Origin of the sequence: Kitasatospora saccharophila (assembly GCF_039529925.1) — a bacterium.
In the GTDB taxonomy this organism is placed as follows: Bacteria; Actinomycetota; Actinomycetes; order Streptomycetales; family Streptomycetaceae; genus Kitasatospora; species Kitasatospora saccharophila.
Genome location: NZ_BAAANS010000018.1, coordinates 57672 through 139718 on the forward strand (window position 1 = coordinate 57672; position 82047 = coordinate 139718).

At 73.6% G+C, this 82047-nt stretch carries 63 protein-coding genes, 1 rRNA gene and 1 pseudogene; 20 read left to right on the plus strand and 45 right to left on the minus strand.

Going from position 1 to position 82047, the window contains the following annotated elements:
* The first annotated feature begins 84 nt into the window (after nucleotides 1-84).
* On the plus strand, nucleotides 85-759 hold the full coding sequence (locus tag ABD345_RS15330; protein WP_380274773.1) for a hypothetical protein: 675 nt from the start codon (nucleotides 85-87) through the stop codon (nucleotides 757-759).
* 130 nt (nucleotides 760-889) lie between these two features.
* Here ABD345_RS15330 and ABD345_RS15335 read toward each other — a convergent pair whose 3' ends face one another.
* From ABD345_RS15335 to ABD345_RS15370, 8 genes are all read right to left on the minus strand, one after another.
* Complete coding sequence (locus ABD345_RS15335) at nucleotides 890-1411, minus strand: hypothetical protein (RefSeq protein ID WP_344552633.1); 522 nt, start codon at nucleotides 1409-1411, stop codon at nucleotides 890-892.
* 309 nt (nucleotides 1412-1720) lie between these two features.
* Nucleotides 1721-2404: a ribonuclease HII gene (locus ABD345_RS15340; RefSeq protein WP_344552636.1), complete on the minus strand. Its 684-nt coding sequence runs from the start codon at nucleotides 2402-2404 to the stop codon at nucleotides 1721-1723.
* 160 nt (nucleotides 2405-2564) lie between these two features.
* A complete protein-coding gene (locus ABD345_RS15345; protein ID WP_344552638.1) occupies nucleotides 2565-5678 on the minus strand; it encodes an Ig-like domain-containing protein in 3114 nt (1037 codons plus the stop codon).
* Between the two features lie 186 nt (nucleotides 5679-5864).
* Entirely contained in the window at nucleotides 5865-6839 is a 975-nt protein-coding gene (locus tag ABD345_RS15350) for a carbohydrate ABC transporter permease (RefSeq protein WP_344552639.1), read from the minus strand.
* Complete coding sequence (locus tag ABD345_RS15355; RefSeq protein ID WP_344552640.1) at nucleotides 6836-7861, minus strand: carbohydrate ABC transporter permease; 1026 nt, start codon at nucleotides 7859-7861, stop codon at nucleotides 6836-6838. The genes ABD345_RS15350 and ABD345_RS15355 overlap by 4 nt, the downstream gene beginning before the upstream one ends.
* Nucleotides 7862-7930: 69 nt before the next feature.
* Nucleotides 7931-9307, minus strand: a complete 1377-nt coding sequence (locus ABD345_RS15360; protein ID WP_344552642.1) for an ABC transporter substrate-binding protein — start codon at nucleotides 9305-9307, stop codon at nucleotides 7931-7933.
* 242 nt (nucleotides 9308-9549) lie between these two features.
* Nucleotides 9550-10308 (minus strand): SDR family oxidoreductase, encoded by a 759-nt coding sequence (locus tag ABD345_RS15365; protein WP_344552643.1) that lies wholly within the window; start codon nucleotides 10306-10308, stop codon nucleotides 9550-9552.
* Nucleotides 10309-10450: 142 nt separating this feature from the next.
* Nucleotides 10451-10594: a hypothetical protein gene (locus ABD345_RS15370; protein ID WP_344552644.1), complete on the minus strand. Its 144-nt coding sequence runs from the start codon at nucleotides 10592-10594 to the stop codon at nucleotides 10451-10453.
* Between the two features lie 170 nt (nucleotides 10595-10764).
* On the opposite strand from ABD345_RS15370, the gene ABD345_RS15375 reads away from it, so the two are divergent.
* Nucleotides 10765-11241, plus strand: a complete 477-nt coding sequence (locus ABD345_RS15375; RefSeq protein WP_344552645.1) for a hypothetical protein — start codon at nucleotides 10765-10767, stop codon at nucleotides 11239-11241.
* Between the two features lie 67 nt (nucleotides 11242-11308).
* On the opposite strand, the gene ABD345_RS15380 is transcribed toward ABD345_RS15375, so the two are convergent.
* From ABD345_RS15380 to nrdR, 5 genes are all read right to left on the minus strand, one after another.
* Nucleotides 11309-12046: a hypothetical protein gene (locus tag ABD345_RS15380; RefSeq protein WP_344552646.1), complete on the minus strand. Its 738-nt coding sequence runs from the start codon at nucleotides 12044-12046 to the stop codon at nucleotides 11309-11311.
* Between the two features lie 43 nt (nucleotides 12047-12089).
* Complete coding sequence (locus ABD345_RS15385; protein WP_344552647.1) at nucleotides 12090-12392, minus strand: hypothetical protein; 303 nt, start codon at nucleotides 12390-12392, stop codon at nucleotides 12090-12092.
* A 118-nt stretch (nucleotides 12393-12510) separates the two neighbouring features.
* Entirely contained in the window at nucleotides 12511-13644 is a 1134-nt protein-coding gene (locus ABD345_RS15390) for a hypothetical protein (protein ID WP_344552648.1), read from the minus strand.
* A 225-nt stretch (nucleotides 13645-13869) separates the two neighbouring features.
* Complete coding sequence (locus ABD345_RS15395) at nucleotides 13870-16749, minus strand: vitamin B12-dependent ribonucleotide reductase (RefSeq protein ID WP_344552649.1); 2880 nt, start codon at nucleotides 16747-16749, stop codon at nucleotides 13870-13872.
* 179 nt (nucleotides 16750-16928) lie between these two features.
* The gene (nrdR, locus tag ABD345_RS15400) at nucleotides 16929-17405 is read right to left on the minus strand and encodes a transcriptional regulator NrdR (protein WP_344552650.1); all 477 of its coding nucleotides are present in this window, start codon (nucleotides 17403-17405) and stop codon (nucleotides 16929-16931) included.
* Between the two features lie 438 nt (nucleotides 17406-17843).
* On the opposite strand from nrdR, the gene lexA reads away from it, so the two are divergent.
* Nucleotides 17844-18569, plus strand: a complete 726-nt coding sequence (gene lexA / locus ABD345_RS15405; protein ID WP_344552699.1) for a transcriptional repressor LexA — start codon at nucleotides 17844-17846, stop codon at nucleotides 18567-18569.
* A 116-nt stretch (nucleotides 18570-18685) separates the two neighbouring features.
* Here the strand turns inward: lexA and ABD345_RS15410 are convergent, their stop codons facing one another.
* The 5 genes from ABD345_RS15410 to ABD345_RS15430 are packed head-to-tail and all read right to left on the minus strand — an operon-like array spanning nucleotide 18686 to nucleotide 26251.
* The gene (locus ABD345_RS15410) at nucleotides 18686-20776 is read right to left on the minus strand and encodes an ATP-dependent DNA helicase (protein ID WP_344552651.1); all 2091 of its coding nucleotides are present in this window, start codon (nucleotides 20774-20776) and stop codon (nucleotides 18686-18688) included.
* A 13-nt stretch (nucleotides 20777-20789) separates the two neighbouring features.
* Nucleotides 20790-22568: an IucA/IucC family protein gene (locus tag ABD345_RS15415; protein ID WP_344552652.1), complete on the minus strand. Its 1779-nt coding sequence runs from the start codon at nucleotides 22566-22568 to the stop codon at nucleotides 20790-20792.
* A complete protein-coding gene (locus ABD345_RS15420) occupies nucleotides 22549-23925 on the minus strand; it encodes a lysine N(6)-hydroxylase/L-ornithine N(5)-oxygenase family protein (RefSeq protein ID WP_344552653.1) in 1377 nt (458 codons plus the stop codon). The genes ABD345_RS15415 and ABD345_RS15420 overlap by 20 nt, the downstream gene beginning before the upstream one ends.
* Nucleotides 23922-24593, minus strand: a complete 672-nt coding sequence (locus ABD345_RS15425; protein ID WP_344552700.1) for a GNAT family N-acetyltransferase — start codon at nucleotides 24591-24593, stop codon at nucleotides 23922-23924. Before ABD345_RS15425 ends, ABD345_RS15420 begins: the two co-directional genes overlap by 4 nt.
* Nucleotides 24485-26251, minus strand: coding sequence for an IucA/IucC family protein (locus ABD345_RS15430; protein WP_344552654.1), 1767 nt, complete (start codon nucleotides 26249-26251; stop codon nucleotides 24485-24487). Before ABD345_RS15430 ends, ABD345_RS15425 begins: the two co-directional genes overlap by 109 nt.
* 281 nt (nucleotides 26252-26532) lie before the next feature.
* Here ABD345_RS15430 and ABD345_RS15435 point away from each other — a divergent pair, with 281 nt between their 5' ends.
* Nucleotides 26533-27672 (plus strand): trypsin-like serine peptidase, encoded by a 1140-nt coding sequence (locus tag ABD345_RS15435; protein WP_344552655.1) that lies wholly within the window; start codon nucleotides 26533-26535, stop codon nucleotides 27670-27672.
* Between the two features lie 118 nt (nucleotides 27673-27790).
* The gene (locus ABD345_RS15440; RefSeq protein ID WP_344552656.1) at nucleotides 27791-28942 is read left to right on the plus strand and encodes a trypsin-like serine peptidase; all 1152 of its coding nucleotides are present in this window, start codon (nucleotides 27791-27793) and stop codon (nucleotides 28940-28942) included.
* A gap of 133 nt (nucleotides 28943-29075) precedes the next feature.
* Here the strand turns inward: ABD345_RS15440 and hflX are convergent, their stop codons facing one another.
* The 5 genes from hflX to miaA all read right to left on the minus strand — a co-directional run bounded on the left by hflX (nucleotide 29076) and on the right by miaA (nucleotide 35641).
* On the minus strand, nucleotides 29076-30575 hold the full coding sequence (hflX, locus tag ABD345_RS15445) for a GTPase HflX (protein WP_344552657.1): 1500 nt from the start codon (nucleotides 30573-30575) through the stop codon (nucleotides 29076-29078).
* 1 nt (nucleotide 30576) lies between these two features.
* Nucleotides 30577-32832 (minus strand): RelA/SpoT family protein, encoded by a 2256-nt coding sequence (locus ABD345_RS15450; protein ID WP_344552658.1) that lies wholly within the window; start codon nucleotides 32830-32832, stop codon nucleotides 30577-30579.
* A gap of 192 nt (nucleotides 32833-33024) precedes the next feature.
* Nucleotides 33025-33903, minus strand: a complete 879-nt coding sequence (gene dapF, locus ABD345_RS15455) for a diaminopimelate epimerase (RefSeq protein WP_344552659.1) — start codon at nucleotides 33901-33903, stop codon at nucleotides 33025-33027.
* Nucleotides 33904-33952: 49 nt separating this feature from the next.
* Nucleotides 33953-34438, minus strand: a complete 486-nt coding sequence (locus ABD345_RS15460; protein WP_344552660.1) for a hypothetical protein — start codon at nucleotides 34436-34438, stop codon at nucleotides 33953-33955.
* A gap of 252 nt (nucleotides 34439-34690) precedes the next feature.
* Nucleotides 34691-35641, minus strand: coding sequence for a tRNA (adenosine(37)-N6)-dimethylallyltransferase MiaA (gene miaA, locus ABD345_RS15465; protein ID WP_344552662.1), 951 nt, complete (start codon nucleotides 35639-35641; stop codon nucleotides 34691-34693).
* A 136-nt stretch (nucleotides 35642-35777) separates the two neighbouring features.
* On the opposite strand from miaA, the gene ABD345_RS15470 reads away from it, so the two are divergent.
* A complete protein-coding gene (locus tag ABD345_RS15470; RefSeq protein WP_014138444.1) occupies nucleotides 35778-35999 on the plus strand; it encodes an antitoxin in 222 nt (73 codons plus the stop codon).
* Nucleotides 36000-36086: 87 nt separating this feature from the next.
* Here the strand turns inward: ABD345_RS15470 and ABD345_RS15475 are convergent, their stop codons facing one another.
* Nucleotides 36087-36779: a class III extradiol dioxygenase subunit B-like domain-containing protein gene (locus ABD345_RS15475; protein WP_344552664.1), complete on the minus strand. Its 693-nt coding sequence runs from the start codon at nucleotides 36777-36779 to the stop codon at nucleotides 36087-36089.
* A gap of 225 nt (nucleotides 36780-37004) precedes the next feature.
* Nucleotides 37005-38498: a tRNA (N6-isopentenyl adenosine(37)-C2)-methylthiotransferase MiaB gene (miaB, locus tag ABD345_RS15480; protein WP_344552665.1), complete on the minus strand. Its 1494-nt coding sequence runs from the start codon at nucleotides 38496-38498 to the stop codon at nucleotides 37005-37007.
* Nucleotides 38499-38571: 73 nt separating this feature from the next.
* On the opposite strand from miaB, the gene ABD345_RS15485 reads away from it, so the two are divergent.
* Nucleotides 38572-39597 carry a TAXI family TRAP transporter solute-binding subunit gene (locus ABD345_RS15485; RefSeq protein WP_344552667.1) on the plus strand — a complete coding sequence of 342 codons (1026 nt, stop codon included), beginning with the start codon at nucleotides 38572-38574 and terminating at the stop codon, nucleotides 39595-39597.
* A 30-nt stretch (nucleotides 39598-39627) separates the two neighbouring features.
* On the opposite strand, the gene ABD345_RS15490 is transcribed toward ABD345_RS15485, so the two are convergent.
* Nucleotides 39628-41055, minus strand: a complete 1428-nt coding sequence (locus ABD345_RS15490; protein WP_344552668.1) for a sensor histidine kinase — start codon at nucleotides 41053-41055, stop codon at nucleotides 39628-39630.
* Nucleotides 41056-41061: 6 nt separating this feature from the next.
* Complete coding sequence (locus ABD345_RS15495) at nucleotides 41062-41793, minus strand: response regulator transcription factor (protein ID WP_344552669.1); 732 nt, start codon at nucleotides 41791-41793, stop codon at nucleotides 41062-41064.
* 441 nt (nucleotides 41794-42234) lie between these two features.
* On the opposite strand from ABD345_RS15495, the gene ABD345_RS15500 reads away from it, so the two are divergent.
* The 5 genes from ABD345_RS15500 to ABD345_RS15520 all read left to right on the plus strand — a co-directional run bounded on the left by ABD345_RS15500 (nucleotide 42235) and on the right by ABD345_RS15520 (nucleotide 47309).
* Nucleotides 42235-43017 (plus strand): amino acid ABC transporter ATP-binding protein, encoded by a 783-nt coding sequence (locus ABD345_RS15500; protein WP_380274751.1) that lies wholly within the window; start codon nucleotides 42235-42237, stop codon nucleotides 43015-43017.
* A 75-nt stretch (nucleotides 43018-43092) separates the two neighbouring features.
* A complete protein-coding gene (locus tag ABD345_RS15505) occupies nucleotides 43093-44010 on the plus strand; it encodes a glutamate ABC transporter substrate-binding protein (protein ID WP_344552670.1) in 918 nt (305 codons plus the stop codon).
* A gap of 43 nt (nucleotides 44011-44053) precedes the next feature.
* Nucleotides 44054-44704 (plus strand): amino acid ABC transporter permease, encoded by a 651-nt coding sequence (locus tag ABD345_RS15510; RefSeq protein WP_344552671.1) that lies wholly within the window; start codon nucleotides 44054-44056, stop codon nucleotides 44702-44704.
* The gene (locus ABD345_RS15515) at nucleotides 44701-45528 is read left to right on the plus strand and encodes an amino acid ABC transporter permease (protein WP_344552672.1); all 828 of its coding nucleotides are present in this window, start codon (nucleotides 44701-44703) and stop codon (nucleotides 45526-45528) included. Before ABD345_RS15510 ends, ABD345_RS15515 begins: the two co-directional genes overlap by 4 nt.
* A 107-nt stretch (nucleotides 45529-45635) precedes the next feature.
* Nucleotides 45636-47309, plus strand: a complete 1674-nt coding sequence (locus ABD345_RS15520; protein WP_344552674.1) for an FAD-dependent monooxygenase — start codon at nucleotides 45636-45638, stop codon at nucleotides 47307-47309.
* Nucleotides 47310-47516: 207 nt separating this feature from the next.
* Here the strand turns inward: ABD345_RS15520 and rny are convergent, their stop codons facing one another.
* The 6 genes from rny to ABD345_RS15550 all read right to left on the minus strand — a co-directional run bounded on the left by rny (nucleotide 47517) and on the right by ABD345_RS15550 (nucleotide 54803).
* Nucleotides 47517-48920 (minus strand): ribonuclease Y, encoded by a 1404-nt coding sequence (gene rny / locus ABD345_RS15525; RefSeq protein ID WP_344552675.1) that lies wholly within the window; start codon nucleotides 48918-48920, stop codon nucleotides 47517-47519.
* Nucleotides 48921-49117: 197 nt separating this feature from the next.
* Nucleotides 49118-50056 carry a regulatory protein RecX gene (locus tag ABD345_RS15530; RefSeq protein WP_344552676.1) on the minus strand — a complete coding sequence of 313 codons (939 nt, stop codon included), beginning with the start codon at nucleotides 50054-50056 and terminating at the stop codon, nucleotides 49118-49120.
* 4 nt (nucleotides 50057-50060) lie between these two features.
* Entirely contained in the window at nucleotides 50061-51161 is a 1101-nt protein-coding gene (gene recA / locus ABD345_RS15535; RefSeq protein ID WP_344552677.1) for a recombinase RecA, read from the minus strand.
* A gap of 233 nt (nucleotides 51162-51394) precedes the next feature.
* Nucleotides 51395-52870, minus strand: coding sequence for an AI-2E family transporter (locus tag ABD345_RS15540; protein WP_380274745.1), 1476 nt, complete (start codon nucleotides 52868-52870; stop codon nucleotides 51395-51397).
* A gap of 34 nt (nucleotides 52871-52904) precedes the next feature.
* Nucleotides 52905-53099: a DUF3046 domain-containing protein gene (locus ABD345_RS15545; protein ID WP_030457969.1), complete on the minus strand. Its 195-nt coding sequence runs from the start codon at nucleotides 53097-53099 to the stop codon at nucleotides 52905-52907.
* A gap of 87 nt (nucleotides 53100-53186) precedes the next feature.
* The gene (locus ABD345_RS15550; protein WP_344552679.1) at nucleotides 53187-54803 is read right to left on the minus strand and encodes a S8 family peptidase; all 1617 of its coding nucleotides are present in this window, start codon (nucleotides 54801-54803) and stop codon (nucleotides 53187-53189) included.
* 151 nt (nucleotides 54804-54954) lie between these two features.
* On the opposite strand from ABD345_RS15550, the gene ABD345_RS15555 reads away from it, so the two are divergent.
* Nucleotides 54955-59607, plus strand: coding sequence for an Lhr family ATP-dependent helicase (locus ABD345_RS15555; protein ID WP_344552680.1), 4653 nt, complete (start codon nucleotides 54955-54957; stop codon nucleotides 59605-59607).
* Here ABD345_RS15555 and ABD345_RS15560 read toward each other — a convergent pair.
* Nucleotides 59534-60319: pseudogene (locus ABD345_RS15560) on the minus strand (RNA-guided endonuclease InsQ/TnpB family protein); the annotation flags it as partial. The gene ABD345_RS15555 and the pseudogene ABD345_RS15560 sit on opposite strands and share 74 nt — an antisense overlap.
* 89 nt (nucleotides 60320-60408) lie before the next feature.
* Here ABD345_RS15560 and ABD345_RS15565 point away from each other — a divergent pair.
* The gene (locus ABD345_RS15565) at nucleotides 60409-60741 is read left to right on the plus strand and encodes a transposase (protein WP_344552682.1); all 333 of its coding nucleotides are present in this window, start codon (nucleotides 60409-60411) and stop codon (nucleotides 60739-60741) included.
* Between the two features lie 11 nt (nucleotides 60742-60752).
* Here the strand turns inward: ABD345_RS15565 and ABD345_RS15570 are convergent, their stop codons facing one another.
* From ABD345_RS15570 to ABD345_RS15610, 9 genes are all read right to left on the minus strand, one after another.
* Nucleotides 60753-61001: a hypothetical protein gene (locus ABD345_RS15570; protein WP_344552683.1), complete on the minus strand. Its 249-nt coding sequence runs from the start codon at nucleotides 60999-61001 to the stop codon at nucleotides 60753-60755.
* Between the two features lie 52 nt (nucleotides 61002-61053).
* Complete coding sequence (locus ABD345_RS15575) at nucleotides 61054-61422, minus strand: helix-turn-helix domain-containing protein (protein WP_030457965.1); 369 nt, start codon at nucleotides 61420-61422, stop codon at nucleotides 61054-61056.
* A gap of 274 nt (nucleotides 61423-61696) precedes the next feature.
* On the minus strand, nucleotides 61697-62203 hold the full coding sequence (locus ABD345_RS15580) for a CinA family protein (protein WP_344552684.1): 507 nt from the start codon (nucleotides 62201-62203) through the stop codon (nucleotides 61697-61699).
* Nucleotides 62196-62828: a CDP-diacylglycerol--glycerol-3-phosphate 3-phosphatidyltransferase gene (pgsA, locus tag ABD345_RS15585; RefSeq protein ID WP_344552685.1), complete on the minus strand. Its 633-nt coding sequence runs from the start codon at nucleotides 62826-62828 to the stop codon at nucleotides 62196-62198. Before pgsA ends, ABD345_RS15580 begins: the two co-directional genes overlap by 8 nt.
* Nucleotides 62825-64297: a 30S ribosomal protein S12 methylthiotransferase RimO gene (gene rimO / locus ABD345_RS15590; protein WP_344552686.1), complete on the minus strand. Its 1473-nt coding sequence runs from the start codon at nucleotides 64295-64297 to the stop codon at nucleotides 62825-62827. The genes pgsA and rimO overlap by 4 nt, the downstream gene beginning before the upstream one ends.
* 82 nt (nucleotides 64298-64379) lie before the next feature.
* Nucleotides 64380-65246, minus strand: coding sequence for a helix-turn-helix domain-containing protein (locus tag ABD345_RS15595; protein ID WP_344552687.1), 867 nt, complete (start codon nucleotides 65244-65246; stop codon nucleotides 64380-64382).
* A 157-nt stretch (nucleotides 65247-65403) separates the two neighbouring features.
* Nucleotides 65404-68094 carry a DNA translocase FtsK gene (locus ABD345_RS15600; protein ID WP_344552688.1) on the minus strand — a complete coding sequence of 897 codons (2691 nt, stop codon included), beginning with the start codon at nucleotides 68092-68094 and terminating at the stop codon, nucleotides 65404-65406.
* Nucleotides 68095-68215: 121 nt separating this feature from the next.
* Nucleotides 68216-68851: a response regulator gene (locus ABD345_RS15605; protein WP_344552704.1), complete on the minus strand. Its 636-nt coding sequence runs from the start codon at nucleotides 68849-68851 to the stop codon at nucleotides 68216-68218.
* A 202-nt stretch (nucleotides 68852-69053) separates the two neighbouring features.
* Nucleotides 69054-73517, minus strand: a complete 4464-nt coding sequence (locus tag ABD345_RS15610; protein WP_344552705.1) for a HAMP domain-containing protein — start codon at nucleotides 73515-73517, stop codon at nucleotides 69054-69056.
* Between the two features lie 517 nt (nucleotides 73518-74034).
* Between ABD345_RS15610 and ABD345_RS15615 the strand changes: the two genes are divergently transcribed.
* The 6 genes from ABD345_RS15615 to ABD345_RS15640 all read left to right on the plus strand — a co-directional run bounded on the left by ABD345_RS15615 (nucleotide 74035) and on the right by ABD345_RS15640 (nucleotide 80903).
* The gene (locus ABD345_RS15615; RefSeq protein ID WP_344552689.1) at nucleotides 74035-76584 is read left to right on the plus strand and encodes a SpoIIE family protein phosphatase; all 2550 of its coding nucleotides are present in this window, start codon (nucleotides 74035-74037) and stop codon (nucleotides 76582-76584) included.
* Between the two features lie 279 nt (nucleotides 76585-76863).
* Entirely contained in the window at nucleotides 76864-77418 is a 555-nt protein-coding gene (locus ABD345_RS15620) for an acetate uptake transporter (RefSeq protein ID WP_344552690.1), read from the plus strand.
* A 186-nt stretch (nucleotides 77419-77604) separates the two neighbouring features.
* Entirely contained in the window at nucleotides 77605-77994 is a 390-nt protein-coding gene (locus ABD345_RS15625; protein WP_344552691.1) for a GntR family transcriptional regulator, read from the plus strand.
* Nucleotides 77991-78878 carry an ABC transporter ATP-binding protein gene (locus ABD345_RS15630; RefSeq protein WP_344552693.1) on the plus strand — a complete coding sequence of 296 codons (888 nt, stop codon included), beginning with the start codon at nucleotides 77991-77993 and terminating at the stop codon, nucleotides 78876-78878. Before ABD345_RS15625 ends, ABD345_RS15630 begins: the two co-directional genes overlap by 4 nt.
* Nucleotides 78875-79891 carry an ABC transporter permease gene (locus tag ABD345_RS15635; RefSeq protein WP_344552694.1) on the plus strand — a complete coding sequence of 339 codons (1017 nt, stop codon included), beginning with the start codon at nucleotides 78875-78877 and terminating at the stop codon, nucleotides 79889-79891. Before ABD345_RS15630 ends, ABD345_RS15635 begins: the two co-directional genes overlap by 4 nt.
* Before the next feature lie 136 nt (nucleotides 79892-80027).
* The gene (locus ABD345_RS15640; RefSeq protein ID WP_344552695.1) at nucleotides 80028-80903 is read left to right on the plus strand and encodes an ArsR family transcriptional regulator; all 876 of its coding nucleotides are present in this window, start codon (nucleotides 80028-80030) and stop codon (nucleotides 80901-80903) included.
* A gap of 89 nt (nucleotides 80904-80992) precedes the next feature.
* Here the strand turns inward: ABD345_RS15640 and ABD345_RS15645 are convergent, their stop codons facing one another.
* Together ABD345_RS15645 and rrf are read right to left on the minus strand one after the other, a co-directional pair.
* Nucleotides 80993-81880 carry a phosphatase PAP2 family protein gene (locus tag ABD345_RS15645; RefSeq protein WP_344552696.1) on the minus strand — a complete coding sequence of 296 codons (888 nt, stop codon included), beginning with the start codon at nucleotides 81878-81880 and terminating at the stop codon, nucleotides 80993-80995.
* A gap of 79 nt (nucleotides 81881-81959) precedes the next feature.
* Nucleotides 81960-82047 (minus strand): 5S ribosomal RNA (rrf, locus tag ABD345_RS15650); the annotation flags it as partial.

Here is an 82047-nt window from a genome sequence, read left to right on the forward strand (position 1 = left end):
AGGCATCCAGTGCCCGGTCCTTCGGACCCGGCCTTCGGCGTACGCTCGCGCGCTCCAGGGGGCGCGGGCACGGGAAGGAGGATCGTGATCAACGGCATCGACCGAGGTCCTTCCCGATGCGACGGCCACCGGAGCATCACCCTGCCGGAGTGGAAGAGCCACGACGTGCCCCTGCTGCGGGCGCCCCGCGAGTTCGTCACCGAACTGCACCGGCGGCACCTCCCGCAGCCGGACACCACGGTGGTCGCGGTGCTGAACGCCGAGCACCGGGTGGTGGCGTCCGCCTCGTTCGGCGTCCGGCCGCAGTTCAGCGACGGGTGGGACCACCGCAACGCGCTGCTCGGCCATCTGCGGCGCGTCACTCCGCACGACCTGAAGCGCCGGAACCCCAGCCGCACCGCGGTCCTGCTGCGCTGCCGCGAGGGCGGCCCGGACTGGACCGAACAGGACGGCGCCTGGATGTGGGCGCTGCGCGCCGCCGCCGAACTGCACGGGCTGCGCTGCGGCTCCTACCTGACGCTCACCCCGGCGGGCTGGCAGTCGCTCGGCGACGGCCGGCGCGGGCGCAACCCGCACTCCGGCTCGTGGACGCTCGGTCCGATCCACACCGTCACCGAACTGCCGCCGCGCGTCCCGCGCGGTGCACCGGAGGCGCCGGAGGCCCGGCAGCCGGTCGCCCCGGTCACCTCGCTGAACGCGGTCCGCGCGCTGGAGGGCACCCACGACGACCGGACCGTCCGCCGCACCGCCGCCCGCTGACCCGGCTGTCGGACCCGGACCGTCGGCCCCGGACGCACCGGCCCCGGACGCACCGGATCCGCCCGCGGCGCCGGAGGGCACCACGGGCGGACGGCCCGCCGCTCGGGCGGAACGGGAGGACGGACGGGGGTCAGGCGAACAGCGGGGTGACGGTGTCCGTCCCGCCGCAGACCACCAGGAGCTTCGCGGCCCGCTCCAGCGCCGTGGCCGCCGCGGCGGCCACCCGCTCCGAGCGGTCCTCGTTGACCACCAGGACCACCACGTCCCGGCGGAGCGGGCGCGTCGTGGCGGCGTCGGCGTAGAACACGTCGCCGCCGTCGGTGAGCTGCGCCCAGTAGCGCTCCTCGCCGAAGCTGAGCTCGTGCTCCTGCCAGGGGTGCGCCTGGCCGACCGTCAGGACCAGCACGTCGCCGGGGCGGCGGCCGGACTCCAGCAGGGTGTCGACCGCCTCGTCGGCGCGGTCGAGCGCCTCGGCTGCGGCGGCGGGCAGGAGTTGGACTTCCGGTCGGCCGGGGCGCGGCGCGGGGCCGGGCGTGGGTCGGGCCGGGGGCCGCGGGCCGGGGACCGGACGGTCGGCACGGGGCGGAGTGGGGCGCGGCGGGCCGGGGCGGGGGCCCGGGACCGGAGCGGCGACGGCGGTGGAGGAAGGCATACGGGGGGCAGGTGCGTCCGACTTGTGGGGAAGGGGAACGCCGGGGCCCGGGATCGTCTCGTGAATCTCCGGCTCCTCGGGGAAGACAGGCATACCCGGATTCCTATCAAATGCCGGTCGGATGCGCACGGGCACCCCACCACTTGGGAGTGCGGCACGCCGTGCGCACCGCGGCGGTGACGCCCCGGTGACCGGTGGACGAATGCTGACGAACCGTCAGGAAGTGGGGCCGGGAAGCCCGTCCGAGGCGCGCGCAGGGGGGCTCGCGCCCCCAGCGAACACTCAGGAAAGTGGCCGGGAAACCGGGTCTCAGAAGCCCAGCGAGAGCTGCTCGCCGGTGTCGGCGGCGGTGCGCTGCCGCTTGAGGTGGCTCCAGCGGGGCAGCGCGTCCAGGTAGGACCAGGACAGCCGGTGGTGCTCGGTGGGGCCGAGTTCCTCCAGGGCGGCGCGGTGCGTCGGCGACGGGTACCCGGCGTTCTCCGCGAAGGCGAACGCCGGGTGGTCGGCACCGAGTTCGGCCATCAGCGCGTCCCGGCGGACCTTGGCCAGCACCGAGGCGGCGGACACGCAGACGCAGGACTGGTCGCCCTTGATCACGGTGCGGACCTTCCAGGGACCGCCCAGGTAGTCGTGCTTGCCGTCCAGGATCACCGCGTCGGGCCGCACCGGCAGTTCCTCCAGGGCGCGCAGGGCGGCCAGCCGGAGCGCGGCGGTCATCCCCAGTTCGTCGCACTCGCGGGCCGAGGCGGAGCCGATCGCGTACGCCGTCACCCAGCCCTCCAGGACCGGGGCGAGCGCGTCGCGGCGCCGCACGGTGAGCAGCTTGGAGTCGGTCAGCCCCTCCGGCGGGCGGCGCAGCCCGGTGACGGCGGCGCCGACCATGACCGGCCCGGCCCAGGCGCCCCGGCCGACCTCGTCCAGTCCGGCCACCACGCGGGCGCCGGACTGGTGCAGGGAGCGCTCCACCGCGTGGGTCGGGGGGTCGTACGGCATCGGGTCTTCCGTTCACTGGGGCGGGCGCGCGCGGGGGCTCTCGGCCCCCTCAGCGTACGCCGCCGCGCCGGGACGGCCGCGAGGCCGGAACGGGCAGGGCGGCCCGGGCCACGGGTGCGTGGCCCGGGCCGCCCCGGGGGTGTCACTCAGCGGTTCGGGTTCAGTAGGTGCCGTACAGCGAGTACACCAGGTTGTCCTTCACGGCGGTGCCGAAGGCGGCCGGGAAGGTCCCGAACGGGACGGAGGCGCTGCTGTAGACGCCCGAGCCGGCCGGGCCGGAGCTGTAGTGCATGTTGTTGACGGTGGAGCTGGTGCCGTTCGAGTTGTAGATCACCCAGTAGGTGGTGTTGGCCGCCAGGGTGTAGGTGATCGGCGCGCTGTTCCAGGAGTTGGCGCTCAGCGTGCCGACCGAGCTGGTGGCCAGCAGCGCGTCGGGCGAGCCGGCGTTGTCGCTGTAGACCGCGATCTGGAACTGGTTGTTGGGCGCGGCGCTGGTCTGCCCGGTGTGCACGTTGAGCGAGGTCAGCGCGATCGCGGAGGCCCCGGTGGTGATCTTGGAGCCGTTGAGGTGGTTGGAGTCGGTGTCGTCGAGCTGGGTGCCGACGGCGTTGTTGCCGATGGTCTGCGGTGGTGCGCCGGCGGTGGTGAAGGCCGCGGTGTAGGCCGCCGCCTGGGTGTTGCCCGCCAGGTCCTTCACGTTGGCGACGCCCAGCGTGTAGCCGGTGCTGAGCGAGAGCGCCGCGGTCGGGGTGAAGGTGACGGTGTTGGTGGCCGCGTCCAGGGAGACGGTGCCGGGCACCGCGGTGGCGCCGGTGGTGGTCTTCAGCGTGACGTTGGTGGCGTTGACGGTGCTCGCCTGGACCGGCTCGCTGAACGACGCCTTCACCGGGGCGGTGGCCGGGACGCCGGTGGCGCCGTTGGCCGGCACCGAGCCGGTGACGGTCGGCGCGGTGGTGTCGGTGCCGTACGTCGCGGTGTAAGAGCCGACGTTGCCGTCGAAGAAGGCGTACGAGATGCCGTGGATGGTCTCGATGCGGTAGCTGACGCTGGTGGTGCCCCGCTTGACGCCGGTGAGCGTGCCGGCCGCCGAGTTGACCGGGACCATGGCGCGCAGGCCGTTGGCGCCGCCGGTGATGCTGAAGCTCAGCGTGTTGCTGCTCCAGGCCATGCCGGAGAACGCGGAGCCGTTGCGGGCGTCCAGCCAGTTGAGCAGCTGGCGGCCGGAGACGACCGGGGTGCCGTGCGCCTTGGCCGAGGCGATGACCTGGTCGGAGGCGGTGGAGGCGGCGTAGTCGGTGTGGATGTTGGCGGTCAGGACGGTGTAGTAGCCCTTGGAGTTGTAGGCGTTGTCCAGCAGCGTGTTGACGGTGGAGGGCATGGACTGCCCGGACTCGTCGGTGAGCTCGGTGGTGGCCTGGTACTCGTTGATGGTGCTGCCGTCGGTGTCCGCGTACTTCATCGGCAGGCCGGTGCCGTTGAAGTAGCCGGGCCGGTCCTGCACGAAGCTGGCCGGGTAGTAGTAGTAGTCGGTGTCCAGCCGGATGCCGTTGGCGAGCTTGGTCTTGGCCTGGGTCGCCCAGTCGTCCCACTCGACGCAGTGGGTGCGGGTGCTGTCCGGGTTGGGCAGCGAGGCGTACTTGGCCTTCCAGGCGCCGATCTGGGTGGAGTAGACGTTCTGCAGGTCCGCGGGGGTGCCCCAGGGGGTGCAGTTGGTGGTGACGTGCGCGCCGATCTCGAAGCCCTGGTCGGAGTAGGCCTTGGCCTGGGCGTCGGTCAGCGGGTCGTTGGTGTAGATGTACGACGAGGCGCGCACGCACTCCCAGTTGGCGACGTTGCAGCCGACCGGGCTCTGCGCGACGTAGCCGTCGAAGCGCCCGCTGGTGCCGCCGATGCCGTGGTCGTCACCGGTCATCACCACGACGGCCTTGACGTCCCGCGGGAAGTACCAGAACTTCGGCAGCGGCTTCTTGCTCGCGTCCATGGTGGTGATCAGGTTGGCGAGCAGGCGCTGCTGCTCGTCGGCGATCGGGATCTGCGCCTTGTCGAGGTTGTTCCAGTTGAGCTGGCCGCCGGTGCCGAAGAACATCTCGCTGGCCTCGATGCCGTCGACGTTGTCGCGCTGCTGGCCGCCCCAGGCGATGTTGCCCTGGCGGGTCTGCACGACGGACTTGGCGAGGTCGAAGGTGAACGCGGCGGCCTGGCCGGTGCCGACGGTGCGCAGCGTGACGGCCGGGTTGGTGGTGGCCACGGCGGTGTCGCTGTACAGGGTGGCGACGGCGGTGGCGCCGTTGAGGGCGTACTTGTCGGCGGTGCCGTGGAAGCCGATGGTGTCGGAGGTCAGGCCGGCACCGGGCGCCGCGGTGGTGTCGATCTTCAGGTAGCTGTCGGCCAGCGTGTCGGTGGTCGTGGTGAGGCCGAGCAGCCCGGCGAGCTGCTTGTCGGGCCGCATCGCGACCAGCCGTCCGCCGCCGTTCACCCAGCTGCTGAACATGGTGGTCTGGGCGGCGGTCAGCTGGTTCTCCGCCAGCAGCACCACGTCGTACGAGTTGAGCGTGGTCGCGGTGACGGTGCTCAGGTCGGCGGTCTTGTAGTAGTTCAGGCCCTCGGCCTTGAGGATCTCGCCGTAGTACGTGGTGTACGGGTTGGCCGAGTTGGTGACCAGCAGGATCGGGCCCTCGTTGCCGGGTCCGCTGCCGGGAGTGCCGCCACCGCCGCCGGACGGCGTGTAGGTGGCGTAGATGGAGTAGTTCAGCGAGCCGGTGGAGACGGCGCCGAAGCTGCTGGGCCAGGTGCCGAAGGCCGCGCCGCCGGTGGAGTAGCCGCTCTGGCCGCCGGTGGCGTAGTTCAGGTTGTTGACCGCGGCGGAGACGCCGTTGGAGTTGTACGCCAGCCAGTAGGGCGTGTTCGGCGCGAGCGTGGCGGCGACCGGCAGGGTGTTCCAGGCGTGCGCGGTGAGCGTGCCGGAGGCGGAGGAGCCGAGCAGCGGGCCGGGCTTGCCGGCCACGTCGCCGTAGACCGCGACCTGGTACTGGTCGTTGGGCGTGGCGCCGACGGCGCCGACGTACACGCTGACGCTGTTGACGGTGCCGCCGCTGGCACCGGTCACGAAGCGCGAGGTGTTGATGTAGTTCGAGTCACCGGAGTCGGTGGCGGTGCCGGTGGTGTTGTTGCCGAGGACGGCGGTGGTGTCCGCGTGTGCCGCGGGCGCCACCATCAGTCCGCTCGCTGCGAGCAGGCCCACGAGCAGCCCGGCGATTCGTTTTCTGATCCTCACGCCAACCCCCCAAGGTCGGATGACCGGATGAACGGCAGAAGTGCCGCCCTCCGTCCTACCGGCTCCGACCCCGGCGCGTCCGCAGAACCCTCACATCACAGCCACGACTTCCGGCCATCTAGGAGACGAAAGCTCCGCATCCGATCAGTCTGTCTGCACACGTTCAAGAATTGTCGGCGGGGCGGCTCAGCCCTTCACCGAACCGGCCAGCAGCCCGCGGACGAAGTACCGCTGCAGGGCGAAGAACACCGCCAGCGGGATGATCATCGACAGGAAGGCGCCCGCGCTGAGCAGCTCCCAGTGGCTGCTGTCCGACCCGGACAGCTGGGCCAGCCGGGAGGTGATCGGCGCCACGGTCGGGTTGCCGCCGGCGAAGGTGAGCGCCACCAGCAGGTCGTTCCACACCCAGAGGAACTGGAAGATCGCGAACGAGGCCAGCGCCGGGGCGCTCAGCGGCAGCACGATCGACCGGAAGATCTTGAAGTGCGAGGCCCCGTCCACCACCGCCGCCTCCATCAGGTCGCGCGGCAGCTGGGCGATGAAGTTGTGCAGCAGGAAGATCGCCAGCGGCAGCGCGAACATGGTGTGGGTCAGCCAGACCGGCAGGTAGCTGTCCTTCAGGCCGAGGGCCGGGACCAGCGTCACCGACCCGAGGTGCGCGCCGGTGGAGAACAGCCGCAGCAGCGGGATCAGCGACATCTGCAGCGGCACCACCTGCAGCGCGAAGACCACGAAGAAGAGCGTGTCGCTGCCCTTGAACCGCACCCAGGCCAGCACGTACGCCGCCATCGCGGCCAGCACCAGCGGGAAGACCGTCGCCGGGATGGCGATCGCCACCGAGTTGACCAGGTACGGCATCAGGCCGCCGGAGGTGCCGAACGAGTTGTCGAACAGCACCGAGTGGTAGTTCTCCAGCCCCAGGTCGGGGTGGACGAACGCCTCCCACCAGCCGGAGGAGACCACGTCCTGCTTGGGCCGCAGCGAGGTGACCAGCAGGCCGACGGTCGGGATCGTCCACAGCACCGTGACGGCGATCACCAGGGCGCTGGCCAGCGGGGAGCTGAACGCCCGGCGGATCGCCTTGGCCGGCGGCAGGTCGGAGCGGGCCGCCTTGCCGGTCCCGGGGGCGGCGGCCTTGTCGAGGGTGGGCTCGGCGCTCATCGGGTCGCACGCTCCTTGCGCAGCAGGGCGATGTTGTAGACCACCAGGGGGGCCACCGCGAGGAAGAGGATCACCGCGAGGGCGCTGCCGCGGCCGGTGTTGTACTGCTCGAAGCTCTGCGAGTACATCTCGTTGGCCAGCACCTGGGTGCCGAAGTTGCCACCGGTCATGGTGCGGACGATGTCGAACGCCTTCAGCGTGATGATCATGATGGTGGTGAGCACCACCACCAGGGTGGTGCGGATCATCGGCACCGTGACGTGCAGGAACAGCCGCACCCCGGTGGCGCCGTCGAGCCGAGCGGCCTCGGTGATCTCGTCCGGGATGGCCTTGATCGCGGCGGACAGCACCACCATGGCGAAGCCGGTCTGCACCCAGACCATGGCGGACATCAGCAGGAAGTTGTTCAGCGGTTGGCTCAGGATCCAGTTCGGCGGGTCGTCCCAGCCGACCGCGACGGCGAGCTGGCTGAGCAGGCCGACCTGGTTCTGGCCGCTGCCGCGCGACTCGTAGAGCAGCTTGAAGATCAGCGAGGCGGCCACCAGCGAGACCGCCATCGGCATGAAGATCAGCGACTTGTAGATCGCCTGGCCGCGCATCCGGTCGACCAGCATGGCCAGCAGCAGGCCGAGCCCGGTGGCCGCGACCGGGGCGACCACCAGCCAGAGCAGGGTGTTCAGCAGCACGTCGTGGATCTGCGAACTGGTGGCCGCCCAGCCGTAGTTCTTCCCGCCGACGAACTTGGCCGCGTCGGCGTCGTAGAAGCTCAGGTAGACGGTGCGCAGCAGCGGCACCACCAGGCCGACGACCAGCAGGAGGGCCGCGGGGCCGAGCATCAGGACGACCGCCAGCGGCCGGGAGAAGCGTCCGGTGGCGCGGCCCGCCGCGAAGAAGACCGCGAGCAGCACGCCGAGGAAGCCCAGTACGGCGCCCGCGGTGTTGCCGAACTTGATCGCCGCGTCCTGCCACAGCGAGTCGGCGAGGTGGAGCGCCGGCCCGGCGAGCCGGGTGTCGGTGGGCATGCGGAGGATCCTTCCTCGGGGCACGGGAAGGGCAGCGCGGGTGGACCCGCGCTGCCCGTTGGCGTCCGGTTACTGCGGCCAGGCCGCGTCGATGTCGCTCGCGGTCTTCTGGATGGACTGGCCCTCGGCGAACCAGGCGGTCAGCGCCTTCCACTCGGCGCCCGAGCCGACGGCGGCGGGCATCAGGTCGGAGGCGTCGAACCGGAAGGTGGCCGCGGGGTCGGTCAGCGACTCGGCGGAGAGCTTGTCGATCGGGTCGGTGTACAGGCTCTTGTCCACGCCCTGGTTCGCGGAGACCCAGCCCGGAGAGGTCTTGACCCGGCTGCTGGCCCACTCGGAGGTGGACAGGTAGTTCTGCACGGCCTGCACCTCGGGCCGGTCGGAGAACGCGGCCAGGAACTCGCCGCCGCCCTCGACCGGGGTGTTGACCTGCGGGTTCACCGCGGGCAGGTGGAAGGCGAAGACGTCGCCGTCCGGGCCGATGTTCGTGCCCTTGGGCCACTGCGCGCGGTAGAAGGACGCCTGCTGGAGCATCGCGCACTTGTTGCTGAGGATCGGGGTGCCGGCGTCCTGGAAGGTGGTGGTGGCGATCGTCTTGACGTCGCCGAAGCCGCCGTTGACCCAGGCCGGGTTCTGCATCCAGTCGCCGACGGTCTTCATCGCGGTGGTGATCTTCTCGTCGGAGAACTTCACCTGGTGGCTGATCCACTGGTCGTAGACGTCGCCGCCGTAGGTGCCGAGGACGACCTCCTCCAGCCAGTCGGTGGCCGGCCAGCCGGTGGCGGTGCCGGATCCGATGCCGCCGCACCAGGGCTTCGCCTCACCGCCGGCCCGGGCGATCTTGTCGCTGAGCGCGACCAGGTCGTTCCAGGTCTTCGGGACCTCGTACCCGGCGGCCTTGAACGCCTTGGGCGAGTACCAGACCAGCGACTTCATGTTGGCGCTCATCGGCGCCGCGTAGAAGGTGCCGTTGACCGAGCCGTACTGCTTCCAGACCGGCGACCACTTGTTCTCGTTCTCGACGGTCTGCTGCGGCGGCTTGACCACCTTGCCGGACTTGACCATCTGGGCGAGCAGGCCGGGCTGCGGGATGATCGCCAGGTCGGGGGCGTTGCCGCCGGCCACCCGGACCGGGAGCTGCGACTCGAAGTCGTTGGAGCCCTCGTAGACGATCTTGATGCCCGTACAGGTCGTGAACTCGGACCAGGACTTCTCCAGCGAGTCCGACTCCGGCGAGAGGATCGACGCGTACATCGAGACCTTGGTGCCGGAGTGGCCCGCGTAGGCCTGGTACTTGGCGCAGTCACCGGTCAGCGCGGAGGCCGACCCGCCCCCTCCGCCGCCGCCGTCCGAGGAGCTGTTCGAACAGGCGGCTGTCAACGCCAGTGCCAGGACGGCCGGTACGGCGAGCAGCCGACGGCGTCCAGTGGTCACGGGGGTGGTCAATGCGGTCCTCCTTGCCAGGGCATGGGCATGCCAGCCGTAAGACAGAACAACACTGCGCTGTACCGGAGATGTGGATCTGTACCCAGCGATCGCTGGCTCAAAGACGTTAACTCACCGGTACCCCCAGGCCAAGGAGCGCGTTCGACCTTCATCGGGCAGCGCCCCAGTTGTAACCGCTCCGTGTTATGAGACGCCCGCACGCCTTTCACCTGCGGAACTCCCGGCCCGCGCCGTGCGCCGGGTCAGGCCGGGTACCGCTCCGCGAGGAACTCCGCGAAGGTGGTCCGGCCCGCCGGGTGGGCCGGCACCAGGTTGCCGCCCGCCCGCAGCGCCCGGCCCGTCCCGCCCGGCAGCGGTGCCCGCAGCACCGGGCGGCGCCGGCCGCGGGCCGCCAGGAAGTCCGCCGCCAGCGCCTCCACCGGACGCACCTGCGGCCCGCCGAAGTCGTCCGCCCGCCCGACCGGGCCCGCCTCGGCCAGCTCCGCCACCCGCTCCGCGACCTCCCGCACGTCGACCGGCTGGAACGACACCCCGCGCGGCACCAGCAGCACCGGCGCCTTCGACAGGCCGTCCAGCACCCGCGCCACCAGGTCGTGGAACTGGGTGGCCCGCAGCACCGTCCACCCCAGGCCGGACTCCACCACCAGTCGCTCGCACTCCGCCTTGGTCCGGTAGTAGCCGAGCGGCACCCGGTCCACCCCGACGATCGACACGTACAGCAGGTGCCCGGCCCCGGCGGCCCGGGCCGCCTCCACCAGGCGGCGGGTGGCCTGCACGTCCCGCTTGCCGTTGGTGGTCGCGCAGTGCACCACCGTCCCGGCGCCGGACAGCGCCGCCTCCACCCCGCGGCCGGTCACCAGGTCCCCCACCGCCCAGCCGTGCTCCCCCGGCGTGTGCGCCTGCCGGCTCAGCACCCGCACCGGGCAGCCGCGCGCGAGCAGCCGGCGCACCACCACGCGCCCCAGGGTCCCCGTACCGCCCGTCACGAGTATCGGCCGCATCGCGCTCACCCCTCAGCTGTGCCAGTACCCCCAGCCTGCCCGCCGCCGCCCCCTCCGGCAGCCCGGCCCACGCAGCCGGGGGAACGCGGTCACCTCCGGGCGCGCGGCCGGGCGCCGCACGGCCCCGCGCCGCACCGGGCGCTCACGCCCCGACCGCCCCGCCCGCGGAGCCGATCAACCGGCCGTCGGTGGACAGCGGCGGGTCCGCGACCACCGGGAGGCGGTGCCGGGTGAACGTCTCCGTGCACGGCTCCGCCCGGTTGCCGACCCCCGTCTTCGTGAACACCTCGCGCTTGTGGTCGTGGGCCGTCTGCTCACGTAGGTGATCTCCCCGTCCGGGCGCGCCATCACCGGGCCGGGCGCGTCCGGGGCCTCCGTGTCGTCGATGCCCTTCCGCAGCAGGCCCGGCGCAGGCCGACCGCCGCACCGGAGCTCACCGCGCTGGGGGGAAACACCGTGAACGCCACTTCGACCGGACGCGCCGGTCCGGCCGGGGCCGGGGTGCTGCCGGCCCTGCTGCTCGCCGCCCGCGGGTCCGGCGGGTCGGGCAGCAGCAGCGCGGCCGACCACGGTTCGCACGACGACGGGACGAGCAGCTCCACCGTCTTGGGCTCGGACAGCACGGACAGCGGTGACGACAGCGCGAGCAGCGACGACGGCGTCTCCACGTTCGACCCGGCGAGCGCGACCGGCACCCCGCTCCAGGGCCGCTACACGGTCGACGGCGCCCTGAGCACCTTCTCCGGGACGCGCACCACGCAGTTGGCGGCCGGCAGCGGCGCCCTGACGATCGAGGGGAGCACCGACTTGGAGGAGCGCACCCTGCAGTTCTCCTGGGCGTCCTCCACCGGGATGGCCGCCCGGGTCGACGGCCAGAACTTCGCGCAGGCGACGTCCAGCCTGTGGAACGCCACCGGCCGGACCGGCTTCTGAGACCCCCGCCCGGCCCGTCGGGGGGCGGGCCGGGCGGGCCGGAGGGGGGCGGCTGCCCGTGGCCGGGTCAGAGGTCCTCCGGCCACGGGTAGCCGAGCAGCTCCGCGTACCGGACGTTGCCGCCGCAGACCCGGGCCCAGGTGCGCGGGTCGGTCGCGGCGATCCGCTCCACCAGCTCGGCGGCCAGCGCCTCCGGGTCCCCGGGCGGGACGGTCAGCTCGGCGATGAACTGCAGGTAGGGCAGGTCCGAGCGGTCGTCGGGCACGGACGGGTGGTAGAAGAGCAGGTCGATCCGGTCGAGTTCCGCGCGCGTCGTCCACATCGCCTGGAACTCGCACTCCCAGGCGGCCAGCAGCTCCGGGCGCCGGACCAGCTCCGCCTCCAGCAGGCGGCCGACGCTGCGCGCCGGAGAGTCCTCGACCGCGGCGCCCGCGCGCTCGGCCTCGGCCAGGTACTGCCCGGCGTCGAACCGGTAGGCGGGCAGGTCGAGGCCCGCGAAGCCCGGGTTGCGCCAACCCTCCCAGCGCACCGCGCCGCCCTCCCGGCGCACCGTCACGTACAGTGCGCCGCAGCAGGTCTCCTCGCCGCAGCCGCCCCGGTGCAGCCGGACCTCCCGGGGCTCGGGGCCGGGCAGCAGCGGGCTGTACGCCCCGAGCAGCGCACCCGGGCCCGGGCCGGTCAGCTGGTGGTCGAAGCCGGCCGCCAGCAGGTCCGACCCGTCGACCAGCAGCCGCAGTTCGGTCCGGTCGCGACCCGGCACCCCGCCGATCCGCAGTTCCAGCCGGCTGGTCGGTGTCTCGTCCATCCGAGCACCGTACGGCCCGGACGGGCGGGCGGGGAAAGGGATTTCAGTACTCGCAGTCCTCGGCCAGCTCGTCCCGGGGCAGTCCGACCAGCCCCGGCACCGCCCCGGCCAGGTCGGTCAGCTCCGGGCCCAGCTGGTACCAGGCCACCGCCAGCCGGGAGAAGCAGGCGGGACCGCGCTTGATCGAACGGCTGCTGAACAGGCCGACGCGGCGCACCAGGGGCAGCCGCTCCTCCGGCCCCATCCACCCCTCGTGCCCGCCCTCCGGGTGCTCCCGCACCGGCTCCACCAGGTGCGCCGGGATCGACGGGTAGTACCGCGTGAGCGCACCTCGTAGATTCTCCACGCTCCGGTCGTTGACCCTTCGGCACGGGTAGCCCTCCGGCACGCCCCCGTACGCGGGTGACCTCCGCACCTCGTCGAGGCGGATCGAACGGCCGGAGGTTACCACCGGTGGCGGGCCGCTACCCCCGGACCCGGTGGTCCGCGAACGCCCGCAGCCGGATCCGGGACGGCCCGGAGTCGGCGAGCCAGCGCATCCGCCCGTCCCCCGCGGCGAGGGCGGCCCGGGCCGTCGCGCACCAGTCGTCCCGGTCGAGGGCCGCGAGGTAGGCGGCGAGCGCGGCGGCCCGCCACACCCCGTCGGCCTCCCCGCCCGGCTCGACGGCCCCGCCCGGCCCGGCAGCCCCGGTGGGCTCGGCGGCCAGGTGCCCCGCCAGCACGGCGGCGACGAGGAAGCGCTCGACGGTCGGGGGGAGGCGGCCGGTGTTCCGGGCGTGGGCCGCCAGGACGGCGGCGGCGTGGGGGTAGCGCCGGAGGGACATGCCCATGCCCTCGCAGTCTTCCATGACAAACAGCAACCGGCCGGTGTGGTCGAGCAGTTCGACGTCGTGGCCGAACTCCGCGAGCGCTTCGTGCAGCCTGCCGACCGTGGCCACCCGGCCCGCGAAGTAGCCGTTGAGGCCGTCGCCGTCGACCGCCCGGCGCAGCAGCCAGGGGCGGGCCGCCGGGTCGTCGAGGCGGCAGAGCGCCTCGACCACGTACACCCGGCCCCAGCCCTCGACCCGGTCGGCCAGCCAGCGCAGGGCCTCCGGACCGCCCGGCAGCCGCTCCAGGGCGTGCGCCGCGAGCGGGCCGAAGCGGTGCGAGAGCAGGCCGACGGTCCGGATCAGCGGGACGTCGTCCGCCGTGGCCGTCTCGGCGAGCAGGGCGAGCCCGACCGTGGCCGAGCACCGGTCGCCCGCGTGCCGGACGAGCCACCGCCCGGTGTGCCGGGCGCGGTCGGCGCCGGCCCGGCGGGCGGCGGCCGCGATGGCCTCGTGGCGGTGGAACGGGACGTGCAGGTCGTGGAAGGACCACTCCAGGGCGCTCGGCGGGGCGTCGGGCCGGGCGAAGTGGGCGTCCAGGACGCGGGCGACGGCGGCGGCCCGGGCGCTGCGGCCTTCGGGTGCTTCGGGGAGTTTCCGGCCGCGGTGCGATCCGTCGTCCGGGTACGGTTCGCCGTTCCGGGGCAGGGGCCCGTCCGGGGCCCACCGGTGCAGCTCCGCCGCGTGGTCGTACAGGCTCGTCCGGGCCCCGGGGCCGCCGGTCGCGCTCACCGGCGGGCGGCGGGTTCGATTCTCTTCGTCATGCCGCCGATCATGGCAGCGGCCCCCGACCCGGACAAGCCTCCGCCGCACCCCGTCGACCGCACCCCGCCGTCCGAACCCCGTCGTCCCAACCCGGACGCCGAGCCCCGGACGCCGAACCGCCCGCCCGCCCGGGCGGACGGGCGGACGGGCGGACGGGCCCGCACGTGGGCGGACCGGCGGCCGCTCCGGGTGTCAGCTGCAGCCGCTGGTGGAGCCGCAGCCCTCGCAGAGGTAGCAGCTGCCCGCGCGGCGCATCTTGGTGCCGCAGGAGAAGCAGAGCGGGGCGTCGGCGTTCAGGCCGAGGCGGATCTCGGCGAGCTCGGTCGAGTTGTGCGCGGCCGGGGCGGCCTTGGGCTGCTCGACCAGCGGGAGGGCGACGTGCGGCTTCTCCGGGGCGAGCGGGGCGGACTGGGCCAGCGACTCGATGTCGACGTCGTCCTCGACCGGCTCGTACGAGCCGGTCTCCAGGTGCCGGGTGCGCTCCTCGACGGAGTGGATGCCCAGCGCGGAGCGGGTCTCGAAGGGCAGGAAGTCGAGGGCCAGGCGGCGGAAGATGTAGTCCACGATGGACTGCGCCATCCGCACGTCCGGGTCGTCGGTCAGGCCGGCCGGTTCGAAGCGCATGTTGGTGAACTTGGCGACGTACGTCTCCAGCGGGACGCCGTACTGCAGGCCGACCGAGACGGCGATGGAGAAGGCGTCCATCATGCCCGCGAGGGTCGAGCCCTGCTTGGACATCTTCAGGAAGACCTCGCCGAGGCCGTCGTCCGGGTAGGAGTTGGCGGTCATGTAGCCCTCGGCGCCGCCGACCGTGAAGGAGGTGGTGATGCCGGGGCGGCCCTTGGGCAGGCGCTTGCGGGTCGGCCGGTACTCGACGACCTTCTCGACGGCGGGGGCCGCGGCCCGGGCGGGGGCCGAGGTCGCCGCCGGGGTCTTGGTCTTGGCCGAGAGCGGCTGGCCGACCTTGCAGTTGTCGCGGTAGATCGCCAGCGCCTTGACGCCGAGCTTCCACGCCTCGAAGTAGATCTCCTCGACGTCCTCGACGGTGGCGTTCTCCGGCATGTTGACGGTCTTGGAGATGGCGCCGGAGATCCACGGCTGGATCGCGGCCATCATCCGGACGTGGCCCATCGGGGAGATCGACCGCTCACCCATCGCGCAGTCGAACACCTCGTAGTGGGCGGCCTTCAGGCCGGGCGCGTCGATGACGTTGCCGTGCTCGGCGATGTGCGCGACGACCGCCTCGACCTGCTCGTCCTGGTAGCCGAGGCGCTTGAGGGCGCGCGGGACGGTGCCGTTGACGATCTGCATCGAGCCGCCGCCGACCAGCTTCTTGAACTTGACCAGGGCCAGGTCGGGTTCGACGCCGGTGGTGTCGCAGTCCATCATCAGGCCGATGGTGCCGGTCGGGGCGAGCACCGACGCCTGCGCGTTGCGGAAGCCGTTCCGCTCGCCGAGGCGGACCACGTCGGCCCAGGTCTCGTTGGCGACCGACCAGACCGGGCCGTCCAGCTCGTCCAGCGGGGCGACGGCGGCCGAGGCGTCCGCGTGCTGCTTCATGACCCGCTGGTGCGGGGCGGCGTTGCGGGCGTAGCCGTCGTACGGGCCGACCACGGCGGCGAGTTCGGCGGAGCGGCGGTAGGCGGTGCCGGTCATCAGCGAGGTGATCGCGCCGGCCAGGGCGCGGCCGCCCGCGGAGTCGTAGGCGTGGCCGGTGGCCATCAGCAGGGCGCCGAGGTTGGCGTAGCCGATGCCGAGCTGGCGGTAGGCGCGGGTGGTCTCGGCGATCTTCTCGGTCGGGAAGTCGGCGAAGCAGATCGAGATGTCCATCGCGGTGATGACCAGCTCGACGACCTTGGCGAAGTTGGCCGCGTCGAAGCTGTCGTCGTCGCGGAGGAACTTCATCAGGTTCAGCGAGGCCAGGTTGCAGCTGGAGTTGTCCAGGTGCATGTACTCGGAGCACGGGTTGGAGGCGTTGATCCGGCCGGACTCGGGGCAGGTGTGCCAGTGGTTGATCACCGAGTCGTACTGGATGCCCGGGTCGGCGCAGGCCCAGGCGGCCTCGGCCATCTTGCGGAACAGGCCCTTGGCGTCGACGGTCTCGATGACCTCGCCGGTCATCCGGGCCCGCAGGCCGAAGGTGGTGCCCTTCTCGACCGCGGTCATGAACTCGTCGTTGACGCGGACCGAGTTGTTGGCGTTCTGGTACTGGACGGAGGTGATGTCGTCGCCGCCCAGGTCCATGTCGAACCCGGCGTCGCGCAGTGCGCGGATCTTCTCCTCCTCCTTCACCTTGGTCTCGATGAAGGCCTCGACGTCCGGGTGGTCGACGTCCAGCACGACCATCTTGGCCGCGCGGCGGGTGGCGCCGCCGGACTTGATGGTGCCGGCCGAGGCGTCGGCGCCGCGCATGAAGGAGACCGGGCCGGAGGCGTTGCCGCCGGAGGAGAGCAGTTCCTTGGAGGAGCGGATCCGGGACAGGTTCAGGCCCGCGCCGGAACCGCCCTTGAAGATCATGCCCTCTTCCTTGTACCAGTCGAGGATCGAGTCCATGGAGTCGTCGACGGACAGGATGAAGCAGGCCGAGACCTGCTGCGGCTGCTGGGTGCCGACGTTGAACCAGACCGGCGAGTTGAAGCTGAAGACCTGGTGGAGGAGGGCGTGGGTCAGCTCGTGCTCGAACACCTCGGCGTCGTCCGGGGAGGCGAAGTAGCCGTGCTTCTCGCCGGCCGCGCGGTAGGTGAGCACCACCCGGTCGATGATCTGCTTCAGGCTCCACTCGCGCTGCGGGGTGCCGACCGCGCCGCGGAAGTACTTGCTGGTGACGATGTTGACCGCGTTGACCGACCAGAAGTCGGGGAACTCGACGCCGCGCTGCTCGAAGTTGATCGACCCGTCGCGCCAGTTGGTCATCACCACGTCACGGCGCTCCCAGGTGACCGCGTCGTACGGGTGGACCCCAGGGGTGGTGTAGATGCGCTCCAGCCGCAGCCCGGCCTTGGGGCCCTTGGCCCCCTTGCCGGCCTTGTCCGACTTCGACCCTCGTGCGGACCCGCTCGTGGTGTCTGTCACTGCTCCTGCTCCTCCTCCTGGGCAAACGCCCGAAGTGCCCGAAAAAGTCCGGGCACGACTGGTTCGTTCCGTCCGTGCGCGGGCATGGGGGAACCCCACCACCGTGCCGGGTGCTGCTGGTACTGCGCTGACTGCGATGACTGCGTGGAAAAAGTGGGTTGGGGCGGCCGGCGCGGGCGCTAGGGCACGGGCACCGGCTCGGGGACCGCGGGCCGCTCCGAGCGCAGCTCCGCGATCGCGGCCTCGAAGTCTTCGAGGTTGTCGAACGCGCGGTAGACGGAGGCGAACCGCAGGTACGCCACCACGTCCAGTTCCTTCAGGGGGCCGAGTATGGCCAATCCGACGTCGTGCGTCGAGAGTTCGGCGCTGCCGCTGGCCCGGACGCACTCCTCGACCCGCTGGCCGAGCTGGGCCAGCGCGTCCTCGGTGACCGGGCGGCCCTGGCACGCCTTGCGGACGCCGGAGATGACCTTCTCGCGGGAGAAGGGCTCGGTGACGCCGCTGCGCTTGATCACCATCAGGGTGGCGGTCTCGACGGTGGTGAACCGCCGGCTGCAGTCGGGGCACTGCCTGCGGCGGCGGATCGAGCTCCCGTCGTCGCTGGCCCGGCTGTCCACGACTCTGCTGTCCGGATGCCGGCAGAAGGGGCAGTGCACCTGGAACTCCCTCCCTGCGACCCGACGGCGAACAACTCGCCACACTCTACCCGAACACAACACCTGTGCCCGATCGAGGAGACTAGCCACTAGATCTAGTGGCTGGCACGACGCCACGCCGAGTGAACGCGCGGTTTCGGGGACAGGCCGCGGGGTGGCGCCATAGACTGTTCGAGTCGAACAAGCAATCGACTTACACCCGGAGCCTTGATCAAGTCAGCCGACCTCGAATAAATTCACTCGAACGTGTGTTTGGCGCAACCTTTCGATAGAGGGGCCAGTTGAGCTGGGCAGATGGAGCACCAGCCCGACGAGAGGGTCGCCGCGATGTCCACCCCCAGCGCCACCAGCGTCATGCACACCGCCGAAACCAAGACCGCCATCCCGGTGCAGGAGCGTTCCGCGCGCACCACTGACCAGGAGAGCATGGACCAGACCATGAGCCGCAGTCAGCCGATCGAGGAGACCCCGCCCGGTGCGCCCGCCCCCGTCGTCCGCTCCCTCCCCGGCCGCCCGCCCGGCATCCGCACCGACGAGGCCGGTCTGACCGAGCGCCAGCGCCGGGTGATCGAGGTCATCCGGGACTCCGTCCAGCGGCGCGGCTACCCGCCGTCCATGCGCGAGATCGGCCAGGCGGTCGGCCTCTCCTCCACCTCCTCGGTCGCCCACCAGCTGATGGCGCTGGAGCGCAAGGGCTTCCTGCGCCGCGACCCGCACCGCCCGCGCGCCTACGAGGTGCGCGGCGTCGAGGTGGCCCGCCCGGCCGCCGCGGAGACCTCCGGCCGGCCGTCCACCTCGTACGTGCCGCTGGTCGGCCGGATCGCGGCCGGCGGCCCGATCCTGGCCGAGCAGACCGTGGAGGACGTCTTCCCGCTGCCCCGCCAACTGGTCGGCGAGGGCGAGCTGTTCGCGCTCACCGTCAAGGGCGACTCGATGATCGAGGCCGCGATCTGCGACGGCGACTGGGTGACCGTCCGCAAGCAGCCGGTCGCCGAGAACGGGGACATCGTCGCCGCGATGATCGACGGCGAGGCGACGGTCAAGCGGCTCAAGCGCGAGGACGGCAAGATCTGGCTGATGCCGCACAACGCGGCGTACGAGCCGATCCCGGGCGACAACGCGACGATCCTCGGCAAGGTGGTGGCGGTGCTCCGCCGCCTCTGACCCACCGCGGCACGGCAGCAGTACGGCAGCATGACGGAGAAGGCCGGTCCCGGGCGGGACCGGCCTTCCGTGCGCCCGGCGCCGCTTCCTCCGTGCTCGGCGCTGCCCGCCCGTGCTCAGCGCTGCTTGACCGGCGGGGCCGAGGCGTCGATCGCGGCCAGCGAGCGGCGGACCTGGTTGCGGTCGGTGGTGTACCAGAAGTCCGGCATCGAGGAGCGGAAGAAGCCGCCGTAGCGGGCGGTGGCCAGCCGCGGGTCGAGGACGGCCACGATGCCCTTGTCGTCGGCGGCCCGGACCAGCCGGCCGGCGCCCTGGGCCATCAGCAGCGCGGCGTGGGTGGCGGCGACCGCCATGAAGCCGTTGCCGCCGTGCGCCTCGACGTCCTTCTGCCGGGCGCTCATCAGCGGGTCGTCGGGGCGCGGGAAGGGGATCCGGTCCATCACGACGAGCTGGCAGGCGGAGCCGGGGACGTCGACGCCCTGCCAGAGCGAGAGGGTGCCGAACAGGCAGGTCTCGGCGTCGGCGGCGAAGCCCTTGATCAGCTCGCCGAGGGTGTCCTCGCCCTGGAGCAGGATCGGCACGTCGAGGCGTTCGCGGAGCTTCTCGGCGGCGGTCTGGGCGGCCCGCATCGAGGAGAACAGGCCCAGCGTGCGGCCGCCCGCGGCGCCGATCAGCTCGGCGAGCTCGTCGAGCATCTCGGGCCGGTCGGGCTCCCGGCCGGGCGGCGGCAGGTGTTTGGCGACGTAGAGGATGCCCTGCTTGGGGTAGGTGAACGGGGAGCCGACGTCCAGGCCGCGCCAGTACGGCGGGGCGTCCTCCCCGCTCTCGGCGGCGGGGCCGTCGGGGGTGCGGTGGTCGGGGAGCCTGGTCTCGCCGGGCAGGCCGAGCGAGCCGGCGACGCCGTTGAAGTCGCCGCCGAGCTTGAGGGTGGCGGAGGTGAGGACGACCGAGCGGTCCCGGTACAGGTTCTCCCGGAGCAGGCCGGAGACGGACAGCGGGGCGACCCGCAGCGAGGCGGTGCCCGGGCCGAAGCGGTCGGAGCGCTCGATCCAGATCACGTCGTACTCGGAGCCGGTGAGCAGCCGGTCGGCGGTCTCGTGCAGCGTCTCGGCGGAGGCCATCGCCTGCTTGCGGACGGCGTCCTCGTCGGTGAGGCCCTTGTCCCGGGTCTCGCCGAGGGAGGTGATCACCTGGCGGCAGGCGTCCCGGACGGCGGCCACCGCGTAGCCGAGGTACTCGGGGAGCTCGTCGACCTGGCCGGGCTGGGCGGTCTCCATCAGGCCGTGGAAGTTCTCGGCGGCGGCCTGGAGCGCGTCCACCGCCTTCTCGTTGGCGAGCTTGGCGGCGCGCTTGACCGCCCGGTTGACGGCGCCGACGGTGAGCTCGGCGGTGGCCGCGCCGGTGACCCGGTTCACCAGCTCGTGCGCCTCGTCGATGATCAGCAGGCCGTGCTCGGGCAGCACGGGGGCGCCCTCGATCGCGTCGATCGCGAGCATGGCGTGGTTGGTGACCACGACGTCGGCCAGCTTGGCGCGCTCGCGGGCCTGCTCGGCGAAGCACTCCTCGCCGTAGGCGCAGCGGGAGGCGCCCAGGCACTCCTTGGAGGTGACGGCGAGCTGGGCCCAGGCCCGGTCGGAGACGCCGGGGGTGAGGTCGTCGCGGTCGCCCGTCTCGGTCTCCTCGGCCCAGTCGCGCAGCCGGAGCACGTCCTGGCCGAGCTTGCCGGTGGGGCCGCCGAGCGCGTCGACCGGGTCGAACAGGCCCTCGCCCTCGTCGCTCGGGGTGCCCTCGTTGGCGCGGTGCAGGCACAGGTAGTTGGAGCGGCCCTTGAGCATGGCGAACAGCGGCCGGCGGCGCAGCACCGGGTGCAGGGCCTCGACGGTGCGCGGCAGGTCGCGCTCGACGAGCTGGCGCTGCAGGGCGAGCGTCGCGGTGGCGACGACCACCCGGTCGCCGTGGGCGAGGGCGGGCACCAGGTAGGCGAGGGACTTTCCGGTGCCGGTGCCGGCCTGGACGAGCAGGTGCTCGCCCTCGTCGACGGCGGCGGCGACGGCCTCGGCCATCCGGACCTGCCCGGGCCGCTCCGTTCCGCCGACGGCGGCGACGGCGGCGTGCAGCAGCTCGGGGATGCGGGAGGCGGGGACCGGCGCGGGGGGCTCGGCCGTCTCCGGGCCGCCGGGCAGGGGTGCGGTGGTGTCGTTCGTCATGACGCCCCCCAGCCTACGGGGCGGGACTGACAACCCGGACCGGTTGGGCGGGAAGGCGCACGGCGGCGTGCAGCGGGTTGTCGACCTGGCCGTGCACGGCGGCGTGCGGGCGGTCGGGCCGGTCCCGGTAGCCGTCCAGCAGCAGCCGGTTGCGGTTCAGGCAGAGCCGGTCGATCCGGGGCGCGAACAGGTCGAACAGCCGGTGTCGGTCCGCGAGTTCGGGGAAGCGGCGCTGGCAGCGCAGGATCTCGGCCCGCAGCAGCTCCCAGAACTCGTCCTCGGGCAGGCCGAGTTGGTCCTCCAGCAGCGGGGCGAGGTAGCGGTAGACGCCGATGAACAGGCCGGAGTGCAGGAACTGGCAGAGGTAGTCGGGGGCCTCCCGGTTGAGCACCCCGGCGATCTCGGCGGGCAGGTCGGCGAGTTCGGCGAGCGGCTGGTCGCTGAGGTTGACGTCGTCGACGAAGTCCTTGACGGCGAGCCGGACCGGGACGTCGTCGCGGTCGAAGAGCACGATGGCGTTCTCGCCGTGCGGGGAGAACACCAGGCCGTAGCGGTACAGGAAGTGCAGCAGCGGCGGCAGCATGGCGGCGAACAGCCGGCGCACCCACTCCCGGGGGGCCAGCCCGGAGCGGGTGACGAGTTCGGCGGTCAGCGCCCGCCCGTCCGAGCCGGTCTGCAGCAGCGCGGCCAGGGTGCGGGCCCGTTCGCCGGGTTCCTGGTAGCGGCCGAGCGGTTCGCGCCAGATCGCGCCGAGCAGTTCCTTGTACTGGTAGGGCGCGTCGGGCAGGTCCCGGTACAGCGGGTGCTCGACGGTGACGGAGGCGATCTCGCCGAGCAGCACGACCCGGCACTCGTCGCGCAGGTAGGGGTCGGTGTCGCGCAGGTGGTGGATCCAGGCGGTGACGGCGGGCGCGGCGAGCGCGCGTTCGGTGGGCAGGCCGCGCCAGACCAGGGTGTTGAGGATGGCGAGCGGCAGTTTGACGGTGCAGCGGTCGGGGCGGCTGAGGTTGAAGAAGGAGCGGATCGACTGCTGGGGCAGCCGCAGGTCGCCGTCGGTGGGCAGCGGGACGATCCGGCCGTCGGCGATCCACGGCGCGAACAGGCCGACCACGGTCTCGTCCCACTGCCAGGGGTGGACCGGGAGCAGGTGGAACTCGTGGGCGCGGTCGCCGAGTTGGTTGCGGAAGGCGGGGTCGAGCTCGGTCTCGTAGATGGCCGGGTCGCCGCGGAAGGAGGCCAGGCTCTCGTGCACGGCGAGCCAGGGCAGGGGGCGCGGCAGCCGGGCCTCCGGGGTCCAGCCGGCCGCGTCGGTGGCGGAGAAGCCGAGCCGGCCCTTGTTGGCGACGATCCACGGGTGGCCGCTCTGCCGGCCCTCCAGGGCGACGTGGTCGAGGTCGGCGAGTTCGGCGGCGGTCAGCGCGGTGGCCCGCAGGTGGGCGTCGGCGATCAGGGTGGCGGTGAGCTCGCGGACCAGGTGGCCGGTGGTGTCGCCGCTCAGCCCGAGCACGTGCCGGGCCTGCTGGAGGAAGCGCAGCGGGTCGTCGCCGCCCTCGATCGACGCCGCCTCGACCCGCCAGCTCCCGTACGCGCAGCGGCGGGCGGCGAAGCGGTAGTCGGCGTCCGGGAGCCGCAGCAGGTAGCGGCCGCCGCCCTCGGCCCGCGGCTGCAGCAGTTCCTCGTAGGCGAACTCGCCGAGCAGTTTGGCGAGCAGGTCGCGCCCGGCGGCCCGCCAGTGCTCGGCGGTGAGCTGGGGCGGCAGGTGGAGGACTGGGTCAGCGGCTGGCTGCGGCACGCTCGGTTCCTTCCTGGGGTCGCGGGAGCACGGCGGCGGTCGGCGGCTCGAAGGTGGTCCAGGCGGTGCGGTGGGGCAGCGGGTGGAGGGCCTTGCCCGCGACGGCGTTGAGGATCACGGCGGCGCGGTGCGCGCCGAGCCCGAGGTCCGGGGTGCCGACACCGTGAGTGTGCAGCTCGGCGTTCTGGACGTACAGACCGCCGGTGAGTTCCGGCCGGGTGGCGACCCGGTGGTCGAGGTCGACCCGGTAGCGGCCCTGCTCGTCCCAGTCGATCAGGTCGGCGATCGGGTCGAGGGCGGCGGGGCGCACCGCCCGGTAGCCGGTGGCGAGCACCACGGCTTCGGTGCGCACCAGGTGGCGGCGGCCGGAGTCGCCGTGCCGGCAGTGCAGTTCGAGGCCGCCGCGGGGGCCCCGGCCGGTTTCGGTGACGGCGGTGCCGGGGAGGATCTCGACCGGTTCGGCGTCGATCGGGCGGCCGACGGTGCGCTCGTACAGGTGGTCGTGGATCTCGGCGAGGGTCTCGGCGCTGGCGGCCTTGTGCAGCTGCCACTGGGCGGGGACGAGGGCGTCCCGGACGTCGGCGGGCAGGCCGTGGAAGTAGCGGGTGTAGTCGGGGGTGAACTGCTCCAGGCCGAGCTTGGAGTACTCCATCGGGGCGATCGCCCGGGTGCGGGTGAGCCAGCGCAGCCGGGTGCCGTCGCCGGCCCGGTGGCGCAGCAGGTCGAGGAAGACCTCGGCGCCGGACTGGCCGGATCCGACCACGGTGACGTCCCGGGCGGCGGCCAGGTCGCGGCGCCGGGTCAGGTAGTCGGCGGAGTGCAGCACGGCGGGGTGGCTGCGCAGCGGGGCGAAGGCTTCGGGGCGGACGGGTTCGGTGCCGGTGCCGAGCACCAGGTTGCGGGCGCGGTGCACCGCGCCCGCCGCGTGCACCAGGTAGAGCCGCTCCCCGGCGTCCCAGTGGACGGCGGTGACGGGGCTGCCGAAGCGGCAGTTCGGCAGCCGGTCGGCGGCCCACCGGCAGTAGTGCTCGTACTCGCGGCGGGGCAGCTGGAAGCGCTCGCTGAAGTAGAACGGGAACAGCCGCTGCTGCTCGCGCAGGTAGTTGAGGAAGGACCAGGGGTTGGTGGGGTCGACCAGGGTGACCAGGTCGGCCAGGAACGGGACCTGCATCCGGGCGCCGTCCACGAGCATGCCGGGGTGCCAGCGGAACTCGGGCCTGGCGTCGAGGAACAGCGCGCCGACCGTCTCGGCCCGGTCGGCGAGCGCGGCCAGCGAGAGGTTGAACGGGCCGATGCCGACGCCGATCAGGTCGTACGGCTCGGGCTGCTGGCCTGCCGTGTCGTCGTGGGAGGTCATGTCGTCCTAGGTAGCGGCGGGGTGTCGGCGCGCCGGCGGATCATCAGGGCGGCGCGTTTGTCGGGCAGGTCGAGGTCGGCGACGCGGGTGAACCCGGCGCGGGCGAACGCCCGGACGGAGGGCGTGTTGCGGACGTCGGGCTCGGCGAGCACCCGGGTGCAGCGGGGTTCGCGCTCCAGCAGCCGGGCGGCGATCGCGTCGAGCAGCGGGGCGGCCAGGCCCCGGCCGCGGGCGGCGGGGGCCAGCAGCAGGTGCAGGCCCAGGTCGTGCGGGCGGGCGGGGTAGTGCGCGGCCAGCGGGTCGAGGTCGGCCCGGTACAGCTCGAAGTAGCCGGTGGGCGCGCCGTCGAGCAGGGCCAGCACGGGGCGGCTGCGGCCGTCGCCGTCGAGTTGGGCGGCGAGGTGGGCGGCGGTGGTGCCGGGCGGGCCCGCGAGGGCCCACCAGCGGTCGGTGTCCGGGTCGTTCATCCAGCCGGTGAGCAGGTCCAGGTCGGCGGCCGACCGCACGGTGCGCAGGACGAGTTCACCGGCCGGGGTGGGTATCGTCCCGGTCTCCGGGATCACGCCCGGGCCACCGGGTTGTCGATCTCGACGTACACCGACTGGGTCTCGACCGGGCCGACCAGTTCGTCCAGGCCGTGCAGCCGGGTGAGCAGGTTGGCCTTGCAGCGCAGGGTGGGCGCGTCCAGCAGGTGGGCGGGCAGCGCGGAGCCGGTGGCGGTGGCGGCGGGGCCGGTCAGGAAGCGGCGCAGCGCGGCCAGCAGCAGCTGCTCGTCGGCGAGGCCCTGGGAGCCGAAGGCGCCGATCAGGCCGAGCACGTGGTTGATGCCGAGGTAGTAGGCGAAGCGCTCGTCGGCGACCGCGTCCGGCACGAAGGTGTCGCTGTGGGCGCCGAGTCCGGGCAGCAGGGCGTGCAGCCGGTCGGCGTGCGAGGCGCGGAAGTAGTAGCCCTGGTTGTCGCGGTAGCGGCCGCCGGCCGGCCAGCCGAGGGTGTCCAGCAGGACCAGGCTGTTCTGCTGGTGGGCCTCCAGCGCGATGCCGGCCCGGCCGTCCAGCCAGAGGACCGGCAGGACCACGGCGTCCAGGTAGCGCAGGAACCACTCGGTGGCGACGGTCGGTCCGGGGCGGCCGGTACGGGCGGCCAACTCGCCGATGACGTCCGAGAGTTGCGAGCCGATTCGACCGACGCCGACGGGCTGCTCGGCGACCAGCCCGGCCACGCACAGCGCCCGGTCGGCGGGCCCGAACGGCATCTGCCGCAGCACGGTGTCCAGGCCGTTGGGGTCGGCCAGCGCGGGGTGGTCGACGCCGATCCAGGCCGGGTCGCGGACGATGTCGAAGCCGGGGTGGGCGGCCTGCCACCGCGCGGCCAGGCCGGCCTCCAGCAGCCGGTGCACCTCGGCGCCGCGGTGCAGTTCCTTGCGGAGGTTCTCCCGGCGGGAGTTGGTGATCCGCAGGCCCAGCGAGAGCTTGAGCATCCACGGGGTGCCGGGGCGGCAGACGGTGCGCACCGAGCTGGTGGGGTGCCAGGGTTCGCCGTGCTGGCCGAGGTCGGTGAGCAGGCCCCGCTCCAGCAGGTCGGCGACGGCCGGGCGCAGCGCCAGCTCCCTGGCCTGCCAGGGGTGCAGCGGCAGGGCGGCCGTCCCGGCGGGCAGCGGGCGGCCGAGCAGCTCGGCGGTGAGCCGCTCGACGGGGGTGCCGGTGGCGGAGTCCCCGGCCAGCAGCGAGCGGTGCACGGCCCACCAGTGCAGCCGGAAGCTGCCGTGCAGTTCCGGGGAGTACGCGGCGGACTGGGCGGGGCCGAGGCCGTCGCGGCTCTTCGGGGTGGGGTGCAGCGGGTGGCCGAGCAGCAGGGACTGCTCGGCGCGCAGGAACGCGTCCGCGGGCGCGGCGGAGATCGCCCGGCGGTGGGTGAGGATCTCCGCGGTGCGGCCCACCGAGTCGGCCACCCGGGCGGTCAGGTCGGCGAGTTGGCCGGGTTCGGGGCGGCCGGTGGCGCCGGCCACCAGGGCGGCGACGGTGACCGCGTCGACCGGGTGCCCGACGTCGCCGGTGGAGACGGTGGCGGGGCCGAAGCGGTGCCAGCCGCAGGCCGACCAGTGCCGCACCGGCGCGGACAGCTGCGCGGCGCCGCCGAGCACCGGGATGCGCAGCAGGTCGCCGTCCGGGCGTTCGGCCGCGGTCTCCCGGGCCCAGCAGCGCAACAGGCTCTCGGTCGCGGCGTGTTCGGCGGCCACCGCCGGGTCGGGGTCGAGCAGCGGGTCCGGGTCGGGGTGCCCGGCCGCCGGCCGGACGGTCGGGGGAACGCCGGTGAGGGTGCTGGTCAAATCCGCTCCTTGAGCCGGTGGCTGCCATCGGGCTTCAAGTAAGGGTTACCTATCCCGTACCGCCGGGCACAAGATCGGCTCACTCGTTCCGGTGAGTTTCGATCGATCACTCACTCCCAGGTGTGAGCGCGCGGCACCCTGACGGACCGTCACCATCACGGTTCGATGACCGGTCGCCAACAGCCGGGCCCCACCCCGCTGCCGTGCCGCGCCCGGATGAAAGACTGGCCCGGGGAACGCTTTTCTTCACTCGGGGGGCGATGGTGAGGGCACGGAGGGTGGTGGCCGTACTGTCCGCGGTCGCCGTGCTGGTCGGCGGGGCGGCCGCCTGCACCCCGACCGGCGACGGGGGCGACGGGAGTCCGCGCGACTTCGCCGAGTTGAAGCGCTGGGGGTTCTCCGAGTGGGACCGCTGGGCGCAGCACCACGGCTTCCGCAACCCGGTGGTACCGGGCCTGTGGAGCGCCGAGAAGATGGACCAGGCCCCGCCGCAGCAGCCCGCCCCGGCACCGGAGGACCCGTCCGCCGCGAGCCCGTCCGCAGCGGCGTCGGCGAACCCGAGCCCCGCGGGCCCGAGCACCGCGAGCCCGACCGCACCGACCGCGTCCGCCGTGCCGTCCGCCGCCGTACCGTCCGCCGCGCCGCCGCCGCCGGTGGCCGCGCAGCCGGTGCCGCGCCCGTACACCAGTTACCCGGCGTCCGGGAAGGTGTTCATGACCGCGCCGAACGGCGGCACCGGCCAGTGCTCGGCCACCGTGGTCACCGACCCGCAGCACCCCGGCCGGAGCAACCTGGTGTGGACGGCCGCGCACTGCGTGCACGAGGGCAAGGGCGGCGACTGGTACCGGAACCTGGTGTTCGTGCCCGCCTACAACAGCTCCGGCGCGGCCGGCGACCACCGCAAGGCGACGCTGGCCGAGGTCGCCCCGCTCGGGCAGTGGTGGGCCGACAAGGTGATCACCTCGCCGCTGTGGACCACCGAGGGCACCAAGGGCGGGGACGCCGCGAACCAGTACGACTTCGCGGTGATCAAGGTGCACGGCCCGGCGGGCGAGACCCGCTCGCTGGAGGAGGCGATCGGCACCGCCGTCCCGGTGTGGTTCGACGCCCCGCGCGAGCAGCTGTCGATCCAGGCCTGGGGGTACCCGGCCGTGGCGCCGTTCGACGGCCAGGAGCTGGAGCGCTGCGACTCCGGCCGGCCGGGCTCGCGCAGCTTCGACCCGGCGCGGCCGCCGATGCTGGTGATCGGCTGCACCATGACGGCCGGCGCCTCGGGCGGCGGCTGGTTCGCCGACGGGCCGGACGGCCGCCAGCGCCTGGTCAGCAACACCTCGATCGGCAGCTCGGCGCACACCACCCTGAACGGCCCCTACTTGGAGGACGTGGCCCGGGAGGCACTCGCCTACATCTCGCAGAAGTGACCGCTCCTCCGGGCGGCCTCCCGCCGCCGCCCCGCGCCCCGACGCCCGGCCCGCCGGCGTCCGGCGCTCCGACGTCCAGTACACCGCTGTCCAGCACACCGACCACGGGGGAACACCCATGACCGATCAGCGCCGCATAGCCCGCCGTACCAGGAACGCGGCCGCGGCCGCCCTGGTGACGGTGCTCGCCGTCAGCACCGCGGCCTGCAGCAAGAGCGCCGACCCGAGCCCGGCGGCGAGCTCCGCCCAGCCGTCCTCCACCTCCTCGAAGCCCTCCGTCGACATCGCCGACGTGCAGAAGTTCCTCGCCGAGGTGCCCAACTGGGGTGCCGACGACTGGAAGAAGTGGGCCTCCCAGAACGGCTTCAAGCCGGAGGACTTCGCGACGATCAAGCACTTCTGGGACCAGGAGAAGCCCGTCGCGCCGCGCGGCGGCACCTCGGTCACGCCGGAGAAGCAGGCCCCGTCGCTGCAGAAGGTGGTGCTCCCGCCGTCCGTCCCGGCCAAGGCCGTGCCGCACCCGTACAGCCCGGACACCGCCCTGCTCGGCCGGATCATCCTGAAGAACGCCGAGGGCGAGGACCACTCCTGCTCGGGCACCGTGGTCACCGACCCGCAGCACCCCGGCAAGAGCAACCTGGTGTGGACGGCCGCGCACTGCGTGCACGGCGGCAAGGGCAGCGACTACGACAAGCAGCTGATGTTCCTGCCCGGCTACAACCGTTCCGGCGCCTCCAGCCACGGCAAGCAGCCGGAGGACTGGCAGGACATCGCCCCGCTGGGCCGCTGGGTGGCGCAGAACATGGTGGTGCCGCCGCAGTGGACCCGGGAGGGCCTGCACGTCGGCAACCAGGCCAGCCAGTTCGACTTCGCGATCGTCCGGGTGGCGCCGCTCGACGACACCCGTTCGCTGGAGGAGGCCGTCGGCGGCTCCGTCCCGATCGCCTTCAACCTCAAGCAGGCGGACATCGCCGCCCCGAAGGCGTACGGCTACCCGGCCGACTCGCCGTTCGACGGCGAGGAGCTGGAGCACTGCGACTCCAACACCGCGCTGGTCCCGTTCACCTACAACCCCTCGCGCCCGCCGATGCTCATCATGGGCTGCACCATGACCGGCGGTTCCTCCGGCGGCGGCTGGCTGACCAAGCAGGGCGGCAAGGCGGTGCTGTTCTCCAACGTCTCGATCGGCGACCCGGTGTCCGGCTGGCAGGCCGGCCCGACCCTGGGCCCCGAGGCGAAGAACCTGTTCGACGCCTTCGTCTCGGGCTGACCGGACCGGACGGAGGCCCGGACGGGCCGCCGGGAACGGACCGGCGGGCGAGAACGGAAAGGCCGCCGGGAACGGACGGGCGGGCGGCGCACCCGGGGGTGCGCCGCCCGCCCGTCGGGTCGGTCCGGCCGCGTCAGGCCGTGACGACCTCGTACTTCTCCAGCTCGCCGGCCAGCACCGTCGCCACCTTGGCGTGCAGCAGGGTGCCGTCCGCCGTGTGCTCGGTGGAGATCAGCTCGCCCTCCGCGTGGACCCGGGAGACCAGGTCGCCGCGGGTGTAGGGGACCAGGGCCCGGATCTCCACCGCGGGGCGGGGCAGTTCCCGGTCGATCAGTTCGAGCAGCTCCTCGATGCCCTGGCCGCTGCGGGCCGACACCACGATGGCGTGCGGCTCGCGGCGCAGCAGGCGCTGGAGGACCAGCGGGTCCGCCGCGTCGGCCTTGTTGATCACCACGATCTCCGGCACGTTCTGCGCGTCGACCGAGACGACCACCTCGCGGACGGCCGCCAGCTGGGTCTCCGGCTCGGGGTGCGAGCCGTCCACCACGTGCAGGATGAGGTCGGCGTCGGCGACCTCCTCCATGGTGGACCGGAACGCCTCGACCAGGTGGTGCGGCAGGTGCCGGACGAAGCCGACCGTGTCGGCCAGGGTGTAGAGCCGGCCGCTCGGGGTCTGGGCCCGGCGGACCGTCGGGTCCAGGGTGGCGAACAGGGCGTTCTCCACCAGGACGCCGGCTCCGGTGAGCCGGTTGAGCAGCGAGGACTTGCCCGCGTTGGTGTAACCGGCGATGGCCACCGACGGGACGTGGTTGCGCCGCCGCTCCTGCCGCTTGGTGTCGCGGCCCTTCTTCATCTCGGCGATCTCCTTGCGGAGCTTCGCCATCTTCTCGCGGATCCGCCGCCGGTCGGTCTCGATCTTGGTCTCACCGGGACCGCGGGTGGCCATGCCGCCGCCCGAGCTGCCGGAGCCACCGCCACCCATCTGCCGGGACAGCGACTGGCCCCAGCCGCGCAGGCGCGGCAGCATGTACTGCATCTGCGCGAGCGAGACCTGCGCCTTGCCCTCCCGGGACTTGGCGTGCTGGGCGAAGATGTCCAGGATCAGGGCGGTGCGGTCGACGACCTTGACCTTGACCACGTCTTCGAGGTGGATCAGCTGGCCGGGGGTGAGCTCACCGTCGCAGACCACGGTGTCGGCGCCGGTGGAGGCGACGATGTCGCGCAGCTCCTTGGCCTTGCCGGAGCCGATGTAGGTGGCCGCGTCGGGCTTGTCGCGGCGCTGGATCACGCCGTCCAGGACTTCGGAGCCGGCCGTCTCGGCGAGGGCGGCGAGCTCGGCCATCGAGTTCTCCGCCTCCTCCAGCGTGCCGTCCGTCCACACCCCGACGAGCACCACGCGCTCCAGGCGGAGCTGGCGGTACTCGACTTCGGTGACGTCCTGCAGTTCGGTGGAGAGGCCGGCGACGCGGCGGAGCGCGGCGCGCTCGGTGCGGTCGTACTGCTCTCCGTCGTAGTTGCCGAGGCCCTCGTCGATCGCCGCGAGGTCCTCGTCCATCAGGGCTTCCGCCTTGAGGTCGGTGAGTCGGTTGGCGGACTCGCCCGATCGGGTGCGGCTGTCGAACGTGGAGGTCATTTCATCCTTGGGTTGATCGGATCGTGCTCTCGGACAACACGGCGGAGCCGCCGTGAATTCCCCACGATGGTGGCACGTCCGCCGTGTCCGAGCCATCCCTTTTACCAGTGGCCTCCTCGGCCCCGGCACCCGCCCCCGCCGCCGCCTCCGGCCCGCTGGGCCGGTAGACGTCGTACACGCCGGAGACCCGGAGCATCGCCCGCATCACCGCGGGCAGCGCCGCCGCGTCCGGCAGTTCGAGGGTGTAGCTGTGCCGGACCCGCAGCTGGCGGGGCGGTTCGACCTCGGCGGAGAAGATCGACACGCCCTCGCCGGAGATCGCCGCGGTGAGGTCGGCGAGCAGCCGGGGGCGGTTGAGCGCCTCGGCGTGCAGGGTGGCCCGGTAGCCCCACTGCGGGGCGCCGCCGGGCAGCCAGCGGACGGCGGCGGCGTGCCGGCCGCCGCGCAGCATCCGGACGCCGGTGGGGCAGCCCGCCCGGTGCACCGCGACGGCCCCGCCGCGCAGCACGATGCCGGTCACCTCGTCGGGCGGGACGGGCGTGCAGCAGCGGGCCAACCGGACGGTGGCACCGGGCAGTTCGGGCACTTCCGCGGGGGCGGCGGCGGGCGGCGCGGGGGGTGCGGCGGGGGCCGGGGCGGTGTTCGCGGCGGGCTGTTCGGGCAGTTCGGGGGCGGCCGGACGGGCGGCGAGCCGGCGGGCGACGGCGAGCCGGGCCCCGGGGGTGCGGACGTACTCCAGCCACTGCGGGTCCGGGCCGCTGTCCTCGCCGTCGGGGGCGAGCAGCAGGCCGAGCATGTCGCCGTCGCGCAGTTCGGTGGAGAGCGCGGTGAGCCGGCCGTTGACCCGGGCGCCGATACATCGGTGGCCGGTCTCCTCGCCGAGCTGGTAGGCGGCGTCCAGGCAGCTGGAGCCGGCCGGCAGGTGCAGGGTGGCGCCGTCCTCGGTGACGGCGGTGATCTCGCGGTCGTCGCGCAGGTCAGCGGTGAGCGCGGACCAGAAGGCGTCCGGGTCGGGGGTGTCCTGCTGCCAGTCGAGCAGCCGGGCCAGCCAGCCGGGGCGGGCCGGGTCGGTGCGGTCCTCGGGGTCGTCGGCGGCGCCCTGCCGGTCGGCGGCGCGCGGGTCGCCGAGGGCGACCACGCCGGTCTCGGCGACCTCGTGCATCCGCCGGGTGCGGACCAGCACCTCGACCACCTCGCCGCCGGGCAGCGCGACCGCGGTGTGCAGCGACTGGTACAGGTTGAACTTGGGGGCGGCCACGAAGTCCTTGAACTCGCCGGGCAGCGGCGTCCAGCAGGTGTGCAGCTCGCCGAGCACGGCGTAGCAGTCGGCGTTCTCCTCGACCACCACCAGCAGCCGCCCGAAGTCGGCGGGCCGCAGCCCGGCGCCGTCCGGCCCGGCCCCGCGCTTGATCATCAGCCGGTGCAGCGAGACCAGGTGCCGGGGGCGGACGGTCACGGCGGCGGGGACGCCGGCCTCGGCGAGCTGGCGGCCGAGCTCGGCGGCGAACGGGGCGAGCACGCCGTCCGTCCAGCCGCCGGCCACCGCGCCGGTGCGCCCGTACTCCTCGGGGTGCAGGGTGGCGAAGACGATGTCCTCCAGCTCCGCCTTCACCACCTGGATGCCGAGCCGCTCGGCGAGCGGGATCAGCACGTCCCGGGTGACGTTGGCGATCCGCACCTGGCTGGCGGGCTTCATGTGCCGGATGGTGCGCATGTTGTGCAGCCGGTCGGCGAGCTTGATCACCATCACCCGGACGTCGTCGCCGGTGGCGACCAGCATCTTGCGGAAGGTCTCGGGCTCGGCGGCGGCCCCGAAGTCGACCTTCTCCAGTTTGGTGACGCCGTCCACCAGATACGCCACCTCGGGCCCGAAGTCCTCGGCGACCTGCGCCAGGGTCACCTCGGTGTCCTCGACGGTGTCGTGCAGCAGCGAGGCGACCAGCGTGGTGGTGTCCGAACCGAGCTGGGCGAGGATCATCGTGACCGCGAGCGGGTGGGTGATGTACGGCTCGCCGCTCTTCCGGGTCTGCCCCCGGTGGCTCTCCTCGGCGAGGCGGTACGCCCTGGTCAGCAGCGGTACGTCGGCCTGCGGGTGGTGCACCCGGTGGGCCTGGACGATCGGCTCGATGGCGTCGGGGACGGGCGTCCGCCCGGTGGCGAGCAGTGCCGCCCGGCCGGCCCGGCCGAGCGCCGCACGGCTGAACCGGCCCGCCTGCTGCTTGGACGGCGAACCCGCCAACTCGGAGCGGATGGTCATCTGCACCTCCGGCAGCAACACCGGAGCGACGGCCGACCCGGTGGTCCATGCTACCGAGCAGAGCACGTTGCGCGAGCCCCCGCTTCCCCTCTGTCACCCGGATCACTCGAACGGGCGGATTAGCCGGAGAGCGGTCTGGGAAGCGGGAGCTGACCCGCCGTCGCCCTGACCCCCCGTCGCACTGACCGGCCGTCAGGCGAGCACGCCCTCCGCGACGATCACCGCGGGGCCGGTCATCTCGATCCGGCCGTCCGGGAACTCCTCGATCACCAGCCGCCCGCCGGGCAGGTCCACCGTGTAGCGCGCGGACTCGCCGGTGACCGCCGGGTCGGCCCCGTCGCGCCGGATCGCCGCCACCGCGACGGCGCAGGCGCCGGTGCCGCAGGAGCGGGTCTCGCCGGAGCCGCGCTCGTGCACCCGCATCGCCACGTGCCGCTCGCCGCGGTCCACCACGAACTCCACGTTCACGCCCTGCGGGTAGGCGCCCGCGGGGGCGGTGGCCGGGGCGTCGAGCAGGTGGCCCGCGTGCGCCAGGTCCGCGACGAAGGCGACGGCGTGCGGGTTGCCCATGTTGACGTTCAGCGCGGGCCAGGTCCGCCCGTCCACGGTGACGGTGATGTCGTCCGGGCCGGGGAACACGGCGCGGCCCATGTCCACGGTGACCTCGCCCGGGGTGCCGTCCGGGGCGTCCTCGGCGATCCGCACCCGCTTGACCCCGCCGCGGGTGGCCACCGCCAGCTCGCCCGGCTCGGCGTGCCCGGCGTGCACCAGGTACCGGGCGAACACCCGCACCCCGTTGCCGCACATCTCGGCGATCGAGCCGTCCGCGTTGCGGTAGTCCATGAACCACTCGGCCTGCCCGGCCATCCCCGCCGCGGCGGGCTCGGCCGCCGAGCGGACCACCCGCAGCACGCCGTCCGCGCCGATCCCGGCCCGCCGGTCGCACAGGGCGGCGACGTCCGCCGCCGACAGGTCGAGCCGACCGTCCGGGTCCGGGACGATCACGAAGTCGTTCTGGGTGCCGTGCCCCTTGAGGAAGGCCGTTCCGCTGGTTCCGCTGCGCTCGCTCACACCGCCGATGGTAACGGGGGCCGCCGGGCGACCGGCCCGCGGTGCGGCGCTAGCCGCGCAGGTGGACGACCCGCCAGACGGCGAGCGCGACGGCCGCCGCGGCCAGCAGGGTGTACAGCACGATGGCCTTCCAGCCCGCCCGCTCGCCGCTGCCCCGGCGGGGCACGCCCGGCCACTTGTAGCCGGCCCGGCGGCCGGCCATCGCGCCCCAGCCGACCGAGGCCGAGGTGATCAGCAGGCCGAGCATCCCGATCATCGCGGTGGCGCCCTCGCTGCCGAAGGCGAGCGGGAAGGCGAACATCAGCGAGCCGAACATCAGCGTCGCGGCGATCGGCAGGATCTGCCACCAGCGCAGTCGGCGGCGCGGCCGGATGTCCCGCTCGTGGACCACGCCCGGCGCGGCGGCCAGGTCGTCGATGGCGGGCAGCGCGACCGCGTACGAGGTGGTGGGGACGGCGAGCTCGGGAAGGGTCTCGGACCCGTCCGAGACGTCGCCGAGCAGCTCATCGGTTTCGGGGCCGGTACCCGTTGACACGCGGCCTCCCCTGACGGCTCGACACGAGCTCCGGGGCTCGCGGGCAGTGAGGCCGGCCCGCGTGCCGGGCCTCGGTGCTACCGATGATGGCACGTACCAACACTCCGGCAGGGGGTCCCACGGCTTGATCGGGTGATCCGATGCCAGGACGTGATCCGGTCGTGACCGCCGGTGCCTTCTGCACCTGCGTCTGCCGGTGCAGACGCCGCGGGCCTGGCCGGATCGGGCCGCCGGACAGCCGAAATGCGCCGGTCAGCCCGCCCTGCCGGGTTCTTCCGGACGGTGGATCAGTTCCAGTGCCCGGCCCAGCAGCCCGACCGGATCGGCGCCCTCGGGGCGGTCCAGCCAGTGGATCCGGTCGTCCCGGCGGAACCAGGACTCCTGCCGCCGGGCGAACCGGCGGGTGGCCCGGACGGTCTCCGCCCGCGCCTCGTCCTCGGTGCACTCCCCCGCGAAGAACGCCAGCACCTGCTGGTAGCCGAGCGCCCGGCTCGCGGTCAGCCCCTCGCGCAGCCCGGCCGCCTCCAACTCCCGCACCTCGTCGAGCAGCCCGGCCTCCCACATCCGGTCCACCCGCAGCTCGATCCGCCGGTCCAGCTCCGGACGGGGCACCCGGACGCCGATCTGCACCGCGTCGTACACCGCCCGCTGGGTCGGCAGGCTGGCCGTGAACGGGCGCCCGGTGAACTCGATGACCTCCAGCGCCCGGACCACCCGCCGCCCGTTGCTGGGCAGGATCGCCGCCGCCGCCGCCGGGTCGAGGCCGGCCAACCGCCGGTGCAGCACTCCGGAGCCGACCCGCTCCAGCTCCTCCTCCAGCCGGGCCCGCACCTCGGGGTCGGTGCCGGGGAACTCCATCTCGTCCACCGCCGCCCGCACGTACAGGCCGGACCCGCCGACCAGCACCGGCACCTGCCCCGCCGCCAGCTGCCGGTCCATCTCCGCCCGCGCGAGGCGCTGGTACTCGGCCACCGAGGCGGTCTCGGTCACCTCCCACACGTCCAGCAGGTGGTGCGGGACGCCGGCCCGCTCCTCGGCCGTCAGCTTGGCGGTGCCGATGTCCATGCCCCGGTACAGCTGCATCGAGTCGGTGTTCACCACCTCCCCGCCGAGCTCGCGGGCGATCGCCACCGCCAGGTCGGACTTGCCGGCCGCCGTGGCGCCGACCACCGAGACCACCCGGGGCAGGGCGTCGGAACGCACAGAAGGGGAAGAAGAGGAACCGCTCACCTCCCCAGTCTCGCAAAACCCGGGCACCTCCCGTGTCGCGGGCTCGTTGACCGGGGAGGATCAGCTATATCCGGTACCGATATCACCCGATTCGCGAGGAGCGCACTCCATGGGCCTGATGGACAACCTCAAGGGCAAGGCCGAGGAACTCAAGGAGAAGGCCAGCGAGCTGGCCGGCAAGCACGGCGACAAGATCGACAGCGTGGTGGACAAGACCGGCGAGGCGATCGACAAGGCCACCAAGCACAAGTACTCCGACAAGATCGTCAAGGGCACCTCGGCCACCAAGCACGCCCGCGACGACTTCGCCGCCAAGCCCAAGGACGACTGACCCCGCCCGGGGCCCGCGCGCCGTCCAGCACGCCCGGCGTGCCCGGCGTGCTCGGCGCGTTCGGCGCGTTCGGCGCGCTCAGCGCGCTCAGCGCCAGGAGGCCACCAGGTAGCCGACGCCGTACGGGGCGTCCTCGTACCGCAGTTCACCGCTGAGCGCGGCGCCCTCCGCGGCACCCGCCAGCACCTGCCACGGGGCGCGCCCCTCGGCCATCAGCTCGGCCGACAGCCCCGCGTCCAGCCCGGCCAGCGCGGACGCGTCCGCCCCGGCCAGCGCGAGCGCCACCGCCCGGTCGTACCCCTCGGCCCGCTCGTCCAGGTACCCGGGCGCCTTCACCGAGCGCCGGGCGCTGCCGTCACCGAGCACCAACAGGCCCACCCGGTCCGCGAGTTCGGCCAACCCCCGGCCCAGGCCCAGCAGCCGCTCGACGCCCGTGTCCGGCCGCACCGCGACGGCGTGCGTCGGCACCCGGACGCCCGCCTCCTCCAGCAGCCACGCCCCCACCGTCAGCGCGGGCGACAGCTCCGGACCGTCCACCCCGCCCAACGGCAGCCGCACCGCCTTCGACACCCCGTACCGGCGCAGCGACCCCGCCCCGCCCTCCGTCCACACCCCGGCCCGCTCGCCGGTCCCGACCACCACCACCAGGTCGACCCCCGCCAGCTCCCCCACCGCCGCCAGGCACGCCCCCCGCAGCTCCGCCACCTCACCGGCGGCCCCCACCGCCACCTCCGGCACGAGCAACGGCGGACAGGGGCACACGGCGGCGGCAGCAAGCATGACGATCACTCTACGCGGAGCGCACCGACGGGGAACGCGGAACCGGGGGCGCGGGGAACTGCGCGGCCGACCGAGCACGCACAGCCGGATCGCGAAGCAGGACGAGAGCTCGCGCTGTCCCGCGACCTCGCTGACGTACCGCTCCCGCTCCGCGCAGTTCCCCACGCCCCCGGCTTCGCGTCCTCCGGTTTCACCCCGGCGCAGCAGCCCGGCCGAGCGCAGCGGCTACTCGCAGCCGCAGCCGCCCCCGCCCGGCGCCGCCGCGACCTGCTTGGGCGCGCCGATGCCCGGCAGCCCCAGCATCACGCCCGCCGGCTTCGCGGCCGGCGCCGCCTGCCGCTTCTCCCACGCGTCGCCCGCCCGGGTGCGGCGCACGCCCAGCGCGGGACCCTCGGCGAGGAGGTGGTGCGGGGCGGCGTAGGTGATCTCGACGGTGACCATGTCGCCGGGCCGGACCCCGCCCTCGGGCCGCGTGAAGTGGACCAGCCGGTTGTCGGGCGCGCGCCCGGAGAGCCGGTCGGTGCGGTCGTCCTTCTTGCCCTCGCCCTCGGCGACCAGGATCTCCAGCCGGCGGCCGACCTGCTTCTTGTTCTCCTCCCAGGAGATCTCCTCCTGGAGGGCGACCAGCCGCTCGTAGCGCTCCTGCACCACGGCCTTCGGGACCTGGTCCGCCATGTCGGCGGCGGGCGTCCCGGGCCGCTTGGAGTACTGGAAGGTGAAGGCGTTGGCGAACCGGGCCTCGCGGACCACGTGCATGGTCTGCTCGAAGTCCTCGTCACTCTCGCCGGGGAAGCCGACGATGATGTCGGTGGAGATCGCGGCGTCGGGCATCGCGGCCCGGACCTTCTCGATGATGCCGAGGAAGCGTTCCTGCCGGTAGGAGCGCCGCATCGCCTTCAGGACGGTGTCCGAGCCGGACTGCAGCGGCATGTGCAGCTGGTGCATCACGTTGGGCGTCTCGGCCATCGCGGCGATCACGTCGTCGGTGAAGTCGCGCGGGTGCGGCGAGGTGAAGCGGACCCGCTCCAGGCCCTCGACCTGGCCGCAGGCGCGCAGCAGCTTGCCGAACGCCTCCCGGTCGCCGAGGTCGGAGCCGTACGCGTTGACGTTCTGCCCGAGCAGGGTGACCTCGACGACGCCCTCGGCGACCAGGGCCTCGACCTCGGCGAGCACGTCGCCGGGGCGGCGGTCCTCCTCCTTGCCCCGCAGGGCGGGGACGATGCAGAAGGTGCAGGTGTTGTTGCAGCCGACCGAGATCGCGACCCAGGCCGCGTACGCGGACTCGCGCCGGGTGGGCAGGGTGGAGGGGAAGGTCTCCAGCGATTCGAGGATCTCGACCTGGGCCTCGCGCTCGACCGCGGCGCGCTCCAGCAGGGCGGGCAGGTGGCCGATGTTGTGGGTGCCGAAGACGACGTCGACCCAGGGGGCCTTGCGGACGATGGTCTCGCGGTCCTTCTGCGCCAGGCAGCCGCCGACGGCGATCTGCATGCCGCGGTTGGCCTGCTTGGCGGGGGCGAGCCGGCCGAGGTTGCCGTAGAGCTTGTTGTCGGCGTTCTCGCGGACCGCGCAGGTGTTGAAGACCACCAGGTCGGGATCGCCGTCGCCGGCCGCCTTGGCGTAGCCGGCCTCCTCCAGCAGCCCGGACAGGCGCTCGGAGTCGTGGACGTTCATCTGGCAGCCGTACGTGACGACCTTGTAAGTTCGCAAGCTCTCCTCCATACCCACAGAGCCAAGGGTACGGGCAGCGGAGAGGGCCTCCCGCCGGGCGGTGGGGGCTGGCAGTATCCACGGCATGGCTGCTGCGAACCTCCCCTCCCGTCCGGGTGCCGCGCTGCGCCGGGTGCTGCGCCACCGGCTGTTCCGGCTCGGCGCGGTGCTGCTGCTGGTGGCGGCGGGCGCGGGCGGCTGGTGGGCGTCCTCGGCGTCCTCGGCCTCGGGCCCGCACGGCCGGGTCACCTTCGCGACCGGGGTGAACGGCGGGGTGTACGACCGGTACGGGGTGCTGCTGCAGCAGTACCTGGGCGTGCACATTCCGGGGCTGAAGGTCCGGCTGGACAACTCCGAGGGCTCGCTGGACAACCTGGAGCGGGTGCTGGCGGGCCAGGACGACTTCGCGGTCGCCACGGCGGACTCGGTGGCGACCTTCGGCAGCCCGCGCAAGCCGGAGCTGCGGGCGATCGCCCGGCTCTACGACGACTACATGCAGCTGGTGGTGCCGGCCGACTCGCCGGTGCACTCGGTGGCGGACCTGCGGGGGAAGCGGGTCGGGGTGGGGCAGGCGAAGTCGGGGGTGAACCTGGTGACCCGGCGGCTGCTGGAGGCGGCGGGCCTGAACCCGGACCGGGACGTGCGGCCGTCCCTGGTCAGCGTCGGCCAGGCGGCGGACGGGCTGCAGCGGAAGGAGCTGGACGCGTTCTTCTGGTCCGGCGGCCTGCCGACGACCGCGCTGACCGACCTGTCGCAGCGCACCCCGATCCGGATCGTGCCGATGGGCGACCTGTCCGACCCGCTGCACCAGCTGGCGGGCCCGGGGATGGACGCGTACCGGGCGGCGACCATCCCGGCCGACGCCTACCCGGACGTGCAGCCGGAGCGGGTCGCGGTGCCGACGGTGGCGGTGCCGAACCTGCTGGTGACCCGGGCGGACGTGGACCCGGCGCTGGTGGAGGCGCTGACCCGGGCGGTGATCGACAGCCGGGACGACATCGGCGGCCAAGTGCACGCCGCCCAGCTGGTGGACCTGCGCACCGCGGTGTACACCGATCCGCTGCCGCTGCACGACGGCGCCGAGCGCTACTACCTGTCGGTCAAGCCCTGACCGCTCCGGGGGCCGCGGGCCCGCCGCGCCTCACCGGCGGCGCCGGGGCACCGCCAGCCGGACGGTGAGGCCGTGGGGCTCGGCGGGCGCGAAGTCCAGTCCGCCGCCGCCGGCCAGCAGCAGGGTGCGGGCGATGGACAGGCCCAGGCCCGAGCCGTCGATGTTCTGGTGCCGGGAGGAGCGCCAGAACCGGTCGCCGACCCGGGCCAGTTCCTCCTCGGTGAGGCCGGGCCCGGCGTCGGTGACGGTGGCGGTGACCTCGTCCTTGCCGATGCTGAGGCCGACCCGGACGGTGCTCTCGGCCGGGGTGAACTTCAGCGCGTTGTCCAGGACGGCGTCCAGCGCGCTGCCGAAGCCGATCGGGTCGGCCCAGGCGTGCGCCATCGGCGGGCCCTCCCAGCTGAGCCGGACGCCCCCGCGCTCGGCCAGCGGCCGCCAGGCGTCGACCCGGGTGCGGACGAGTTCGGCCAGGTCGACGGGTTCGGGTTCGGGCCGGGAGCCCTCGGCGGTGGCCAGGCCGAGCAGGTCGTCCAGCACCCGGGCCAGCCGGGCGCCCTCCTCGCGGACGGCGACGAGTTCCTCCTCGTGGCCCTCGGGCAGGTCCAGGCCGATCAGCTCGACCCGCAGCAGCAGCGCGGCGAGCGGGTTGCGCAGCTGGTGGGAGGCGTCGGCGACGAACGCCCGCTGCTGGTCGATGGCGAGCACCACGTGGTCCGCCATGTCGTTGAACGAGCGGGCCAGCCGCCGCAGTTCGGGCGGTCCGCCGCTGGGGGCGACCCGGGCGCCGAGCCGTCCGGTGGCGATGTCGTGGGTGGCCCGGTCCAGGGTGCGGACCGGGCGCAGCACCCAGCCGGTGAGCCGGACGGCCAGCAGGATGGCGACGATCATGGCGAGCGCCTCGCCCCCGGCCAGCACCATCCAGCGGTGCAGGATGCGCGAGCGCAGGCCGCCGGTGGGCGACTCGGTGAGCACCACGGCGACCACGTCGCCGTCGCGGACCACCGGCAGGGCGACCGCCAGGGTGCGGTCGGGGGTCCACGGCCAGACCTGCGGCGGGTTGTGGCTGCGGCGGCCGGCCAGCGCCTCCTGGTAGGCCTGCCGGCCGGGGCCGTCGGCGGGGGGCCGCCAGCCGTCGGGGGCGGCGGCGACGGCGCTGCCGTCGCGCTGGAAGACGCCGATCCGGACGCCGTACAGCTCGTGGTAGCGCTCGGCCTCGCTGGTCAGGGCGTGCAGCCGGCCGTTGTCGCCGGGGCCGGGCTGCGGGTCGCCCTTGACGGCGGCGGTGTTGGGGCGGCCCTGGGTGGGCAGGTCCTGGGCGAAGCGGGCGGCGTCGTCGATCCGGTCGACGACCACCTTGGACTGCTCGGAGGCGGCGATCAGGTAGGCCAGGGGCACTCCGAGCGCGGCCAGCACGCAGGCCATCAGGGCGATCAGGATGCCGAGCAGGCGGTTGCGCACGTACGGTCAGCGCTCCGCCGCGTCGTCGGTGACGCCGCCCTCGGGCTGGTCGGCTATCAGCCGGTAGCCGACGCCGCGGACGGCCTCGACCAGTCCGGGCAGGCCGAGCTTGGTGCGCAGCGAGCCGATGTGCACCTCCAGGGTGCGGCCGTTGCCCTCCCAGCCGGAGCGCCAGACCTCGCTGAAGATCTGTTCGCGGCGGTAGACCACGCCGGGGCTCTGGGCGAGCAGCGCCAGCAGGTCGAACTCCTTGCGGGTGAGCGGGACGTCGCGGCCCTCGACCGAGACCCGGCGGCGCTCGCGGTCGATCTCGATGCCGCGGGAGGCGAGCGGTCCGGCCGGTTCGGGGCCGTTCTCCTCGGTGGGCCTGGGGGTGCCGCGGCGGGCCACCGCGTGGATGCGGGCCAGGAGTTCGCCCATGTCGTAGGGCTTGACCACGTAGTCGTCGGCGCCGAGGTTGAGGCCGTGGATGCGGGAGCGGATGTCGGCGCGCGCGGTCACCATGATGACCGGGACGCCGCTGCCGGCCCGGATCCGGCTGCACACCTCGAAGCCGTCCCGGTCGGGCAGGCCGAGGTCGAGCAGCACCACCCGGTAGGGGTCGCTGCCGTCGGGGACGAGCGCGTCCAGCGCCTCGTGGCCGCTGCGGGCGTGCCGGACCTGGAAGCCGTGCCGGCCGAGCACCGCGACCAGGGCGGCGGCCACGCGGTCGTCGTCCTCGACCAGGAGCAGGCGCATCGGGTTCCCTTTCCGGCGGTGTTCGTTCGGGTTCGGTTCGGCGTGTTCGTCCGGGTTCGGTCCGGCGGCGCCGCGGACAGGTTCGGGCACGTCCGGTCGTTCCGCGGCGCGGGTCGCCCCGCGGCCGCGGCTCCGGCACCGTCCCGGCGGAACGGCGCCATCCTGGCATCCATGCCCATCCGGCGTCACCCGGTCAACCGGGACGGCCGGTCCGTTACCCAGCCGGTATCCGCTACCCGCCGACTACCCGGCGTAGCCGAACCGTGATCCTCAAGTTCAGCTCAGATCGGCTGACGAGGGGTCGTGTACCTGTCTAAAGTCACCCCAGTCCGGGGGCCGAGGGCTCCGCCGGCTCCGGCCCCCGGACATCAGACGGACCATCACCGGCTCTGCGGCCCCTGCGAGTTGGCCCGGGTTCGGAGGACGAGGGAGCGAGCCGCGATGACCGAGAACAGCGCCGAGCCGCAGCGGGCGGAGGGCGGCGGGAGCACACCGCTGGTGTCGCTGCGCGGGGTGAACAAGCACTTCGGCGCGCTGCACGTGCTGCAGGACATCGACCTGGAGATCGCCCAGGGCGAGGTCGTGGTGCTGATCGGCCCGTCCGGCTCCGGCAAGTCCACGCTGTGCCGCACCATCAACCGGCTGGAGACCATCGACTCCGGCACGATCGAGGTGGACGGCCGCCCGCTACCCGCCGAGGGCCGCGAACTGGCCCGGCTGCGCGCCCAGGTCGGCATGGTGTTCCAGTCCTTCAACCTGTTCGCGCACAAGACCGTGCTGCAGAACGTGGTGCTGGCCCAGGTGAAGGTCGGCCGGGTGCCGAAGGCCGAGGCCGAGCGGACCGCCCGCGAGCTGCTGGAGCGGGTCGGCGTCGGCGCCCAGGCGGACAAGTTCCCGGCCCAGCTGTCCGGCGGCCAGCAGCAGCGGGTGGCGATCGCCCGCGCGCTGGCGATGAACCCCAAGGTGATGCTGTTCGACGAGCCCACCTCGGCCCTCGACCCGGAGATGGTCAACGAGGTGCTGGAGGTGATGCGCTCGCTCGCCGCCAAGGGCATGACCATGGTGGTGGTGACCCACGAGATGGGCTTCGCGCGCTCGGCCGCCAACCGCGTCCTGTTCATGGCGGACGGCCGGATCGTCGAGCAGAACACCCCCGAGGCGTTCTTCACCGCGCCGCGCAGCGACCGTGCCAAGGACTTCCTCTCGAAGATCCTGCACCACTGAGACCCCGCTTGATCTAGCGTCAGTTCGAATGTGCCCGGAGCCAGCGATGGCCCCTACCGAGGAGAGAACGACCGCATGAAGGCCCGTCGTACCGTAGCCGCCGCCCTGTCCGTCCTCGCCCTGACGGCGGTCGCCGCCTGCGGCAAGGACGGATCACCGAACTCCGATGCCGACAAGGGCGGTTCGGCCGCCCCGCAGCTGCCGACCTACCAGGTGAACGCCGACGCCAAGCTGGACGGCTCGCCGGTGTGGACCGAGGCCAAGAAGCGCGGCAAGCTGGTCATCGGCGCCAAGTCCGACCAGCCGTTCCTCGGTTTCGAGGACGTGCAGACCGGCAAGCGCAACGGCTTCGACATCGAGATCGCCAAGATGGTCGCCGCCGACCTCGGCTTCTCCGCCGACCAGATCGACTTCAAGACGATCAACTCCAGCGCCCGCGAGACCTCGCTGTCCGGCGGCCAGGTCGACTACTACGTCGGCACCTACTCGATCAACGACAAGCGCAAGACCCAGATCGACTTCGCCGGCCCGTACTACATCGCCGGCCAGTCGCTGCTGGTGAACAAGGACAACGCCGACATCACCAGCCCCGAGACCACCAAGGGCAAGTCGGTCTGCACCGCCGCCGGCTCCACCTCGATCGACAACATCAAGAAGTACGAGCCCAACGTCACCACCTTCGACAGCTACTCGCTCTGCGTGGAGAAGCTGCTCACCAAGGAGGTCGACGCGGTCACCACCGACGACGCGATCCTCAAGGGCTACGCCGCGAAGAACCAGGGCAAGCTCAAGGTCGTCGGCGAGCCGTTCTCCAAGGAGCGCTACGGCATCGGCCTGAAGAAGGGCGACGCGGTGCTGCAGAAGGCGATCAACGACGCCCTCAAGAAGCACGAGGACAACGGCGACTGGAAGAAGGCGTACGACGCCACCCTGGGCCTGTCCGGCTCGGCCGCGCCGTCCGTCCCCGACCTGGACCCGACCACCGCCTCCTGACGCCCGTCCGGAACACCGATACCGAGGAAGGAGGGCCGCCGGCATGGGCATACCGTTCGAGGACGGCAACTTCTCGCTGTTCGTCCGCGGGTTCCTGGGGACGCTCGAACTGAGCGCGCTCAGTGCCCTGTTCGCCCTGTTGCTGGGCATCGTGCTGGCGGCCTTCCGCGTCTCGCCGGTCCCGGTGCTGCGGGCCTTCGGCACCGGCTGGGTGATGCTCTTCCGCAACACCCCGCTGACCCTGATGTTCTTCGCGGTGACCTTCGTGCTGCCGCGGCTGGACGTGCACATCAGCAGCTTCACCGCCGCGGTGGCCGCGCTCAGCATCTACACCGGCAGCTTCGTCTGCGAGGTGCTGCGCGCGGGCATCAACACCGTGCCGCTGGGCCAGGCCGAGGCGGCCCGCTCGCTGGGCATGGGCTTCGGCCAGACGCTGAGCCTGGTGGTGCTGCCGCAGGCGGCCCGCGCGGTGCTCGCGCCGATGGGCTCGGTGTTCATCGCGCTGCCCCGCAACTCGGCCGTGGCCGGCGCCTTCAACGTCTTCGAGCTGTTCAGCGTGCAGAAGACCCTGACCGAGAAGGGTTACGCCATCTTCGCCATCTTCTTCTGGGTGGCCCTGGCCTACCTGGTGATCAGCTTCTCGGTCGGCGCGGTCTTCTCCGCCCTGGAGCGGCGCACGGCGGTGGCCCGATGAGCGCCCGCACCGCCTCCGTCCTGTACGACGTCCCGGGCCCGCGGGCCCGGCGGCGCTACCTGCTGGCCGGCGTGCTCGGCACGCTGGGCATCGCCGCCCTGTTCTGGTGGGTCGTCTCCACCCTGGCCGACCAGGGCCAGTTCGACGGCTCGCTGTGGGCGCCCTTCGAGTACAACGCCGTCCAGCAGCGGATCCTGGACGGCGTGCTGGCCACCCTGGAGGTCTTCGGCCTGTCCGCGGCCGGCTCGCTGCTGCTCGGCGTGCTGTTCGCCACCGGCCGGCTCTCCGACCACCGGCCGGTGCGCGCGGTGTCCACCGCGGTGGTCCAGTTCTTCCGGGCCATGCCGCTGGTCATCATGATCTTCGCGCTGTACCAGGCGGTGTTCACCGCCGAGCCGATGTGGGGCCTGGTCGTCGGCCTGGTGCTGTACAACGGCGCCGTGCAGGCCGAGATCATCCGCTCCGGCATCAACGCCGTCCCGCGCGGCCAGGCCGAGGCCGCGTACGCCCTGGGCCTGCGCAAGACCCAGGTGATGAGCCTGGTGCTCGTCCCGCAGGCGGTCCGGGCGATGCTGCCCGCGATCATCGGTCAGCTGGTCGTCACCCTCAAGGACACCTCGCTCGGCTACATCATCACGTACTCCGAGCTGCTGTACGTCGGCAAGCTGATCGCCTCCAACTCCGACGGCTACCCGTACATCCCGGTGGTCCTGGTGATCACCCCGATCTACATCGCGTTGTGCCTCGCGCTCAGCGGCCTGGCCCGCTGGATCGAGTCCCGCGGCCGCCGCGGCGCGAACCGTCGCGGCGCATCCGCTGCTTGACGGACACCCAGGTGATCTGTTGCATTGCTCTTCGTGACACCACCTGGGACCTCCCACCCGGCACATGACGCACCGGCGGCCGGCGCCGCCCGCCCGAAGGCCCCGGCATGGACGCGGTGATCATCGTCGGGGCCGGGCCGGTCGGCCTCGCCCTGGCGCTCGCCCTCGCGCGCAACGAAGTCCCCAGCACCGTCCTGGACGAGGGGCCCGGCGTCAGCGCCGAGAGCCCCCGCACCGTCGTGCTCGGCGGCGACACCGCCGCCTTCCTCGGCCGGATCGGCTACGCCCGGGTCGGCTCCGACGCCGCCCGCTGGGACGCCTTCACCATCTGGCGCCGCCGCGCCGAGGTGCTGCGCCTGCCGCTGGACGACGAACCCGTCCTGCACCTCGCCCAGCACCGCCTCCAGCGCGGCCTGCGCGACGCCGTCGCCGCCGCCCCGCTGATCCGCCTGCTGCCGCGGCACAAGGTGGTCGAGATCGCCCAGGACCGCGACGGGGTCGCCGTCCGCACCAACTCCGCCGGGGAGGAGACCTGGTGGCGCGGCAGCCACCTGGTCGGCTGCGACGGCGCCCGCTCCACCGTCCGCAAGCTGCTCAAGGTCCGCTTCCCCGGCCGGCCCGCCGTCGACCGGCACGCCGTCGCCACCGTCCGGGTCGACCTGCCCTTCCCCGGCGAGGCCCGGCTGCACCGCGAACCCCCGTGGCGCGGCGACCGCGAGGCGTCCGCCCGCCCGCTGCCCGACGGCCTGTGGCGGCTCGACTGGCGGCTGCCCCCCGGCCGCCCCCAGCCCACCGAACCCGTCGACCCGCACGCCACCTGGCCCGGCATCGTCACCGGCGACACCCTGCTCACCCGGGTCACCTCCGCGCTCACCGGCTGGTGCGGCGAACTCCCGCCGCACCAACTGCTCGCCGCCGCCGACCACACCTACCAGCAGCGGCTGGCCGCCCGCTTCCGCACCGGCCGCTGCTTCCTGGCCGGCGACGCCGCCCACCTGCACGGCGCCCTCGGCATGCAGAACCTCGCCGACGGCCTGCGCGACGCCGACAACCTCGCCTGGCGGCTCGCCCTCGCCTGGCACCTGCCGCCCGGCGGCGACCGCGCCGACCGCGCCCTGCTCGACGGCTACGAGGCCGAGCGCCGCGGCGCGGTGGGCGCCCGGCTGCGCGCCGTCGACCAGAGCATGCCGCTGCTGCGGCCGCTGCGCGGCTGGGCCGAGACCCGGCGCTCGCTGCTGTCCGGCTCCTTCCGCAAGCACGCCCCGCTGCTCGCCGACGGCCAGCTCGGCACCGGTCGCTTCGGCGGCGCCCCCGCCTACCCCGCCGCCCCCTCCGGCGTCTCCCCCCGGGTCCCCGAGCAGCGCGGCTCCGGCCGCGGCACCTCGCTGACCGAGCTGCTCCCGGCGACCGCCCCCGGCGTCCTGGTCCCCGACCTCCCGGTGGTCACCGCCGACGGCGCGGCGGACACCCTGCGGGCCCGCCTCGGCGGCCCCTTCCTCCTGGTCCTGGTCGCCCCCGGCACCACCGTCTGGTCCGCCGAGCACTGGCTCGGCGCCGGCCTGATGCCCCGCCTCGCCGAACTCGCCGCCGACCTCCCCGTCCCCACCGAGGTCCTGGTCACCGACGCCTACCCCGGCGCCACCCCGCACACCGTCCTGCTGGTCCGCCCCGACGGCCACCTGCTGGGCACCACCCCCGGCCTCCACCCCGAGACCCTGCACGCCCTCACCGCCCCGCTCACCCCCAAGCCGGGCCTGGAACAGCAGGAAGCCAAGGGATAGCACCCGCGCACCCGGACGAAGAAGACCACAAGCGCCAAACCGGGGACGTGAGGAACCGCACACCCAGCTCCGCACCCGCACGAAGAAGACCGCAGGCGCCAAACCAGGGGCGCGAGGAACTGCGCGCCCAGCCACCCCCACACCGGCAAGATCGCGGCACCGGCAGCCAGTTGCCGCCCCGGGTTGCTCCCCGCTGCGGACCTCGCGCTACCGCGCAACCTCCGTCGCCCGCGACTCCCGCACCACCGTGATCCGGATCTGCCCCGGGTAGGTCAGCTCCTCGCGCACCTGCCGGGCGACCTCCCGGGCGATCTCCTGGGCCCGCAGGTCGTCCACGGCCTCGGGCTGCACCATCACCCGGACCTCCCGTCCGGCCTGCATCGCGTAGACCTTGGTGACGCCCTCGTGCGCCCGGGCGATCTCCTCCAACCGCTCCAGCCGGCGCACGTACGCCTCCACCGACTCCTTGCGGGCGCCCGGCCGCCCGGCCGAGCAGGCGTCGGCGGCCTGGGTGAGCACGGCCTCCACGGTCTTCGCCTCGATCTCCCCGTGGTGGGCCGCTATCGCGTGCACGACCTCCTCCGTCTCGCCGTGCCGCCGGGCGAACTCGGCGCCGATCGCGGCGTGGCTGCCCGGCACCCGGTGGCTGAGCGCCTTGCCGATGTCGTGCAGCAGCGCGGCCCGCCGCACCGGCTCGGGGTCGACGCCGATCTCCGCGGCCATCATCCCGGCCAGGTGCGCGGACTCCACCAGGTGCCCGAGCACGTTCTGCCCGTACGAGGTGCGGTAGCGCAGGGTGCCGAGGGTGCGGACGAGTTCGGGCGACATCTCGCCGCTCGCGCCGATCCCGACGGTCAGCAGCGCGTCCTCCCCGGCCCGCACGCACAGCCGCTCGACCTCGGCCCGGCTGCGCTCGTGCGCCTCCTCGATCCGGGCCGGGTGGATCCGCCCGTCGACCAGCAGCGCCTCCAGGGTGAGCCGGGCGCTCTCCCGCCGGACGGGGTCGAAGCAGGAGAGCTGCACCAGCCCGGGGGTGTCGTCGACGATCAGGTTGACCCCGGTGACGGCTTCGAAGGCGCGGATGTTGCGGCCCTCGCGGCCGATCACCCGGCCCTTCATGTCCTCGCTGGGCAGCCGCAGGGTGGTGACCACGGTGTCGGCGGTGTGCTCGGCGGCCAGGCGCTGGACGGACGCGGCGATGATCTCGCGGGCCCGGCCCTCCCCCTCGGTGACGGCCCGCCGCTCGATCTCCCGGACGGTCAGCGCGGCCTCCCGGCGGGCCTCCGACTCGGCGGTCCGGACGATCTCCTCGCGGGCCTGCGCGGCGGTCAGCCCGGCGGTGTGCTCCAGCAGCCGGCGGTTCTCGGCCGCCTGGTCGGCGAGTTCGCCGCGCACCCGCTCGGATTCGGCGGCGCGGGCGGCGAGTTCGTCCTCGTGCTGGTGGAGGCGGTGCAGTTCGGAGGTCAACCGGGCCTCGCGGCGGTCGAGTTCGGCCCGGCGCTGGCGGAGCATCAGGAACCCGGCGGCCAGCACCAGCACCAGGGCGCCGATCAGCACCCCGGCCGCCAGCAGCAGGGAGGAACCCGTTTCGGTGCCCTGAGCGATGCCCATCCGGCCACTCCCCGTCCTGCTCACGCTGCCGCTGAGGCGACCTCCGCGATCGTCCTGCCACTGAGTGTGAGGCTAGGCCGAGGTTACGAAACGGTCAAGATGCGATCGAGAATTGGCTCCATCGATCTGATCACCAGTCATCAAATCGCACGGTGGTGCGGGCACCCTGCCGCAGGCTCCGCGACCGGCGCCCGCGCTCAGTCCCCCTCCACCTCCGGCCAGTCCTCCTCCCCCGCCCCCTCCGCGTCCAGCGCCTCCCGCACCACCCGGTACGCCAGGCCCTCGGCGTAGCCGCGGCGGGCCAGCACCCCGACCAACCGCCTGGTCCGCACGTCCCGTTCCAGGCCGGCGGTGGAGCGCAGCTTCCGCGCCACCAGCGCCCGGGCGGCCTCGGACTCGTCGTCGGCGTCCACCTGGAGCAGGGCCCGTTCGGCGGTCTCCCCGGTGACGCCCTTGGTCCGCAACTCCTGGGCCAGCGCCCGCCGGGACAGCCCGCGCACCGCGTGCCGGGACTCCACCCAGGCTTCGGCGAAGGCGGCGTCGTCGATCAGGCCGACCTCCTCCAACCGGTCCAGCACCCGTTCGGCGGCCTCGTCCGGGATCTCCTTGCGGCGCAGCGCATCGGCCAACTGCTTGCGGGACTTGGCGGCCCCGGTGAGCAGCCGCAGGCAGATGTCCCGGGCCCGCTCCGCCGGGTCGCCCTCCGGTTCGACGGCCCGTCCGCGCCGCGGCTTGCGCTCCTCCCGCGGCTCCCCCGCCCCGCCCGGGCCCTGGGCCCGCTCGGCCCGCTCGGCCTTCGCCCGCCGCCGCGGCCGCTCCGGGGCCGCCGGGGCCGCCTCCGGCAACTCGCCCAGCGCGCTGCGCCGTCGCCGCCGCCCGCCGGGCAGCTCGGAGGCCCGGACCAGCCCGGGCAGTTCGCTCACCGGGGGCTCCTCGGGGCCCGGCCGCCCGGCCGCCGCGGCGGGCCGGTCCGGCGGGCCGGCCGGCTCCGGCCCGGCGTCCTCCTCCGCCACGGCCGCGAACCAGTCCGGCGGACCGTACTCGTCGGCGCCCCCGCTGCCGCTACCGAAAACGCCCGCACCGGACCCGTCCTCGGACGGGCCCGGTGCCGGGTGGTCGCTCTGCTGCGGTGTCAACGGATCAGCTCTTGGCGGCGGCCGCCGTCTTCTTGGCCGCGGCCTTCGCCGGGGCCGCGGCCGCCGGGATCTCCACGGCGGGGGCGGCCTCGCCCTCGGCCTCGGGGGGCTTCGGGCCGATGCCCAGCTTGCCCTTGATCTTGGCCTCGATCTCGTCGGCCAGCTGCGGGTTGTCCTTCAGGAAGTTGCGGGCGTTCTCCTTGCCCTGGCCCAGCTGGTCGCCCTCGTAGGTGTACCAGGCGCCGGACTTCCGGATGAAGCCGTGCTCCACGCCCATGTCGATCAGGCCGCCCTCGCGGCTGATGCCGACGCCGTAGAGGATGTCGAACTCGGCCTGCTTGAACGGCGCGGCCACCTTGTTCTTGACCACCTTGACGCGGGTGCGGTTGCCGACCGCCTCGGTGCCGTCCTTCAACGTCTCGATCCGCCGGATGTCGAGGCGGACCGAGGCGTAGAACTTGAGCGCGCGGCCACCGGTGGTGGTCTCCGGCGAGCCGAACATCACACCGATCTTCTCGCGCAGCTGGTTGATGAAGATCGCGGTGGTGTTCGACTGGTTCAGCGCACCGGCGATCTTCCGCAGCGCCTGGCTCATCAGGCGGGCCTGGAGGCCGACGTGCGAGTCGCCCATCTCGCCCTCGATCTCGGCCCGCGGCACCAGCGCGGCCACCGAGTCGATGATCACCAGGTCGATCGCGCCGGAGCGGATCAGCATGTCGGTGATCTCCAGCGCCTGCTCGCCGGTGTCCGGCTGGCTGACCAGCAGGGCGTCGGTGTCCACGCCGAGCTTCTTGGCGTACTCGGGGTCGAGCGCGTGCTCGGCGTCGACGAAGGCGACGGTGCCGCCGGCCTTCTGGGCGTTGGCGGCCAGGTGCAGGGTCAGGGTGGTCTTGCCGGAGGACTCCGGGCCGTAGATCTCGACCACGCGGCCGCGCGGGATGCCGCCCACGCCGAGCGCCACGTCAAGGGCGGTGGACCCGGTGGAGATCACCTCGACCGGCTCGTTCGCCTTCTCACCGAGGCGCATCACCGAGCCCTTGCCGAACTGCCGCTCGATCTGGGCGAGTGCGGCCTCCAGGGCCTTCTCGCGATCCGTTCCTGCCATGGCTTCCACCCTCGGGTTCTGTCCTGTGCGCTTCATCGTCACCGACGCTAGCGCGTCCCACCGACAATCGGCCCCGGACGGGCTCGGCCTGTGGAAAACTCCGCGCCGAAGAGTACAAAGAACACACGTTCGATTCCAGTCTCGCACCTCGACCACCCCACCCCGCCCCCGCCGCGCCGCTCTCCCGTGCGCCCCTCCCCGCCCCTCCGGAGCCCGGGGCGGGTGCGGAGCGCTCACTCCCCGGGCGGATCCTCCCGCCGCCCGCCGCCCGAACCGTCCGAGCCGGAGCCGTCCGACCGTCCGCCGCCGCCCCCGCCGGAGCCGTCCGACCGCCCGCCCCCGTCCGAGCCGTTCGACCGTCCGCCGCCCGAACCGTCCGAGCCGCCGGAGACCATCCGCCGCAGCCGCCGCACGGTGTGCCGCCGCCGCTCGCGCCGCTCCTCGCCGCGGTCGATCCGCGGGTCGTCCTCGACCTCGTAGCGGCGCACGTACGTCCCGACGAAGCCCTGCAGGGTCGCCGCGACGGGGATGGCGATCAGCGCGCCGACCGCGCCGAGCAGGGCGGCGCCCGCGATCACCGCGCCGAACGCGACGGCGGGGTGCACGTCGACGGTCTTCGCGGTGATCCGCGGGTGCAGCAGGTAGTTCTCGATCTGCTGGTAGACGATCACGAAGGCCAGCACCCACAGCGCCTCCACCGGCCGCTCGGTCAGCCCGACCAGGACGGGCAGCGCCCCGGCCAGGTAGGTGCCGATGGTGGGCACGAACTGCGACATGACGCCGACCCAGACGGCCAGCGCCGCCGCGTACGGCAGGCCGATGGCGGCGAAGAACGCCCAGTGCGCGAGCGTGGAGATCAGCGCGAGCAGCGCCCGGGAGTACAGGTACCCGCCGGTCTTGGCGAGGGCGATCTCCCAGGCCCGCAGCACCTCGCCCTGCTTGGACGGCGGCAGCAGCGAGCAGACGTTGCGCCGCACCCGGGGGCCCTCGGCGGTGAAGTAGAAGGTGAACAGGCCGACGGTGAACGCCTGGAACAGCCCGCCGATGACGGTGCCGGTGACGCCCCAGACGTTGTCGGCGGCCTGCTGGGCGTACTTCTCGATGGTGCCGGAGTCCTTGAGCACCTGGTGCTGGAGCTGGTCCAGCGACAGGTCGGTGTGGAAGGTGTGGTTGATCCAGTTGATCAGGTCCTGGAGCAGCTGCGGCAGCTTCCCGGCGATCTGGGTGATCTGGTCGACCAGCAGGGTGCCGAGCGAGGCCAGGAAGCCCGCCACCGCCAGGGCCAGGCCGATGAACACCAGGAAGGTGCCGAGTCCGCGGCGCACCCCGCGGGCGGCCATCCGGTCGACGGCGGGCTCCATCGCCAGCGACAGGAAGAACGCCACCAGCAGCATCACGAACAGGTCGATCAGCTGGTGGAAGGCCCAGTCGGCGAGCTGGAACAGCCCGACGCCGAGCAGCGCCAGCAGTATCGCCCTGGGCAGCCAGCGGGGCATCGCGCCGCCGCCGAGCTCGACCCGGCGCAGCAGCCGAGCGGCGGCCGTGTCGACCGTCTCGGCGGCGCCGGGGCCGGCCGGAGCGCCGGGTGCGGAGGGGTCACCGGGTGCGGAGGGGCCGCCGGGTGCGGAGGGGCCGCCGGGTGCGGAGGGGCCGCCGGGGCCGGCGTCGGCATCGAACGGGGTGTCGGGGTGCTCTGCGCTGCTCGCCACCGGGCCAGTCTGGCCCACCTCGCGCCGTCCGGGGTCACCGCAGCAGGGAAGACACTCCCTGCGTGACGCAGACCACCCGCCAGACGTCCTTGGCCTCCCAGCCGGCGTCCAGCGCCTGCCGGACGGTGCGCCCGCCGAGTTCGCCCATCACGTGGTCCTGTGCGAAGGACTCCGCGTACGCCTCGCCGAAGTGCTCGTGCATCCGTCGCCAGAACTCGGTCAGCCTCATCCGACCAGTATCGGCCACCGGCACGCGTCCCCGTCCGGCCGGATCGGAGCCGACTGGATCGGAGCCGACCGGTTCGGCTCCGGCCGGTCAGCCGGTCGGCAGGGCGAGGATCCCGGCGCCGTAGTAGTCGTGCTCCTGGCAGCCGAGCGGCAGGGTGCGGGCGCAGCTGTCGGCGGCGGCCCGGGAGAGGGCGGCGGTGATCCGCCCGGGGTCCCAGTCGGGGTGCAGGGCGGCGACCACGGCGACGGCGCCGGTGACGTGCGCGGCGGACATCGAGGTGCCGGCCAGCGCGGCGTAGCGGCCGCCGGGCCAGTCGGAGACGACCGCGCCCTGGGTGCCGCCGTCGGGGTCGCCGCCGGGGGCGGCGATGGAGACCTTGCCGCGCCCGTAGTTGCTGTACGCGGAGGGCAGGCCGGTGCGGTCGACGGCGGTGACGGTGACCACGCCGGGCAGTTCGCCGGGCAGCCGGATGCACTCGGTGCCCAGCTGCCGCTCCTCCGGGGGGCCGGAGGTGCGGTCGTTGGGGCTGCGCCGGTCCTCGCGGCCGGCGTTGAGGTCCTGCCCGTCGTTGCCCGCCGAGGCGACCACCACGGCGCCCTTGCGCTGGGCGTAGGCGACGGCCCGGCCGACGGCGGCGGCCAGCGCGGCCTGGTCGGCGTCCTCGGGGCAGTTGTACTTCCACGGGTCGGCGAAGTAGCTGTCGTTGATCGCCCGGGCGCCGTGGTCGGCGGCCCAGAGCATGCCGCAGACGATGTTCTCGGCGTAGTACTGGCCGAGCGGTCCGAGCAGCCGGACGGCGGCGATCCGCACGCCGGGGGCGACGCCGGTGACGCCGTGGCCGTCGCGGGCGGCGCCGACGATCCCGGCGACGTGGGTGCCGTGGCCGCTCTCGTTGATCGCGTCGTCGGGGCGCCAGGCGCCGCTGCGGGAGTCGGGGCGGCCGTCGGCGCAGGACGCGGAGGCGGCCGGGTCGACGGCGGTGCGCAGGTCGGGGTGGGTGTCGTCGACGCCGGAGTCCAGCACCGCGACGGTGACCCCGGACAGCTGCTGGGCGGTGGGCAGCGCGCCGGCCCGGTCGGCGGAGGGCGTGCCGGCGCCGGCCAGCGGCGGGCGCAGCAGGGCGGCGGTGCGCCCGGCGGGGCGGCCGAGGGCGCCGATCATGGCGAGGTTCCAGTCGGACTGCTCGCCGGGGTCGGGCACGGTGGCGGTGGAGTCGTCGGCGCCCTCCGCCACGTCGTCCGCGACGGGTGCCGCGCCGCCCCCGGCGGGCGGCAGCCCGGCGGTGCCGGTCCCGGCGGCCGCCCAGGTGTCCTCGCCGGTGCCGAACGCGGCGCCGGCCAGCGGCCGGGGCGGCGAGGGCACCGGGACGGTGCGGGTGGCGCCGACGGCGGCTATCCCGGGCTGCCGGCGCAGCTTCCCGGCGAACTGCGGGCCGGCGTAGGCGAGCACCGCGCCGATCTGCGGGTAGTCCTGGACGATCTTGCCGCCGAGCGCCCGGGCCCGGTCGGCGGCGTGCGCGGCGCCCTGCGCGTCGGTGCGCTCGTCCAGCACCAGGTAGCTGAGGTAGGTGCCGCCGTTGCCGGTGACGTACGGAACGGCGCCGCCGAGCAGCAGTCCGGTGAGCAGCGTCGCGCCGAGCACCCGGACGCTGCGGCGCCGTCGGGTGGCGGGGGTGCTGCCGGGGGCCTGGCTCACCTGCTCCATCGCACGGTCTCCGCTCGTCAGGCAGGGCCGGACTCCGGGAAATCGAGTCCGAATCCTCACGATATGAGCGATTTGTACGATTTGCTGCCCGGGATTGGGTCAGACGGTGACCGTTCCGTGACCTGTCAGCGTGTCGGGGCACCATGGGGGCATGGCCATCTCCGACGCCGATCCGCTGCAGGGTTTCGCCCCGGCCACCCGGGCCTGGTTCACGGGGGCGTTCGCCGCGCCCACCGAGGCGCAGTCCCGGGCCTGGTCGGCGATCGGGCTGGGGACGGACGTGCTGGTGGTCGCCCCGACCGGCTCCGGCAAGACGCTGGCGGCCTTCCTCTCCGCGCTGGACCGGCTGGCCGCCGACCCGCCCCCGGCCGACCCGAAGCGCCGCTGCCGGGTGCTCTACGTCTCCCCGCTGAAGGCCCTCGCGGTCGACGTCGAGCGCAACCTGCGCGCCCCGCTCACCGGCCTGCGGCAGGCGAGCGTCCGGCTGGGCCTGCCGGAGCCCGAGGTCCGGGTCGGCGTCCGCTCCGGCGACACCCCGGCCGCCGAGCGCCGGAAGTTCGCCACCCAGCCGCCGGACATCCTGATCACCACCCCCGAGTCGCTGTTCCTGCTGCTCACCTCCGCCGCCCGGGAGTCCCTGCGCGGCGTCGACACGGTGATCCTGGACGAGGTGCACGCGGTGGCCGGCACCAAGCGCGGCGCGCACCTGGCGCTCAGCCTGGAGCGCCTGGACGAGCTGCTGGAGCGCCCGGCCCGCCGGATCGGCCTGTCGGCGACCGTCCGCCCGGTCGAGGAGGTCGCCCGCTACCTGAGCCCGCAGCGCGGCGCGGCGATCGTCCGGCCCGGCGGCGACAAGCGCTTCGACCTGTCCGTGGTGGTCCCCGTCCCGGACCTGGCGGACCTGCCCGCCGCCCCCGCCGAGGAGGACGACCCGCAGCGGCAGTCCTCGATCTGGCCGCACGTCGAGGAGCGGATCGTCGACCTGGTGCAGGCGCACCGCTCGACCATCGTGTTCGCCAACTCCCGCCGGTTGGCCGAGCGGCTGTGCAACCGGCTGAACGAGATCGCCCACGAGCGGGCCACCGGCGCCCCGCTGCCCGCCGCGCACTCCCCCGCCGAGCTGATGGGCGGCTCGGGCGCCGCCGCCGGCGCCCCGCCGCTGCTGGCCCGGGCGCACCACGGCTCGGTCTCCAAGGAGCAGCGGGCGCTGGTGGAGGAGGAGTTGAAGGCCGGCCGGCTGCCCGCCGTGGTCGCCACCTCCAGCCTGGAGCTGGGCATCGACATGGGCTCCGTCGACCTGGTGGTGCAGGTCGAGTCCCCGCCCTCGGTCGCCTCCGGCCTGCAGCGGGTCGGCCGGGCCGGGCACCAGGTCGGGGCGGTCTCCCGGGGCGTGTTCTTCCCCAAGTACCGGGGCGACCTGGTGCAGTCCGCCGTGGTCACCGAGCGGATGCGGGCCGGCCGGATCGAGGCCCTGCGCGTCCCGCGCAACCCGCTGGACGTGCTGGCCCAGCAGCTGGTCGCGATCACCGCGCTGGACACCTGGGACGTGGACGAGCTGCTCGCCCTGTGCCGCCGCGCCGCCCCGTTCGCCACCCTCCCGCAGTCCGCCTTCGACGGCGTGCTGGACATGCTGGCCGGCCGCTACCCGTCCGACGCCTTCGCCGAACTGCGCCCCCGCCTGGTCTGGGACCGCGTCGCCGGCACGGTCACCGGCCGCCCCGGCGCCCAGCGCCTCGCCGTCACCTCCGGCGGCACCATCCCGGACCGCGGCCTGTTCGGCGTCTTCATCGCCGGTTCCACCGCGGCCGATTCGAAAGCGGGCAGGAAGGGCGGCGGCCGGGTCGGAGAGCTGGACGAGGAGATGGTCTACGAGTCCCGGGTGGGGGACGTCTTCACCCTGGGCACCACCTCCTGGCGGATCCAGGAGATCACCCACGACAAGGTGCTGGTCACCCCCGCCCCCGGCGTCCCGGGCCGACTGCCGTTCTGGAAGGGCGACACCCTCGGCCGCCCGCTCGAACTCGGCCGCGCGGTGGGCGCGTTCGTCCGCGAGATCGGCGCGCTGGAGCCCGCCGCGGCCACCGAACGGCTGCGCGCGGCGGGCCTGGACGACTGGGCGGCCGGCAACCTGCTCGCCTACCTCGCCGAGCAGCGCGCGGCCTGCGGCCACCTGCCCGACGACCGCACCATCGTGGTCGAGCGCTTCCGCGACGAGCTCGGCGACTGGCGGATCGTCGTGCACTCCCCGTTCGGCGCCCAGGTGCACGCCCCGTGGGCGCTGGCCATCGGCGCCCGGCTGCGCGAGAAGCACGGCCTGGACCCGCAGGTGATGCACGCCGACGACGGCATCGTGCTGCGCCTGCCGGACGCCGACCTGCTGGCCGACTTCCCCGCCTTCCCCGCCTTCCCCACCGCCCCGGCCAGTACCCCGGCCGCCGCCGCGCCCGCCGACGAGGCCCCGGTCGGCGCGGACGCCGCGGTCTTCGACGCCGCCGAGATCGAGCAGCTGGTCACCGACCAGGTCGGCGGCTCGGCCCTGTTCGCCGCCCGGTTCCGCGAGTGCGCCGGCCGCGCCCTGCTGCTGCCGCGCCGCAGCCCGGGCAAGCGCACCCCGCTGTGGCAGCAGCGCCAGCGCGCCTCGCAGCTGCTGGAGGTGGCCGCCGAGTACGGCTCCTTCCCGATCGTCCTGGAGGCCGTCCGCGAGTGCCTGCAGGACGTGTTCGACGTGCCGGGCCTGGTCGAGCTGATGGGGGACCTGGAGTCCCGCGCGGTGCGGCTGGTCGAGGTCACCACGCCCGAGCCGTCCCCGTTCGCCCGCTCCCTGCTGTTCGGTTACGTCGCCCAGTTCCTCTACGAGGGCGACTCACCGGTCGCCGAGCGCCGGGCCGCCGCCCTCGCGCTGGACTCCCGGCTGCTGTCCGAGCTGCTCGGCCAGGCCGAACTGCGCGAACTGCTCGACCCGCAGGTCCTCGCCGACCTGGAGGCCGAGCTCCAGCGCCGCACCCCCGAGCGCCGGATCCGGGACGCCGAGGGCGTCGCCGACGCGCTGCGCCTGCTCGGCCCGCTCGCCGAGGCCGAGCTCGCCGAGCGCGGCGCCGAGCCGCTGTGGGCGCTGGAGCTGGAGGCCGCCCGCCGGGCGATCCAGGTCCGGATCGGCGGCGCCCTGCGCTGGGCCGCGGTCGAGGACGCCGGGCGGCTGCGCGATGCCCTGGGCACCCCGCTGCCGGTCGGCGTCCCCGAGGCGTTCACCGAGCCGGTCAAGGACCCGCTGGGCGACCTGCTGGCCCGGCACGCCCGCACCCACGGCCCGTTCACCGCGCAGGAGGCCGCGGACCGCTTCGGCCTCGGCAGCGCCGTCGTCACCGGCACCCTGCACCGGCTGACCGCCGCCGGCCGCCTGGTCCGGGGCGAGTTCCGGCCCGGGGGGAACGCCGCCGTCCCCGAGTGGTGCGACGCCGAGGTGCTGCGCCGCCTGCGCCGCCGCTCGCTGGCCGCCCTGCGGCACGAGGTGGAGGCCGTCCCGCCGAAGGCGCTGGCCGGCTTCCTCCCGCAGTGGCAGCACCTGGCCGGGCACCGCCTGCGCGGCGCCGACGGCCTCTACCGGGTGGTCGAGCAGCTCCAGGGCACCGCGCTGCCCGCCTCCGCCCTGGAGAAGCTGGTGCTGCCCGCCCGGCTCACCGACTACTCCCCCGCCCTGCTGGACGAGCTGATGGCGGCCGGCGAGATCGGCTGGTCCGGCGCGGGCGCGCTGCCCGGCAAGGACGGCTGGATCAGCCTGCACCTGCCGGAGAACGCCCACCTGCTGCGCCCCGAGCCGCTGCCGCTCACCCCGGGCCCGGTGCACACCGCCCTGCTGGAGGCGCTGAGCGGCGGCTACGGCGCGTTCTTCCGCCAGCTCGCCGAGCGCGTCCCGGACACCCCGGACGCCGAGATCGCCGAGGCCCTGTGGGACCTCGTGTGGGCCGGGTACGCCACCAACGACACGCTGGCCCCGCTGCGCGGCCTGCTCGGCACCGGCCGCACCGCCGCCGCCACCGCGCACCGCGCACCGCGCGACACCCCGCGCGGCCGCTACGGCGGCGCGGCCCGCGGCCTGGCCCGCCCGTCCGCGCGCACCGGCCCGCCGACGGCGGTCGGCCGCTGGTCGCTGCTGCCCGCGCTGGACGGCGAACCGACGGTGCGGGCCGCCGCCCGGGCCCAGGCCCTGCTGGACCGGCACGGCGTGCTGACCAGGGGCGCGGTGGCCGCCGAGCGGGTCCCGGGCGGCTTCGCGGGCGTCTACCGGGTGCTGTCCGTGTTCGAGGAGCGCGGCCGGGCCCGCCGGGGCTACTTCGTCGAGGGGCTCGGCGGCGCCCAGTTCGCCATGGACGGGGCCGCGGACCGGCTGCGCTCGGTCAGTTCCCGGCTGGAGCGGGCAACGGGCGACGACTGGTCCGCCGGGGCCGCGGCGCCGGCCCCGCAGGTCCTGGTGCTGGCCGCCGCCGACCCCGCCAACGCGTACGGCGCGGCGCTGCCCTGGCCGGAGCCCCCGTCCGACACCGCGGCCGCCCACCGGCCGGGCCGCAAGGCCGGCTCGCTGGTCGTCCTGGTCGACGGCGAGCTGGTGCTCTACCTGGAGCGCGGCGGCAAGTCCCTGCTCGCCTGGGCCGACGGGGGCCCGGTCCTGGAGGCCGCGCTGGCCGCGCTGGCCGGTCCGCTCACCGTGGAGCGCGTCAACGGCCACCCGGCCCTCACCAGTCCGCTGGGCCCCGGGCTGGAAACGGCCGGTTTCCACCCCACCCCGAAGGGCTACCGGATCCGTTGACATCCTCCCCGGCCTGGGGGCCGGGGATTCCCGCCTGCTCCCGCACCGGTGGGGTGGGTCGCTTCGGGTGGGTTCCTGCTTCGCTGCGCGGTGCGGGCACAGGTGCCCGTCTGATCCGCGCTCCACAGGCCGACACCGCCAGGTCCTCCACTGCCACCGCTTGGTTGTCACGGATGATCTTCGTAGAGAGCTGGTGGTGGAACTCGCGCCGCGCGTCGGCCACCCGCGCGTGCGCGCGGGCGACCCTGATACGGGCCTTGGCCCAGTTCTTCGACCCCTTCGCCTTGCGGGCCAGGGCCTGCTGGGCGCGCTTGAGCTTCTTCTCGGCGCGGCGCAGGAAGCGGGGGCTGTCGGTCTTCGTGCCGTCGGAGAGGACCGCGAAGTGCGCAAGCCCGAGGTCGATGCCGACCACGGTGTCCGTGTCGGGCATGCGGGCCAGGTCGGCGGCGGGATCGGTCTCGACGACGAACGAGGCGAAGTATCGGCCCGCACTGTCCTTGACGAGCGTCACCGTGGCCGGCACCGACGGCAGGGTACGGGACCACTTCACCGCGAGGTCGCCGACCTTCGGCAGGGACAGCTTCCCGCCCGGCGTGATCGACCAGCGGGCGTTGGCGGTGAACCGCACGGCCTGCCGGGTGTCCTTGCGCGACTTGAAACGCGGTGCTCCCATGCGGGACCGCTCGCCCTTCAACCCGCGGAAGGAGTACCTGAGCTGCACAGCGGCACCGTAGCCCCCAGCCCACGACAGGACGCCGCAACAACCCGACCGGTCGACACCCGCCCACACACCCGGCCTTCATGACCGAATACCGCCATAAAGTGGCCGCCGACCAGCCCCCGCCCGGCCCGAAGCGATCACGCGGAGCGCCCGCGCCGACTCCGAGTCGAGCTGACGAGAACAACCACGTCCACCCGCTTGTGAACCTCCCGCCCAAGGCCACCCCGTCCAAACAAACCAACAGCTCGAAAGGCGTCGACTTCCGCCGCGTGCGCCAGGAGTTCCCCGATTCGGTCAAGCACGACCGGCGCGCACAGCGCCTCCGGCCTGGTCCGTACTTCGCCGACTCCGCCGACGGCGCACCCCTGCCGGTGGTCCGCCAGTACACCGAGCAGCACAACCGCCCGACCTGACGGGCGGTGCTTCACCCGTCCGGGTGAGCGCCGTCCGCCCCGGCCGGGTCCGGCACCCCGGGGGCCGGGTCCCGTTTCCGCGGCTCCGGGGGCGCGGTCCTGGCGTGCACCGGGACCAGCCCCACCCCCCACCACCCGGCCGCGAGCATGCCGAGAGCGGCACCGCCGGGTATGGCGGTGCCGCTCATCAGCATCAGTATCAGGCCCAGGCCGACCAGTGCCGTCGCACCGAGCAGCAGCGCACTGCGCGCACTCCGCATCGTGGCCCTCCTTCACCCGGCGTCCCGCGTCCGCGGGACGGTCGAGGTCCGGTCAGGCCGCCACCACGTCCATCGCCGCCTTGGGCGAGATGGAACCGGACCGGTCGACACCGGGGGCCGGCAGCGGAACCGGTTCGAGCACCGGCCTCAGCAGATCACCCTCCGAGAGGGTGGCCATCGCCGCAAGTTCGGCGAGCGACAGTTCGTCGCTGACCTCCCGCATGACCTCCGACATCCGCACGTCGAGCGCGTCGCAGATGGCGGAGAGCAGCTCGGAGGACGCCTCCTTCTGACCCCGCTCGACCTCGGAGAGGTACCCGAGCGAAACCCTGGCGGCTGCCGACACCTCGCGGAGTGTGCGGCCCTGGCGCTGGCGCTGCCGACGCAGCACATCGCCCAGCAGGCGACGGAGCAGGATCATCGGTGCCTCCCTCCTCGGACTGCGGATCGAGATGTCACGACCCCACCGTACCGCCTTGCCAGCATCCCGTGCGGGGACCGGGGTCGTGTTCACTCTGGGCTGCAAGGTGCCCCCTCCCTGTTTCTTCCCCTCCGGAGCCGTCGAACCACCCGTGACGGGCAGATGTCCGGCACCGGACGCACGGTCGACACCGGGTCGACGTCATTCGCCCCGGCCGTCTTCCGTCCGGCCGGAGCATCCGGTCTAACACGATCCTCCACCGGGTGCGGCGGGTTCACGGGTTTTGGGCCCGGACCGCCGGACCTTCGGCGATGCTCAGCCGCCGGAGCAGCAGCTCCAGCGCGGCGTCCACCGCCCCGTGCCGGATCGTGTCACGCCCACCCGACAACCGGAGCGGGAGCGCTTCTGTTCCCGCCGGTCCGGCGAGGGCCACGTGGACGGTGCCGACCGGCTGCCCGCCCTGCGGTTCGGGCCCGGCCACCCCGGTGGTGGCCAGCGCCCAGTCGGCGCCGAGCAGTCGGCGGACGCCCTCGGCCATCTGCCGGGCCACCACCGGGTGGACCGGGCCGTACACGTCGAGCAGGCCCTCGTCGACGCCGAGCACGGACGCCTTGAGCTCGGTGGCGTACGCGGTGACCGAGCCCCGGAACACCGCGGAGGCGCCGGGGACGCCGACCAGGGCGGCGGCCAGCAGGCCGCCGGTGAGCGACTCGGCGACGGCCAGGGTGGCGCCGTCGGCCCGCAGCGCCGCCAGCGCCCGGGCGGCGGCGTCCTCACTCACCGCGGCGCTCCCGGGCGATGCCCTCGCGGCGCAGCCGGACGGCCTGGAGCACGTAGTCGAGGCCGGTGGCGAGGGTGAGGAACACCGCGACGCCCATCACCACGGCCCGGCCGGTGGCCAGCGGCCCGGTGAGCACCAGGACGTACATGCCGACCGCGGTGCCCTGGGCCAGCGTCTTGATCTTGCCGCCGCGGCTGGCCGGGATGACGGCGTAGCGGATCACCCAGAACCGCATCAGCGTGATGCCGAGCTCACGGGCCAGGACGACCACGGTGATCCACCAGGGCAGGTCGCCGAGCAGGGACAGCCCGACCAGACCGGTGCCCATGATCGCCTTGTCGGCGATCGGGTCGGCGATCCGGCCGAAGTCGGTGACCAGGCCCTTGCGGCGGGCCAGCGCGCCGTCGAACACGTCGGTGATCATCGCGATGGCGAAGGCCGCCCAGGCGAAGGCCCGCCACTTGGGGTCGTGCCCGCCGTCGGCGAACAGCAGCGCGGCGAAGACCGGGACGAGCAGCAGCCGGAACATGGTCAGCACGTTGGCGATGTTCCACACGCCGGGCTGCGGCGGGACGGCGGCCGGGGTCGGCCGGGTGGCGGCCGGAGCCCCCGGCCCCTTGGTCATACCTGGGCTCCGGCGAGCTCCGGCGCCTCGGTGGCCGCGACGGCCTCGGCGACCAGGTCGACGCCCTCGGTGCCGACCACCACGGCCCGGTAGGACCGGCCGACCACCGCGTCCTCGACGCCGAGCAGGGTGGTCAGGCCGTCGGTCTCCGGGGCCTGGTGGGCCGCGCGGCCCTCCACCACCCCGTCCTCCACCGACTCGACCAGCACCGTGACCTCGCTGCCGATCCGCTGCTCGGCGCGCTGCGCGGTGAGCTCCTCGGCGAGCTTGGAGAGCCGGGCGACCCGGTCGTTCACCACGTCCTGGTCGAGCTTGCCGTCGTAGCCGGCCGCCTCGGTGCCGTCCTCGTCGGAGTACCCGAACACGCCGATGGCGTCGAGCCCGGCGTGGGTGATGAACCGTTCCAGCTCCGCGTAGTCCTCCTCGCTCTCGCCGGGGAAGCCGACGATGAAGTTGGAGCGGGCGCCGGCCTCGGGGGCCTTGGCCCGGATCGACTCCAGCAGGCCGAGGAACTGCTCGGTGGAACCGAAGCGGCGCATCCGGCGCAGCACGGCGGGCGCGGAGTGCTGGAAGGACAGGTCGAAGTACGGGACGACCTTGTCGGTGCCGGTCATCACGTCGATCAGGCCGGGGCGCATCTCGGCGGGCTGCAGGTAGCTGACCCGGACCCGCTCGATGCCCTCGACGGCGGCGATCTCGCTCAGCAGGGTCTCCAGCAGGCGGATGTCGCCAAGGTCCTTGCCGTAGGAGGTGTTGTTCTCGGAGACCAGGACGACCTCGCGGACGCCCTGCCCGGCCAGCCAGACGGCCTCGCCGAGGACGTCGCTCGGCCGGCGGGAGATGAAGGAGCCGCGGAAGGCGGGGATGGCGCAGAACGAGCAGCGGCGGTCGCAGCCGGAGGCGAGCTTGATCGAGGCGACCGGGGCGTCGTCCAGCCGCTTGCGCAGGGTGCGCGGGCCGGAGGCGGGGGCGACGCCGTCGGGGAGGTCCTCGGGGGCGCCGTGGCCGGGCAGCGCGACCTCGGCGGCGGCGGCCTGCCGCTCGACCGGGGTGAGCGGCAGCAGCTTGCGGCGGTCGCGCGGGGTGTGGGCCTCGACGTGGCCGCCGGAGAGGATGGTGTTCAGGCGGCTGGAGATGTCGGCGTAGTCGTCGAAGCCGAGCACGCCGTCGGCCTCGGGGAGGGCGTCGGCGAGCTCCTTGCCGTAGCGCTCGGCCATGCAGCCGACCGCGACCACGGCCTGGGTGCGGCCGTGCCCCTTGAGGTCGTTGGCCTCCAGCAGGGCGTCGACGGAGTCCTTCTTGGCGGCCTCGACGAACCCGCAGGTGTTGACGACGGCGACGTCGGCCTCGCTGGCGTCGTCGACCAGTCGCCAGCCGTCGGCCTCCAGTCGCCCGGCGAGTTCCTCGGAGTCGACCTCGTTGCGGGCGCATCCGAGCGTGACCAGGGCGACAGTGCGGGTTTCAGGCATGACGCCAAGATTAACGCGCGCCTCCCGGTGGAGTTTCCCCCGGAGGGCGCGCGCGTTGCCGTGAGGACCGGATCGTCCCGGTTCAGCCCGCCTGCGGGTCGCCCGGGGTGTAGGTGAGGTGCACGACCTGGCCGTCCTGGCCGGCCGGACCGAGGTCCTTGCCGTTGACGAACAGGTGGACGGCCCCGGCGTTGCCGATCACCAGGGTGATCTTCTTGGGGTCGGTGAAGGTCTGGTCCTGGCCGGCTTCCAGGTTGTTGGAGTACAGCGACTTGCCGTTGCCGTCCTTGGCGGTGACCCAGCTCTTGTCCGGTCCGGCGACCAGCTTGACGGTGACCTTGTCGGCGGGCGCGGCGGCGATCGCCGCGACGCTGCTCTCCGGGGCCGGCGGCTGCGCGGACGGGGAGCCGGTGGCCGGGGCGGAGACGCCGGAGGGCAGCGGGGCGCTGGCCGCGCCGGGCTGGTCGCCGCCGGAGGACGAGGAGCCGACCAGGTTGTAGCCGATCAGCGCGACCACGGCGAGGATCGCGACCACCATCGCGGCGGTCCAGTTCGGGCGGTTGTGGTCGCGGACCTTGATCGGGCCGGGGTCGACCAGCGGGCCGGCCGGCCGGGCCGGGGCGCCGCCGTGCTCGGCGTCGTAGCGGGCGACCAGCGCCTCGCCGTCCAGGCCGACCTCGCGGGCCAGCAGCCGCAGGTGGCCGCGGGCGTAGAAGGCGCCGCCGCAGCGCTCGAAGTCGTCGGACTCGACGGCGTGCACGATCGGGACCCGGATCCGGGTGCGGGTGCTGACCTGGTCGACCGTCAGGCCGGCGTCGATCCGGGCCTTGGCGAGCTGCCGCCCGATGCTCGGCCCGTCGGTGGTGGCACGACTCGACTCCTCGGCGGCAGCGGCGGCGGGCGCGGAGGAGTCGGGGGCGGAGCGGCGGGGGGACTTGCCGATGGTCACTGGGCACGCCTTTCGAGCGGAGGCCACCTGCTGAGGCACCAGTCTAGGGGTGGGGGTGGAACGTTTCTCAACCGGAGGGGGCCCGAACGTGCCACAGTCTCGCAACAGAAGTTGACGGGCGCTCACGGCGGTTCCCGGCCGTCCGGACGCCCGCCGCCTACCCCCGGAGGGTCAGCAGTACACCGTCCAGTTCGTCCGGTTTGACCAGCACGTCCCGGGCCTTGGAGCCCTCGCTGGGACCGACGATGCCGCGGGACTCCATCAGGTCCATCAGCCGGCCCGCCTTGGCGAAGCCGACCCGGAGCTTGCGCTGGAGCATCGAGGTCGACCCGAACTGGGTGGTGACCACCAGCTCGGCGGCCTGGATCAGCAGGTCGAGGTCGTCGCCGATCTCCTCGTCGATCTCCTTCTTCGGGCCGCCGCCGACCACCACGTCGTCCCGGTAGCGGGCGGTCAGCTGGTCCTTGCAGTGCTGGACGACCCTGGCGATCTCCGCCTCGGTGACGAAGGCGCCCTGCATCCGGACCGGCTTGGAGGCGCCCATCGGCAGGAACAGCGCGTCGCCCTTGCCGATCAGCTTCTCCGCGCCGGGCTGGTCGAGGATGACCCGGGAGTCGGCCATCGCCGAGGTGGCGAAGGCCAGCCGGGACGGCACGTTGGCCTTGATCAGGCCGGTGACCACGTCCACCGAGGGGCGCTGGGTGGCCAGCACCAGGTGGATGCCGGCGGCCCGGGCGAGCTGGGTGATCCGGACCACCGAGTCCTCGACGTCGCGCGGGGCGACCATCATCAGGTCGGCCAGCTCGTCGACGATCACCAGCAGGTACGGGTAGGGCGCCAGCTCGCGCTCGCTGCCCAGCGGCGGCTGGACGGTGCCGGCCCGGACCGCGGCGTTGAAGTCGTCGACGTGCCGGAAGCCGTAGGCCGCCAGGTCGTCGTAGCGGGTGTCCATCTCGCGGACCACCCACTGGAGGGCCTCGGCGGCCTTCTTCGGGTTGGTGATGATCGGCGTGATCAGGTGCGGGATGCCCTCGTACGCGGTCAGCTCGACCCGCTTGGGGTCGACCAGCACCATCCGGACCTCGTCGGGGGTGGCGCGCACCAGCACCGAGGTGATCAGGCAGTTGATGCAGGAGGACTTGCCCGCGCCGGTGGCGCCGGCCACCAGGACGTGCGGCATCTTCGCCAGGTTGGCCATCACGGTGTGGCCCTCGACGTCCTTGCCCATGCCGACCACCATCGGGTGGGTGTCCTCGGCGGCGGTGCGCGAGCGCAGCAGGTCGCCGAGGGTGACCATCTCCCGGTCCCGGTTGGGGATCTCCACGCCGACCGCGGACTTGCCGGGGATCGGCGAGATGATCCGCACGTCGGGGGTGGCCACCGCGTAGGCGATGTTCTTCGCCAGCGCGGTGATCCGCTCGACCTTCACGGCGGGGCCGAGCTCGACCTCGTAGCGGGTCACCGTCGGGCCGCGGGTGAAGCCGGTGACCCGCGCGTCGACCTTGAACTCGGCGAACACGCCGCTGAGTTGCGCCACCACGTCGTCGTTGATCTGGGACCGGGCCTTGCCCGGGGCGCCGCGCTCCAGCAGGTCCAGCGCGGGCAGCGCGTAGCCGCCGTCGCCGGAGAGCCGGAGCTGCTCCATCCGGACGGGGGCCTCGCCGTGGCCCTCGGGGGCGTCGGCGGCCCGGGCCGCGGGCACCTCGGGCGTCCACGGCTCCTCCGGCGGGGCCGTGTTGTCCTTGACCTGGCCGACCATGCTGGCCACCGCGGGCGAGCCGGGGACGCCGTACAGCAGCGCGCCGTCCAGGTCGGCGGCGACGCCGGCCGCGAGGTCGCGGGTCTGGTACGGGTCCTTCTCGAAGGAGAGCGGCTCGGTGGGCTCCACGTCCCCGGCGTCGTCGCCCTTGCGGCGGCGGCGCCGGCGGCGGGCGGAGAGCTCGTCGTTCTCGACCGTGATCGGCAGCGCGTCCGGGTCGGCGTCCTCGGGCGGCGCGGTGGAGTACTCCCGCTCGGCGTCCGGGGCCGCGCCCTCCTCCAGGTCGCCGGGCAGCGGCTCGACCACGCCCAGGCGCACGCCGAGCTGCCGCAGCCGCTCGGGGATCCGGTTGACCGGGGTGGCGGTGACCACCAGCAGGCCGAAGAACGCGACCAGCAGCAGCAGCGGGACGGCCAGCGGCGGACCGGCCGCGGCCATCATCGGGGTGGACGCGGCCCAGCCGATCAGACCGCCGGCCTGCCGGATCTTGGTCGCCCCGGCGCCCATCGCGGGCCCGCCGCAGCCGATGTGCACCAGGCCCAGCACGCCGACCACCAGGGTGCTCAGGCCGATCGCGATCCGGCCGTTGGCCTCCGGCACCTCGGGGTGGCGCATCAGCCGGACGGCGAGGGCGCCGAACAGGAACGGCACCAGCACGTCGAGCCGGCCGAACAGGCCGGAGACCACGTTGGTGGCCGCCTCGCCGAGCCAGCCCTGCGGGCTGAACCACGTCCCCGCGGCGGTCACCAGGGCGAGCGCCAGCAGCAGCAGCGCCACGCCGTCCTTGCGGTGCTCGGGGTGCAGGTTGCGGGCGCCGTGGCCGAAGCCGCGGAACACCGCGCCCACCGAGTGCGCCAGGCCCAGCCAGAGCGCCCGGACGGCCCGGAAGAGTATCGGCCGCTTCGGCGGCGGCGGGGGCGCGGCGGCCGCCTTCTTGGCCGGGGCGGCCTTCTTCGCCGGAGCCTTCTTGGCGGGCGCGGCCTTCTTGGCCGGTGCCTTCCTGGCCGGTGCGTCCTTGCCCGGCGCGCCCTTGGCCGGCCCGGGCTTGCTGGTGCGTGCGGCGGCGCTTCCGGGCGTTCGTGTGGCCATGGGGGGCAGCCTACCGGCGCGCCCGGGCCGCGGACATGCGCGGGCGCACTTCGGCGGGTTGTGTCGCCGACGCGCCGTCAGCCGCCCGGGAATCACCCGGACGGATGACCTCGACGGTCCGTCAGCCGGCGCCGGGGCGCAGCGCGTCGAGCGCCCCGCGCAGGCCGGCGATCTGCCGCTCCAGGTGCGCGGCGGTCGCCGCGGCCGGGCCGTCGGAGCCCGACTCCAGCTGCTTGGTGAGCGCCTCGGCCTGCTCCTCGACGGCGGCCAGCCGGGCCGACAGCTCGCCGAGCAGCGCCCCGCCGATGGCCGGCTCCGCACCCGCCTCCAGCTGCAGGCGCAGCAGTGCGGCCTGCTCCTTCAGCTGGGTGTTCTTCTGGTACAGGTCGACGAAGACGGAGACCTTGGCCCGCAGCACCCACGGGTCGAAGGGCTTGGAGATGTAGTCGACCGCACCGGCCGCGTAGCCGCGGAAGGTGTGGTGCGGACCGTGGTTGATCGCGGTCAGGAAGATGATCGGGATGTCCCTGGTCCGCTCCCGGCGCTTGATGTGCGCGGCGGTCTCGAAGCCGTCCATGCCGGGCATCTGCACGTCCAGCAGGATCACCGCGAAGTCGTCGGTGAGCAGGGCCTTGAGCGCCTCCTCGCCGGAGGCGGCGCGCACCAGGGTCTGGTCGAGCGCGGAGAGGATCGCCTCCAGGGCGAGCAGGTTCTCCGGACGGTCGTCGACCAGGAGGATCTTCGCCTTCTGCACCAGGACCCGCCCTCCTGCCGGTTGTTTCCCGAGGGCCGGCACCTTCGTACCGCCCATCACTGCCCCGGTCATGCTAGCCGTACCCCCTTGCCCGCCACAGGCCCGGTGCCGGGCGTCACCGTCCGGTCACTGTTGGCAACGAGCGGTGACCCTACCGGGTTCCCGCCCGCGGGTGCCAGCCGGAGCGGGCCCCCGCGGGTGGCGGTCACCTGACGGGCAGGTGTTGGCGCATCACCGCCAGCAGGTGGTCGGTCTCGACCGGCTTGGTGATGTGGTCGGTCGCGCCCGCCTGGAGGCTCTTCTCGCGGTCGCCCTTCATCGCCTTGGCGGTCAGCGCGATGATCGGCAGGCCGGAGAACCGGGGCATCCGGCGGATCTGCTCGGTGGTCGCGTAGCCGTCCAGCTCGGGCATCATGATGTCCATCAGCACCAGGGCGACGTCCTCGTGCTGTTCGAGCATCTCGATGCCCTCGCGGCCGTTCTCGGCGTACAGCACGGTCAGGCCGTACTGCTCCAGCACGCTGGTGAGGGCGAACACGTTGCGGATGTCGTCGTCGACGATCAGGACCCGCTCGCCGTCGAAGCGGGGCGGGGTGCCGCCGGCGCGGGTCGCCTCGCCCTGGCGCGGGACGGTCTCCTCGGCGGCGCGCGGGGCGTCCGCGGGGCGGCGGCGCTCGACGGTGGAGCGGCGGCGCTCCTCGACCAGGCCGCGGGCCTCCTGGGTCCACTGCTCGGCCGGGGTGCGGGAGGCTTCGAGGGCGCGCGGGGCGCCCGCGCGCTCCAGGGTGACCGGTTCGGGGCCCTCGCTGCGCAGCGGCAGGTAGAGGGTGAAGGCGGAGCCGCGGCCGATCTCGCTCTCGACGTGGATCTCGCCGCCCAGCAGCCGGGCGATCTCCCGGCTGATCGACAGGCCCAGGCCGGTGCCGCCGTACTTGCGGCTGGTGCCGCCGTCGGCCTGCTTGAACGCCTCGAAGATCTCCCGGAGCTTGTTGCCGGGGATGCCGATGCCGGTGTCGGAGACCGAGAAGGCGATCAGCGGCTCGTCCGGGTCGGCCATGGTGCCGGACTCCAGCAGCTGCTCGCGCACGTGCTGCGGGATCTCCGCTCCGGCCACCGGGCGGATCATCAGCTCGACCGCGCCGGCGTCGGTGAACTTCACCGCGTTGGAGAGCAGGTTGCGCAGCACCTGCTGGAGGCGCTGCTCGTCGGTGTGCAGGGTGGCCGGCAGGTCCGGGGAGACCCGGACCGCGAAGTCCAGGTTCTTCTCGGCGGCCAGCGGCCGGAACGCGGCCTCCACGTAGTCGACCAGCTGGACGAGGGCGATCCGGGCCGGGCGGACGTCCATCTTGCCCGCCTCGACCTTGGACAGGTCGAGGATGTCGTTGATCAGCTGGAGCAGGTCGCTGCCCGCGCCGTGGATGGTCTCGGCGAACTCGACCTGCTTGGCCGACAGGTTGCCCTCGTTGTTGTCGGAGAGCAGCTTGGCCAGGATCAGCAGCGAGTTGAGCGGGGTGCGCAGCTCGTGCGACATGTTGGCGAGGAACTCGCTCTTGTAGCGCGAGGCCAGCGCGAGCTGCTCGGCGCGCTCCTCCAGGATCTGCCGGGCCTCCTCGATCTCGCTGTTCTTGATCTCGATGTCGCGGTTCTGCTGGGCGAGTTGCTCGGCCTTCTCCTGCAGCTCCTCGTTGGTGCGCTCCAGCTCCTCCTGGCGGGCCTCCAGTTCGGCGGAGCGCATCGAGAGCTCGGCGGTGAGCCGCTGGGACTCCAGCAGCAGGCCCTCGGTCTTGGTGTTGACCGAGATGGTGTTGACGGTGACGCCGATCTGGTCGGCGATCTGGTTGAGGAAGTCCAGCGCGACGGCGGTGAAGCTGGAGAAGGTGGCGAGTTCGATCACGCCGAGCAGCCGGCCCTCGAACAGCACCGGCATCACCACCACGTGCGCCGGGGAGGACTCGCCGAGGCCGGAGGAGATCTTCAGGTAGCCGGGCGGGGTCTCCTTGAGCACGATCGGCCGCTTCTCCACGGCGGCCTGCCCGATCAGGCCCTCGCCGAGCCGGAAGGTGGTGGGCATGGTGCGCCGGTGGTAGCCGTAGCTGCCGATCAGGCGCAGCACGACGTCGTTCTCGTCGTCGTCCTCGGTGACGAGTTCGGCCGCCCGGCCGGCCGGCTGGGCGAGGAAGAAGGCACCGTGCTGGGCGGAGACCACCGGGGTCAGCTCGCTCATGATCAGCGAGGCGACGGCGGACAGGTCGCGGCGGCCCTGCAGCAGGCCGGACATCCGGGCCAGGTTGGACTTGAGCCAGTCCTGCTCCTTGTTGGTGCGGGTGGTCTCGCGCAGGTTGGCGATCATCTGGTTGATGTTGTCCTTGAGCTCGTCGAGCTCGCCGGACGCGTCCACGTTGATCCGCGGCGACAGGTCGCCGCGGGTGACGGCGGTGGCGACCTGGGCGATCGCGCGCACCTGCCGGGTCAGGTTGTTGGCCAGCTCGTTCACCGACTCGGTGAGGTCCTGCCAGGTGCCGTCGACGCCGGGGACCCGGGCCTGGCCGCCGAGCCGGCCGTCGGTGCCGACCTCGCGGGCTACCCGGGTCACCTCGTCGGCGAACGCGGAGAGCTGGTCGACCATGGTGTTGATGCTGGTCTTGAGCTGGAGGATCTCGCCGCGGGCGTCCACGTCGATCTTCTGCGAGAGGTCGCCCTTGGCGACCGCGGTGATCACCAGCGCGATGTTGCGGACCTGGCCGGTGAGGTTGTTGGCCATCAGGTTGACGTTCTCGGTCAGGTCCTTCCAGATCCCGGCGACGCCCGGCACGCTGGCCTGGCCGCCCAGGATGCCGTCGGTGCCCACCTCGCGGGCGACCCGGGTGACCTCGACGGCGAAGGCCGACAGCTGGTCGACCATGGTGTTCAGGGTGTCGGCGAGCGCGGCGACCTCGCCCGCCGCGTCGATGGCGATCTTCTTGGACAGGTCGCCGCGGGCCACCGCGGCGGCGACCTCGGCGATGTTGCGGACCTGGCTGGTCAGGTTGGACGCCATCAGGTTGACGTTGTCGGTCAGGTCCCGCCAGATGCCGGAGACGCCGGAGACCCGGGCCTGACCGCCCAGGATGCCGTCGGTGCCGACCTCGCGGGCGACCCGGGTCACCTCGTCGGCGAACGCGGACAGCTGCTCGACCATCGTGTTGACGGTGGTGACGAGCTCGCGGATCTCGCCCTTCGCGTCGACGGTGATCTTCTTGGAGACGTCGCCGCGGGCCACCGCGGTGGTCACCTCGGCGATCGAACGCACCTGGCTGGTCAGGTTGTTGGCCATCAGGTTCACCGAGTTGGTGAGGTCCTTCCAGGTGCCGGAGACCCCGGGCACGCTGGCCTGGCCGCCGAGGATGCCCTCGGTGCCGACGTCCCGGGCGACCCGGGTGACCTCGTCCGCGAACGCCGACAGCTGGTCGACCATGGTGTTGATGGTGTTCTTCAGCTCCAGGATCTCGCCCCGGGCGTCGACCTGGATCTTCTGCGACAGGTCGCCCTTGGCGACCGCGGTGGTCACCTGCGCGATGCCGCGGACCTGGCTGGTCAGGTTGTTCGCCATCGAGTTGACGTTCTCGGTGAGGTCCTTCCAGACCCCGGCCACGCCCGGCACCTGCGCCTGGCCGCCGAGGATGCCCTCGGTGCCGACCGCGCGCGCCACCCGGGTCACCTGCTCGGCGAAGCCGGAGAGCTGGTCGACCATGGTGTTGATGGTGTTCTTCAGCTCCAGGATCTCGCCCCGGGCGTCGACCTCGATCTTGCGCGAGAGGTCGCCCTTGGCGACCGCGGTGGTCACCTCGGCGATGTTGCGGACCTGGGCGGTCAGGTTGGCCGCCATGAAGTTCACCGAGTCGGTCAGGTCGCGCCACACGCCGGCCACGCCCGACACCTGCGCCTGGCCGCCCAGGCGGCCCTCGGTGCCCACGTCGCGGGCCACCGTGGTGACCTGCGCGGCGAACGAGTTGAGCTGGTCGACCATCGTGTTGACGGTGTTCTTCAGCTCCAGCATCTCGCCGTCGACGTCCACCGTGACCTTGCGCGACAGGTCGCCGCGGGCCACCGCGGTGGTCACCTCGGCGATGTTGCGGACCTGCGCGGTCAGCCGCCCGGCCATGGTGTTGACCGAGTCCGACAGGTCCTTCCAGGAGCCGGAGACGCTGCGCACCCGGGCCTGGCCGCCCAGCTTGCCCTCGGTGCCGACCTCGATCGCCACCCGGGTCACCTCGTCGGTGAACTCGGACAGCTGGTCGACCAGGCCGTTGACGGTCCGGCCGACCTTCAGGAACTCGCCGCGCAGCGGGTAGCTCGCCCCGGTGGTGTGCAGCGAGCGCAGTTCCATGGTCTGGGTCAGGTCGCCCTCGGCGATCGAGGACAGCACCCGGCCGACCTCGGCCATCGGCCGCGCCAGGTCGTCGATCAGCGCGTTGCAGTTGTCGACCGCGGCCATCCAGGCGCCCTCGCCGACGCCGGTCTCCAGCCGCTCGGACAGCCGGCCCTCGCGGCCCACCGCCCGCCGCACCCGGGCCAGTTCACCGGTGAGGTGCTGGTTGCGCTCGGCGACCTCGTTGAACACCGCGGCGATCTCCGCCAGCAGGCCGTCGCCCGGGAAGGTCAGCCGGCGGCGGAAGTTGCCGTCGCGCATCGCGGTGAGCGCGGTCAGCAGCTTGCGCAGCTCCGCGGGCTCGGCCCCGCGCCCCGGGTTCGGGCGCCGCCCGCCGCCGGCCCGCGACGGGGGCACCGGGCGGGCGCCGCGCGCAGCGGCGGTCGTCGTTCCGGACACGTCCTTGGTCGCCGAACTCAACGGGGCCCTCCCAGGTCCTGACTCGGTTCACCGCCGCGGGAGGACCGGCGTCCGGCCTTCGCTCCCGCGCCGTCCCTGTCGACCGTACTGCGGCCGTGACGGCACGCGGACCCCCCAGTGTGACAGCACTGGCACCCGGTGTCGGACCGGTTGCGGAGGGTTTTCCCGGCGACCAGGGAAAGTGGTGAACGAAATCACTCCCAGGGACCTGTTTCGGCGCCCCGGCCCCACTGGGTACCAACCGGAAAGTAGGGTGGAGGGCCGCACCGGGCCCGGGCGACCCCGCCCCGGGACCGCCGCACCGCCCCGACCTTCCGTCGGACCAGCAGCAGAGACCAGCAGCAGAGGAGACGTGGCCGTGGTCACCGCGCGCGCAGCCGCCACCTTCGAACCGGTCGACCGGTCGGCCGCCGCGGCCCGCGGCTTCGTCCGGGACGCCCTGCTCGGGTGGGACGTGCCCGAGGTGGTGGACGACGCCGTGGTGCTGGTCAGCGAACTGGTCACCAATGCGGTGGTGCACGCCGGGACGGCCGCCGAGGTGGCCTGCCTGCGCGAGGAGGACACCGTCCGGATCGAGGTCAGCGACCGGCACCCGGAGCGCGGCCTTCCCTCCTTCGCCAACGTGACGATGAACTCCGAGCGGTACGCCGACCCGGACGGCGAGGGCGGCCGCGGCCTGCTGATGTGCTCGGCACTGTCCAGCAGTTGGGGCGTGGAGTACGCGGCCGGCCGCAAGACCGTCTGGTTCCGCCTCGCCCTGCCCGAGCAGCGCCCCGGCACCCGGTACGCGCTGCCCAGCCTGCCCGGCGGCGAACTCCCGGCCGCGGACGGCCCGGTGCGGGTCGCCGTGGTGCAGCTCGACGACCACGGGCGGGTCCGGCACTGGAACGCCGACGCCGAGTCGCTCTTCCACCGCCCCGCGGACGCCGTGTTCGGCCGCCCCTGGGCCGAACTGGCCGTCTGGCCGCAGACCCCCGGCCTCGGCCTCGGCGACACCCTGCGGCTGGCCCGCTGGGAGGGCTCGTACGCGGTGCGCGGCGGCGACGGCGCGGTGCAGGAGGTGTACGGCACCCACGTGCGGCTGCGCGACAGCTCCGGCACCCCGACGGTGGCGTGCCTGCTGGTCCGCGAGGCCGACCGCGCGGTGCTGCGCACCCCCGGCACCCCGGGCAGCGCCGTGGAGGGCGCCGCCACCGCCGTCGAGCCGCTGGACCTGCTGGTCGGCCCGGTCTCCCCCGACGACCTGTCCAGCCTGCTGCAGCGGATCGTCGAGCGCGCCCGCGACCTGCTCGACGCCGACGCCGCCTACCTGCTGCTCACCAGCGAGGACGAGACCGAGTTCGAGCTGCGCGCCGCCACCGGCCTGGCCGGCCCGTCCCGGCGCTTCTCCCGGCTGCCGGTGGACGCCGGCGCGGGCCGCTTCGACTCGGCCCGGCTGCCCGCCGTGCACGAGGACCTGGCGGTCCGCCCGACCGGCGCCGCCCCGCTGCTCGACGGCACCGACCTGCGCTCGCTGATCACCGTCCCGCTCAAGGTCGAGGGCCGGCTGACCGGCTCGCTCGGGGTGGCCGCGGCCGCCCCCGGCCGCTACGACAACGAGGACGCGCTGCGCCTGCAGTTCGCCGCCGACCGGATCGCGCTGGCCCTGGAGAGCGCCCGGCTGAGCGAGCTGGAACGGCTGCGCCGCGGCTCGCTGTCCTTCCTGGTGGAGGCGTCCGACCTGCTGGCCGGCACCCTGGAGCACGAGCAGACGCTCGCCCTGATGGCGCAGATGGCCGTCCCCACGCTCTCCTCCTGGTGCGCCGTCTACACCACGCCGGACCAGGCGCCCGGCGCCGAACTCGCCTTCGTGCTGCACGAGGACGAGGACCGGATCGACGCGCTGCGCGCCCTGCTCGACAAGACCCCCGCCCCGGAGGCGGAGCCCAGCCCGGGCGCCCGCCCGTGGGACGCCCCCGCCGAGACCGCCCGGGCGCTCGGCCACCCGGTCGGCCCGGAGCTCGGCGAGACGATGGTCATGCCGCTGTCCGCCCGCAACCGGGTGATCGGCCTGCTGGTGCTCGGCACCCGGCGCGGCGTCCGGTTCCGCCAGGAGATCCTGGAGCTCGGCGAGGACCTCTCCCGCCGGGCCGCCCTGGCGCTGGACAACTCCCGCCTGTACTCCGAGCGCACCGCCACCAGCCAGGCGTTCCAGCGCGCCCTGCTGCCCCCGGAGCTGCCGAAGATCCCGGGCGTCGAGGTGGAGGTCTTCTACCAGGCCGCGGGCGAGGGCAACGAGGTCGGCGGCGACTTCTACGACCTGTTCCCGATCCGCGAGGGCACCTACGGCTTCGCGATCGGCGACGTCTGCGGCACCGGCCCGGAGGCCGCCTCGGTCACCGGCCTGGCCCGCAACTCGCTGCGCCTGCTGGCCCGCGAGGGCCTCGACGCCCCGCAGGTCCTCACCCGGCTGAACGCGGCGATCCTGGACGAGGGCAGCCGGGCCCGCTTCCTCACCCTGCTGTACGGCGAGCTGACGCCCCGCGCGGACGGCTCGACCGTGCTGTCGCTGGTCTGCGCCGGCCACCCGCTGCCGCTGCGGCTGCGCACCGACGGGCAGGTCGACCAGGCCGCCTCGCCGCAGCCGCTGCTCGGGGTGATGGACGAACTCGACCTCACCGCAGAGGAGTTGGTGCTCGCCCCGGGCGAGGTGCTGCTGTGCGTGACGGACGGCGTGACCGAGCGCCGGGAGGGCGGCCGGATGCTCGGCGACGACGGTCTGATCGAGGTGCTGACCGGCTGCGCGGGCCTGACCGCGGGCGCGGTCGCGGCCCGGGTGCACCGGGCGGTGGAGCGCTTCGCGCCCGAGCCGCCGTCCGACGACATGGCGATCCTGACGCTGCGCATTCCGACCCAGCGTCAGAACTGACCGGGCCGACCGCCGGAACTGGTCACGGTTTGCTCACACTTGCTCATCCTGCGTGATTCACAAGGGTACAAAACCGGGTCGCCGGGTACACCGTAAGCACCGGGGGCTTCCACCCCGGAGGGCACGACCAGCGGCCGAGCCGCCGGTTCTCTCCTTCGCCGCAGCCGCCGCACCCTCTCTCCGGTGCGCCCACGACCCGGCACCTGGCACCACCTCTTCGCACACCCACTTTTCACCGTGATCTCGCCATGCCCTGGCGCAGAGTGAAAGGAGCCTCCGGTGAGCAATGAAGCCTCCGGGGCGAACGCCCGATCCGCTGACGCGGGTCCGCTCGGATACCTGGCCCTCGGTCTGACTCTGCTGGCGTACGGCCTGCTCGGCACGGGTGTCCTCAGCGGCACCTCGGCCGGCGGCGCCTCCACGCTGGCCAACCTGGTCGGCGGCGTGACGCTGTTCGTCGCCGGCCTCTGGCAGTTCCGCGGCGGCGACCGCTTCAGCGGCACCGCGTTCACCGCCCTGGGCGCCTTCTGGGCGACCTGGGCCGCCGCCGGCCCGGCCGGCAAGAACACCGCGGGCCTGTTCCTGCTGCTGTGGGCGCTGCTGGCGCTCACCCTGACGGCCGCCTCCTGGGGCGGCGGCCTGCTCACCCGCGCGGTGTACGGCCTGCTGACCGTCTCCCTGGTGCTCAGCGCCATCGGGGCGTTCGGCGACGCCTCCGGCTGGGGCAAGGTCGGCGGCTGGGTCGCCGCCGTGGCCGGCCTGGCCGCCTGGTACTCGGCCACCGCCGAACTGACCGGCGGCCGCTGGGGCCGGGTGGCACTCCCGGTCAGGTAACCGCAGCACGGCACCACCGCACCACCGCACCACCGCTCGTCGCTCGTCCCGGAGCCCGGACGCCACCCCCACGGCGCCCGGGCTCCGGTATGTCCGCAGGTCAACTCCCGCTTGCGATCATTCACTTGACAGGGCTGACGGCCCTTCAGTTCTATAGTGCTAGGAACCTAGATAAATGAGGTTGCGGTGATCGAGTTCCACATCGAGCCCCGGTCCGGCGTCGCCCCCTACCTGCAACTGGTCCACCAGGTGCGGCAGGCCCTGCGGCTGGGCCTGCTGTCCGAGGGGGACCGGCTGCCCAAGGTCAAGGAGGTCGCGGCCAAGGTCGCGATCAACCCCAACACCGTGCTCAAGGCGTACCGCCAACTGGAGAACGAGGGCCTGGTCTCCCCCAAGCCCGGCGTCGGCACCTTCGTCAGCGGCACCCTCGGCGCCCCCGCGGTCTCCGAACACGAGCCGCTGCGAAGGGAGTTGAGCCGCTGGCTGACCACCGCCCGGGCCGCCGGGCTGGACGAGGAGTCCATCGAGGCACTGTTCCGCCAGACCGTCCGAAGTCCCACCGAAGAGGAGCGATGACCGCGATCGTCGAAACCCGGGCGCTGCACAAGCGCTACGGCCGCCGCCAGGCGCTCACCGACTGCACCCTGAGCGTCCCCGCCGGACGCGTCGTCGGCCTGGTCGGCCCGAACGGCGCCGGCAAGTCCACCCTGCTGCAACTCGCCTGCGGCCTGCTCACCCCGACCAGCGGCAGCATCGAGGTGTTCGGCGCCCCGCCCGGCCAGCTCGCCCGGGTCGGCTTCGTCGCCCAGGACACCCCGGTGTACGCCGCGCTCTCGGTCGCCGACCACCTGCGGCTGGGCGCCCGGCTCAACCCCCGCTGGGACGCCGCCCTCGCCGAACGCCGCGTCCGGCAGGCCGGGCTCGACCCCGCCCAGAAGGCCGGCCGCCTCTCCGGCGGCCAGCGCGCCCAGCTCGCCCTCGCCCTGGCCGTCGCCAAGCGGCCCGAACTCCTGCTGCTGGACGAGCCGGTGGCCGCCCTCGACCCGCTCGCCCGGCGCGCCTTCCTGCAGGGCCTGATGGAGTTCGTCGCCGAGGCCGAACCGCAGGCCACCGTGGTGCTCTCCTCCCACCTGCTCTCCGACCTGGAACGGGTCTGCGACCACCTGGTGGTGCTCGCCGACTCCCGGGTCCGCGCCCAGGGCGGCATCGACGACCTGCTCGCCACCCACTTCCGGCTCACCACCGCCCGCCGCGCGGCCGACACCCTGCCCGCCGGGATGCGCGTCCTGCACGCCGAGCACACCGAACGCCAGAGCACCTTCACCGTCCGCGCCGAGGCCGCCGTCGAGGACCCGTCCTGGGTGATGGAACCACTCGGCCTGGAGGACCTGGTCCTGCACCACATGTCCACCCCGTCCGCGCCCACCGACCTCAGCCCCGCCCTGGAGCCGCAACGATGACCTGGCTGACCTGGCGCCAGCAGCGCACCCAGTTCCTCACCGCCGCCGCCGTGCTCCTCCTCGCCACCGCCTACCTGCTGGTGGACGGCCTCCGGCTGCGCCACGGGATCCACGGCCTGCCCACCGACTGCGGCATCAACCAGTGCTTCGACCTGGAACGGGTGATCGGCAGCAAGCACAACGCCTACCTCGCCGCCGACGCGCTCGTGCTGCTCGCCCCCGCGCTGATCGGCGCCTTCTGGGGCGCCCCGCTGATCGCCCGCGAACTGGAGACCGGCACCCACCGGATGGTCTGGAGCCAGAGCGTCCCCCGCGGCCGCTGGCTGGCCGCCAAGCTGCTGCTCACCACCGCCGCCGCGGTCCTCGTCACCGGGCTGCTCAGCCTGCTGACGACCTGGTACGCCGCCCCGATCGACCGCTTCGACCACAACCGCTTCCAGCCGCTGCTGTTCAGCCTCCGCGGCCTCGTCCCGCTCGGCTACGCCGCCTTCGCGGTCGCGCTCGGCGCCTGCGTCGGCCTGTTCCTGCGCCGCACCCTCGCCGCGGCGGCCGTCACCCTGGTCGTCTTCGCCGCCGTCCAGGTCCTGGTGCCGCTGGCCGTCCGCCCGCACCTGCAGCAGCCGGTCCACGAACTGGCCGCCCTGCACAAGGACCCGATCCGCCACGGCTCGTTCGCCGGCTTCGAGACCACGGGCGGCCGCATCGGCCCCGACTCCCGCATGGTCGCCGTCTTCGACCTCCCCGACGGCTGGATGCTCTCCGACAGCACCCTGCTGCCCGTCCGCGACGCCACCGGCCGCGTCCTCACCCTCGCCTCCCAGCCCTGCCCGGGCTCCGACCAGTTCCCCCCGGACAGCGCCTGCCTGGCCGAGGCCGACCTCTACGTCGCCCTCGACTACCAGCCCGCCGACCGCTACTGGACCTTCCAGTTCGCCGAGACCGGCCTGTACCTCGCCGCCGCCGCCGCACTGGCCGCCCTCACCTCCTGGGGCCTGCGCCGCCGCCTCGGCTGACCGGCCGGGTGGACGGGAGCGGCGACCGCAACCGAGCCGCTCCGCTCCGGCCGCCCCTCCCGTCCACCCGGCACCTCCCGCATTCCCCTGCCCCGTTCACCTCCGGTTGCTACTGTCTGCGTCCGGAGGGGAACGCATGGGTCACTGGCTGGTCGGCACGGAATCACTCACCGCGTGCCGTTTCGCGCTCTCACCCCTGGTCGAGACGGTCGCCGCGGTCGGCGTCCTCGCCGAGATCCGGCCCGAGCCCTGGCGCCGCGGCTGGCTCGCCGACCACCAACCCGCCTTCCGGGCCCGCCTCGCGGCCACCCCGCAGGCCGCCCCCTGGCTGACCGCCCGCGAACCCGCCGACTGGCCCGCCGCCCTCCCCCTGCCCGCGCCGGACCCGGACGCCGACCCCCGCCTGCTCGACCTCCCCGCCGCCGACCTGCCCCCCGCGCTCGCCGAACTCCTCGACTGGACGTGGCAGCACGTCGTCCGCCCCGAATGGCCCGCCCGCCTGCGCACCCTGCGCACCGACCTCACCACCCGCCGGGAACGCGCCGCACGGCACGGCTGGCCCGCCGCCCTCCCCCACCTCGGCCCGCAGCACCGCTGGCTCCCCGACGGCCGCCTCCGCCTCACCGCCCCCGCCCTCCCCCCGCACCTGCCACCCGCCCCCGAGCTGCTGTTCGTCCCGACCAGCGCCCGCCACGGCTGGCTCCGCCCGGACGAGTCGCACACCCGCCTCACCGTCGTCTACCCGACCTCCGCCGCGCCCGTCCCCGGCCCCCGCACCCCGCCCGCCAGCCTGGGCCGCCTACTCGGCGGCGCCCGCGCCGCCCTGCTGACCGGCCTCGACCGGCCGCGCGACACCACCCAGCTGGCCGCCCTCACCGGCCTCGGCCCGGCCGCCGTCGACGACCACCTCAGCGTCCTGCTCGACGCCCGCCTGGTCGCCGGCACCAGCACCCCCGGCCGCTACTACCGCACCGCCCTCGCCGAGGCCCTGCTCTCCGCCCAGCCCGGCTGACGGCGGCGGAGGGAACGCCGAGAACGCCGACGGCGGCCCCGGAACCCCCGTCCCCGGACCGCCGCCACTCCCGGGAGCCGGGTGCCCGCTCAGCCCTGCTGCACCGCGCTGCGCTCCCGCTGCTCCCCCGGCTCCTCCGCCGCCGCCCGGGTCCCCTCGTCCTCCCGCTGCCGCCAGCCCGACACCGCCGCCTGCACCAGGTACACGGTCAGCAGGATCACCACCGCGACCAGGCCGTCGGCCCAAAAGTGGTTCGCCGTCACCACCACCACCCACACCGTCACCACCGGGTGCAGCACCATCAACCACCGCCACGGCCCGCGCGCCACCGAGACCACCGCCACCGCCGCGATCACGCACCACGCCACGTGCACCGACGGCATCGCCGACAGCTGGTCCGCGACCACCCCCGCCACCGCGTTGCCGTACACCGACTGCCCGTACTGCTCCGCCAGGTCGACGAACCCGTTCCCCGGCAGCATCCGCGGCGGCGCCACCGGAATGAACTGGATCAGCAGGCACACCGCGGTCGTCGCCACCACCGTGGTCCGCACCCACGCGTACCGCGCCCGGTGCCGCAGGAACAGCCAGAGCAGCACCACCAGCATCACGCCGAAGTGCATCGTCGCGTAGTAGTAGTTCGCCCCCTGCACCAGCCACGGGTGCCCCACCACCGCCCGCTGCCAGGACGCCTCGTCCGGCAGCCCGAACTCCCCCTCCGTCCGGTGGATCCACTCCGCCCGCTCCAGCGCGTGGTCCGTGCCCATCAACGAGAGGTGCCCCACCACCTGCCACAGCGCGAACAGCGCCAGCAGCGTCCCCGCCTCCCGCAGCGCGTCCGCCGCCGTCCCCGCCCGACGCCGCCGCACCTCCCCGCCGGCCCGCCGGGCCACCCCCCTCCTGACGGCGAACGCCGCAGCGTACAGCGCCGCGGAGGCACCGGCCGAGGTTTGCCACGTCAACGTCAGGTTCTGCATTGGCGCAGGCTACCCGGCCCGCCCCGGGAACGCGAAAAAGCCCCCCGACTTCCCGTCGGGGGGCTTTTCCTGAATGATTGTTCGGCGGCGTCCTACTCTCCCACAGGGTCCCCCCTGCAGTACCATCGGCGCTGTGAGGCTTAGCTTCCGGGTTCGGAATGTAACCG

Coding starts and splice junctions, on each gene's coding strand:
- ABD345_RS15335 (WP_344552633.1), bottom strand. CDS start 1,411: ATGCCTTCCTCCACCGCCGTCGCCGCTCCGGTCCCGGGCCCCCGCCCC.
- ABD345_RS15340 (WP_344552636.1), bottom strand. CDS start 2,404: ATGCCGTACGACCCCCCGACCCACGCGGTGGAGCGCTCCCTGCACCAG.
- ABD345_RS15350 (WP_344552639.1), bottom strand. CDS start 6,839: ATGAGCGCCGAGCCCACCCTCGACAAGGCCGCCGCCCCCGGGACCGGC.
- ABD345_RS15355 (WP_344552640.1), bottom strand. CDS start 7,861: ATGCCCACCGACACCCGGCTCGCCGGGCCGGCGCTCCACCTCGCCGAC.
- ABD345_RS15365 (WP_344552643.1), bottom strand. CDS start 10,308: ATGCGGCCGATACTCGTGACGGGCGGTACGGGGACCCTGGGGCGCGTG.
- ABD345_RS15380 (WP_344552646.1), bottom strand. CDS start 12,046: ATGGACGAGACACCGACCAGCCGGCTGGAACTGCGGATCGGCGGGGTG.
- lexA (WP_344552699.1), top strand. CDS start 17,844: ATGAGCCGCAGTCAGCCGATCGAGGAGACCCCGCCCGGTGCGCCCGCC.
- ABD345_RS15410 (WP_344552651.1), bottom strand. CDS start 20,776: ATGACGAACGACACCACCGCACCCCTGCCCGGCGGCCCGGAGACGGCC.
- ABD345_RS15420 (WP_344552653.1), bottom strand. CDS start 23,925: ATGACCTCCCACGACGACACGGCAGGCCAGCAGCCCGAGCCGTACGAC.
- ABD345_RS15440 (WP_344552656.1), top strand. CDS start 27,791: ATGACCGATCAGCGCCGCATAGCCCGCCGTACCAGGAACGCGGCCGCG.
- hflX (WP_344552657.1), bottom strand. CDS start 30,575: ATGACCTCCACGTTCGACAGCCGCACCCGATCGGGCGAGTCCGCCAAC.
- ABD345_RS15450 (WP_344552658.1), bottom strand. CDS start 32,832: ATGACCATCCGCTCCGAGTTGGCGGGTTCGCCGTCCAAGCAGCAGGCG.
- ABD345_RS15470 (WP_014138444.1), top strand. CDS start 35,778: ATGGGCCTGATGGACAACCTCAAGGGCAAGGCCGAGGAACTCAAGGAG.
- ABD345_RS15475 (WP_344552664.1), bottom strand. CDS start 36,779: ATGCTTGCTGCCGCCGCCGTGTGCCCCTGTCCGCCGTTGCTCGTGCCG.
- miaB (WP_344552665.1), bottom strand. CDS start 38,498: ATGGAGGAGAGCTTGCGAACTTACAAGGTCGTCACGTACGGCTGCCAG.
- ABD345_RS15485 (WP_344552667.1), top strand. CDS start 38,572: ATGGCTGCTGCGAACCTCCCCTCCCGTCCGGGTGCCGCGCTGCGCCGG.
- ABD345_RS15495 (WP_344552669.1), bottom strand. CDS start 41,793: ATGCGCCTGCTCCTGGTCGAGGACGACGACCGCGTGGCCGCCGCCCTG.
- ABD345_RS15500 (WP_380274751.1), top strand. CDS start 42,235: ATGACCGAGAACAGCGCCGAGCCGCAGCGGGCGGAGGGCGGCGGGAGC.
- ABD345_RS15505 (WP_344552670.1), top strand. CDS start 43,093: ATGAAGGCCCGTCGTACCGTAGCCGCCGCCCTGTCCGTCCTCGCCCTG.
- ABD345_RS15510 (WP_344552671.1), top strand. CDS start 44,054: ATGGGCATACCGTTCGAGGACGGCAACTTCTCGCTGTTCGTCCGCGGG.
- ABD345_RS15515 (WP_344552672.1), top strand. CDS start 44,701: ATGAGCGCCCGCACCGCCTCCGTCCTGTACGACGTCCCGGGCCCGCGG.
- ABD345_RS15520 (WP_344552674.1), top strand. CDS start 45,636: ATGGACGCGGTGATCATCGTCGGGGCCGGGCCGGTCGGCCTCGCCCTG.
- rny (WP_344552675.1), bottom strand. CDS start 48,920: ATGGGCATCGCTCAGGGCACCGAAACGGGTTCCTCCCTGCTGCTGGCG.
- recA (WP_344552677.1), bottom strand. CDS start 51,161: ATGGCAGGAACGGATCGCGAGAAGGCCCTGGAGGCCGCACTCGCCCAG.
- ABD345_RS15545 (WP_030457969.1), bottom strand. CDS start 53,099: ATGAGGCTGACCGAGTTCTGGCGACGGATGCACGAGCACTTCGGCGAG.
- ABD345_RS15550 (WP_344552679.1), bottom strand. CDS start 54,803: ATGGAGCAGGTGAGCCAGGCCCCCGGCAGCACCCCCGCCACCCGACGG.
- ABD345_RS15555 (WP_344552680.1), top strand. CDS start 54,955: ATGGCCATCTCCGACGCCGATCCGCTGCAGGGTTTCGCCCCGGCCACC.
- ABD345_RS15565 (WP_344552682.1), top strand. CDS start 60,409: ATGACCGAATACCGCCATAAAGTGGCCGCCGACCAGCCCCCGCCCGGC.
- ABD345_RS15570 (WP_344552683.1), bottom strand. CDS start 61,001: ATGCGGAGTGCGCGCAGTGCGCTGCTGCTCGGTGCGACGGCACTGGTC.
- ABD345_RS15575 (WP_030457965.1), bottom strand. CDS start 61,422: ATGATCCTGCTCCGTCGCCTGCTGGGCGATGTGCTGCGTCGGCAGCGC.
- pgsA (WP_344552685.1), bottom strand. CDS start 62,828: ATGACCAAGGGGCCGGGGGCTCCGGCCGCCACCCGGCCGACCCCGGCC.
- rimO (WP_344552686.1), bottom strand. CDS start 64,297: ATGCCTGAAACCCGCACTGTCGCCCTGGTCACGCTCGGATGCGCCCGC.
- ABD345_RS15600 (WP_344552688.1), bottom strand. CDS start 68,094: ATGGCCACACGAACGCCCGGAAGCGCCGCCGCACGCACCAGCAAGCCC.
- ABD345_RS15610 (WP_344552705.1), bottom strand. CDS start 73,517: ATGCGCGACGGCAACTTCCGCCGCCGGCTGACCTTCCCGGGCGACGGC.
- ABD345_RS15630 (WP_344552693.1), top strand. CDS start 77,991: ATGACCGCGATCGTCGAAACCCGGGCGCTGCACAAGCGCTACGGCCGC.
- ABD345_RS15635 (WP_344552694.1), top strand. CDS start 78,875: ATGACCTGGCTGACCTGGCGCCAGCAGCGCACCCAGTTCCTCACCGCC.
- ABD345_RS15640 (WP_344552695.1), top strand. CDS start 80,028: ATGGGTCACTGGCTGGTCGGCACGGAATCACTCACCGCGTGCCGTTTC.
- ABD345_RS15645 (WP_344552696.1), bottom strand. CDS start 81,880: ATGCAGAACCTGACGTTGACGTGGCAAACCTCGGCCGGTGCCTCCGCG.